This window comes from Cobetia sp. 5-11-6-3, assembly GCF_013374055.1.
Classification (GTDB): Bacteria; Pseudomonadota; Gammaproteobacteria; order Pseudomonadales; family Halomonadaceae; genus Cobetia; species Cobetia marina.
The window spans coordinates 1-115,343 of sequence record NZ_BLWJ01000002.1 but is presented as its reverse complement, the minus strand read 5'-3'; the positions used below and the strand labels follow the sequence as shown (position 1 = coordinate 115,343).

The window sequence follows — 115,343 nt, the reverse complement described above, 5'->3', positions numbered from 1 at the left end:
TGCCAGCGTTCCAGGCGCGCGTCACTCAGCGAATAGGGCAGATGATTCTTGGCCAGGATCGTCGAGCGCTCCTGCCATAGACGGTAATAGACGCGAGGACGCCCGGCCTCGTCATGCGGCATGACGTCACGACCATCTCCGGGATAGGCCGCGTAGGGAGCGTCATAGGGGCGGCGCGAGGAGATGCGCTGGATGGGCTCGCCGGGCGGCGTACTGGAGCGCACCAGCGAGAAGAAGATCGGCCGGCCATTGGCCCCCTTCGCTTCCGGGAAATACAGGTGGGTCAGGAAGAGGTGCTCGTAGATGTAGCGACTCATCAGACGCTGCTTGAGGCTGTCACCATTGAGGAAGGCTTCCACCTGCTGAATCCGTGGCACCAGGGCCTCAGACACCGGGCGCACCTTGGTCATCGGGGAGCCCTGCGCCAACCAGTTGACCAGCGTACGGTGCTCCTCATCACTGATCTGCGGCAGCGCATACGGCATGCCCCAGTCCGGGTGATCTTCCGCGAAGGCATCATAGCGCTCGATGGGCGCGCACACCTGACTGCGATTGAGCGACAGATCGAAGCGGTCTTCCGGCAGCAGGCCTTCCTCCGTCACCGGCAGGGGTTGCTTGCGCTTCTGGCTCAGCGAGCGGAACAGCACACTGCCTTCCAGATTGGCGAGCGCCGAGTCGTTGCGCTCGTTGAGCACCGGCGAGAAGTTCATGTCACGCCATTCAGCGGTGCTGTCGGCATCCTCGAACAGTCGCGTCAGATTGGCCGCCAGCAAGCGGGTGCCGTCATAGACAGGGGCGGGATTGATACCGCGGTCGATCCCGGCCGCCGAGGACATCTTGAGCTGGCACGGGGCGTCATAGCAGCCATGGCAGACCACGCAACGCGTCTCGAGGATCGGCTTGACCTCATCTTCCCAATGCCTCCCCGCCAGACTATCGCCGGACACGACGCGATCGCGTGGCTCGGGCGTCCCGAAACGCGCATCCAGCTGATGCACGGTGACGGCGCTACATCCTCCCAGCAACAGGATGACGAGGATGCTCCAGCGCCAGCGCGGGGTATGCCACAGGCGTCGAAGGGAGTTCAGCATGCAAGGCTCCATAAGCAGAATACGAGACCGATGGACGGATCGGCCATGAGGCAGGCAGGGCCCGCTGCACACTGCTTCGACAGAGCACAGAAGACATGACAGGCACACAGTATGCCACGAGCAGAATAGCGTCTTTCAGAGGGTTTTCGCGCTCCCGGTCAAATTCTCGAGCCGCGGTGCATCCACCTTCACGCCGGCGACGTAAGACTCAATGACCCGGCAACGAGACCTGACTGGCCGGGTGGATATCTGCATCGAACCTTGCTCAACAACCAGAAAAAACGGGCTCGCCCGAAAGGAAACCATCATGACCATGAAGAAGACCGTGACTGCCGCCACCTTTGCCGCTGCTGCCGCTGCACTGTTCTCCACCGCCGCCCTGACCTCCATGTCCGTGCAGGCGGCTGACAACGCCGTGAAGTGCTCCGGGATCAACTCCTGCAAGGGCACCTCCGAGTGCGCCACCGCCACCAGCGCCTGCAAGGGCCACAATGCCTGCAAGGGTCAGGGCTGGTCCTACACCGCAAGTGCCGAATCCTGTGTCGGCGCTGGCGGCGAAGTCATCTCCGGCAAGAGCTGAGCACTCGAGATGAGGGCACCGTCACCCAGGTAACGGTGTCGCCAGGAGTCCCTGGACGCAACGGGAGGACGGCATGCCGTCCTCCCGTTGTTGCATCAGGTCTACACTGCCAATGCAGGCACTGCCTGCCATGCCATGGAAAAGGAGTCACTCATGACGACAGCTTCCCGGAGTCACCAGCCTGCCACTGCCACCTCGGGTGCCGGTCAAGGGCTTGGGCTACGTCCTGAGTACTACCACGAGATTCTGACGACACTGCCGGATATCGATTGGTTCGAGGCCATCAGCGAGAACTACATGGGCCCCGGATTCATCGACTCCGACGGCGTCAGTGCCGGCGGCAAGCCGCTGCACTTTCTTGAGCGAGTCCGCGAGCACTATCCCATCGCCCTGCATGGCGTCTCGCTATCCATCGGTGGCAGCAATCCCATCGACACCCGCTATCTGCGCGAGCTGCGCGCACTGTGTGAGCGCATCGAACCGATGTGGGTCTCCGATCACCTGTGCTGGACCCGCACCGGCGCGCATCAATTCCATGACCTGCTGCCTCTGCCCTATACCGAGGCCACCATCACGCACCTGGCCGAGCGCATCGACCAGGTCCAGAACGCGCTCGGGCGCCAGCTATTGCTGGAAAACGTCTCCAGCTACCTGACCTGGCAGCCCGACGAGATGAGCGAATGGGAGTTTCTGGCCGAGGTCAGCCGCCGTGCCGATTGCCTGATCCTGCTCGACCTGAACAACGTCATCGTCTCCAGCCACAATCATGACTTCGATCCGCTGGCCTATCTGGATGCCATGCCGGCGGAGCGTGTCTGGCAGCACCATCTCGCCGGGCACATCAGGCAGGACGTGTCTGGCGGTGAGCTGTGCATCGACACCCACGACCAACCCGTCCCGGATGCCGTGTGGTCGCTGTATGACGCCGCACGCGAGCGCTTCGGCGATGTCGCCACCATGATCGAGCGCGATGACAACTTCCCGCCATGGTCGGAGCTGATGGAAGAATATGCCGAGCTGCGTCGCCGCAGTGGTCGCCCGCTGGCCGACGATCAACCGACCCGGACTGTCGCGGCGGCAATGAATGGGGGGCTGCACGCATGACGCATGCATCGACCACAGCGACGACAGCATCACAGTTCGATCGCCGCGCCTTGACCCAGCTTCAGGACGCCACCGCCGCCTATCTGGCCGCGCCGTCACCCGACACCCGCAGCATCGCGGCACAGGCTGTCATCAGTGATGAGCTGGCCAGTGCCGAGGAGCGCCTTGGCATCTATGCCACGGCTTACCGCCTGCGCCTGTTCGATGTCTTCGGCGGTGATTTCGAGGCCGTGCACACCTTGATTGGCGATGATGCCTTCGGCTTGCTGTGTCGCGAGTACCTCAATGCCCATCCGCCGAGCCACTACTCGATCCGCTGGGCAGGCCAGCACTTTCCGGCCTTCGTGGCCGCGCGCGAACCCCGGCGTTCGCTGGTCACCGAGATGGCGGCCTTCGAATGGGCACTGGGGCTGGCACTGGATGCCGAGGAGATCGCGCCGCTCAGCGTCGAGACCCTGCAAGGGCTCGCCCCGCAAGACTGGCCGACGCTGAGACTGGCAGCCCATCCGTCACTGCATCACTTCGCCTTTCATTTCGATACGCCGGCCATCTGGAAATCCATCGACAATGACGAGCCGCCACGTGCGCCGGTCGAGAGCGAGATCCCCACGCCATGGATCGTCTGGCGTCAGCCGACCGAGGGCGCACCCGAGGTGCACTATCGCTCTCTCGAGCCATTGGAAGCGCTGGTGCTCGACGCCATTCTCTCCGCCGGTGATGACGGCCTGAGCTTCGCCTCACTGGGAGAGTTGCTGGCCCCCGAAGTCGGCGCCGAGGCAGCGCCGGGCGCCGCCATCAACCTGCTGGTGCAATGGATACCGGCCGGCATGCTGATACATCCCGAAGACACCGGACGAGCCAGCCGCCATACCTCAGACCGTATTGCCTGAGGCGGCGCCCCCTCCTGCAACAGACCGGACATGACAGCCAGCCAGGAAAGCCGGACAATACACGCCGATCACCCCCTTGGTGATCGGCTTTCGTCTTCCTGCTGCCGTGATGCCCATGCCCCCTTCTTCCCATGATCTGCCCTCTTCTCCCGATGGCCTGCCCTGCGACGCGTCAGTGACGTCTCGACCACTCGTGTCGGCGCCCCTCGATGCTGACCCGGCTCACGAGGCCGAGCCCATCTTGCCACTCGACATCCTGTTTCAGGATGACGTGCTGGTGGTGGTGCAGAAGCCTTCTGGCCTGCTGGTGCATCGCAGCCCCATCGACAAGCATGAGACGGAATTTCTGCTGCAGCGCCTGCGTGACCAGATCGGCATGCACGTCTTCCCGGTGCATCGTCTCGATCGCCCGACCTCCGGGCTGATGGTCTTCGGCCTCTCACCGGAAGCCGCCCGCAAGCTGAGCGCCGCCTTCGAGGAACAGCAGGTCAGCAAACGCTATCTGGCCGTGGTGCGTGGCGTCGCTCCCGAACAGGAGCGCCTGGACTACGGCCTGCGCAAGGAAGAGGGTCGCCTGCCCAAGGCCCAGATGCCGGAGCAGGAAGCCATCACCGACATCCGCCGACTGGCGCAGGTCGAGCTGCCCGTCGCGATCGACCGCTACCCCCAGTCACGCTTCTCGCTGGTGGAGGCACGTCCCTTGACCGGCCGTCGACACCAGATTCGTCGGCACCTGTCGCGCCGTGGCTACCCCATCATCGGAGATGCCAGGCACGGCAAGGGCAACTACAATCGTTACTTCGCCTCGACCCTGGAATGTCCGCGTCTGCTGCTGGCGGCGGTCGGACTGGAACTGCCGCACCCCGAGGGTGGCTGGTTGCGTCTTTCATGCCCACCGGATGGCGCCTACGCTGCCCTGCTGGCGCGCTTTGGCTGGCTGGGACATCTGCCGGAGCGCCATGCCATCCACCAGGCCGAACGCCCCGAAAGCGACCTGGCTGGCCGGCCCACAGACGACTTGCCCGAATGACGACCGGGCACCCGCGAACACGCTTCGCCATCTGCATTCAACGTCCCTGGAAAGCATGAGCTGCGCATGACCACTACCCCTGACGACATTCCGCTGAATGAGCCAGCGGCCCACACGGCCTCTCTCTCGGACGCCGCGCCCTCTGCCAGCGAACGCATGCTGGCGGATTTCTTCGCCACCGACGCCGAGGCACCGGCGGCGGACGATTACGACTTCCGTTTCGGCGGCATTCGTCGCCTCTACGGCGCCAGCGCCTTCGCCCACTTCCGTCACGCGCATGTCGCGGTGGTCGGGGTCGGCGGGGTCGGCAGCTGGAGCGCCGAGGCGCTGGCACGCTCCGGCATCGGCGAGATGACGCTGATCGACCTCGACGACGTCTGTGTCTCCAACGTCAATCGTCAGCTGCATGCGCTGGATGGCCAGATCGGCCGTCCCAAGGTCGAGGTGCTGGCCGAGCGCTGCCAGCTGATCGCGCCGCAGATGAAGATTCACGCCATCTCGGCCTTCGTCACCCCGGACAACCTGGCCGAGCTGATCCACGATGAGCTGGATCACGTCATCGATGCCATCGACAGCGTACCCGCCAAGACGGCGCTGATCGCCTGGTGCAAGCGTCGCAAGCTGGGGCTGACCGTGACGGGCGGTGCCGGTGGCCAGCTCGACCCGACACGCATCCAGATCGCGGATCTTGCCCGTACCGAGCAGGACCCGCTGCTGGCGCGCGTTCGCTCCCTGCTGCGCCGCGACTACCATTTCAGTCGCAATCTCAAGCGCCGCTTCGATGTCGAGTGCGTCTACTCCGATGAGCAGCTGACCTACCCCGGTGCCGATGGCGAGGTCTGCGCCACCAAACCCGGCGACAGCGCCACGCGTCTGGATTGCGCCGGCGGCTTCGGCGCCGCCACCTTCGTCACCGGCAGCTTCGGCTTCACCGCCAGTGCACGCGCCCTGGCGCGCATCGCACGCCGCGGTGCCAAGGCCACGCCGGCCAACGCTCTCAAGCCCGCGCCCGACGCCTGATCGCGCCGGGCGACCGCGCCAACTGTCTTGCCCATCAAGGAAATCATCATGTCAGAGCTGCCTCCCATGCCGCCGCTGCCCGAGAATCGCCCCGTGCCGGGGCTCTACCGCCACTACAAGGGCGCGCAATACGAGGTGATCGGCACCAGTCGTCATAGCGAGACGGAAGAGCTGCTGGTGGTCTACCGCGCCCTCTACGGCGAATGTGGTCTGTGGGTGCGCCCACTGAGCATGTTCATGGAGAATGTCGAGATCCAGGGCGAGCCAGTGCCGCGTTTCGCGCTGGTCACGCAATGGTCCTGCTGAGCCTCGCCGGCCGGTGGCGCCCATAAGCTGACCGACCGGACAGGTGCATGCCGCCTCTCAGGCTCGGTGCTATACTGCGCCGCTTGTTTTTCCAGACATACGCATTGAGGTGGGACTGGCCATCACGGCCCGGCCACCTCGACCACGCCCACACAGCGGGCCGTCCAGCATGCGCTGGCGGTGGCTGTGAGCTGGTTCATACCACGTCAAGAGCGGAGGAAGCATGAGCGCACTGGTTGGTGTCATCATGGGATCAAAATCGGATTGGGCGACCATGTGCCATACGGTCGAGACCCTGGAAGCCCTGGGGATCGAACACGAGGTCAAGGTCGTCTCTGCCCATCGCACGCCTGACCTGCTGTTCGATTATGCCGACACCGCCGCGGAGCGTGGTCTCGAGGTCATCATCGCCGGAGCCGGTGGCGCCGCCCACCTGCCGGGCATGTGTGCCGCCAAGACCTGGCTACCGGTGCTGGGCGTGCCGGTGCAGTCCAGCATGCTGTCTGGCGTCGACTCTCTGCTCTCCATCGTGCAGATGCCCGCCGGCATCCCCACCGGCACCCTGGCCATCGGTCGTGCCGGTGCCGTGAATGCGGCGCTGCTGGCTGCCAGCCAGCTGGCCAACAAGTATCCGGCCATCCGCACGGCGCTCATCAACTTCCGCGCCGAGCAGACCGACCGCGTGCTGGACAATCCGGACCCGCGTCCCGATGCTCCCAGCCTGTCGCATGGAGGCCAGTGAATCATGAGCGAGCCGATCCGCTTCGGTATCGTCGGTGGTGGTCAGCTGGGTCGCATGCTGGCTCAGGCTGGCGCCGCCCTCAATGCCCGCTTCACCTTTCTTGATCCCGCCGACTCGCCCTGTGGGCGCGTGCATGGCCATCATCTGCGCGCCGACTGGCAGGATGACGCCGCTCTGACACAGCTGGTGGCGGCCTCCGATGCCATCACCTTCGAGTTCGAGAACGTGCCCGCCGACGCCGTCGAGCGCCTGGCGGCAGAGCGTCCGACCTATCCCCCGGCCGGCGCGCTGGATACCGCACGGGATCGCTGGAACGAGAAGTCGCTGTTCATGCGTCTGGGCATCGAGGTGCCGCCGCTGGCGCTGGTCGACAGCCAGGCCGATCTGGAAAGCGCGGTGGCCACCATCGGCCTGCCTGCCGTCCTCAAGACACGTACGCTGGGCTACGACGGCAAGGGTCAGAAGGTGCTGCGCGAGATGGCGGACGTGGCCGACACCTTCGCCGAACTCGGCAGCGTGCCGCTGATTCTCGAAGGTTTCATCGCCTTCGATCACGAGGTCTCGGTGATCGCGGTACGCGGTCGTGACGGTGAGACACGCGCCTGGCCGCTGTCCCGCAATGAGCACCGCAGCGGTATCCTGCACTGCGCCACACCGCTGGCCGCGCATGACCTGCAGGCCGAGGCCGAAGCGGCTGCCTTCAAGGTGATGCACGAACTCGACTACGTGGGCGTGATGGCCTTCGAGTTCTTCGTGGTCAAGGAAGCGGACGGCAGCGAGCGCCTGCTGGCCAACGAGATCGCCCCGCGCGTGCACAACTCCGGTCACTGGAGCATCGAGGGCGCGGTCACCAGCCAGTTCGAGAACCATCTGCGCGCCGTCGCCGGCCTGCCGCTGGGCGAGACAGCCCTGCTGGCCCCCTGCGCGATGCTCAACATCATCGGGCGCATGCCAGAGCGCGATGCCGTGCTGGCCATTCCCGGTGCTCGCCTGCATGACTACGGCAAGGCACCGCGAGCCGGCCGCAAGATCGGTCACATCACGGTGCTGGCCGCCGACCAGGCCAGTCTCGACGCGCGCATCGCAGCCGTCGAGGCGCTGCTGGTCAATGACCTGGGCAAGTAAGCCGGTTCTGCGCCACTGAAGACAAAACGCCCCCGCTGCCGATGGCAGCGGGGGCGTTTTCGTTCCTGTCACGACTTGGAAAGCCGCGCCTGGAATCAGTCGATCTCGTGATGGATCTGCTTCTGCAGGTAGAGCTCGATACCGACCTTCTCGATCAGACCCAGCTCGGTCTCCAGGTGATCGATATGCTCTTCCTCGTCGTCGAGGATCTTGCGGAAGAGATCACGTGAGGTGTAATCGCGGACCTGCTCGGCATAGGCGATCGCTTCTTTCAGATCACCATGAGCCTGGTGCTCCAGCGCCAGATCGCACTCGAGCATTTCCTTGGTGTTCTCGCCGATACGCAGCTTGCCGAGGTCCTGCAGGTTGGGCAGGCCTTCCATGAACAGGATGCGCTCGATCAGGGTGTCCGCATGACGCATCTCTTCGATGGACTCGTCATATTCCCACTTGGCCAGGCGCTTGAGCCCCCAGTCCTTGTACATGCGCGCATGCAGGAAGTACTGATTGATGGCTACCAGCTCGTTGCCCAGTATGGTGTTGAGATGCTCGATGATCTTGGGATCGCCTTTCATGTCGCCATTCCTCTCTTGTCCGGTGCGGTCTCGTTGTCGTCGGCGACCGGCATGCATGCCGGTGTCAGGGGCCGTCGGGGGTGAGGCGTATCAGGCACTCGCCCCGCTTCGTCAGGTCAGGCAAGTATGGCGCAAAACTATGAATTTTTCGAGACATGACAACAAGTTATCGACTTTTAGGCGCAAATGGGAAAGATTGGTATCCGCGTTGTCATATGCAGACGGACACCGGTGAGCATACAAGCGATGAAAGCCCGGGAGAGGAAAGCACGAGAAAGGAAAGTGCGAGAAAGGAAAGTGCGAGAGAGGATAGCTGGAAAGATGAGCTCTCCCGGCAAGGAGCGGCATGCGAAAACGCCAGAGGCCCGATCATGGGATCGGGCCTCTGGCGTTTGAATGACATGGACTCGTGGCGCTGAGCTGCATCGACAGGGCAATCCAGGCCAGGAGAGGCAAGCCCCCCCCTGACATCAGACCGCGTAGGCGAGATCGTCAGCCGGCATCATTTCGCGTGCCACGGCTTCACGGGTGATCGTCTTGGCCATGCAGGCACATTTTCCACATTGGGTCGCACACCCGGTCTGCTCGCGGACCTCACGGAAGCTGCGCGCTCCCTGCTCCACGACTTCACGGATCTTGTGGTCTGATACACCCTTGCACAGACAGACGTACATGGCTCACCTCGCTCACTCCAAGTGAGACAAATGTAAATGATTCGCAGAAAGATGCGCAACACCTGACTGCAAAAAATTCTCATTTGCATGCCATATCAACCACTTGCATTACCCCGTCTTCCACCGTCGGCGCCATGAATTGCTGCTGCGGGATGTGAACGTCCGACCAGAGCCGCATGACGATTCTCGACCCCGCCGTTATCCCCGCTTTCCTCAACCCGCTGTTCTCAAACCATTGCTTTCAAATCCACTGCTCTCAAATCCGTTGCATCGATGAAAGCGCCCACCGTATAAAGAAGGGAGTCACCTGCCTAAGGCAGGGGTTGCGATTTGGGACAGGGACGCTAAGATGTATAACGTTTTATTATGCAGACAAGAATCAAGTCGCAACAAAAAATAATGAGCCATCAACATCCAATGGTTCAGGCAGGTCACTCGCCTCCTGCTAGCGTCACTTCGCCAGAACGCTGCCGTTCATGACGATGACCCACACGCAGCAAGGCGACGGCAAATGACTGCCACGACCTGCCAGGCAATCAGGAAAAGCACATGAACAGGACACTGCAAGAGATTCCGTCGACGCCCTCCATCCTGACTCGGCCCATCGGCATGCCGATGATGGGCGACATGATGATGCCGTGACCGGCCCGAATCCGTCTGCTGTCCGTTCGTTTCGCCTACTGCCAAACTGCAAGGAGTCCTGACCCAATGTCCGCATCCATCGCTACCGCCGAACATCACGCCGCCTCCCACCTGCCGCTCAATCTCGACGCCGTTCGCGATGCCGGCAGCTGCTTCGGGGACCATCACCGCCTGCCGCTCAATCCGCTGCTGCGCAATCTCTATCGCGAGGCGCGTCGCGAGGGCCTGGTGGACGAGAGCTGCAACGCACGTGAGTTGATGAGTCACATCGCACTGCCGCACGATCACGTCGTCACCCAGGAAATCTCCGATCGTGTCTGGCGCTACAACGTCGGTTACGCCAACAGTGAAAGCAGTGCCGAACAGGGCGACCTGAATGCTGCACTGGACTCGCTCAACGAGCGTACCCTCGATGAGCCACTGCCGGGTGCGCTGCATCGCCTGACCGAGGCCTGGCTGTACCTGCCCGGCGAGCTGGAAAGTCCGCGTCAGGCCAGCGCCGACGTCCTGTGGCTGGACAAGCAGGGCCGTGCCCGCTATCGCCTGGATCAGGCACGTCACTGGTTCGCCACCCTGCGTGACGAAGCCGTCGAAGTGGACGACTGGCTGGCATGGCGCCTGACCCACCTGCCGCTGACCAGCGCACCGGTGCTGGACACGGTCAGTGCCTTCACACGCCTGGCCCGCCTCGACCACGACGGTCAGCGCCCCATCGGCCAGCTGCCCTTCGTGCGCTATCGTGATGGCGTGCGCTTCGAGGGCATGGGCAACGCGGTACTCGACCTGCCACGTGAGCTGCCGGAAACCGCGGCACAGGAAGACAGCCTGGTCGTGTCACGCGCCACGGTCGACCGCATCATCACGCGCCTCGATGGCCTGCTGGGCGTCTGATTCACGTCCTGCACCCCTGACAGACACAACGCCCCGCCAGTCGATGACTGGCGGGGCGTTGTGTTTTCCGGCATTCGGCATGCCTTTCACGGCGATTCCTGCACGCCGCCCTTGCACGACACCCGCAAGGCGGCGCCTACCGGGCCGTCACTCTCGGCTGGGCCTCGGCACCACCACCACGCGCGTGCCTGAGGCGATGTCGTGCCAGCTGCGGTGTTCAGGGTCCCATAGCTGCCAGAGATACCCCAGTCCACCGCATCCCAGCGAGAGACCGGCAACCAGAAAACGCAGCAGACACTGAGGCAGTGTCGGTGCGCAGCCTTCCAGCGTCTGCAGCCTCAGCCGCCAGGCCTGCATGCCCAACGTCATGCCACTTCGACTCCAGAAGTAGGCAAAGAAGGCGAACACCGCCACCAGCAGAAGCGAGCGGAACAATGGCGACTGATTGGCCTCTCCGCCATTCGCGGCCACCCCCACGAACCCCAGCACGATCAACAGCGCCATTACCAGAAAGGTGTCATACACCAATCCGCCCAGACGCCGCATCAGCCCGGCAGGGCGCACGCCCTGCTGCGCGAAGCAGTGCCGGGCCACCGGGCACCGTGCCCTAGCCACTGCGACGAATCAGCAGCAGGCCGATCACGTAACAGGCGATCGTGGGGGCCAGTACTGCCCAGATGGGCGCGAACCCGAAGACCACCGAGGCCGGCGCCAACAGGTCCTGCAGGTATTTGAACAGCAGACCGACGATGATCCCGTAGAACACGCGTGTCCCGGCTGCCACGGTGCGCAACGGCCCGAACACGAAGGACGCTGCCACCAGTACCAGCGCTGCCAGCGTCAGCGGTTGCAGGATCTTCTGCCAGAAGTACAGCAATGGCTGGTTGGCGGACAGTCCCTGCCCCTTCAGATAGCTGGCGTAGCGCCACAGATCAGAGGCGGATTGCTGCTTGGGTTCGGTGATCACCAGCTTGAGCAGGTCCGGCGTCAATCGGGTGTCCCACTGGCGTGAGTCCTGCTGCTCGACACGCGTGGAGGCCACCTCACCGCCCTCACGCTCGAAGACCGTGGTTTCCACCGCCTCCAGCGTCCAATGGTCGTCCTCCCAGACGGCACGCCGGGCGTACATGGCCTGCTTGAGCTCCTGATCATCATCGAATTGATAGCGGGTCACGTTGAGCACCACATCATCACTGCGGATCGAACCGAAGCGATAGAAGTTGTTGCCCTCACGCTGCCAGCCACCGCCTTCGGCATAGACGGCACCCGCCCCCTGCTGCTGCTCGGCGCGCCAGGCATCGGCCTGCATCTCGGTGACAGGCGCCACGTACTCTCCCACGGCCATGGTGATGACGATCACCAGCCCGAGCGGCTTCATCACGCCCCACAGGATGCGCGTCAAGGAGCGGCCCGCCGCACGCATGATGGTCAGTTCATTGCTGGATGCCATGCTGCCCAGGCCGATCAAGGCCCCCAGCAGCACCCCTACCGGCACGAATTCGTAGAAACGTGACGGTAGCCTCATCAACAGGTAGAGCAAGACCTCAAGGGCACCGTAATCCCCCTCGACATCGCCCAGGTCATTGATATAGGTGATCATCAGGTCAAGCCCGAGGATCAGTACCTGTACCACCAGCATGGCCAGCAGCACGTTGCGCGCGATGTAACGGTCGAGACGATCAAGCAGCATCAGCGGCCACCTCCGCGGTTGTCGCGCCAGCTCAGCCAGAGGCCAAGCGCCAGATAGACGCCGTGAATGGGCCACAGGCCGATCGCGGCCGGATATTTGCCGGACGCGACGGCATTCTGAGCCGCGATCAGCAAGCTGAGGTAGGTGATATGCACGAAGATGGCCGGCAGCAGACGCGCGAAGCGGCCCTGGCGCGGATTGACGCGCGCCAGTGGCAGACCGATCAGCATCAGGATCGGCACCATCAACGGCAGGGAGATACGCCATTGCAGCTGGGCCTGGGCTTCGGGCGTCTGCGTGGCCAACAGCTCTCGGGTGGAGACGAGTTCGATGTCATCCTTGAGGCTTGCCTCGCTCTGCCCCTCGCTGACCCGCACCGCATAACGCTCGAAGCCCAGTCGCTGTGAAGCCGACTTGCCCGGCTCCACCGCGTAGCGTGAGCCATCCGCCAGCACCAGATAGCGACTGCCGGTCTCCTCGCTGACGTCCTGGAAGGCGCGCTCGGCGCGCACCACCGACTGACTCGGTTCGCTGTCATCGCGGCGGGTGGCCCCGTCATTGCCACGCTCGGCGATGAAGACGTGCTTCAGTTCGCTGTTGTCATCACTCATGCTCTCGGCATAGACGGTGCGATCGCCGATTTGCTGAAAACGTCCCGCGCCCAGCACCGAGAAGTCGGTCTTCTGCTTCTGAAGCTCCAGCAACATCTCGTTCTTCAGCGCGCCAGCCGGCGTCAGGTAGAGGCTGCAGGCCGCCACCAGCGCCGTGATCAGCAGTGCCGGCAGCAAGGTGACGCGCAGCAGACGCTCCGGGCCGACACCGCAGGCCACCAGCACGGTGATCTCACTGTTCATGTACAGCTGACCAAAGGCCAGCAGCACGGCCAGGAAGAAGGACAGCGGCAGCAGCAGCTCGAAGAACCCCGGCAGGTGATAGAGCATCAGGCTGCCGAGAATCGAGGCCGGGAAGTCCCCCTCTGCCGCGTCACTGAAATAGCGGATGAATCGGCTGCCCATGATGACAAGCATCAACACCCCGGCCACCGCGGCCATGGTGGTGAGAATCTCGCGTGTCAGGTAGCGGAAGATGATCAAATGAAACTCCTGTTTCCCACTCGCAATCGAGCGTGTTGACCAGAACGATGATAGCCGGTGAAGACACGATACGGGACATATGAAGATGCACCATCCCTCATGCATGCCGAACCGCCTTTGCGTACACTGGGCATCCGGCCTGCGCTTGCGCCTCGGCCCGGTGCGATCGAGTGTCGATGACACTGGGCGTGCCGAGCCCCGCAAGGACATGCTCGAGCATTATCCAGAAAGCATGCAGCCTTGTCGCGGCCATACCTTGCGACAGGCACATGATCTTCCGCATGATGGACGGCACTGGGAGATGCTTGCCATCAGCGGCCAGTGTCCCCATTCAAAGGTCATGCTCGGTCAGACACCGACGGACGGCAGAGCCTCTTCACATCCGCCCCTGCCGGACCTGGATGCCTGACCCCGGATATCGCGACACGCCCGACCCGCTTCGGTCTGACGCTATCCTCATTTTCGTATCCCCTACTCGCCCGCGTGGAGTTGTCATGGAATTTCCTGTTGTCACTGTCAATCCGGCCCAGCTAGAGACCGCCTGCCTGGTGGTTCCCGTCATTGAAGGCGAACTCGAAGGCGCCGCGGCACGTCTGGACGACGCCAGCGAGAAGCTGATTTCCCAGCTGATCGAACGCGGCGACTTCAAGGCCGAGCTGGGCAACACCCTGCTGCTGCCTTTCGCCCCGGGGCTCGGCGCACAGCGCCTGCTGCTGGCCGGGTTCGGCAAGGCCGAGAAACTCGACGAGAGCCGCTACAAGCGCGGACTGGACGCCGCCATGGCGGCACTGCTCAAGCTGCCGGTGGAAGACGCCGCCTTCGCGGGAGTCGGCCTCGATATCGAGCTGCGCGACGCCGCATGGAAGGTACGCATGATCGCCGAGAGCGCGCTGCGCAACGCCTACCGTTTCACCGAGATGAAGAGTCAGCCGGGCGAGCCTGCCTCTCTGACCCGTCTGAGTGTGGTAAGTGCCGACAAGAGTCAGCAGGCAGAACTGGAAGCGGGTCTGCGTATTGGCGCGGCCATCGGCGAAGGAGTCAACGAAGCCCGCACCCTGGGCAATCTGCCGGGCAACATCTGCACCCCGACCTATCTGGGCGAGCGTGCCGAGCAACTGGGCAGCACCTCCGAAGGCGCACTGAAGGTGACCGTGCTGGGTGAGGAAGAACTCGAGAAGCTTGGCGCCCTGTCACTGCTCTCGGTCGGCCGTGGCAGTGAAGAGCCGAGCCGTCTGATCGTGATGGAATACCGCGGCGCGGAAGACGAGAACGAGGCACCGCACGTGCTGGTCGGCAAGGGCATCACCTTCGATACCGGTGGCATCTCGCTGAAGCCGGGCGCCGGCATGGACGAGATGAAGTACGACATGGGCGGTGCGGCGAGCGTCTTCGGCACCATGCGCACCGTGCTGGCACTCAAGCCCAAGCTCAACGTGGTCGCCATCGTGGCCAGCGCCGAGAACATGCCGGACGGCCGTGCCACCAAGCCGGGCGACATCATCAAGACCCTGAAGGGCCTGACCGTCGAAGTCCTCAACACCGACGCCGAAGGCCGCCTGGTGCTGTGCGACGCCCTGACGTACGCCGAGCGCTTCGAGCCGGCCAGCGTCGTCGACATCGCCACCCTGACCGGCGCCTGCGTCATCGCGCTGGGCAATCACGCCACCGGCCTGATCTCCAACGATGATGACCTGGCGCTGGATCTGCTGGATGCCGGGGAAGAAGCCTGGGACCGCGCATGGCACATGCCGCTGTGGGACGAGTATCAGGCACAGCTGGATTCCAACTTCGCCGACATCGCCAACATCGGCGGGCGTGAAGCCGGCATGATCACCGCAGGTTGCTTCCTGTCCCGCTTCGCGGACACCTTCCCGTGGGCGCACCTGGACATCGCCGGCACCGCCTGGCAGTCCGGCAAGCAGAAAGGTGCCAGCGGCCGCCCGGTGGGCCTGCTGACCCAGTATCTGCTGGATCGCGAAGCGGAACTCAATGCCGCCCAGGAAGAGACGCTCTGAGGCTTCGCATGCTCTCGATGGCGTGCTAGCGTTGAGACACGCGGGTCGGCACGCCACTCGGCACCGCTGACCCCAGAGGTCCTATAAAAATGATTCGACCCCCGGCGTTTCGCGCCGGGGGTCTCGCTGCTACGGAGACACCCACGTGACCAAAGGCTTCGACGTCCGCGCGTCCACGCAACCGGCGGATGCTGCCATTCGCGACACCATCCTGGCCAATCCCGGCTTCGGCCGTCACTTCAGCGACCACATGGCACACGTCCGCTGGACCGCCGATGGCGGCTGGCACGGCCATGAAGTCCGCCCCTATGGCCCGCTGAGCCTCGACCCCGCCGCCTCGGTACTGCACTACGCCCAGGAAATCTTCGAAGGCATCAAGGCCTATCGTCATGAAGACGGCTCGGTGTGGACTTTCCGCCCCGAGAAGAACGCCGCACGCTTCCGCAACTCCGCCCGCCGCCTGGCACTGCCGGAGCTCTCCGACGAGGACTTCGTCGGCTCGCTCAAGGCCCTGCTCGCCCAGGACAGCGCCTGGGTACCGACCCCCGCCAGCGCCAGCGATGAGTGCAGCCTCTACCTGCGCCCGTTCATGATCGCCAGCGAAGCCTTCCTCGGTGTGCGTCCGTCGCGTGAAGTCGATTACTACGTGATCGCCTCGCCGGTGGCCGCCTACTTCAAGGGTGGCATCAAGCCCGTCTCCATCTGGCTGTCCTCGCATTACAACCGTGCGGCGGCCGGTGGCACCGGTTTTGCCAAGTGTGGCGGCAACTATGCCGGCTCCTTGGCGGCCCAGAGCGAAGCTACCGCCAATGGCTGCGATCAGGTCGTCTTCCTGGATGCCGCCGAGAACAAGTGGGTCGAGGAACTGGGTGGCATGAACCTGTTCTTCGTCTTCAAGGATGGTCGTCTGGTCACGCCGCGTCTGACCGGCACCATTCTGGAAGGTGTCACCCGTGACTCCATCCTGACCATGGCGGGTGATCTCGGCCTGACGCCGGAAGAGCGCCCGGTCAGCATCGACGAGTGGCGCGAAGGTATCGCCTCCGGTGAGATCACCGAGGTGTTCGCCTGCGGTACCGCCGCCGTCATCACCCCGGTGGGCGAGCTGGTCAGCGAAGACGCGCGTCTGGATCTGACCGCCAATGCCGGCGACGTGGCCATGCGTCTGCGTCGCCAGCTGCTGGACCTGCAATACGGCCGCGCCGAAGACACGCGTGGCTGGATGACCCGCCTGGCGTAAGCCCTGTGGCCCATGCCAGACGACAACATGAAGGCCCGCCTCGCAAGAGGCGGGCCTTCATGTTTGCAGACGCGAAGATATCGCGCTTTCCGATGCGTACCGAGTCCCTCCTGCATCGAAGCCGCGTGGCGAGTGCGGTATCCTGAGCGCTCGCGAACTCTTGCCACGAGCGGTGCCCATGACCCAGATCGACTTCTACATCCTGCCCGATACCACGCTGGAAGCCCGGCTGGAATTCGCCTGCCGTCTGGCCGAGACCATCCATGCCAAGGGGTTCCGCCTGCACGTGCATGTCGAGGATGAGGCGATGGCGCGTCAGTTCGATGAGCACCTGTGGCAGTTCCGCCCCGAGAGCTTCGTACCCCATGCGCTGGATATCGATCTGGATCTCGCGGCGCGCGAGGCAGAACACGCCGATGACGTGCCACGTCCGCCCGTGACCATCGGTTGGCAGGACGCGCCGGCACCGGGCATCGAGGCACTGCTCAACCTGCACCCCGAGATCCCCGAGTGGTTCTCGCGTTTCGAGCGCGTCGCCGAGATCATCAACCAGCATCAGGATGTGCTGGTCACCAAGCGCGAATGCTGGCGTACCTACAAGTCACGCGGCTATGCGGTGCGTTCGCATCAGCTCAAGGGCGTGAGCTGACGCCGCAGGTACCGGTGGCGCTGTCAGCCGACTCAGCGCTCGCGTTCCTCGTCTTGCTCCCGAGCCTCGAGAAACTCGCGCAAACGCACGTTCAGCCACTCGATCCAGTGCTCGACGTCCTGCATGCCGGGGGGACTCTCCCCCACCGCAAAGAATTCCGGCGGCAGGCCATCGGCTTCCGCGCCCGTTCGCTCGCCGATACGCACAGCCCACAACGGCGCCTCACGCGGCAGACGCTGGATCTCGCTGAACAGCGACGCCACGCTCATGTCGGCGACGTCTCCGAAGATCACCATGCAGGGACTGACATCACGCACCAGGCGCAAGGCCTGAGCCGCGCTGCTGGCAGTGATGATGTCCAGATTGGCGACATGGCTGCTGATCACTTCCAGGCGCAGTCTGTCCTCCGCGCGCGTGCTGATCACCAGCCAGCGACACGCCACTGGCAGCGCCTGATCTGCCGACCATGCCGCCTTCACGACCTGTTCATGGGCACTGACATCCGCCAACGGCAGCCATACCCGGAAACAGGCCCCCTCGCCCAGTACGCTCTGCGCGGTGATCTCCCCCTGCATCCGCCGCGCCAGCTCACGCGACAGCGCAAGCCCGAGGCCCGTGCCCTCGATTCCCGAATCCTCGCGACCCAGACGCGAGAAAGGCTGGAACAGCTGAGCCGCCTGATTCGGGTCAAACCCGAAGCCACCATCCTCGACATCCACCCAGGCCATCTCCTGGCCGTGGGAGTCGATACCGCGCCCAAGAGCGAGACGTATCCAGCCGCCCGCGCGGTTGTACTTGATGGCATTCCCCATCAGGTTGCCGAGAATCTGGTCCAGACGACGGCGATCGGCATTCAGCCACAGCGACGCCTCTTCCAGCGCCAGTGACAGCGTCAGTTCCGCCTGGTCCAGCCGCGGCTGGTACTGACTGACGAGGCGAATCAGGTGCTGGCCGATCGACAGAGGCTGGCAATCGAGGGGCAGTTCTCCCGCTTCAAGGCTCGACATCTGCAGCACGTCCTCGATCAGCGCCGAGAGCTGGCTTGCCGCGTGGCCCGCTTCATCCACATAGCGACGCTGTTCGCGCGTCAGGGACGATTCGTCCGCCAGCAGGTCAGTGAACCCCAGGATGGCATTGAGAGGCGTGCGGATCTCGTGACTGAAGCTCGAGAAGAACCGCGACTTGGACTGACTTGCCTCGGTGGCGCTGTCACGTGCCGCTTCCAGCACCTGCAGCGTCTGCTTGTGACGCTGGATGTCCAGCACCACCCCCGTGGCACGCAGCGGTCGTCCGTCACCATCGCGGCGGGTCACCTGACCTCGCACCTGCATCCACACCCAGCTGCCGTCGGCATGGCGGTAACGCACGTCACGCGCCTCGGCCCAGCTGTCGCCATGCAACACGCGCCAGCGGGATTCCAGCATCCCCGCCAGATCCTCCGGGTGTGTCATGGCATCGAGATCGGCCAGATGCATGCTGGCCTGGATGGGGAGCCCCATCATCAGGAAGAAGTTCTCGTGGAAGTGGAGATCATCACGCTCGAAGTCATACCGCCAGGTCGCATCACCGGAGGCCGCCATCACCATCTCGACATGCCGGGCATCCTCGGCGCGTTCGAGCTCGATCTGATCACGCCGCAATGCGGCTTCCCGCAGGGCTTCCCCCGCCTGGTCAAGCTCTTGCAAGGCAAAACGCTGACGCACCACCGGCTGCCCGCGACCGATGCGCAGCGCCATGTCACTCAAGCGTTCCAGGGCTTCGGAAAGCGTGGTGGCCATGGATTCCGCCCGCCAGCGCATCACCACCAGCAGGACCAGGAAGAAGGCGATCAGGCCGACCAGCATCACGTAACCCAACTGATTGAAACGCGTATTCCAGTGCTGGATGCCGCTTTCCACCTGCTGCGGGTCCACCACGGCCAGCAGCCGCCAGTCCGTCCCCGCCACCGGATACCACGCCACCAGCCGCTCACCGGCGAGCAGCGGTATCTTGCGCATGCCATGGGGAGCATCGTCGATACCATGCAGCAGGCGCACCATCTCCGGCGACTTGCTCTGATCACGTGCCGTTTCCAGGAAGCGGTCATGCGTCAACGGGGTCGGCTCGATCCGCGGAGGGACATGCACCCCGAAATCCTTCTGACCGGCCTCGGGCATGGCCAGTACGCTGTTGCCACTCACCAGCACCAGATAGGCGTTCCAGGGAAGTCGCGTGCTCTCGAGATGCTTCGCCAGCGCATCGAGCGTGACATCGATACCGACGACCCCCTCAAGGAAGTCCCCACGATGCACCGGCATCAGGGTCGAGATCAGCCAGCCTCCCCCGACGGGGTCCTGATAGGCTGGCGTCACGACCGGCTCACGCGTGGGATTGTTGCGATCATCGGCCAGGTAATAGAAGCCGTAGCTGGTGAGATCCACCCCGGGGGTGAAGATGCCGTGGGTGTCGATCCACGGCTTGATACGGAAATAGCCGTCGTAGCTGGAGAACCACGCCTGACGCAGCTCGGGACGGATCTCGAGCATGTCCTGCATGACCGTATCCAGCCGCGACAGCCGTGCCACCTTGCCGTAGTCCTGCAGATAACTGGGGGCCAGCGACGAATAATAGGAGCCGGCCTCCCCGTCATCCTCGGCCACGTAGAGGGTGCCATCCTCACTGAAGACATGACGCGCCATCTCTCGGACACGCTCGCCCGGCGCGATGGGAGCATCCATCTCACGGAGTGCCGAGTGTGCCAGCTGCTGCACTTCCCTGCGCCAATCCTCCACCACCATGCCGGCATGCTCCGCCTCATAACGGCTCAGCTGCTCAAGCTGGGTGCGGATCAGGTCTTCACGGGTCGCTTCCTGCTGCTGCGCCACCAGCCAGTGCAAGCCCAGATAACCGCCCAGCAGCGCCACCTCCATCACCAGCAGTGGCACCAGGGCATGACGCAGCAGTTCATGCCAGACCCAGCGACGGGTCGGACGAGGTGCACCATCCGTGGGGCGAGGCTTGGACATTGCGGCTCCGCGAGCAGGAACAGGAGGGAGACTCCGAGGCGAGGCACCTCGGCGTCAGCAGGTTGCGACAGGATACGGCATCATTGCGTGGATGTTGCCTGCTTTGTGAAACCGTCCCCTTGGCGAGGGCCACAAGAGCCTGCACGCCAAGACCGAATGACGCCTGACATCAGCGGCGCTATAATCGAGCCCATTTTCTGCCTGCGCTGCCCCGCTCACTGAGCCGGCGCGGGACGTCCCGCCCAACCGGATCATTTGCAGACCCATGGACAAGACCTACCAACCGAACGCCATCGAGACGCGCTGGTACGAGCGCTGGGAATCCGAGAATCGCTTTGCGCCGTCAGGCCAGGGCGAGAGCTTCTCACTGGTCATCCCGCCGCCCAACGTCACCGGCTCCCTGCACATGGGCCATGCCTTCCAGGATTCCATCATGGACACCCTGGTGCGCTGGCGTCGCATGCAGGGTCGCAACACCCTGTGGCAGGTAGGCACCGACCACGCCGGCATCGCCACGCAGATGCTGGTGGAGCGCAAGGTCGCCGCCGAAGAAGGCAAGACGCGTCATGATCTGGGTCGCGAAGCCTTCACCGACAAGATCTGGGAGTGGAAGGAAGAGTCCGGCGGCAACATCACGCGTCAGCTGCGTCGCATGGGCACCAGCATCGACTGGAGCCGCGAGCGCTTCACCATGGACGATGGCTTCTACAAGGCCGTGCAGGAAGTCTTCGTGCGCCTGCACAAGGAAGACCTCATCTACCGTGGCAAGCGTCTGGTCAACTGGGACCCGACCCTGCACACCGCGATCTCCGATCTCGAAGTCGAGAACCGTGATCAGCAAGGCAGCTTCTGGCACTTCCGCTATCCGCTCGCCGATGGCGTCAAGACCGCCGATGGCAAGGACTACGTCGTCGTCGCCACCACGCGCCCGGAAACCCTGCTGGGTGACACCGGCGTGGCCGTCAATCCCAAGGATGAGCGCTACGCAAGCCTGGTCGGCAAGTTCATCGAGCTGCCGCTGGTCGGCCGTCGCATCCCCATCGTCGCCGATGAACACGCCGACATGGAAAAGGGCTCCGGTTGTGTCAAGATCACTCCGGCACACGACTTCAATGACTACGAAGTCGGCAAGCGTCAGGGCCATCTGCTGATCAACGTGATGAGCCAGGATGCCACCATCCTGGAGCGCGCCGAGATCTACGACCTGCAGGGACGTCCGCAGCCCCAGGAAGATGCCAGCCTGCCGGCCGCCTACGCCGGACTGGATCGCTTCGTCGCGCGCGAGAAGCTGGTCGCCGACATGGACGCGCTGGGTCTGCTGGAGCAGGTCGAGACCATCAACAACACCCTGCCCCACGGTGACCGCTCCGGCGACGTCATCGAGCCACTGCTGACGGACCAGTGGTTCGTGGCCGTCGAGGAGCTGGCACGCCCGGCCATCGAGGCGGTCGAGAACGGCGACATCGAGTTCGTGCCCAAGAACTACGAGAACATGTACTTCGCGTGGATGCGTGACCTGCAGGACTGGTGCATCTCGCGTCAGCTGTGGTGGGGCCACCGCATTCCGGCCTGGTATGACAACGACGGCAACGTCTATGTCGGCCGCAACGAGGAAGAAGTCCGCGCCGAGAACCAGCTGGGTGCCGACATCGAACTGCGTCAGGACGAAGACGTCCTCGACACCTGGTTCAGCTCTGCGCTGTGGACCTTCGGCACCCTCGGCTGGCCGGCGGACACCGAAGAACTCAAGACCTTCCACTCCACCGACGTGCTGGTCACCGGCTTCGACATCATCTTCTTCTGGGTGGCGCGGATGATCATGTTCACCCTGAAGTTCAAGGGTGAAGTGCCGTTCCGCAAGGTCTACGTGCATGGTCTGGTGCGTGACAGCCTCGGCCAGAAGATGTCCAAGTCCAAGGGCAACGTGCTCGACCCCATCGACCTGATCGACGGCATCGGCCTGGATGAGCTGGTCGAGAAGCGTACCGGCAACATGATGCAGCCCAAGAAGGCCAAGGCGATCGCCAAGGCCACGCGCAACGAGTTCCCGGAAGGCATCGAGCCCCACGGTACCGATGCGCTGCGCTACACCCTGCTGTCACTGGCTTCCACCGGGCGTGACGTGAAGTTCGACATGGGCCGTCTCGATGGCTATCGCAACTTCTGCAACAAGCTGTGGAATGCGGCGCGCTACGTGCTGATGAATGCCGAGGACCAGGATTGCGGCGTCAACGGCGAAGCCGTCGAGCTGTCACTGGCCGATCGCTGGATCATCGCGCGCCTGCAGCAGACCGAGCAGCAGGTCACCCGCGCGCTGGAAGAGTTCCGCTTCGACCACGCCTCCCAGGCGCTCTATGAGTTCATCTGGAACGAGTACTGCGACTGGTATCTGGAGCTCTCCAAGCCGGTGTTGTGGGACGAGAACGCCAGCGCGGAAGCCAAGCGCGGCACGCGTCGCACCCTGGTGCGCGCGCTCGAGACCATCCTGCGCCTGATCCACCCGATGATGCCGTTCATCTCCGAGGAGATCTGGCAGCGCATCGCGCCTCACGCCGGCAAGCCGGTGGAAGGCGAGAGCATCATGAGCCAGGCGTGGCCGCAGGCCGACGCCGAGCGGATCGATGAGCAGGCCATCCGTGACATCGAGTGGCTCAAGGGCATCATCATCGCGGTGCGCAATATCCGCAACGAGCTGAACCTGTCCCCGGGCAAGCCGCTGGAGGTCTACCTGCAGAACGGGGCCGACGGCGACGCCGAGCGTCTGGAAGCCAATCGTCTGTTCCTGTCCAAGCTGGCCCGTCTGGAAAGCATCACCTTCCTGGCGGCGGGCGATGAAGCGCCGATGTCCGCCATCCAGCGCGTCGGTGAGCTGGAAGTGCTGGTGCCGATGGCCGGCCTGATCGACAAGGATGCCGAGCTCAAGCGCATCGACAAGGAACACGAGAAGCAGCAGAAGGTCATCACCGGTCTCGAGAACAAGCTCGGCAACGAGAAGTTCGTCGGTCGCGCACCGGCCGATGTGGTCGAGAAGGAGCGCGCCAAGCTGGCCGATGCCCAGGCGGAGCTTGCACTGCTGGAAAGTCAGCGCGCCAAGATCGAAGCGCTGTAAGCCACACTCGTCTTGATCGCAGGCAAAAGCCCCCGGCACCGAAAGGTGCCGGGGGCTTTCTTCATTCCGGGCATGTCACGGGAGTCGGCGCAGGCGCTCAGTCGTCGCAGGCGCTCAGTCGTCGCTGGCCGCGACGGGCATGAAGGTCGCCAGCAGGTAGCCGGTGTCATCCATCACACGCAGGCGAGCGCTCTCGCCTCTGCCGACGATCTGATAGCGAGCCACCTCCTCCAGCATGCGATTGAAGGCATTGGACTGCTCCGGATTGGGGCACATCTTCATGGTCGAGGCCAGCGGGCCGATCTCCAGGGTCTGGCGAGACTCATCCAGTACCACCGGCCCCATCAGACGATTGCAGCCATTGCTGCCCACCAGGCGCAGGCGGTCATCCTCTTCATCCGCCAGCTGCTCCGGTGTCGGGGCCTGCAACAGGAAATTGGGCGCCTTGCTGCCCTCCTCGGTCTTCGAGAAGCTCCAGGGGGTACCGACCAGCGCAGGACTTGCACTGCCGGCACCGCTCCCACCGCCCTGCCCGGCGTCCGTCGCGCCTGAGTGACTGACCGCGCAGCCGGCCAGCAGGGATGTCGCGATCGCCAGCGAAGTGGCAAGTGATAGACGGCGCAAGATGACGCTCATGAAGAGATCCCCCGTGATGAGCCTGCCTCGATGTCAGGCATTGATGAAACGATCGGGCGCGAGCATGCAGACCCGTCGCACAAACCACAAGCCCCTTGATGCCCTGCGCCATCCCGGTCCCGACAGGCCGACTGGCTTGCGAGACGATAGCCCGCCAGATCGCGTCTGACGCAACGATGCTTCTCTCCTGGAACATTCGAAAACAGTGTTTCTTGAAGAGCCTTTGAAATTACCATACGCCGTGAAGGCAGCGATAGGGATCGCTTGCTGATGCTTGATGATACCTCGCACCATCTGCACCAGGAGGGACGGAGATGCTGACCAGACGACTACTGGCACTCAATGCCACAGGATTCGCCTTGCTGATCAGCTGGTGGATACCGGCACTGGATTTCTGGCCCGATCTGGACGGCCGGGTATTCTGGGCATTCAATCACCTCATCTCGCCACTCAATCCGCACTGGGATACCCTGCTGGGGCTTCTCAACACGCGGTTCTTCGATGCTGCGGCCTTCGGCCTGATGGGTGTCCTGTTCTGCTGGGCGATGCTTGAGGATTCGCGCCCCGACCGCTACCGGCGCTGGGCTAGCCTCGGCATCACCATGCTGCTGACCGCCGGTATCATCTCGCTGTTCGTGCTGCGCGCCATCAGCTACGGCCATGCCAGTCCGACTCGCGTCTTCCAGCACGCACAGCATCTCTCCGACCTGGTGTCCTTCAAGACCAAGGACTCGGCCTCGAACAGCTTCCCGGGGGATCACGGCTTAATGCTGATGGTCTTCGCCGGTTACATGTGGGCCTTCGCCCCACGACGCATCGCGCTTTGGAGTCTGGCATTCGTGGTGATATTGAGTGCCCCACGCATCATGGTGGGTGCCCATTGGTTCAGTGATGTCTATCTGGGCTCGCTCAGCATTGCACTGATCATTCTGCCCTGGGTGCTGTGTACGCCCGTGGCGCGCCGTCTGGCGAGAGCCATCGAGCGCTGCCTGTCAGGCCTCGGCCGGCACACGCTCGAGAACTGAAGAGCGACTCGAGAGCGCAAGACAGCCTCGAATCACCCCACGAGTGTCCTGTCGGCAAAGTGCCCATGTTCTGCCGGGGGCTCACCCCGATCCCCCTGGCGCGCCGTCTCAGGGGCAGCCAAGAGGCTGCATGACTCGCCTTCCCTTTCCTGCTGCCGCTCACCCCCCGCTACCACCCGGTCGCGCCCCTGATGCTTGGCGTGGTACAGGCGACGATCCGCCAGCTGCAGCAGGTCATCCAGTGATTCACACTCATGACTGACGGCGACCCCTATCGAGACGGTGACCGGCACGGCGCTTCCCGCAAACTGTGGCGGCGAGCTGGCCAGCAGGGAACGTATCCGTCCCGCCACGGAAATCGCCTCGCCGCGCCCGCTGCGCGGCAACAGCACCAGAAACTCCTCACCACCGATACGCCCTGCTCTATCCCCCTGGCGCAGTGTGGCATTGAGCAGGCGCCCGATCTGTCTCAGGGCCTCATCACCTGCCGCATGCCCCCGCAGATCATTGATCTGCTTGAAGTGATCCACATCCATCATCAATACCGAGCAGGGCACGGCGTCCTGCCACCATTTTTCCGCCTGGCGCAGGGTCTGGCGCCGATTGAACAGCCCGGTCAGCTCATCGCGACTGGCATCCTGGCGGTACTGGCGTTCGAAGTGTTCGGTGAGTGCCAGCATGCGCCACAGGAAGGTGACCATCAGCATGAAGACGGCAAACAGGTTGAATGACTGCATGATCCAGACAGGGATGAAGCCATCGGAAACATGCTGAGAGGCCACCATCAGCGACAGCACTGCAGCGACGAAGAGAGACAGCGTGCTGATGACACGCACCTTGCCTGACAGGGGAGCAAGATGGATACCGGCCATCACGATGAAGAAGTAATATTCGTAGCCGGCGGCATTGCCGAAGCAGTAGGAGGCAAGCCAGGTCATCAACGTCAGACTGCCCAATACCAGCACCAGGGCCATCAGCATGTGATGCTGACGATGCAACAGCACTCCCAGCAGCCCCACCAGCACCATGATGCCGCTGGCGAACGCCAGTCGTGGTGCCTTGAGCACCATGAAGACAGGCAGCCAGGCCACATAAAGGCCCAGCACCATCAGATAGACCCACAGATAGGCATGATAGAAACGGCGATGCTCGACAGCGAGCAGACGCGGTTCTTGACGCAACCAGGCACGAGCAACACTCAACATCAGGCAGTCCTTGCCATTCGGCAGTCATCACGTGGGCGAAACTCTCATGACACGGACACGGCCAGCGCGCGACAGGGGGAGTGTCATGGAGCCTGCACCTGTCTGGACGGCAGGGGTAGCCCTGCACAACACCAGAAAGCCACCGCATGACGTGTCATGTCTCATGCGGCGAGCATTATCGTTCTGATCACAGCATAAGCCCAAATACCGGTTCCGCCAGCCCCGCACCGACATTGCGTCACCATTGTGCGACGCTTGCCCGCGCCTGCGCGCCGTCGGGCATCGCGACCCCGGCGTGAGCGTTACCAGCTGCCGGTATTGGCCATCGAGACCCACGGTTCCTGCGGCGCAAGGGGTTCGCCGGCCTGCAGCAACTCAAGCGAGATGCCATCCGGGCTCTTCACGAACGCCATGTGGCCGTCACGCGGTGGGCGATTGAGGGTCACGCCATTGTCCATCAGATGCTGACAGGTGGCGTAGATGTCCTCGACACGATAGGCCAGATGGCCGAAGTTGCGCCCGCCTTCATAGTCTTCCGGGTCCCAGTTATGGGTCAGTTCCAGCATCGGCGCCTGCATCTCACGGGCACGTTCGGCATCCTGCGGGGCTGCCAGGAAGATCAGCGTGAAGCGGCCCTTCTCGGAATCCTTGCGCGAGATCTCGACCATGCCGAGCAGGTCACGGAAGAAATGCAGTGAAGCGTCGACATCACGGATACGCAGCATGGTGTGCAGATATTGCATGGATCACTCTCTTGAACGATGGATGAGCCGGCACTGAAGACGGGAAAGGACGTACGCCGAGCGAAGCGGGCTCGGCGTACGGGAATATTCTAGACACACGACTGCCGCGCGACGAGTCTCCTCGCCACGCGGCAATGTGGTGATGCTTGCATCCTGCTGCTGGCGCCTCGCACCGTCAGGCGATGCGTGAACTGCGCTCCAGCCGCACGGGGACCGCCTTGGAGGCAGGTGTGCCGGTATCGCTGCCATGGCTTTCCAATGCGACCAGCACATTGGTTTCCGGATAATAGGCACCGATGCAACCGGCCGGGATATCGTATTCCACCAGCTTGAACTGAGGCGCACGCCGCTCACTGCCATCCGGGCGCGGCTCACCGACCATGTCGACCCAGTCACCATCGGCCAGTCCCAGGCGGGCAAGGTCCTGCGCATTGATGAAGACCACTCGACGCTGACCCGACACGCCACGATAGCGGTCGTTGTAGCCATAGACGGTGGTGTTGTACTGATCATGGCTACGCATGGTCTGCAGGGTCAACCAGCCTTCCCGACGCGCGAGCTGCTGATGCAGCACGGACCCCGGCAGCGCCGCCGCCGAGAACTGCGCCTGGCCACTGGTGGTGGGGAAGCGCAGCTCACGCACCGGATTGGCGAGATGGAAACCGCGCTTGTGGGCCAGACGGGCATTGAAATCGGCAAAGCCGGGAATCACCGCCGCGATCTCGTCGCGGATGAGATCATAGTTCTCGCTCAGCGCCTCCCAGTTGACCGGGTCACTCACGCCGCGCCGTGGCAGCACCCGGGCAAGCGTGGCGCGCGCGATACCCGCGATGATGCCGGGTTCCGAGCGCAGCTCGTCACTGGCCGGCGCCTTGATGCCAGCGCTTGAGTGCACCATCGACATCGAGTCCTCGACGCTGATGTGCTGGGAGGCCACCTGTGCGGAGCGGTCGATCTCGCTGCGCCCCAGACACGGCAGAATCAGCGCTTGCGTCGTCTTGCCGATCACCAGATGACTGCGGTTGAGCTTGGTGCTGATCTGCACGTTGAGCTTGAGGTTGCGCATGGCCGCCTCGGTGCGCTCGCTGTCCGGCGTGGCGCGCGTGAAGTTGCCGCCCAGCGCGATGAAGGTCTTCGCCCTGCCCTGCTCCAGCGCCGCCAGACTCTCCACGGTGTTGAAGCCCTGGCCACGCGGCATGCTCACGCCATAGCGGGCTTCGAGTGCATCGATCAACGCGGCCGGCGCCTTCTCGTCGATGCCCATGGTGCGGTCACCCTGGACATTGGAATGTCCGCGAACGGGGCAGGCACCGGCACCGGGACGCCCGAAATGGCCCCCGAGCAGCAGCAGATTGACGATCTCCCGGACGCTGTCCACGGCGTGCAGATGTTGCGTGATGCCCATCGCCCAGGTGCAGATGACGTTGTCGGCCCCGGCGAAGATCATCGCGGCCTCCTCGAGCTGCGTACGGGTCAGCCCGGACTGATCCTCGAGCGTGGCCCAGTCCGTCGCCTCGATCACGTCCTGCCAGGCCGTCGCTCCCCGCGTGTGGTGCTCGATGAAGGAAGCAGCGCGCGTGAATTCGCCGCGCGCCTCCATGGCGAAGAGTGCCTTGGCCATACCACGCACCGCCGCCATGTCACCCCCCATCCGCGGCTGGTAATAACGATGGCTGATGGGCTGACTGGAGAGGGTCATCATCTCCAGCGGCGACTGCGGGTCGGCGAAGCGCTCCAGCCCCCGTTCACGCAACGGATTGAAGCTGACGATGCGCGCCCCACGTCGAGAGGCACGTCGCAGGTCCCCCAGCATGCGGGGATGGTTGGTGCCGGGGTTCTGACCGAACACGAAAATGGCATCCGCGTGCTCGAAATCCTCCAGCAGTACCGTGCCCTTGCCGACACCGAGGCTCGCCTTCATGCCGACGCCACTGGCCTCATGACACATGTTGGAGCAGTCGGGGAAGTTGTTGGTGCCGAACAGACGCACGAACAGCTGATACAGATAGGCCGCCTCGTTGCTGGCGCGTCCGGAGGTATAGAACAGCGCCTCATCCGGGGACGTCAGCGCATCGAGGTGCTCGGCGATGATCGCGAAGGCCGCCTCCCAGCTGATCGGCTCATAGCGGTCACTGGCCGCGTCGTAGCGCATCGGTTCGGTCAGGCGACCCTGATCCTCGAGCATGAAGTCGTCCCAGCCCAGCAGCTCCGTGACGGTGTGCTGAGCGAAGAAGCTTGGCGTGACACGCTTGGCGGTCACTTCCCAGGCCACTGCCTTGGCGCCGTTCTCGCAGAATTCGAAGGAGGAGCCGTGCTCCGGATCGCCCCAGGCGCAGCCGGGGCAGTCAAAGCCCTTGTCCTGATTGGCCTTGAGCAGGGAGCGCACGCTCTTCCATGGCGCCCTGGAGTGGCTGACATGCTGACCGACGCTCTTGAGCGCCCCCCAGCCGCCCGCCGGACCGGAGTAGGCAGCGATGCGGGGATGGCGCGTCATCCTCTCATCCTCACGTGGCAGGCGAGCCGATGCGTGCTCAGGCGTCTCGGGGGCGGCAATATCAGTCATGTCAGGGTCCACAGGCAAAAGGGGAAGGCGGGAAAGGTTCAGACAGGCGTGAGGACACGCCAGGGGCCGTCAGTCGGCCTGACCACTGAGCAACTCGAGTCGACGCCCGCGATGGGCACAGATCAGGTTGAGATCACAGGCACGCGCGGTCTCCACCGCCAGGCGTGAAGGCACGGCAAGGGTGGCAAGCGTCGGAATGCGGGCACGGATGGTCTTCTGGACCAGCTCCAGACTGCAGCGACTGGAGACCAGCAGCGCCTCGGGCCAGACGCCGCTGTCGAGACTCATGCCGATCACGCGGTCCAGCGCATTGTGGCGACCGATATCGGCCCCCTGCGAGATCAGGCCGCCCTCAGCGTCCAGCCCCAGCGCCAGGTGCATGCCGCGCCGTGTTGCGCGCTCCAGGCGCTCCAGCCCACGCATCAACGCCTCAGGTGAGAGCGCTGCCCGTGGCGGCAGTCGTGTCAGGCCAGCCATCAGCTCGGCCTCATCCTGCACGCCACAGGCGCCACAGCTGGACACGCTGCTCTCGCGCCGCTGATGGCCCTCGGCCTTGCGCGCCAGCGCCTCGCTGACGTCCAGACGCACCGCCAGCCCATGGCGCAGCCGCGAGAGATGGATGGCAGTGACCTCCTCACGCCGCGTGATCCAGCCTGCGGTGAAGGCGTGCCCCAGCGCCAGTGGCTCCAGCGCCTCGGGGCTCGCCAGCAGCGTGCCCATCGGGATCTCATTGAGCACCAGACTCACGGGTAGCTCGGAGGGCCCATCCAGCTCTCGCAAGGGCCGCTCACGCGCATCCTGATAACGCAGTCCCTCGGTCGCTGCTTGATAGAGTGAATCACTCATTCCGACACCCCGTTGTGCGCGACATCACTGTGCAGATTCGCGAATGTACGCAAGCCGTCATGGCGATACGATAGCGTCATCATCGATCGCTCACCAATTGAACTCGCCCGTACCTTGATAGACACCATCAATGAAATTGCCAGCATGAGGCGACCCCTTGATCCTGCGCAGGAAATTCGTGCGCGAGTCACGTAAAATATGCCGCCGAACCACGAAGGCTCGCCTGGACGACGCGGCACTCACGGGCTGTCGCACGCCTTCCCTTCTGATCATCCTGCTCCGGATTTACGTTCCGGCCCGCATGAGGACTCCTGCATGACCGATACCCCCACGACCGTCGCACCGACTGCCGACACCGCTCGTCCCAGCCCGCTGGCGCCGCAGCATGTCGTCTGCGCGCTCTACAAGTTCGTCACCCTCGAGGACTTCGAGGCGCTGCGCGAACCGCTGCTGGCAGTGATGGACGAGCATGGCATCCGCGGCACCCTGCTGCTGGCACGCGAAGGCATCAATGGCACCGTCTCCGGCTCTCGCGCCGGCATCGATGCCCTGCTGGCCTGGCTGACGGCAGACCCGCGCCTGGCGGAACTGGACACCAAGCAGTCTCTGGCAGAGCAGTCCCCCTTCCTGCGTGCCAAGGTCAAGCTCAAGCGCGAGATCGTCACCATGGGCGTGGAAGGAATCGACCCGCGCCATACCGTCGGTACCTACGTGGAGCCGAAGGACTGGAACGCGCTGATCTCCGACCCTGACGTGCTGCTGATCGACACCCGCAACGACTATGAAGTGGAAGTGGGGACCTTCAAGGGTGCCGTCAACCCGAACACGGCCGCTTTCCGTGATTTCCCGGACTATGTCTCCCGTGAGTTGGACCCGCAGCAGCACCGCAAGGTGGCGATGTTCTGCACCGGAGGCATTCGCTGCGAGAAATCCACCGCCTATCTGAAGGAGCAGGGGTTTGAGGAGGTCTATCACCTCAAGGGCGGCATTCTGAAGTATCTGGAAGAGGTGCCCCAGGAAGAGACGCTGTGGCAGGGCGAATGTTTCGTGTTCGATGACCGTGTCACCGTCGACCACAAGTTGCGCCCCGGTCAGTTTGACCAATGTCACGCCTGCCGTCTGCCGATCACGCAAGCGGACAAGCAGAGCGACAAGTACCAGAAGGGTGTCAGCTGCCCGCGCTGCTACGACAAGCTCAGCGATGCCCAGAAGGCACGCTTTGCCGAGCGCGAGAATCAGATTCGTCTCGCCGAGCAACGGGGTGAGGCGCACCTGGGCAAGGACGCGCTCGCCCAGATGCAGGCGCGTCGTGACGCCAAGCAGCGTCAGCGCGAAGCGGCTCGTCTGGCCGCGCTCAAGGCGCAGACGCAGGACGCCGACAAGGGCTGACCCCGACCTCGTGCGTGGCTGAAGACTGATCAAGACACCCCGTTTTCACGGGGTGTCTTGCGTTGCCCCCTCCATCATCCGTCCACGTCTGCCGACCGAGGGAGCGAGCGCAACAGCTCCAGCACGGCATTCAGCCGACGGCTATGCTGTTGGCCGCTACGCCACAGCAGCCCCACCGTCTCGCCCTCCCCGGGCAGGCGTCGCGCCACCAGCCCCGTACCGAGACGCGAGTCGGCAAGGTGTTCCGCCAGCACGCTCACCCCCAGGCCCGCCTCCAGCATCACGCCCAGCGCCGCGATGGAGTTGGCTTCCAGCAACGGCGACGGCTGATGGTTCAGCTGAGCCAGTTGCTGATTGAGCCGGCGTCGCTGCTGCATCTCCGGCGTCAGCAGCACCAGCGGATACTCCCGCAGACACTCCCATGCGGGTGTCTCGGGCAGCAGGAAATGCGCCTGACTGGCAATCAGCGCCGAATGCTCCTGATAGAGCGGTCGGCAGGCGAAGCCGCTCATGGCGGGGGCCGCCGGATAGCCGACCGCGAGATCCAGCTCACCATCCTCCAGCCCCTGAGCCAGCGAAGAGGTGGACAGCTCCCGCATGCGCAGGGAGAGCTGGGGAAAGGCCTCACGCAGACGCGGCAGGAATTCCCCCACCGCCGCCAGCGCGGACGGCACGACACCCAGCGTCAGCCGACCGGTCAGCACGGCCTCGGGTGACAGATCTCCCTTGAGCTCATCCAGCTCGGCGATGATGCGCCGCGCATGCGTCAGCACCCGCTCCCCCTCCGGCGTGAAGCCTTCGAAACGATGCCCTCTGAGAATCAGCGCCGTGCCCAGCTCCTCCTCGAGCTGCTTGAGACGCGCCGAGAGCGTCGGCTGGGTGACATGGCAGACTCGCGCCGCCCGTCCGAAATGGCGTTCATTGGCCAGCGCGACCAGAAAGCCCAACTGCCGATGATCCATGACGGGGTCCTTGCAAGGGGGAGAGTAGAGAAAGTGAATGGCACGCAGAGCAGCTGCATGCGACGACGGAGGGCCGGACACGACGACGCCCGGCAGGAATCACCGGGCGTCATCATCGGCGCAGGGCCGCTATTGCATCGCGCCTCATGCCTCACGTCTCGTGCTGACAGTGAAGCGGCGTGTCTGGCGACCTGCTTACTGGGCAGCGTCCTGAACGGCTTCACCTGCGTGTTCGACATCCTGGCCGGCACCGTCAACGGTGTTGCAGCCGGAGAGTGCCGCCACAGTGAAGAAAGAGGCGAACAGCAGTGCAATGGTACGGGACATGGTCATGCTCCTTGTGGTGATGGATATCATGGATCCTGCCATTCAACGCGTCATGCCTGCGCTGATACCCATTACCTTGGGCCACCCTGCGGGGTTTCAAGGGAGAAATTCATGTTTCGTTCATTGCCTGAATCCGCTGCCACCTCACTCGCTCAGCTGGCCGACTCCTCGATGGAGCCCCCCAGATGCTCAAGATCTTCCCCGAAGCCTTCCACGGTGTTGCAGCCTCCCAGCATCAGGCCGAACAGCAGAGCCGTACCGGTCATCATCATGAAGCGTCGCATGGGTATTCCTCTCTCAAGTGCCTGATCGCACGCAAGGTGTCGATCAGGCCGTCAGGCTCAGCTGGCTGCGTTGTCGATCTTGCCACCCAGGTGTTCAAGATCCTTGCCAAAGCCGGCCACCGTGTTGCAGCCCGTCAGGGCCACGCTGGCCACCAGCAAGGCGGCCATCATCAAGCGAGTCACTCGCATGTCATGCATTCCTGATCAATCGTCTCTGCCACTCTGACCTTCGTGACACTGGAAAGTGCCAATTCTCAGCGATTCACCAGCAGAATCTTGCCCAGTGCCTCGCCGGATTCGATCAATTCATGTGCCTTGGCGATATCTCGGAAGCTGAACTGATGCTCGTCCAGCAGCGGGCGAACCGCCCCGGCCTCCAGCATCTCGCTCAAGGCGTTGAGCAGCTCCGGCTGCTCATCCATGCCGATACCGGTCAGCAGCGGCACCGAGCGGAAGATGACATGCAGCGACAGATTCTTGGCGTGCAGCTGGGTCAGGTCGTGGGTCGAGCGGGTGTTGATGGAGCACAGCCGACCGGAGATCGCCGTGGCCTCGATGGAGCGATCCAGATTGTCACCACCGACGGTGTCGAAGACGAGATCGAAGCCACGCCCGGAGGTCAGGCGTGCCACGTAGTCACTGACCGCTTCCTCGCGATAGTTGATGATCTCGTCGGCGCCCAGCTGACGCGCCAGATCGGCCTTGGCCTCGCTGGACACGGTGGTGGTGACATGTGCGCCGAGATACTTGGCGATCTGCACCGCGACATGGCCGACCCCTCCGGTACCGGCGTGGATCAGCACGTGCTCGCCTTCCTTGATCTGACCGCGCGAGACCAGCGCCGTCCAGGCCGTCAGGAACACCAGCGGCAAGGCCGCGCATTCTTCCAGGGTCAGCGCCGCCAGACTCGGGCGTTTCACGATCACACGGGTATCAGCGATCATGTAATCCGCCAGTGCGCCCTGCCAGCCCTTCACGCCACCGGCGCAGCCCAGCACTTCATCGCCGACCGAGAAATCCGTCACGCCCTCGCCGACGGCGTCGATCACCCCCGCGACATCGCCATTGAGGATGGCCGGGAAGTCGGGGTGCGACTTGACCAGGCCACTGCGCAGCTTGGTCTCGATGGGATTGACGCTGGAGGCGGATACCTTGATGCGCACCTGACCTCGTGCCGGGGTCGGCGTGTCCAGCTCGCGCTCGACGAACACATCCGGGGCGCCGTATTGCTCGATGACCATGGCCTGCATGTGGGAAGACTCCTGAACAATGAGAAAGAAGCGACGCCCTGCCCGCACGGCGTCGTCATGAAAGTTGGGTGACACCGCGCCACGAAGGTGGCGCTATGTCGGCAATGACCCGAGCTTACTCCGTGTCATGCCTCAAATCAGCATCAGGTCAGCACCAGCTTGAGCACGATGAGGAAGATCACCGCCACCGTCAGCCACTTGACCCAACGCGCACCGGCAGGGCTCATGTTGACCCGCGCACCGAGGAAGGCGCCGCTCATGTTGCCGACCGCCAGTACCAGGCCATAGGCCCAGCGCACCTGACCATCGAACACGAAGACCGCCAGCGCCGGCAGGGTATACATCAACACGATGAAGACCTTGAAGACGTTGACCTGGGTCAGATCGATCTTGAGCAACCGGTAGAGCACCACGATGAACAGCACGCCGACGCCCACCTGAATGAAGCCACCATAGAGACCGATGCCGAACATCGCCAGCAGCACGATGGGAGTGATGCGTTCCGGCGTCAGCTCACGGGTGTCGATGCGCGGCGTCGGCAGCAGCATCATGATCGAGCACACCACCATCACCACGATCAGCACACCCTCGAAGGCCTCGGCACTGATCCGGGTCGCCAGCCAGGCCCCCAGCATCGCGCCCAACACGGCAGGCACGGCCAGTCGCCAGGCCACCCCCATGTTGTGCGCCCCCGCCTTGAGGAAGGTGCTGGTGGCAGTCGCACTCTGCAACGCGATCGCCACGCGGTTGGTGGCATTGGCCTGCGCGGGGGGCAGGCCGAGAAACATCAACAAGGGCAGCGTCAGCATCGAACCACCCGCCGAGAGCACATTGATGAAGCCGGCCACGCCACCCAGCGCGATCAGCGCCACCACGCTGATCAGATCAAGGCCGCCTGCCAGCCCTGCCACATCACTTGTCATGCCGACATTCCTTGTCTTGCCGTAAAAGGGGGACACGCTGCACCCACTTCGTCATTCAGAGCGCGCGATGCCCGACACACCCTCCTCGCAGGAACCTCGCGAAGGCAGGGATGCCGGGCATCGTGGGTGATGCATTGCGTCACGTCATGCAGGATTCAGGCACGTCTGCCGGAACCTGCCGGAACTCAGGAAGCCAGGGCTTCCTGACGGCCACTCTGGCGCACGCTGTAGGTCAGCACGCCCAGGAAGATGGCCAGCCCGGCGATATCATAGGTCAGCTGACCATGCGGCCACAGCATCAGCGCTCCCAGCGGGAACATCGCCAGACGCAGCCACCAGGGCAGTTCGTGCTCCAGATAGCCTTCCATGCCCGCCACGATAGCGTAGATCCCGAACAGCGCGAACACGAAGACCGTCAGCATCTCACCGATGTCACCGGAGATCAGCGGACTCCAGGCGAACAGCAGCGGCACGATGTAGAGCCCCTTGGCGATCTTCCACGCCATCAGGCCTGTCTTCATCGGCGGTGTCTTGGCGATGGCGGCAGCCGCGAAGGCGGTCAGGCAGACCGGCGGCGTGACGTTGGAGTCCTGGGACAGCCAGAAGATGATCATGTGGGCACTCACCAGTGCCATGGTCAGCACGTGCGGCGACAGCGCCTGCTCATACAGCTGGCTCTGGAAGGTATCCGGCACCAGGGCCAGCAGTTCACGTGCGGCGTCCATGCTCATCGGCGCGCCCAGCAGGTCCAGCTTGTCAGGTGCCGCCAGCATGAAGATGGCCTTGGCCTGCTCCGGCAGGTTGCCCGCCGCCAGCAGATCCACCAGCTGGGAGTGCGCGATCAGGTTGTAGAGCGCCGGGGCGGACAGCGTGCCCAGCACGATATAGGACGCCGTCACCGGCAGCCCCATGCCCAGGATCAAGGACGCCAGCGCGACCAGGATGATGGTGATCAGCAGGCTGCCACCCGCCCAGTCGGTGATCATCAGCGAGAAGGTGTTGCCGATCCCCGTGGTGGAGACGACATTGACGATCAGCCCGACGGTGATCAGCAGAATCGCCGTGGTGGTCATGTTGCGCACCCCGGCCAGCATCGCCTCGATGATGTCGCCGAGCTTCATCGGGTTCTTCGACAGCCACGAGGCCGCGATGACGGACAGGATCGCGATGCCGGCGGCGTAGGTCGGCGTGAAGCCGTAGATCAGTGCACCGACCAGCACGAACAGCGGTGCCAGATAGTGCCAGCCATCCTTGAGCACGTCCTTGAGACGCGGGCCCTGCGGGTCATCCAGCGCCGTGGCGTCGGAGCGCTTGGCCTCGATGCGCACGAACATGGCGACAGACAGGAAGTAGAGCAGCGCCGGCAAGGCGGCCACGCCGACGATGGTCAGGTACGGCACCTGGGTATAGGACGCCATGATGAAGGCGCCCGCGCCCATCACCGGCGGCATCAGCTGGCCACCGGTGGAGGCGGCGGCCTCCACGCCTGCCGCGAAGCGCGCCGGGAAGCCGGCACGCCGCATCAGCGGGATCGTGATCACGCCGGTGGAGACGGTGTTGGCGACACTGGAGCCTGAGACCGAGCCCATCAGGCCGGAGGCGAACACGGCCACGAAGCCCGGGCCACCCTTGAAGCGACCCGCCGCGCAGCGCGCCAGATCGATGATGAAGTCACCCGCGCCGGACTTGACCAGGAAGGCGCCGAACAGGATGAACATGAACACGTAGGACCAGGAAATGCGCGCGATGGAGCCCAGCATCCCTTCGCCGCCGATGAAGCTTCTGAACAGCACCGTCTCCCAGGTCAGGCCCGGGAAGTTGAACACGCCACCGACATACTTGCCCCACCAGGCCACATAGGTCAGCGCGATCAGACACAGCACCGGGATGAACCAGCCGGTGGTGCGCCGCGCGAACTCGAGAATCAGCCCCACCGCGACGATGGAGACCACCCAGTCCGCGGGGGAGAACACGACCCCACGATCATAGAGCGCATCCTCGAAGCCGATCAGATAGAGACCGCAACCCAGTGCCGCCAGCCCCAGCATGACATCCACACCCAGCACCCAGCGCTTGGCACCATCACTGGACGGCGTCAGCATCGGGATGGTCAGCGCGCACAGCAGGCCGAACAGCCCGAAGTGCAACGCGCTCACCCACAGCTCCGACAGGGTCGAGATGGTGTTGAAGTACAGATGCGCCAGACAGATGACGATGGAAATCACGAACACGGCCCGCCCTAGCCAGGGCAGTTCCATGCGCCATGGCGCGGCTTCGACGGATTCATCGCGCACACCGGACAGGTCCGGCGCATCCGGCACGGCTTCAGTGGGACGAGAGGGCTCTGGCGAGCGGGAATCATGCATGGCGGTGCCTCAAGACGGGATCAGACAGCGATGGCGCGGCGGCGACGTGTGGCGTCAACCTGCGCCCGGGCTTGCGAGGAAATGCGGACTTGCTTCATCAATGACGTCGGTGACATCAGTGATGCATGGGCAGGCTTTGGCCTGGCAGAGGCTGCCTTGCGAAACGAAGGCGCAGCATGACGCCGGACCGGCACTGTCTTGTTGGACTGCACAGCCCTCACCGCGGCCATGGGCGCGCGATGAGGGCAGCGATGGAGCGGGCTCAGGGGTGGGTCAGTCGGCGATCAGGCGCTCAGGGATCTCGATGCCCTGCTCCTTGAAGTAACGCACGGCACCCGGGTGCAGCGGCAGCGGCAGACCAGCGATGGCCTTGTCGAGTGCCATGGCCTTGGTGGCCGGGTGGATGTTGTTCAAGAACGGCAGGTTCTCGTACATGGTCTTGGTGATCTGGTAGACGTCTTCTTCGGAGACGTCATCACGTACCACGAGGATGTTCGGCTGGGCGATGGTGTTGATCGCCTTGTCCTGGCCCGGATAGGTGCCAGCGGCGATTTCATACGGTGTCCACAGCTCGAACTGGGAATTGACCTTGGCCAGCTGCTCTTCGGTGAAGTCCAGCGTGGTGATCTCGTCACCGAGGTTGGCGTAGGCACGCGTCACGGCGGAAGCCGGTGCGCCTGCCGGAATGTTCATGCCGTCGATGTTGCCGTTCTGCATCGCGTCGGCACTCGGGCCATAGCCCATGTAGGCCAGATTCATCTTGTCGGCATCGATGCCCAGCTGCTCGAGAATGAAGCGACCCGAGCCCTCGGTGCCGGAGTTCTTCTTGCCGATGGAGAAGCTCTTGCCATAGAAGTTGGTCATGTCCTCGATGGTGCCGGTCTTGACCTCATCGTTGCGTGCCACGAAGTGCTCGACGTTCTGCCACAGCATCGAGATGCTGCGCAGGTCCTTGTGCGCCTTGTTGACCGGCGGAGTGCCATTCCATGCCCAGGCGCCATAGAGACCCTGGATGATGCCGAACTGGGCCTGGTTCTCTTCCATCAGCTTGAGGTTCTCGCCGGAGCCGGCGGAGGAGATCGCGGACACCGAGATGCCGGCGGTCGGCTCGAGCTTGACCTTGATCAGCGTGGAAAGCGCCACGCCGACGGGATAGAAGGTACCGCCGGTGGTCGCGGTACCCATGATGTACTTGCCTTCCGCCTGGGCTGCGGCACTGAGGCCCAGAGAGGCAGCGATGGCGAGACCGAGGCCGGCCTTGAGGAACTGGCGCTTTTGCATGGAATGACTCCTTGGCGGGCCTGCCGGAACGCAGGCGAACCCTTATTGTTGGAATAGGCGAGACGTGGCGATAGCGGACGGGACAGCGAAGGTCAGGTCGAACTGCCCAGCCTTGAGTGAAGACTAGCAAGTGTCGAGCAGGGGCGGTATTTGGCGATGGGGGCATTGCGCCAACGGCCGGCCGGCATGGCGCAAACCGAAAAGTGGCAGGATTCTGCCGATCTGGTCACACTGGAGACATTCAGACACCTGGCCTGGGGACACCCGTGACGGCCCCGCCGGCAGACGGACCGGCAGACGGACCGGCAGATCAGCCGAGGCCATTCGGGCGCGCCAGCCCCGCGACGACAAGGAACGACAATGAATGATTTCACCCTGCACCCGCAGCTGGAGGCAGACACTCACTTCGTGGCCGATCTGGCATTGTGCAGCGTGCGCCTCATGAACGATGCGCGCTATCCCTGGTTGATGCTGGTGCCACGCCGTGCGGACATTCGCGAAGTCTATGAGCTGGACAGCCATTCCCAGCACCAGCTGTGGCACGAGACCACCCTGCTCGGCGAGCTGTTGATGCAGCTCAGTGACGGCGAAAAGCTCAATATCGGCACCCTGGGCAATGTCGTGTCACAGCTGCATGTACACGTGATCGCCCGCAGCAGCGATGATGCCACCTGGCCCGGGCCGGTCTGGGGAGTGGGACGCCCGAAGGCCTATGACAATGAAGCGCTCACCACGCTGATTGACACGCTACGCATGAAGATCGCCGAGCTGCCGACCTATTCCTTCTAGCGCCCTGTTCAGGCGCCAACGACAACGGGGCCCAGCGGGCCCCGTTGTCGTGATGGGAAGGAAAGCCAGTCAGCATGACATCAGTCGGACGCCGAGTGCCGGACGCCGAGCGCCGGACGCTGGATCGCCAAGCACCTGTCATGTGCCTGCTTCTAGTGTCTCGACGGCGGGGCGCGGAGCCACCAGAGACGCGGCGGGAGCGGCACGCAACGGGGACGGCGCACCCTGCGCCGCGCGCCCGAACGGCGAGGCACCGCGTCCGGTGGGGGATTCCAGCGCCTTGAGGCTGCTGGCGACCAGCAAGGCCCCGAACACGCTGATGACGATCCCGCCGAGCAGCCCGATCACCGCGGCCCACAGCCACTGGCGAAGCGCTCCGCCCGCTTCGCGCTTGCCGGTCAGACGCGCCGTGCCCGCCGCCAGACGCCCGCTGGCCTTCATCAGCAGCGTGGCCATTGCCACGCTGCCCACCGTCAGCGCGGTGCCCAGTGACATCGCCAGCACCGCCAGTACCCCGCTGCCGACCAGATTCAGCGCCAGCGCGGCCAGCAATACCAGAATCGCGCCGGAACACGGCCGCAGGCCGATCGCCAGCACCGCCATGCCCATGGTGCGCCAATCGCCGCTGGCCTGCTCCGCCGTCACGCCATGCGCATGGCCGCAACCGCAGTCATGCCCGTGTGAATGATCGTGGCCGTGAGAGTGGTCGCGACCATGCGACGGCTCGAACGCCAGCTCCTGCATCGCTGGCGCTTCCTGTGTCGTCACGCTCTCTTCCATGCCAATGGTGGCGGGCGCCCTGAGTGCCCGCCACAACGCACGCGCGGCACGCCACAGCAGCAGCAGGCCCAACGCCAGTACGCCGACATGGCTGAGCAGAGTGACCTTCTCGACCTGCCCGAGCACCTCACGCCCGGCCCAGTCGAGCAGTCCCGCCCCGAGGCCGACCAGCACCAGCGCACTCACGCCCTGCAGCAAGGCCGCCAGCAGCGAGAGCCATAGCGCACGTCGCCGCGCGATGGGCTGGCTGGCCAGCAGCGTACTGATCACCACCTTGCCATGGCCGGGGCCCGCCGCATGCAGCACTCCGTAAGTGAAGGACAGCCCGATCAGCGCCCAGGGGGTGCCGGGGTGCGCGGCAAGCTCGCTCATGGCGCGCCCGAGCGAGCGCTGAAAACGCGACTGTTCAGCGAAGATCCAGCCCAGCGCCTCACCCCAGGCCTGTACCAGACTCGGCCACAGGGCCATGCCCAGCACGATCAATCCGAATCCGAGGGCCAGCCACCCGGCCAGGCGTCGCCCTCGCGAAGAGGCCGGCTTGAGCAGGCCATCACGCATGCCCTTGAGGCTTTTGACATCCCCAAGCCCGGAGGTGTCCTTGTGCTCATCGCTCATCGAGACGCCTCACAATGGACACTGCCGACATCGGCGAAATACTGGCCAAGATCCATCGGCGCGGTGGCATTGATATCCAGCATCGAGGCCTCGGCGACCTTCTGGGGATCCGGGTCTGCCTTGGCGATCTTCGCCGTACAGTCCATCGGCACCTGCTGCGAGGACAACCCCTTGATCACCAGCCCTTCCTGGACGGCAATCGCGTCCGGGTCATGCAGGATCTCGATGTAATAGGTGGGATCATAGATGCGATAACTGAGCGTATGGCCGGCCATCGGCACGGGTTCGGCCAGAGGCAGTTCCATCTGGAAGGCGACGCGCTCCCCCTTGAGCCAGGTGGTCTGGCGTGTCGCCTCTCCCAGCGCCACCGGCGCTCCGTCACGCTGAACATGGGTGTAATAATCGAACTGGGAAAGATTGGCGAGGATCTCGCTGCCCAGCGCATCCAGGCGCTGCTCCATGCTGGTATCGTCCTGCAGGGCGGCCAGCTCCTGCCGCAGCGTCAGGCTATAGAAGGGGTCCAGCAACCAGTACTGACGCAATGCCACCGCCCGCCCCTGATCATCCAGGCGCAGGGTCACGCGCAGATCCACCCAGCCATGCGGATGGGCAAGCGCCGGTTGACTGACCATCAACGACGCGATGGCCAACATGCCGACCCACGCCCCCGTCAGCAAGCGCAGGCAACGACGCCAGGCGCGCGGAAACGATCGCGCATCATCGCGATGATCAACAGCAAGGGGCATGCAGACACTCCGGAAAGGCGGATACGAAGAAAAGCGAATGCCAGGCGTGGCACATCGTCGTTACCTTATAACATTCGGGGGCACGAACCACCCCTTCGACGCCAGACCGACAATTTGATTCCCGAGCAGGCGCTCATTCCGATGCCCCGTCCGCACCATGACGAAAGTCATCACGCCGCAGTCCGTACTTGTGCATCTTGAGGTTGAGCGTCCGGCGCGGAAGGGCCAGTTCCTCCAGCACCTGGGCAATGTTGCCTCGGGCACGTGTCAGGGCCGCTCGAATCAGCGTCGCCTCGAACAACGCCACCTGCGCGGCAAGCCCGTCCGGGTCCTCCTCTCCCGCTTCCTGCCCGGTCGCCGGCGGCTCCTGCCCCTGTTCACCCAGCACGGTCCGCTGGCTGGCCAGCTGACGCAGCTGGGCAAGATTTCCGGGCCAGTCGGCCGCCATGAGGGTCGTCAGCTCGCCCCGGACGAAGGGCAGTTCAGGAACCTGATGAACCTCGGCGGCCTGGCGGCTGAAATGCGCCATCAACAACGGGATATCCTCGCGCCGCTCACGCAGTGACGGCGTGACCAGCTCGATCTCCGCCAGCGCGTGCCCCCGCGTCAGCCCCAGCGTGCCGGAGGCCACCAAGGCCTGGACGCTGCACTCGGCGCTGAAGACCACCCGCGGCGCGCGACGTCCGCCCTCGGGCTGAGCGTTCAGCCAGGCATCCAGCCACTGCCACTGCTCACGGCTCAGGACGTCGACGTCATGCAGCAACAGGGTATTCATCTCGGGAGCGGCCTGAAGAGCCTCATCAATCGCCTCGGACAATGCCGCGCCGCTCGACGCCTTGGTGCTCGACGCCATACCGACCAGGGCACGACATTCGACCTTCGCCAGCAACGCGGAGGCCGGCGATGTGCCGACGCGCTGGGCCTCTCCCTCCGCCGGCGCATGCTCGGCGAGTGCCAGCGCCGTGGTGGTCCGCCCGCTGCCCGACTCCCCCGTGATCCAGACGCGTGCCGGATGCCCCTTGAGCTCCAGTATCTGCTCGCGCAACTGACGTATCTTCGCGCTTTCACCACGTAGCAGACCGGCAAGCCCCCGCACGCTCAGGCGACGACGCAGCCGCTGGTTCTCATCGCTCAGCCGCCGGCCTGCCAGCGCCTGACGCAGCTTGAGCTCGAGCGCTTCCGGGTCAAAGGGTTTCTCGATGAAATCGCGCGCTCCGCCCTGCATGGCCGAGACCGCAGTGGCCACATCGCCATGCCCTGTCATCATCAGCACCGGCAGCTCCGGCGCCTCGAGCGTGAGTCGTGACAGCAGCGTCAGCCCATCCATGCCCGGCATGCGAATGTCACTGATCACCACACTGACCGGCTCGCCGGCGGCCAGCGCTTCCAGCAAGGCCTCGGCCCGCGGGAAGCAGCGCAGGTTGAGGTCCGCAAGTTCCAGCCACTGAGACAGCGATTCCCGCACGGCCGGGTCGTCGTCCACCAGCCAGATGGGCGCCTCGCGGGTCAGCTCATGATCCTGAGTCAGGCGCTCATCGCCCGTCTCGAAGGCAGCATCACTCATGGTCAGGTGCCTCCGGGGTCAGTCGAGTGGGTGTCGGGCTGCCCGAGTCATCAGGGGGCGTGCACAGCCACAGTTCGAAGTTGGCACCGCCCAGCGCACCCGGCGGGGCATCGTCCGAAAGCCGCAGGACACCGCCCAGGTCACGTGCCATGCCATAGCTCAGAAAGAGCCCCATGCCCATGCCGTCACCCACTTCGCGGGTGGTGGTGAAGGGGTCGAACAGGGTGGCCCGCAATGCCGGGTCGATCCCGGGGCCATTGTCCTCGATGCGCAGGCAACCGCCGGGCCGCCCCTCGAGCCAGGCAACCTCAGGCCAGGCCTGCCAGCTCAGCCGGATACGGGCGCGCCCGCCCAGGGTGCCATCGCGCTGCTGACCCTCCAGCGCATCCACGGCATTGCGGATCAGGTTGGTGAGCAGCTGCTCGAGGCGCGCCTGCTCTCCCATCACCCGCACCTCTGGCATCAGTCCCTGCCGCTCGATCACGAGCCCCAGAAGCTCGCACCGCTCATCAAGCAGTTCCAGGGCGTACTCGATGCGAGGCACCAGTGCCAGCGGCGCTGGCGGCTGCTGACTGGCCGGCCGCACGAACACCCGCAACTGGCGGATCATGTCGCCCAGACGCTCGGCCAGTGCCGCGATACGCGTGAAATTGCCGCTCGCCGCTTCGGCGGCACGTGGCAGCAGCTCCGGGCGGGTCGTCGCCTGAGACACGCCACGCGTCAGCAACTTCCCGCCACTGGCGGCATAGGTGCGAATGCCGACCAGCGGCTGATTGAGTTCATGGGCAATGCCGGCAGCCATGGTGCCCAACGCCGCCAGCTTGCCCGCCTGCACCAGCTCGTCACGGGTGGCCTCAAGCTCGCGGGAGCGCTCGGCGACACGCTCCTCGAGACGCTCGTTGATCTCACGCATGACCACTGCCTCACGCCGGATGAGCCGCAGGCGCGCCTGACGCTCGCGCATCCACAGCGCCAGCATGCCCAGCCCCAGCAGTACCGCCAGCCCGGCCAGCATGGTGTTGCGCGCCTGTATATAGAGAGGCCGCAACGGCATCAGAAAGTGCAGTTGCCAGGCCAGCGGACCACTGAACAGCGACTCATCCAGATAGCGCTGGCCGACGGAAGTCGAGGAGCGGGAAGACGCCTCTCCCGCCCCCAGCACCAGACTGCCGTCTTCCAGCGAGCGCGCCAGCGGGGAGAGCGGCGCCCCGCGGAATTGCTGCTGCGCCCGGATGTCGTCGAGAGCGGCGGGCGCGAGAGGTTCGAGGGTGCGGTATTTCCAGCTCCGCCGTGAGGCCAGCAGCACGACACGATTGGCATCGGCCAGCAGTACCGTTTCGCCGGCCTGGCGCCAGGTATCCTCCAGCGCCTCCAGCGAGACCTTGACCACCAGCACGCCCAGCGGCTGGCCGTCCGCCCCCGCCACGGGCGCGGACACGAAGTAGCCGGGGCGCCCCGTGGTATTGCCCACCGCAAAGAATTCCCCGCGCCCGCCCGCCATCGCATCCAGAAAATAGGGCCGGTAGGCGTAGCGATGGCCCACGAAGCTGTCGGATTCATCGAAGTTGCTTGCGGCCAGCGTCACGCCGGAGGCATCCGTCAGGAAGATCGCGGCGGCGCCGGATTCCCGTGCCACACGCTGCAGGTGCCAGTCGAGACGATTGCCGGACTCGGCGACATCGGCCGTGTCATCGAAGGCGGCACGCACGCGCGGTTGTCGCGCCAGCATGGCGGGCAGCCACTGAAAGCGCGACAACTCCGCATTGAGGGTGCTGGCATAGAAGTGCAGCCGAGTGGCCGCATGCTGGCGTGCCTCACGCTCGCTGCGGGCGAACTCCCACTGCCAGAGCGCGAACAGCACCAGTACGCCGGCCAACAGGCTGGCGCCCAGTGCCAGCCAGGCCAGGCGCCGTCGTCGGTGCAGACTCAATCTCTCCGGGCGCAAGCGATCGGAAGATGTCCGATCACGCCCCGGGGCATGGCGCGATGTCATGGGGTGCTGGCGATCATGGCGTGCCGATCACCGGCACGGTACGTGCGTTCAGCGCCACTGCCACGTCCACCAGCAGGTTGTCGAGACGCCCCGGCGCGATCTCGGCGCCATTGCTGTCACCCGTCACGCTCAGACGAATCTGGCCGTTCACCTCACTCACCCAGGCGTCGAGGGTCAGCGGTGGTCTGGCGGCGTAGCTGGCATCCAGCCGCTCGAGATCCGGGTCTGCCCGCTCGATGATGAAGCCGCGCTCCGCAAGCGTGGTCATCAGCGTGACGAAGACCTGCCGGGAGGACAGCGTGCCGCTGTCGGGCGCGATCACCGCGGTACGGGAGTCCGGCGCATGGGTCGGCTGTGTCATGCAGCCGCCCAGCGACAGCAGGGCGAGACAGGCCACCAGACGCAGGCAGCGAGAAAGGGAAGGATTCATCAGCGCACCTCTCGAGGGTCACGGCCCGCCAGCGCGGCTTCCAGCTGACGTTCGATCTGTTGACAGCTCTCGCTGAGATTCTGTGGTCGGGCATCGATGACATACCCGCCCTGGTTGATGACCTGCTCATCACGGATCACGCGCACTCGCTCGTCCGGTGCCACCAGCGAGATGCGCTCGAAGCTGATCGGGTCGTCCCGATAGACGTCATTGCCCACCCCGACACCGATGCCACGCCCGGCGGCCACGCCATAGCCCACCGAGAACCCGATGCGAGAGCCGAAGGGCCCCTCGATGGCCCCGAGTCCCGGTTGGTCGACCTTGCGCTCCCCGGTCACCAGGCCCAGCGACAGCTCACTTTCGCGCACCTTGTAGCCACGGGCCTCCACGACCTCGGCGGCGGCGCGCAGCCACTGATCAGCATCGCCCTGACGCGGGAAGATGCAGGCCGCAGGCAGCGCTTCGCTGTCATGGGCAGATAGCGGGTCCTGACTCGTCAGCGTGGAACAGCCGCTCAGCAGCAGCAGACCCGAGATGAGCAGCCCCGTGCGAGACACCGCTCCGGCCTGCGGCGTTCGAGCGCTTGCCTCGGTCCGAGAGGGAGCTAAGGGAAGTCGAGAGAACATGCGAACGTCTCCGGTCAGCCATCTGACTTGGCGATCCATCACGATTTTCATCCGCGAGATGGCGCAAAGCCACTAGACTGACACTTAAGCCTTGTAGGATTTGTGCATAACTATAGTATCAAGCAGTAAAGGGGCCTGAATGCAGACGGTCTCATCTTAGCTCGCCACCACGCCAACGCCTACCTCATGCATGTTCCCGGGCGACGGCCAGTACCGGCTGGCACGACGCCTGACCCGCGATGCGCCATGGCATCAGCGTGCCGAAGCGCTTTCGTCCCCATCGCATTTCCATGGCCTCATCATCGGTTACACATGGAAACGATATGGCGCGGACAACTCACGACGCCACAGGTTCAATAAGTTACCATTATCGTCGAACAGGCAATCAGGGAGAGAAATTTATGTCAGAAAATGCCGACCAACCTACGGTCGCGAAGATCAATCCGCCAGTCTTCTTCGGCTCCGCCGTGGTGATACTGGCGTTCGTGATCTTCACCGTATCCATGCCCGAGACGGCGAACGTGGTCTTCGGCCACGTCCAGACCTGGATCATCGATACCGTCGGCTGGTTCTACCTGCTGGCCATGGGGCTGTTCGTGGTCTTCACGCTGGGGCTCGCCTTCTCGAAATCCGGTGACATCAAGCTGGGGCCTGACCACTCCGAGCCGGACTTCAGCTACGGCTCCTGGTTCGCGATGCTGTTTTCCGCGGGCATGGGTATCGGCCTGATGTTCTATGGTGTCGCCGAGCCGGTCTTCCACTTCACCGCACCGCCCGTGGGCGATGCCGGTACCGTGGAAGCCGCTCGCGAGGCCATGAAGACCACCTTCTTCCATTGGGGCATCCACGCCTGGGGCGTCTATGCCGTCGTGGCACTGGCGCTGGCCTACTTCAGCTTCCGCCACAACCTGCCGCTGCGCATCAGCTCCGCGCTGTACCCGCTGATCGGCAAGCGCATCCACGGCCCGATCGGTCATGCCGTCGACATCTTCGCCGTCTTCGGCACCATGTTCGGGGTGGCCACCTCGCTGGGTCTGGGGGTGCTGCAGGTCAGCTCCGGTCTGCATTATCTGTTCGATATCGACAACAGCCTGACCACCCAGGTCATCCTGATCGCCATCATCACCGGCCTGGCGACCATCTCCGTGGTCATGGGGCTGGACGGCGGCATCCGTCGTCTCTCCGAGCTGAACCTCGGTCTTGCGCTGGCATTGATGCTGTTCGTGCTGTGCGTTGGCCCGACCATCTTCCTGCTGCAGACCCTGATCCAGAACATCGGTGGCTACCTCAGCGAAGTGGTCGACAAGACCTTCAACATGTTCGCCTACATCCCGGAAGACGGCCCGTCCGAGTGGCTGGGTGGCTGGACCCTGTTCTACTGGGGCTGGTGGATCGCGTGGTCCCCGTTCGTCGGCATGTTCATCGCACGCGTCTCGCGTGGTCGTACCATCCGTGAATTCGTCTATGGCGTGCTGTTCGTGCCGATGGGCTTCACCTTCATGTGGCTGACCTTCTTCGGCGACAGTGCACTGCACCTGTTGATGACCGACGCCGCTGGCAATCTGGCCGAGGCCGTCTCCGCGGATGCCTCCGTGGCACTGTTCAAGTTCCTGGAACTGTTCCCGTTCGGTAGCGTGACCTCCCTGCTGGCCACGGTGCTGGTGGTGACCTTTTTCGTCACCTCCTCCGACTCCGGCTCATTGGTCATCGACATGCTGACCTCTAAGGAAGGCGATGAATCTCCGGTCTGGCAGCGCATCTTCTGGGCCGTATCCGAAGGTTTCGTGGCCGTGGCGCTGCTGATGGCCGGGGGTCTCGGCGCACTGCAGACCGCCTCGCTGGCCTCTGCTCTGCCCTTCGCCATCATCCTGATGTTCGTCTGCTACGGCCTGCTCAAGGCGCTGCGTCTTGAAGGCGTCAAGCAGCGCTCCATGCAGCATCTCAGCAACACGCCGGGGCATACCGCCGGTGGTGCACGCAGCTGGCAGAAGCGCGTCCAGACCCTGGTCGAGACGCCGCAGCAGAAGAATGTCGAGCAGTATCTGTCGGATGTCGTGACGCCGGCGCTGTCGGATGTCGCCAAGGAGTTCGAGGCGCAGGGACTGGATGTGCGCGTCAACGACGAAGATGACCGCAGCTATCTGCAGGTCAGCCATGGCGACGAGATCGACTTCATCTATGGCGTACGTGTCCGCGAGTATGCGGCACCGGCCTTCGCGCTGCGCAACGTCAAGCGCAAGGGCACCAGTGACGTGGAGCGCCAGTACCGGGCCGAGGTCTTCCTGCGCGAAGGCGGCCAGACCTATGACCTGATGGGCTACACCAAGGAGCAGGTCATCGGTGATGTACTGGATCAGTACGAGAAGCACATGCACTTCCTGCACATGGCGCGCAACTGACGCCTGAGCGTTGCTGAAGTGATGACAGCTGCTGGTCTGGCTGTCGCAAAGGCCCCGCCCCGTGCGGGGCCTTTGCGTTTCTCACGGTCATGCCCCGGCAATGAACCGCGTGCTACCTTGCCGTGCCACCTTGAAAAGCGCCATCCTGAGCCGCATGTACCAGAAAGACGCTTGATCACGGATTCATCGTGAGGCACTGGATGGCTCAGTCATCCGATCATTCGCACCGGAACACGTCATAGCACCAGACGATCACGACGATGCAGCGAATTCGTTACTGCACGGCACCGTCACCCTCTACACTGGTGTCATCGACCCGGTTGCTCGGGCCTGGTGCCATGGGCTTGGCTTCATGAACCTGAGGCACTCGAAGGTAAGGGATATCGCCTGCTTGTCCTCAGTGCCCGCGCCCTGCCTCACCACGTATTCCAACCACATTTCACGTCGCCCATTCTCAAGGAGAGTCTTCATGTCCACCGATACCAATGCCATTGGCCTGCACACTTCCAGCGCAACCCAGCTGGCGGAGCACCTCAATGTGCTGCTGGCCAACTACCAGACCTTCTACATGAACGCGCGTGGCTATCACTGGAACGTGAAGGGCAACCAGTTCTTCGAGCTGCACGTGAAGTTCGAGGAAACCTACACCGACCTGCTGACCAAGGTCGACGAGATCGCCGAGCGCATCCTGACCCTGGGTCACGAGCCGATGCACGCCTACAGCGATTACGCTCGCGTGGCGACCATCAAGGAAGACACCCATGTCAGCGATGGCACCGCTTGCGTCAAGGGTCTGCTCACCGGCTACAAGTCCCTGATCGAGCTGCAGCGTGAAATCCTCTCCGTCGCCTCCGATGCCGACGATGAAGGGACTGCCTCGCTGGTCGGCGACTACATCCGCGAGCAGGAAAAGACGGTCTGGATGCTGTCCGCCTACCTGGGCGAGTGATTCTGACCAGGACACCATCGCGTGTCTGACACTGCCGCCAGCGTGATCGGCAGGCCGTGAACGCCGCCTTCTGTCCCGTGCTTGCGCGGTGTCCGGAAGGCGGCGTTTTCGTGGGTCGGACACCATTCGAGGGGCAGACTCGAGAAGAACTTGAGCTCGAGAAGAACTTGAGCAAGAGGCGCAGGACCATGCTCGGAAGCGCATCATCACGCGACACGCAGGGTGGCTGCCAATCAGGCAGGTTGATCAGGCGTCATACCAGGAGGGTTGCATGTCACTGCCGCTGACACGTCTGCTACGCAAGTTGCTGCATGTGGCTGCCAAGCCCATGCGCCATGCCCAGGGCAAGGATGGTTGCGTCATCCATGCCTATCGTGGCTATGGCTCACACAATGAAGCCTTTCTGATGGGCCGCATCTTCCAGCAGCCCGGCTCGCGCAGTCAGCTGGCGCCCGGGGCCGGGCGCGACCTGATGGATGTCGGCCGCCGTCTGCTGCGCTGGGGCAAGGGCGGCGTGGAGGTGGACGTCAGCCTTGGCGGCAACCAGACCACGGTCGTCACCGATCGCGATGGCTACTTCAGCGTCCACCTGCCTCTGCTGTCACCCTTGGCAGATCAAGGCCAATGGCAGACGGCACGGATCACCGCCCGGCCGCCGAAGCAGGCCGCTGTCGAGGGCGAGGCCCAGGTCTACCTGCCACCGGCCAGTACCCGACTGGGCGTGATCAGCGATATCGACGACACCGTGATGTACACCGGTGTCGCCAACAAGCTCAAGATGCTCTATCGGCTGTTCATCGAATCCGCCGAGCGACGCACTGCCTTCCCGGGAGTCGCCGCGCTCTATCAGGCGCTCCACGAGGGCAGCGACGGTCAGCAGAGTCGCCCGCTGCTCTACGTCTCACGCGGCCCCTGGAGCATCTATGAGATGCTGGAGGTGTTCTTCCAGCACAACCGCATCCCGGTCGGCCCCATCCTGTTCCTGCGCGAATGGGGGCTGACGCTGCAACGCCCCCTGCCCAAGCGCTCGGAAGACCACAAGCAGGCGCTGATCGAGAAGATGCTCGACCTGTATGACGAGATGCAGTTCCTGCTCATAGGAGACAGCGGTCAGCATGATCCGGAGGTCTATGCCGATGTCGTGCGCCGTTACCCGGGCCGCATCTGCGCCATCTACATTCGCCAGATCGGTGACTCCGAATCGCGCAAGGCAGAGCTGGCCACGCTGGGCGAGGAGCTCTCCGCACTGGGCTGCGACATGCTGTTGAGCACCGACAGCCTCGACATGGCGCATCATGCACACGCCAATGACTACATCGATGCCGCCAGTGTCGAGATGGTACGTGCCGAGATCGAGCATCAGCGCGCCGAAGAGCCTGTCTGACCCACGACGACCCACGATACGCACAACGCAAGACGGAGACCCTGAGGTCTCCGTCTTGCGTTGTGGCCAGCGGGCAAGATCAGGCGATACGTGAGCGAATCAGGTGATCCAGTGACAGACGCCCCGGGCCCTGCAGCACCAGTACCAGCAGACTGGACAGCCACAGACCGTGGGTTACCCAGGCTTCCGGGTAGACGAACAGCTGAATGGTCAATGTCATGCCGGCCAGACCCAGCGCGGCAAGGCGGGAGCCCAGGCCCAGCCACAGCATCAGCGGGAAGAGATGCTCGGCAATCGTGGCCAGATAGGCGGCCAGTACCGGCGGGACCAGCGGCAACGCGTATTCGTGCTCGAACAGGAAGAAGGTACTTTCCTTGAGCGCGAAGCCGTCGACCTTGGTCTGCGCTGACATGAAGAACACGGCGCCAATGACGATGCGCATCAGGATCAGCACGGCATCCATGCGCAGATTTTCCAGCCAGACGAACACGTTCAGGACTTGCCCCGCCACACCGGTACGGACCGCGGGCGTCGTGGATGACTCAAGGCTCATGATGAGGCCTCCTCAAGGATGCGCCAGTGCGCGAGAAAAAGGGGATGCGCCAGCTCGGCCCGGGCAGGTCGGCAGGAGACTGGCATGGACGAAAGATCATGGGGCAACACTAGTCCGGCGCGAGAAACACGCCACTTGCCAGCAGAGGGGCCAGCAGCTGCCCCAGGTCCTGCTCGGGATGGACATCCGCCAGCATGGCGGCCGCATCCGCGAGCGATTCACCCGCCAACAGCAGGTCGAGCAACCAGGCAGCCGCCTCTGACAGCACCGTCACCTGAACCTCCAGGGCCGGACGGGTGATCAGCAGGTTCTCGGGCCGCGCGACATCCAGGCCTGCAAGGCTGGCTCCCTCATGCTGGTGGCGCTGCCATACCTCGAAGATCGCATGCTCCAGGCGCAGCAGACCTGCCGCGGGATGAGGCAGGAAGGTCAGCGCCATCACCGCCTCAGGTGACAGCTGCGCCAGCCTGGCCGGTGCCAGCACTTCAGCGTCGGCGGCGTGATAGGCCGTGAGACGCGCGGCCTCGAACCGCGCCAGATCCACCGCGTAGAACGGCAGCTGAGCGACCGATGCCTGTCGATGCTCGACCAGCGTCGTCAGAGTCGTGTGCAAGGTCTCGGCAAGCCCCGCCCCGTACTCCATCATCAAGGGCGATTCCGGCAGGTGACGGCGTGAGTGATCATGCGCCAGCGCCGCGAAGAAGCGCTCGCCCACGACCTGACGCGTCACGGGATAGGCGTCCTGCAGCGCGGAGACCAGGCTGGCCCAGACATTGTTGCGATAGACGTCAAGACGCCCCTGATGTGCCGCCTCGATGCCCGGCAGATGACGGTCAGGCTGCTCAAGCGCCGTGATGAAGGCCCGCTGCCAGGTGAGAAGATCATGGTCAGTCATGGGGGCCGTTGGCGTGCTCATCGCGGACTCTCCACCTGAGGGCCAGAGGTCTGCGGAACCCGAGAGCCCTGCTGAACCAAGGCGCTCTGCAGAATCTGCTCGGCCCGAGCCGTCTGCCCCAGCAACACCTCCAGCGCCGGCACCTGGGTATCCCACTCGATCAGGGTCGGGCGCGGCCCGACTCGCTGGATGAAGTCGGCATACAGAGCCCATACCGCCTCGCAGACCGGCGCACCGTGATTGTCGATCAGCAGGCCTTCGCGCTCATCGACGACATGACCCGCCAGATGGATCTCGCCGACGGCCGCGGCCGGGATCGACTCAAGCCATGCCGCAGGATCGACACCGATGTTGTGCGCCGAGACGAAGACATTGTTGACGTCGATCAACAGTCCACAGCCGCTGCGCTCGACCAGTCGGGTCAGGAAATTCGTCTCGGGAATCAACTCCGCGCCCAGAGCCTGCGCATCAAAGCGCAGATAGTGTGCAGGATTCTCGATCAATACCTGGCGGCCCAGGCAGTCCTGCAGCCGCATCAGGTTATCGCTGACCCGTGCCAGCATCGCGTCGGTCAATGGCACCGGCAGCAGGTCGTTGTAGAAGTGGCCGCTATGGCCGGCCCAGGCCAGATGCTCTGACACACTGGTAGGCGGGTGACGCTCGCAGAGCGCTCGAAGGCGCGCCAGATGCGCGGCCTCCAGCGGACGATCCGATGCCAGCGACAGGCCGACACCATGGATCGACAGCGGATACTCCTGCAGCGCATCCAGCCGCGCATGGGGGGCTCCGCCTGCGCCCATGTAGTTCTCGGCATGAATCTCGAGGAACCCCAGCGCCGGCCGTGATGACATCAGCTCCCTGACATGCTGCGCCTTGAGGCTGATTCCCGTGGCCATGTCATCGAACGACGGCAAGGCCGTACCGAAATCCGGGCTGCGGGAGGTGGGGGATGACTCGTGCATGACGACCTCTCGATTCTGCGAGCGTCCGGCGGAGGGGTGAGACACCCGCCCACCGGACGTCAGGTTCGGGGGAGACCCGAGGCGTGATGCTTACTTGATCTCTTCCAGGCTGCCGGTGCCAGTGGGCGTTTCGATGGAGGTGCAGGTGCCTTCCGGGACCAGCTTCCAGGCATTGCCCTGATAGTCGACGGTCGAAGTGCCGGCACAGGAGGTGCCCGGGCCTGCAGCGCAGTCATTCTCACCGGCCAGCGACACGCCATAGCACTTTTCCATGTCTGCGGCATGCGCCGGAATGGAGACCACGGCGGCAGACAGCGCTACGGCGGTACCGAGGGCGGAAGCCAGGGCGAAAGCGGTCTTGGCGGACTTGTTGGACTTGGTAGACATGGGCACATCTCCTGAGAAAACGCTCATTCATGAGCTGAAAGTTGTTCATTTGTCATTTTCGCCCCATTACCGCAGGCTCAAACCAACTTACGGGGAGGTCCGGAGAACGGATGCAGAAGATGTCGAATTTTTTGCATCACTCACGATATTTCCTTCCTCGCCGCGTCAGAACACGATAGTCCGAGCTTGCGTTGATCCTGCATCTCAAGAAAAACGGCCCTGCTAGAGGGCCGTCGAGAAAGAACAGGGAATACGAGAGATGGCATGCCACCGAGTGTCAGCCGGCAATGAGCGAGATGTGCCGGTTCACGGGGTGTCCCCTTGCCACTTGCGCTCCAGATGTTCCCAACGCGATAGCGTGGCACCTTGAGCCTTGTCCGCCGTCGAGCCAGAGGCAGGCTCACTCTCACTCTCAGTCTCAGTCTCAGATTCAAGAGCAGCATCGGACTGCGATGTCAGGCCAGAGACCGGCCCCTGGTGATGCAGAGAGTCACGGGATTGACGCACCAGGGTCTCGGGCAACGGCTTCTTCATGCGCGCACCGAGCTCCAGCAGCTCCTCGGCACGACTGATCAGGTTGCCGCGCCCGCTGGCCAGACGCTTCATGGCGGTATCGTGCGCCTCGCGGGTACGGCCCAGCTGGCTACCAAGCTCCTCGAGGGATTCGGCAAGTCCGCGGAACTTGTCGAGCAGCGCCCCGGCACGCTCACCGATCACGCGCGCATTGTCGTTCTGGCGCTCCAGACTCCACAGACTGGCCACGGTGCGCAGACTGGCCAGCAAGGTGGTCGGCGTCACCATCACCACGCCCTGGGTGAAGGCGTCCTGGAACAGGCTGTCGTCATGCTCGAAGGCCAGCGCGAAGGCGGGCTCCATCGGCAGGAACAGGAACACGAAATCCGGTGACCCCAGCCCCTCGATGGCGGGATAGTTGCGCCGCGCCAGTCCCGTGACGTGGCCGCGCACCGAGGTCAGATGCGCCCTCAGGGCTCGCGCCCGCGCCGTCTCATCCGCGGCATTGACGTAGTCGGTGTAGGCGCTCAACGAGACCTTGGCATCGATGATCAGATGCTTGTTGTCCGGCAGGTAGACGATGGCATCCGGGCGCTGGCGCCCGCCTTCACCGCTGAACGACACCTCGCGCTTGAACTCGATCCCCTCTCGCAGGCCGGAGCGCTCGAGCACGGTCTCCAGAATCATCTCGCCCCAGTTGCCCTGCATCTTGCTGTCGCCCTTGAGCGCACGTGACAGATTGGCCGCTTCCTCGGTGATCTGGCGATTGAGTCCCGCCAGCTGGTCGAGCTGACTCTTGAGGCTGGTGCGTTCGCGTACCTCCTCGCCATGCAGCTGCTCGAGGCGCTGACGAAAGTCCCCGACCTGCTCGCGAAACGGCTTGAGCAACTGTTCGAGCTGGGCACCACTGGCGGCGGTGAAACGCTGCTGGCGCTCCTCGAACACCTTGCCTGCCAGCTGCTCGAATTCCTGACTCAGGCGTTCGCGGGAGTCGTTGAGCAGTGCCAGCTGCTCGGCGTGATGAGTGGCTTCCTGACGCTGACGCGTGACCAGCGAGGCATGCGTCTCGCGCAGCTCGGCGTAGCGCTCGGTCAATGTCTCGAGACGCTCCTCACGCTCCAGCAGCTGGGCCTCCAGCACTTCCTGCTGACGGGTCAGGCTGCGTGCCAGCGTCTGCTGTTCACTCAGCGCACGCGACTGTTCATCAAGCCGCCCCTGCAGCGATTCGCGCAGCGTGGCGAGCTGTTCCGTCAGCGCATCGCGCGCCTGCCGCGTCTCCTCCAGCGACTGGTTCAGATGGCGTTGCTGCTGCTCCGCCTGCTGCCCATCCAGTGCGGCACGCTGCTCGACCAGGGCCGCCCGCTGCTCGGCCTGTTGCTGTAGATCCCGCGCCTCTTCAAGCGTCTGCTGCAACGCCTGCCGGGTTTCGTCACTGCTCTCTTCGAGAGCGTGAAGCTGCTCGCGGGTTCGCCGCCAGCCCAACCCCAGGATCAACGACAGCATCAACAGCACGCCGACCAGCAACCACATCACGGCGGAAGATTCAGAAAGCAGAGGCATCGGGCACTCCATGGCCGGTGAAAACGCAGTGGGGTCACCCCCTTGAAAGTCAGTATCGCGCATCCATGTCTTGAGTGTCAGGGCACGAAAGGACGGGAATTCGCTGCATCAACGTGGGGCGCTCACCTCAGTGAGTAATGCATGCTGAGAGCAGAATTTTTCCCTTCTCTGCCCAACACGCTCGCAAGAGCCGAAGCACGGAAAGGAGATTTGCATGACACAGCAGACCGATCAGCAGACACGTCAACAACTGCAAGGTAAGCGCGTGGCCATTCTCGCGACCCATGGCTTCGAGGAATCCGAGCTCGCGGTGCCGCGCGCCGCACTGCAGGAGGCGGGCGTCGAGGTACACATCGTCTCGCCGGAGAAAGACGGCATTCGTGCCTGGGCCGAAACCGACTGGGGCGAGACCTACCAGGTCGACACCTCGCTCAGCGATGCCAGCGAACACGACTATCATGGCCTGGTGCTACCGGGTGGCCTGTTCAATCCCGATACCCTGCGCCAGGACGAGACCGCACTGAACTTCGTGCGCAGCTTCTTCCAGGCCCACAAGCCGGTGGCTGCCATCTGTCACGCGCCGTGGATCCTGATCAACGCCGGCGTCGTCGAAGGTCGTCAGATGACCTCCTTCCCCTCCATCGCCCAGGACCTGAAGAACGCCGGTGCCGAGTGGCAGGACAGTGAAGTGGTGTGTGACAGCGCGCTGGTCACCAGCCGCAAGCCGGATGACCTCGATGCCTTCAATGCCAAGCTGCTCGAGGAGCTCGCCGAGGGCAAGCATCAGCATCAACACGCCTGATCTCGTCCCCGACGACAGCACCCGAAAACGCCCTTGCCCCCGCGGCAGGGGCGTTTTTTTTGCGCTCTGCACCGCAGACTGACGCTCATCGAGGGAAAAGCATTTGCGAGCAAGCACTTACCTTGAGCGCCATAGAGCATGAAGGCCAGAAGATCACGACATGGACTCAGGGAGACGTCGACACATCAGAGAACGCTGTTCGTCAAAGTGTCCGCGACACGGTATCGTGTGAACAGGGATCAAGAAGGGTGACTATCCGACAACACGGGAGACCACCCCATGCACACCATCACAATGGCACCAGTCCTGCTGAGCCTGGGACTCATGCTGAGCCTCGCCATCCCCGGTGTCGTTGCCGCGGATGATCGTCATCGCTCACAGGGTCAGCAGCATCACGGCCGACAGACCATCGAGCGTCACAGCACGCCGCAAAGCCGCCATGAGGCGATCAAGCGCCGCCATCTGAGGATGTTCGACGAGCCGCGGGTGGAGCGCCATCACTCTCGCCACGACACACGTCACCGCATTCCCCAGCGCCGCTACTACCAACATGAGCGCTACGCGCCTCATCAGTATCGACAATACGATTCGCGCCGCCATGACCTGCGCCGCCGTCACGATGGCGTGAGCATCGGCTTCCCGGCGATACGCATCAATATCCACTGAGCTGACGCACTCTCGAAGTGCCCAGCCAGCGCCCCCGCAGGAAGCTCAACGAGAGCCTGATGCCCAGATACGACACCGCCCCCGCAGGCTACCTGCGGGGGCGGTGTCGTGGGGAGTCAATCGGCCCGGATCAGGCGTCGCGCGGCTCGGCAAGCGTCGTGATCAGTCCTTTGAGCACCTGCCAGAATTCCCCGACCGAGTCGACCTCGACGCGCTCGCTGGGCGAGTGCGCACCGCGGATCAAGGGGCCGAAGGAAATCATCTCGAGCTGGGGATACTTGGCCCCCAGGATGCCGCATTCCAGACCGGCATGGATGACCTTGATCTCCGGCGCGCGGCCGGTGACGCTCTCGTGCAGGCGGCAGAATCGCGCCAAAAGCTCCGCCTCAGGCTGCGGCTGCCAACCCGGGTAGGCATTCTCGGCCTGAGTGTGCGCCCCCAACAGGCCGAACAGCCCGCGGATGCGCTGCTCCATCATGGAGACCGCATCATCACGCAGCGAGCGCACCAGGGCACAGAGATGGAAACTCCCCTCACGCAGCTGGACCACGCCGAGGTTGTTGGAGGTTTCCACCACGCCTTCCACGGCTGCGCTCATGCGCTCCACGCCATAGGGCGCGGCATCCAGTACGGCGACAAGCCGCTGGGTATCCTCGACGGACAGGGCACTCTCGGCATTGCCGCGCGTCACGCTGAGGGTGACGTCCGGATCCGTGTCACGCAGCTCATCGCGAATCTGCGCCTCGAATTCCGCCAGACGCTGGCGGGCTGCCGCGACACGCTCATCGAACAGCACCACGCCGACGGTCGCCTCGCGTGGCAGTGCATTGCGCAACGTACCGCCAGACCAGCTGACCAGACGCGGCGAGAATTCCGCCAGCGCTACCAGTGCCCGTGACATCAGGCGGTTGGCATTGCCGCGCCCACGATGGATGTCGAGCCCGGAATGTCCTCCGACCAGCCCGCCGATGGTGAGCTCAAGCTCCGCCTCGGCATCCTTCAGCGAGGACGTGGCGAATTCGTGCGCGACATTGATGTCCGCACCGCCAGCGCAACCGATATAGACCTGGCCACGGTCCTCCGAGTCCAGATTGAGCAGATAGCGCCCTTCCAGCCAGCCTTCGGCCAGATTCAATGCGCCGCCCATCGAGGTTTCTTCCTCGAGGGTGAACAACGCCTCCAGCGGACCATGCACCAGCGTCTCGTCTTCCAGCACCGCCAGCGCCGCGGCGACGCCGAGGCCATTGTCGGCGCCCAGCGTCGTGCCGCGCGCCTTGAGCCAGCCATCCTCGAGATATGTCTCGAGCGCATCACGGGTGAAGTCATGGCGGGAGTCGCTGGCCGCCTGGGCCACCATGTCGAGATGCCCCTGCAACACGATCCCCGGCGCGCTCTCATGGCCGGGGGTGGCCGCCTTGCGCAGACGCAGGTTGCCGAAATCGTCGCGGTCATGCGCGAGGCCGCGCGACTGCGCCCACTCAATCAGATGCTCAACCAGTGCCGCTTCATGCCCGGAAGGGCGCGGGATATTGCACAGGGTACGAAAATGACGCCAGACAATGGCGGGTTCCAACGTGTCGATATGCTCATTCATGGCGAAGTTTCCTGTTCTTGTCATCCCCGAGCATACGGAACCGTCCACGGCCATGGCTAGTGGTTGTCGGTGCCTGTCGATCAGTGACTGCGAATATGCAAGGATGAGATCTCTCGACACAGCCACGCTGTGCACTTCCAGCCCCTGACAACCGGAGCCCTCATGCCCCGCCGACTTCTGCTGTTATCCGTCCTTTCCGCCACTGCTGGCCTGCTGATGCTGAGCGGCTGCTCGCCGATTCCCGACATGCCGGGACCGATCGGCATCCCCGGCCTCTGATCAATGATCGCCGCCAGGCAGGGCACCGTGCGCATCGACGAGACGCCCTGCCGCCGCACGACACCAGCGATCACGCGCCTTGCGCCCCACGATGCCCTGACGCTGGGCCCAGTCGATGAAGGCTGGTGCATCCTGGCCGGCCAGGGCCAGTGCGAGTCCGTGACGCGCGGCCTCATCCAGTCCGGATGAGCCGACGCACTGCTCATCCGGGGAGCCGTGGGCTTTCAGCGCGGCCTGCAGCCACGGCCGCACCAGAGCAAGACCTCCGCCACCGCGCCGATACCAGTCGAGTCGTTGCGGCCAGCCTTGAGCCGGTTGGCAGCCTTGAGCCGGTTGACCGCCCTGAGCCGGTTGACCGCCCTGAGCCGGTTGACAGCCCAGGGCGAGCCGCGATGCCAGCACGTCAGGCAGCCCGGCCAGCTCATGCGCCAGCAGGCTCGGCAGCAGATGCTGAAAGTCCTGATGCAGCGCCTCGAGCAAGGTATCTCTCGGCGAGGCCTCGCCTGCGCCATCGCATGACTCCCCCGTCGCCTTGCCCATCATCACCGCATGCTCGCCACTGGCCGCATCCCGCTTGAGCCCCATGCGCAGTGGCATGAAGCCCTGGGACAGCCAGAAGGCCACCAGCCCCGCCTCGGCCCCGAAACTGGTGCCGAGACGAGTGACACCCGCCAGCCGTGCCTGCTGCTCCAGCGCATTGAGCAAGCGCGCCCCCTGCCCACGCCGCCACAGTGCGGGATGTATCGCGATGCGCAGAATCCGCCACCAGCGCGTCTCGGCGGCCGCCTGATGACCGGCATGCGCCGCCAGAGACTGCGCCAGCAGATGCCCGCGCGGCCGCCGCTGACCTCGCCAGATATCCTCTGCCAGCGGTGCAGGAAACCCGCCCTCCTCGACGGCCGCCACGACGCCCAGCCATGCCGGCTTGCCACTGGCGGTCTCCTGATGGCGAATCGCCAGCAGCCTGAGCCCCGGGGTATCCAGCAGCTGCCGCAGGTCCGCCGGCGTGGTGCGGTAATGCGCCTGCACCAGCAGGCCGAACAGCGACTCCAGCATCGCTTCATCGCGTGCCAGAGCGTCCCGATCCAGTACGACGACCTCACTGCCGGCCAGCCATTGCTCGACATCGCTGCGGTCCTCCATGACCGGCGCCAGCGTTGATGGCGGTGCCGAGAGCAACAACAGATCATCGATCAGCGCCTCCAGCGGATCACCGGACGCCCAGCGGACAGGCGTGGTCATCTCAAGCGCCTGCCAGCCGGGGCATTGACGCTCGAGATGCTGGCGGAAACGCAGCTGGAAACCTCGCCCGGTACCTTCATAGCCATGGACGGTGGTGGCGAAGGCGATGCGCGGAAAATGCGCCAGAGACGCCTTGAGCAACGGGGTGGGGATGGCGGCCGCTTCATCGACGAACAAGCGCGGCAGCGGCCCCTCCAGGCAGGCGAGGCGGGCGGCGGTGATGGCGTCCGGTGCCAGGAAACGCAGCTCGCTCGCAACCTCCGCTCCATCAGCTGTCCACCCGCCTTGCGCGGGGGGGGCTGCCGGCATGCAAAGCCGAAAGGCATTGCCCTCGCGGCGCCCCCGCGGCAGCAGCGCTGCCAGACGCGCGAAGACCGCGGCCACCGCCGCCGGCCGTGGCGCCGTCAGCCAGACACTTTCCCCCGCTGCCAGACAGCGTGCCGCGGCGATGCCCAGCGCGGCACTCTTGCCGCGGCCACGATCGGCACTGATCACCACCGGCTGGTTCGGGCGGAGTGCCGCCAGCGCGGCCACCACCTCGGCCTGATCTGACGTCAGGCAATCAGGGTCCGTGACCTCACCGACACGGGTCGCTGCCTCCCCGGCGGGTGGCAGCGTCGGTAACGGTTCGCCCTGCGGCCAGTGCAGTACGCTGGCATCCGCCTGGAGACGCCGTGCCAGCCGCGCCAGATAGCGCGCCGCAAGCTGCTCACGCGCGAACGGCCAGTGCGCCAGACGCGCGTAATCGCCATCCGGCGCTGGCGCTGGCTCGGCGTCGGCCCAGGCGGCAGGCGTCACCAGCACCAGCAGTCCTCCCGCCATCAGAGTGCCGGCCACGGCCCCGAAGGCATCGGGATCAAGACCACTCTGCGGATGTGCGGCATCGAAGACGACCAATGCCTGCTCGCCGCCCAGCTGAGTGGCAGCCTTGGCCATCGCCAGCGAGCGCACGTGTGTCCCGCCCGGCGTCGTGATCGCCTCTCCGGCCCCCAGCCACAGCGGAGCAGGCTCACGCGCTGGCCACAGGTCACAGATCGCCAGCGCAGCAGCGCAGGGTTCACCGCTCGTGCCCTCTCCGCCGCTGATCCACAGACAGGCGCGCTGATGCCGCGCGAGCAGGCGCTCATGCAGTGTCCGGCACCAGGCATCGACGGCGGGAGGGTCCAATGAGGCGGGGTAACGTGAAGAAATCGTCATCATGGCGCGCAGCATGCCGCATGGTGACGTGGCAGACCAGACATGGTGCTGGAATCCACATGACGGGAGGCCAGGGGCCAGTCACGCCGGGCCCCCTCTCTCTCAACATCCTTTTATTTAAGTAATATCTCATATTTAAAAACACCCCGTTGCAAGATAGGCAACGCAGGCGGCGCAAGAATGAGAATGGTTATATTTATGCCTATCAGGATAATGAAGCTCCACTTCCCATTATTGCGAGCCATCCCCGATGCCACAGCGTCATTTCGTCACCACTACTCTGCCCCGCGCGCTCAAGCCTGCCCTGCTCGCCCTGAGCCTGGCGGCACCGTTCGTGGCGGGCCAGGCCTCGGCACTGGAATACCCGATCGGCACTCCGGTCAAGGAAGGCGGCATGGAAATCGCGGCCGTCTATCTGCAGCCAGTGGTGATGGCCCCGGCAGGCAAGCTGCCGGCCAATCAGGCCGACATCCATCTGGAAGCCGATATCCACGCACTGATGGAAAACGACAACGGCTTCGCGCCGGGCGACTGGATTCCCTATCTGGGCATTCACTACACCCTGACCAAGCAGGGCAGTGATACTCCGATCGAAGGCGATCTGGTACCGATGATCGCCAACGACGGCACCCACTATGGCAAGAACGTCAAGCTGGATGGCCCGGGCAAATACCACCTGACCTTCGACATCCAGCACCCGGACATGCCGCGTCACATCGACAAGGAAACCGGTGTCGCCGAGTGGCCGGACACCATCACCACCGATTACGACTTCGTGTATGCCGGTGTCGGCAAGAAAGGCGGCTACTGAGCACCAGCCTCTGCACGTGGCGGACATGACGGCGCCATCTCGTATCCGCCGGCATGTCCGCCCGCTGTCTCCAATGGCCGCCTGTGCTGAAAAGCGCTCGCGGCCATTGGTCGCTCTGCCGGCAACCCTCCATCCCTGGCACCTGGCGCCCGCGAGTGCCACGTCCGAATGACTCTCCCTCGTGCCTCTGCCGAGTGCCTACCCCACTATCCCGGAGCCCATCATGCGCCTTCCTCGTCGTCGCTCTGCCCGGCAGTCCGTCGCTGCGCTGCTGCCGACCCTCGCTCTGCTGCTGGCGGTACTGCTGCCGCGCGTGACGCTGGCCAGCGACATGCCGTCCTATGACCTGACGCTCACCAACGGCAAGCTCAGTCCCGAGGTGCTCAAGGTCAAGGCCGGCGAGAAATTCGTCATCCAGCTGCACAACGCGGGCAACACGCCCGCCGAATTCGAGAGCAATTCGCTGCGCAAGGAGAAGGTGCTGGCCCCGGGCGTGAAATCCTTCGTGGTGATCCACCCCTTGCGTACCGGCAGCTACGACTACTTCGATGACTTCCACCTGCCGGATGCCCGCGGCAAGGTCGTCGCAGAAGACTGAGGCACCGGCACATGTCCGCCGTCACTTGCCTCGTCCCCTGCCGCGCCTGCCATCTCTTCCCTGTCAGGGCACGAACGGCATTGCCGATTCCTCACCCTGCCCGCTGTCCCCGAGAGTCCCGCCATGTTTGATCAGGTTCTGTTTATCGTCTGGCGCGAAAGCGTCGAAGCCATTCTCGTCATCGGCATCATGCATGCCTGGCTGGTGCAGTCGGGCACGCGCGCCGGGCTGCGCTACCTGTGGGGTGGGGTCGTTGCCGGTCTGGTGCTGGCCGGGCTGATGGGCGCGGCCCTGATGGGCGCCAACACCTGGCTGACCGGCACCGCCCAGGAAGTCTTCCAGGCGGCGCTGGTACTGATCGCCTGCCTGCTGATCACCCAGATGGTGCTCTGGATGCGGACCAAGGGCCGGACTCTCAAGGCAGAACTCGAGAGCGGCCTGGCCGAGGCCGTCTCCTCCGGCAGCTACTGGGGGGTCGCGGTACTGGTCGCCATCGCCGTGGCACGTGAAGGTGCGGAAACCGTCGTCTTCCTCTACGGCATGGGCGCCGCCAGCCTGCAGTCCGGTGGCATCGGCAGCTTCTCTCTCGCGGCCTTCATCGGTTTCGCGCTGGCAGTGGCGACCTTCATGGCCCTGCAGCTGGGTTCGCGCCTGTTCTCCTGGAAGCTGTTCTTCCGCGTCACGGAAGTCCTGCTGCTGCTGCTGGCCGCGTCATTGTTGATGTCAGGGCTTGAGCAGCTCATCGGCCTGGGCTATCTGCCGACCGGTCTCGACCCGCTGTGGGATTCCAGCTGGCTGCTCGATGATGGCAGCGGTCTCGGTGGCCTGCTGGCGACCTTCGCCGGCTATCGCGCCTGGCCCGCCACCACCATGGTGCTGGGCTATGCCCTCTACTGGGTCATCGTCATCACTCTGATGAAGCGCCAGCGCAAGGTGGAGCGCAAGGATCAGCGCAAGCAGCTCACCGCCCGCGCGCGCAGCTGATGCCCGTCCCGCGCACTGCCCAGTGAGAGAAGAGGAAGCGTTCATGGCCCATTGCAGTACACACTCCGCACGCCCCGACGCACGGGCGGACATCATCGCCAGTGACGCCGGAGCCGGCGCCTCCCGAGCCACGCGTATCGCGCGTTTCGGCCAGGCGATGCAACAGCGGCGCGGCCTGATCCAGCTTATCCAGTGGCTGGTGGTGGGCATCTATGCCTTCCTGCTGGTGGTGCCGGCATTGCTGCCGCTGCCCGACTATCAAGCGCACATCCTCACCAATCTGACGGTGTTCGCCGAATTCGTGTTCTGGGGGCTGTGGTGGCCCTTCGTGCTGATCAGCATGGTGCTGATGGGCCGGGTGTGGTGCGGGGTCTTCTGCCCCGAGGGCACCCTGACGGAGGCCGCCAGCCGCATCGGGCTCGGCCGGCCGATTCCGGGCTGGATGCGCTGGGGAGGCTGGCCCTTCGTGGCCTTCCTGGGCACCACGCTCTACGGTCAGCTGGCCAGCGTCTATCAGTACCCGCTGGGCGCGCTGGTGGTACTGGGCGGCTCGACGGTGGCGGCGATCGTGGTCGGGCTGATCTACGGCAAGGGCACACGCGTCTGGTGCCGTCAGCTATGCCCGGTGAATGGCGTCTTCAATCTGCTGGCGCGCCTCTCGCCGACCCACTTCCGTACCGACCAGGCGCGCTGGAACGCCCACAACCGCGCCGTGCGCCAGGGCAATGCCGTGCGTACGCATGCGCCTGACTGCGCGCCATTGATTCCGCTCAAGCAGCTCGACAGTGCCGGCGACTGCCATGTCTGCGGGCGCTGCAGTGGCTACAAGGACGCGATGCAGCTGGAATGGCGGTCGCCGGGCGTGGAGCTGGTCGAACCGCCGCAGCCGGTGCGTTTCACCCACTACTCGGTGCTGGTGTTCGGCCTGCTCGGCATCGCCATCGGCGCCTTCAGCTGGAGCGCCAGCCCGTGGTTCGTCGCGCTCAAGCAGCAGCTGGCCGTCTGGCTGATCGAGCATGACCTGATGTGGCCGCTGACCACCACCCTGCCCACCTGGATCCTGACCAACTATCCCGAGCACAACGATGTCTTCAATCTGCTCGATGGCAGTCTGATCACGCTGTGGATCGTGGTGGGCGGCGGTCTGCTGGGCGCACTCACCAGCCTGCCGCTCTTGCTTGGCAACTGGCTGATGGGGGGCAAGGCGACGCTGTCACGCCTGTGGCATCTCTCGCTGAGCCTGATTCCGCTGGGCGGGCTCGGCGTGTTCCTCGGCCTCTCCGCCACCACCATGACGCTGCTGCGCGGTGACGGCATCAACCTCACCTGGGCCAATGATCTTCGCGCCGTGCTGCTGGCACTGGCCTGCCTGTGGGGCCTGCGACTGGCCTGGCGCATCACTGGCGAGCAGTACAATGGCGAGCAGTACAACGGCGAGCAGCGCAACGGCGAGCAGCGCAACGGTGGACGGCTCGCCGGCAACGCCGCACGACTGGTCGGCACGACAAGCGTCGCACTGGCCTGCCTGCCCGCGCTGGGGGTCTGGTACCTGATGTTCTGGGGCTGGTGAGACGCTGTCACCCGAAGGCTGAAACGACAAGACCCGCCATCAAGGCGGGTCTTTTGGTTGGCCGGGGCGGCGGTGACGCCACGCTAGTGAGCGCCGCCTTCGTCACTGCCCTCGCTCTCCGGGCGACGGAAGGCGATCACCACGACACTGCCCACCACATAGACCGCGCCCAGCCACAGGAAGATATTGTCGAAGGCCAGCACCTCGGCCTGAAGACTGATGCGCTGCGCGATCATCGCGACGCCCGCCTGCCAGGGGTCGGTCAGGCCCGAGAAGGTCACCTGATAGCTGGCCAGCTGGTCGATCACCACCTGGCGGCTCTGGTCGATGGAGCCGATCAGCTGGTTCCAGTGGTAGTCCTCCCGCCAGTCGCGCACGGTATCGATCAGCGCCAGCCCCACCGCGCCGCCCAGGTTGCGCATCACGTTGAACAGGCCACTGCCGTTGCCCAGTTCGTGCGGTGCCAGTCGTCCCATCGCCAGGCGTGACACCGACAGCAGCACCAGAATCTGGCCCACGCCACGGATGACCTGCGGCCAGAAGAACTCGTTGTAGCCCGAGCCCGACGTCAGATGGGCATTCATGCCGGTGCCGACACCGGTCAGCACCAGACCGATGAACATCATCAGGCGCAGATCGATGAGATCGGAGAGCTTGCCCGACAGCGGTGCCATCAGGAACATCGCCACGCCCGCCACGAACATCACCTCGCCGATCTGCAGGCTCGAGAAGCCACGCACGCTGCCGAGGAACAGCGGCACCAGATAGACCAGCCCGTAGAGCACCACGCCCAGCCAGAAGCCGACCAGCGCGCCGAGCGCGAAGTTGCGATTCTTGAACACGCGCAGATCCACGATGGGGTTGTCAGCACTCAGCACGCGCCAGAAGAAGCCCACGCAGCTCAGCGCACAGACGATGGCCCACAGCAGGATGGGGGTGCTGGCGAACCAGTCATCTCCCGGCCCCTCCTCCAGCACGTATTCGAGGCTGCCGAGAAACACCGCCATCAAAGACAGTCCCAGCGTGTCCAGACGCTTGAGCAATCCGCGATCACCGCTGTCGATCTCCAGATTGCGCCACACCAGACTGGCCACGAGGATGCCCGGCAGCAGATTGGCCAGAAACAGCCAGTGCCAGCTGAAATACTCGGTCAGATAGCCACCGACGGTGGGACCGATGGACGGCGCCATGGTCGCCACCAGGCCGATTACCGCCTGAATGGTGCCCATCTTGCGCCGCGGGAAGATCGAGAAGCTCACGGCCTGGGTCAGCGGAATCATCGCCCCGCCCATGAAGCCCTGGACCGCACGCAGCACGATCAGCGCCTCAAGCGAGGTGGACAATGCACAGCCCAGACTCGCCAGCGTGAACCCCAGCGCCGAGACGGTCAGTACCACGCGGGTCGAGAAGATGCGCGCCAGCATGCCCGAGAGCGGAATCATCACGATCTCGGCGATCAGATAGCTGGTCTGGATCCAGGAGACCTGCTCGGGACTGGCCGCCAGGCCCGCCTGGATCTCATTGAGCGAGCTGGCGACGATCTGGATATCCAGGATCGCCATGAACATGCCGAACACCGCCGCGATGAAGCCGATCTGCTGACGGCGCGACGGCATGTCACTGGTAGCACCAGCCGGGGCTGCGGTTGCCTCGGCCATGCTCACTGCGCTCCGTGTTCGGCGGTGGCCGCGACATCGGAGGCGGCCTGCACGCTATCAGGCGCCATGACCGGCGCGGTGACAGGCGCGGTGACACTGGCCGCATAGGTGCCGGTCTCCGGCAGCTCGCGGGTGTCGATGGACGGCACGACCGACAGCCCCGCCCGCAGGCGTGGCAATGCCGATTCCGGGCCGGTCAGGCGGATACGCACCGGCACGCGCTGGACGATCTTGTTGAAGTTGCCGGTGGCATTGTCCGTCGGCAGCAGGCTGAACTCGGTGCCGGTCGCCGGCGCGAGGCTGTCCACCACCCCCTCGAACTCGATGTCCGGATAGGCATCCACCTCAAGGTGGACCGGCTGCCCGACTCGCATGCGCTCGGTCTGGGTTTCCTTGTAGTTGGCCACCACGTAGGCGCTTTCCACCGGCACCAGCTGCATCAGGGTCAGCGAGGCGCTGGCCATGGTGCCGACCTCGACACTGCGATTGCCGACCACGCCGTTCTGGGGCGCACGAATCGAGGTCTTCTCCAGCTGGTGGCGCGCGTAGGCGAGATCCGCCGCCGCTGACACCACTTCGGCGCGGGCCGAGTCCAGCTGTGCCTTGTAGACCTCGAGTTGCTGACGCGCGGAGACCAGCGACGCCTGCTGCTGCGCCACGCTGGCCTCGGCGGTGCGCAGGGTCACCTGGTCATCTTCAAGGGACTGCCGCGAGGCATAGCTGCGGCTCTCCAGACTTCTTGAGCGCTTGAGATGCAGCGCGGCCTGATCGCGCTCGGCCTTGGCCGAGGCCAGGGCCGCCTTGGCCTCATCGATCTTCGCGCTCTGCAGATCCAGCTGACGCTCGGCCTGGACTTCCCCGGTGCGCGCCTTGTCGAGTGCGGCGCTCGCCTGATCCAGGTTGGCCCTGGTATCCCCATCGTCCAGCTGAACCAGCAACTGCCCTTTCTTCACCGGCTGGTTGTCATGCACCAGCATGCGCGTCACGCGCGCGGTGATCTCGGAACGTACCGGCACGCTGTCGGTCCGCACATAGGCATTGTCAGTCTCCTGCATGAAGCGCCCGACCTGCCACCACTCGACTCCCATCACGCCACCCGCGATCACGCCCGCCACCACGAGGAGCGCCACTGCGCCCTTGCCTGCCTTGTTCATACGGCGACTCTCTGTTGCTGCCTGTCAGTGCCAGGCAGGGAAACCGTCTGACGGTGGCCGGCCTCGATGACGCAACGCCTGCGCTCGGGACTGCCATCTTGCACCGCCACTAAGTGTAATGAATACTACACTTCATTGAGCCACCCCCGACAGCGTCAACCGACAGCGTGCCTCGTTCGCAATATCGCAACCCTGACGGCGTCAGTCGGCCCCTTTCACCAGAGGACACAGACATGACGGACTCCCCTTCCTCGCAGAGTGCTCCGGACACCGCCACATCCCGCACCTCGCCGCGCGGGGAAGCCCGCCGCAGACGCCAGCGGGAAGTCGCCAGAGAACACTTCCTGCAAAATGGCTACGCCGCGACCAGCATCAACGAGATCGCACGGGAGGCCGGCGGATCACTGACGACGCTTTATCGGAATTTCGGCAACAAGGAGGGGCTGTTCCTCGCCGTGATGCAGCAGGAAGCACAGTCGGTATGGTCGGTGATGGATCACGAGGTCAATGAGGCACGTCGCGTTGACGAGGCCCTGGAACACTTCGGGATGGCGATGCTGACACTGGCCCTCGAACCACAGCTGATCCGGCTGTTTCGTGGCCTCGCCTTCGAGAGCGGCCGCAACCCGCAGCTCGGCAAGCTCTTCCTCGACAATGGCCCCAAGCTGACGCGCCAGCGGCTGGCTGGCTACCTGTCACGACAGGTGGCGGAGGGCCACTTGCCAGGCTCCGGCCTCGGGCAGGAACCGCTGGCCGCCGCCAACCTGCTGACCGGCATGCTGCTCAACCCGCTGCATGTCGATGCCCTGCTGGGCAGCTTCCCCGAACCGGCCGACCCGGAAAGCCTGCGACCACACGTCAGGCGCTGCGTGCGCGTCTTCATCGCGGGTTTCGGGGCCTGAACGCCGGGCCCCTGACAGCAAGACGCCGAGTCGACTGACTCGGCGTCTTCATATGCAGGAGAAGTGGAGCGCGGGAAGCGATCAATGGCCGTCATCGCGGTAGGGAGGCTACGTCAGTCTTGCAGGCTGGCGTTCACGGCAGCGACGGCATCTTCGCCATCGCGGGTCGTCACGCCGGCAAGAAACTCCGCCAGACGCTCCGGGTGGGCGACGAGCCAGTCGTGCGCCACCTCATCGAGGTCACGCTCGTTCAGGCTGTAGTCGAGGATGAAGGCGCTCTGCTCATCGGAGCTGAAGACCAGCTGATCGAGGAAGCGCGTCAGGTTGGGATTGGCCTCGGCGTAGGCGGTCCGCACGACGGTCTTGACGTCACTGGCGCCGTTGTCAGGGCCGAAGACCGATTCCGGGTCTTCCAGGATATGGGTGTCGAATTCCGGCACCATCCAGTGCGGCGTCCAGCCGTAGAAGGCGATCCAGCGTTGCTCGCGCTCGGCGGCGCGCACTTCACTGAGCATCCCCGGCGTCGAGGATTCCATCGCATCCCAGTCACCCAGCCCATAGACATCGTCGTCGATGGCGCCGTTGAGCATGTCGCTGATGGTGGAGCCGCTTTCGATGGAGTAGATGGTCTCATCGAATTCATCGGCGTGGGCGGCCAGGTCCGCCGCGCTGTGGATACCCGCGTCATAGACATAGCCCGGCACCGCGAAGCCCATCCGGGCACCGGTGACGTTGTTGCCGAGATCCGTGATCGCGCCGGCCGCCATGGCCGCGTCGTAGCTGTCCTTCTGGGCCGGCAGCCAGCCGGCGAGGAAGGCATCACTGTCGCCGGTGGTCAGCGTGTTGTAACCGACGGTGGAGCTGACTTCCTGCCGCTCCACGTCATAGCCCATGGGGGCGAGAATCTGGGCGACGATCTCGCTCTTGACGCTGACACCGGGCCAGGGCGGCACGATGAGCGTCAAGACGTCGTCCGTGTCCTGGGCAGAAGCCGCCAGCGGCGCCGTACTGAGCAGCAGTGCACCGAGCGTGAGAAGTCCGCGGCGGGTGCCGCGCAACGGGGAAGAGGTCAGGCAGGTCAGGGGTCGCTTCATCTTGTCGTTCCTTGTCAGCACCGGTCGCGCCGGGCCTTGTTATAGGGAGTGTCAAGCGGGGTCTTGCATGCCTTGCGCGACTGCAGCCGATGGCGCTGCCACCAGTTTCGGTAGGCCGCCAAAGGGCTCACGCCCCATCACGCGCGCAAGCATCGGGAGGAAATGCGCAAGCGGCAGGGTGTCGTATTCGGGGTCGAAGCTGGTCTGGTCCCACTCGTCACAGAAGCGCACGGTGCGCTCATAGGCAGGGTGGTGGGCGTAGGCATCACGTGCATGGCGGTCCTGGCCGAAGAATTCCCGGTAGTGATAGCCCTGGAACAGCTCGTGATGGCGAATCATCCAGACATTGAGCGGATCGATGAACGGTTCGAGGATACCCGCGGCGATCTCGGCATGATTGGCCGGTGCGAGATCATCGCCGATGTCGTGCAACAGCGCGCAGACCACCATCTCCTCATCGGCGCCGGCACGCAAGGCGCGGGTCGCCGTCTGCAGGCAGTGCTCGTAGCGATCCACCGGATAGCCATGGTGATCTCCCTGGAGGCGGCCCAGGTGGGCGATCACGCGCCGGCAGGCATCGGACTGATACTCCCGGAAGTGCGCATCGATCAGCGCCCATTCGGCATGCGTGCTTTCCGCGAAGCTGCGAAAGCGCGCCTGGGTCATCGGGACGGTATCTTGCTGACTCATGCGGTGGCTTCCTCCCGGTTGTCCGGCCGACCGCTGAGCTGATCGGCAAGCTGATCGGCCAGCAGCAGGCGGCGGCTGGCCGTGGAGTCGCGATCCACATAGCCCTGACGCATGTGGCGGATGCCGCCTTCCAGCTGGAAGGCACTGCGACCATGGAACAGCCGGTAGTTGTCCATGATCAGCATCTGGCCCGGCGCCAGCTTGAGATGCAGCGTGAAGTCGTCACCGGCAATCAGGCGGTAGAACGCCTGACGGGCCGCGTAGTAACGGCGCAGGGTCGCGCTCGGCAACGCCGGCACCCGCTCGGTACGATTGGAGAAGCGCACACGGGCCACCTGCCCCCGACTGTCCAGCTCGATCAACGGGCCTTCGCTCTCCAGCCGCGTGGTGGCATCGTGATAGCGGAATCCGGGGCTGACCTCGGTCAGGCAGGCAAAGGCCTCGGGGTCTTCACGACGCAGATGCTCCGCCGCGCTGAACCCGTCCACCAGCGTGCTGTCACCCCCCTGGGCGGCATTGCGCAGGCAGTGCAGCCAGATATAGCCGGGAATCGGATCGCGATAGGGGTTGTCGGTATGCGGCTCCAGCCCGCGCTGGGTCATCGTGAGGTCGTAGGCGTTGGCGACGGATTTCACGTCGGCGATGCCGCCCCAGTTGGTGCGTCGCAGCGGTCCGATGCGATGGATCAGGCTCTGCATGCCATCTTCGTGATCCGGCACGCCACTGACCCGCACGAAGCCGAAGCGCTGCAACTGCTCGAGCATGTCCAGCAAGGCCGCGTCATCGTCCAGTGCTGCCGCGAAGTCGGCCTCGGGCAGCTGGGCGAGATCCCCCTTCCAGAACGTCATGCCCTGGTAGGCCTGTGGCGCGCGACACTCCGCCAGCAGGACCGATGACGAGACACTCACCGCGTGGCCGTCGCTGAAGGCCAGCGACAGCGTATCGCCGTCGAGCTGCGCCTCGCTCAGGCGCAGATCCAGCGGCAGATCCGCCGCCTCGATCAGGCGCTGACCGGTCAGGGAATCGAGAGTCGCGTCATCAGGACTCCGCTCGCGCAGCCAGAGCGCCTCGAGGGTCAGATCACCCTCGGGGTGGCTCAGCTGCAGTTGTCGTCCGGAGTCTGTCAGGCAGACGGAAAGGGGGGCGCTGGGCACTCGATGTTCTCCACGGCTGGGGAGCGGCACGCTTGTTTTCCCTGGCAGGTGCCTGCTCTCGGGGGCGGGTCCGACTGGAATCTCTTCTACCTTAAGCCCCTACCGTCGAAGTGGTTTGAGGAAATTGGACATAGATTTGATGAAATTGGCCATATGTCGGACCAGCGGACGCGGCGCATCTGCGGAAACGAATCGGCAAGGCTTGGGAAGGAATGGCAGGCAGGCCCGGCAGCCATCGTGCGCCGGGGGTACGACAAGAGAACGAGGGTCGGGAGCCCCCATTCGACATCAGTCGGTCAGGTGCAGGACCTGACCGTTGAGCGCGCGACCGGCACCACCGGCCAGGAAGCGCGCGCACTCCGCCACGGCGTCCGGTCGGCTGCCCTCGGGACACAGCAGATTGGCACGCACCCTGTCGGGGGCACGCAGCGCGAGGCGCTGGATCAACTCACCCAGCGCCGCCTGCGCCATGGCAGTGCCATGATGCTCCTGCGAGGGCGGCGGCGAGGACAGCGGCGGCGCGACGGCCAGCAGGCGTCCACCGTGGCGCAACATGCGTGCACAGGCCGCCTTGAGCAAGGCGCCGGGCCCGGCGACCTGCGCGACCAGACACGCCTCCAGCGACTGCCCGGCCACGGCCTGCGGCGGCATGCAGACCAGCACGTCGAGACGGCCGAGACGCGCCACCAGCACCTCGAAACAGCCCTCGCCCACCACCTGACCGAAGCGATCCGACTGCTCGCCGCCCAGCGCGTCCAGCACGCGCTCGAGATCCGTCTGCGCGGTGCTCATCAGGGCGATGATGGCACCATCTTCCAGGAAGGTGCGCGCCATGGCTTCCAGCCATTCCCCCTGCCCCGCAATCAATACCCTGCGTCGTGGCAGCATCTCGTTCTCCCTGATGGATCGCTCTGCCGATCACGGCGGATCTGTGGCACATCACCTCCCTGTGACGCCCCTCGCCCTGCTGACTACCTTCCACGGCGTGGCGGTGTCACGGCGCCGATGTCACGCCCGCACTCTGCCCGCACCCTGCCCGCACTCAGGGCATCAGCCCCGGCAACCACAGCACCAGCGCGGGGAACAGCATGCACAGGATCAACCCCGCCAGCTGCAGGCCGACGAAGGGCAGAATCGAGCGATAGATGGTGCCGATGGAGACCTGCCCGGCGGTGATGCCCTTGAGATAGAACAATGCGTAGCCGAAGGGGGGCGTCAGGAAACTCGTCTGCAGGTTGATGGCGACCAGAATCGCGAACCATACCAGCAGCCCCTGGCCGGAAAGTCCGAGCCCGAAGTCCAGCGCCTCGACCACCGGCGCCACCAGCGGCAGCACCACGAAGCTGATCTCGATCCACTCCAGGAAGAAGCCGAGCACGAAGATCAGTCCCATCAGCAGCAACAGCAGGCCGTAGGGACCCAGGCCGGTGCCGGTGATGACATCCTCGATCAGATAGTCGCCGCCCAGGCGCTTGAAGACCACCGAGAAGCAGGTCGCGCCGATGACGACGAACAGGATCATCGCGCTGGTCCGCGAGGTATCGCGCAGCGTGTTGCGCAGGGTGTCGAAGGACAGCCCGCCCATCACCAGCGCCAGCAGCAGACTGCCGCCCGCGCCGATGGCCGCAGCCTCGGTGGGCGTGGCGATACCGGTCATGATCGAGCCCAGTACCGCGACGATCAGCACCATCGGGCCGAGCAGATCCCGCAGCAGCGCAAGCGGCAGCGGTGTCTTGTCGGTGCCGAGCAGCGACTGGTCCGGCAGCGGTGCCCAGTCCGGGCGCAGCTTGGCGGTGATCAGCAGATAGGCCACGTAGAGCGCGCCGAGCATCAGCCCCGGAATCAGCGCCGCCTTGAACAGCGCCCCCACCGAGATCTGCAGGATGGAGCCCATCAGCACCAGCATGATCGAGGGCGGAATCAGGATGCCCAGGGTGCCGGAGGCCGCGATCACGCCACAGGCCATCTCGGCCTTGTAGCCCTGCCCCAGCATCACCGGCAGCGCCAGCAGCCCCAGCATGACCACCGAGGCACCGATGATGCCGGTACTGGCCGCCATCACCACGCCCAGCAGCGCCACCGAGACGGCCAGACCGCCATGCACGCGGCCGAACAGGCGCTGCAACGTCATCAGCAGATTGCGCGCCACCCCGGAGCTTTCCAGCATCAGTCCCATGAACACGAACAGCGGAATCGCGATCAGCAGCCAGTTCTCGATCACCCCGCCGAAGATGCGCGAGCCGACAGTGCCGAGAAACGGCAGCGGAATGTCACCGATGAAGGCGAACAGGATACCCAGCCCGCCGAGCAGGAAGGCTACCGGGTAGCCGGAGAAGATACCGATCAGAAGTGCCACCACCATGGTGATGGGCAAGGCGTATTCAGCGAGCATCGTCATGGCTCCCGTCTGCTTGATCCTTGGGTGCCGTCGTGCCGGCCGTCTCGTGTGCAGCGGTGTCCTGCGTCTTGCCTGCCTGAGGTGCAAGGCCGGCAAGACTGGCAATCTCGTGGTCCTTCAGGCGCTCAGGAGTGCGCGCCGGGTCGAACAGACAGGCCAGATTCTCGAAGATCTGCCCGAGTGCGCCGAGGGCGAGAAACACCAGCCCCGTCGGCAGCATCGCCTTGATCAGATACCGGTCCACCAGCCCGCCATAGTTGGACTTCTCGCCGGACATGTAGGACATGGTGACGAAGTGCTTGGACAGCCAGGCGATCAGCAGGCAGAAGGGAATCAGCATGATGAGGTGGCCGAGGATATCGACCACGGCGCGCCCACGCGGCGAGAGGCGCTGGTAGAACAGATCGACCCGCACATGCGTGTCGCTGTGCAAGGCATAGGTGCCACCGAACAGCGTCAGCAGGCCGAACAGATGCCATTGAAGCTCGGTGACGGAATTGATGGTGATCGCGGTGCCGAACAGCAGCACGTCAGGCGACCCCCAGTTGGCGATTTCATTGATGCCCAGGGCGTTGAGCGTGACGGTGGTGAGCACGGCCAGGATGATCGCCAGACCCAACCAGCTGGTCAGGCGACCCACCCATAGCCCCAGGCCGACCAGCGGTCGGCCCAGGGCGTCACACACCGCCCCGCCCTGTGCCCGCCAGGGCGCAAGGCGGGGGTCGGTCATTGGGCGCTACCCTCCTCAGCGTCACCGGCCTGCTTCATGGCCATCGGCTGCGGCATGGCCTGCAGCTCGTACCATTCGTCGATCAGTGCGGCATGCTTCATCAGCGAATCGTAGGCCTTGGCGAAGTCAGGATTGGTCTGCTTCTCTTCTTCCAGCACTTCCCCCCAGGCCTTCTGCAGCGCGGTCATCACCGGTTCCGGGAAGCGCTTGACCTCGACACCCTTGGCTTCGAGCTCATGGATCGCACGTACCTGAGCCGGCGGCGCTTCGGCCATCGCCCATTGCAGGGTCGCGCGGCAGGCGGTCTGGAACTGCGCCTTGCGCTGGTCACTGTAGCTGTCCCACACCTGCTGGTTGATCAACAGCGAGAACCAGCTGGCGCTCTGGTGCCAACCCGGGAAGTAGTAGTACTTGGCGACTTCATTGAAGCCCATCGCCTGATCGACCTGCGGCACCGAGAACTCGGTGGCATCGACACGGCCACGCTCCAGTGCAAGATAGATCTCGCTGCCCGGTACCAGCTGGGTGGAGGCGCCCAGCTTGTTGAGCACCTTGGCACCAAGGCCCGAGATGCGCATCGACAGGCCCTTGAAGTCATCCGGCGAGTTGATTTCCTTGTTGTACCAACCGCCCGTCTCCTGCGGGGAGATGAAGCACGGCAGCACCTTCACGCCGTAGGGGTCATAGGCGGCCTGGATCAGCTCGGTGCCCTCACCGGCCCACATCCATGACATGAAGGCTTCCGGGCTCGGGCCGAACGGCAGCGCACCATAGAGGTTGGTGATCGGCACCGTGCCGGCCCAATAGCCCATCCAGTCCCAACCGGCCTGGATCGCGCCGGAAGAGACGGAGTTGAAGACTTCGAAGGCCGGCACCAGATCGCCCGGCTCATGCACGCGCAGACCGACTTCACCGCCGGTGGCGCTCTTGAGTTCCTCGGACAGACGCACGGCCCCGGCGCCCAGGAAGTTCTTGGTCGAGAAGGTACTGGCGACGTCGAGCTGCTTCGGCCCTTCCGCCTGAGCAGGTGCGGCGGCCATCAAGGTGGTGGTGGCGACGGCCGCCGCGATGGCGGCTCCGAGGCGCAGGCGACGAGTCGGCGTCGTGTGACGCGGCGTGGCGTGATGCAACATGGCACGGCTCCCTGATTTGTTGTTGTACTGGCTGGTCGTACGGCTCGATGCTTTCTGGCGATAAGGCACGCAACAAGCTGACGCTTACGTCAACTTACCCATTGACAACGCAAGCGCCTGACCACGCCACAACAATTCCAATGATTTCAGAGAGCTACGAGAGCCAATCACGCACGAGTAGCCGCACGATGTCCTCGATGCCGCCATCCACGCTCGGCAGCGTCCGGAAAGTCGGACACGCGGGTCGCCAAGGCTGCGACCAAGGTCGCGCGCTGACAGGAATTCGGTCTACGACTCCAGTCGAATATGCCGATAGTGGAAGGCAGACCCCATGCGGGTAAGCACGGCGTGGGGTGGCGAGACACGCAAAGCGTCCGGAATTCCGGTCATTGACCGAGTTTCCGGACGCTTTGACCCCACGTCTGTGGCGGGAAGGTGAAACCACTCTCGATCAGGGCGTTTCGGCCAACAGGCCATGACGGTTGAGCTTCTCGTAGAGCGAGGACTTGGCGATGCCGAGCTGACGGGCGGCGCGGGTGCGATTGCCATTGGCGGCAGACAGGGCGGCCTCAATCAGGCGTCGCTCGGTCTGCGCCATCGCCTCCCGCAGCGAGCCGGTTGCCACTGGCGTGTTGGAATCAGCAAGCACGACTGAACCCGAGGGGGGTGTGGATAATTCAGTCCGGCGGGCATCTGCATGCCGCGCATCGCCATGCCGGGCACCGATGGCATCCGGCAGATCGGTCGGCTGGATATGGCTGCCCCCCAGATAGAAGGCGGCTTCGAGGACGTTTTCCAGCTCGCGCACGTTGCCGGGCCAGTGATGGGCACATAGGCGCTCCAACGCGGTCTCGGAGAGTATCGGCGGACGACGGCCACTACGACGCGCCAGACGTGACAGCAGATGCGTGGCCAGGGTCGGCAGGTCGTCACGGCGCTCGCGCAGCGGCGGCACCTGCAGTGGCACCACGTTGATGCGATAGAAGAGGTCTTCGCGGAATTCGCCGCTCTCGACCAGCGCTTCCAGCGGGCGATGCGTGGCGGCGATGACTCGCACATCGACACTGACCAACCGTGTCGCGCCAACCGCCTCGACCTCGCGGTCCTGCAGCACGCGCAACAGCTTGGCCTGCATCGCCAGCGGCATGTCACCAACCTCATCGAGAAACAGGGTGCCGCCATCCGCGAGCTGGAACTTGCCCGGCTTGCCGCCGCGCCTGGCGCCGGTGAAGGCGCCTTCCTCATAGCCGAACAGCTCCGCTTCCAGCAGCGCTTCGGGAATCGCCGCGCAGTTGAGCTTGATGAAAGGCCCCTTGGCGCGCGCCGAGCTGCGGTGCAACGCATGGGCATATAGCTCCTTGCCGGTGCCGGACTCGCCACGGATCAACACCGAGGCGCCGCCGGGGGCGATCTTGCGCACCTTGCAGGCCAGCTCGCGCATGGCGGGCGAATCCCCGATGATGTCACTCAGCTGCCAGCGGGCACCGTTGGGGGTTTCCAGCGCCTGACGGTAATAGTCCACCTCCGCTTCCAGCGCCTGGACCTGAGCATTCACCTGTCGCCATTCCCAGGTGTCGTGATAGAGCACCGAGCCGATGGCGCCGATCAGCTCGCCATCGCGGAAGATGGGGTAACGGTGGGCAATCATGTGGTGGCCACGAATCAACTGCAGCTGGGCCAGCTCTGCGCGTCCGCTTTCCAGCACCTCATGCATGCGGGTGTTCTCGATCACCTCGCTGACATCGCGCCCCAGCACCTCGCTGGCCTCCACCCCGAGAAACTCGGCATAGGGGGCGTTCAGAAACTGGATACCGCCCAGGGCATCCACCACCACCACCCACTCCTCCACCGCATCCATCGCGGCTCGCAGCAACTCGCGACGCGCCCACTCGACATGAATTGAGGTGGCAGGTGAATCGTTGCGCAGCGGGGCAGCCGCCTTCGCTCCACCCGCCGCGCCTGACACTGGCATCTGCTGAACCATCACCGACTCTCCCTTGGCGTGTCCGGTCATCGTGGGTAGCCATCATGCCGCCACCGACACCCGCCGGATCTGATTGTTATGGGCCGCGCCATTCCGCGGCCAGCGTCCGGAAAACCGGACACCACCCACAGCATCGGCCTACCACCGCCAAGGATCAACGTAGCCAGTGGTCGTAGAGCGTTATCAATACAGTCAAAATAATGGAGAACAACTCATTCACAAAAAGCACAAATCATAAATATTCGAAGTATGTTTTTTCAATAATCCCAATAGATACAACAAACCGTTGCAAATAAATCTTCTTCGTATAAATTGATATAAAATACCTAAAGATGCACAAGAAACCCATGAATCACACGGAACAAAAATAGCTCAGCGAGGAAGGAAGGTAATGCAAAATATTCGTATCAATCTTTACGATGACTGGATAAAGTTATTGCGTGGCGAGCTTAACAAATCCGGATATAAAGACAAGCCCTACGGGGATAAAGAAGTTAGCCAAATTTATCTTAATCGACAGAAAAGACTCATCTCCCAAAAGCCGAGAAAAATTCTAAAACCTCTAACATTTCAATGCCCAGACGAAGTCAAAGAAGGTCTAAGAATACTAGAAAACGCTATTTCCAAAGGGCAAGACTTGACTCCTCATTTGAGCGAAAAAATTAGATCACCTAAATACAACGACTACCTCCTTAACGACTGGGGAATTCATCACCTACATTTAGGGACGACAATTCGACCCAATGGCTTTATTGAACGTGAAGGGCCATTGTTGTTCTGTCGCTTTGACGAAAGCACTGCCTACTTAATAAGTATACAACCACATGGCTCTTGGGTAGAACAAGATATGATAAGAGTATTACATGAAAATTGGCCTGAAAGCATAGCTCAGTTTCGTGTAAATGGAATAGTCGGCCTGACTAAATCTATTTCTGACCAAGACGTTAAGACTCTCAGAGATAAAAACGCTAACACCTTAGTAGAAATTGAGGACGGTACAGTTTATGGCCCGATTGGAGGAGGTTATGCATCCTCAGGCATTAGTATTGAGGTGGTAATACAAGCAGATCAGTACGAGATTTGGCTAAACGAAACTCAGGAATATATAATTAATAACATCGACACTATCAAAAACGACATGAGAAGAAAAAGCATAAATCTGCCCTCCGGGCTAAGCTTTAGACTCAAAGTAGTAGACAATAAAATATACGCCGTAGAGGATACGACCTCACTCAGTATCGACCTAAGATTAGAACATTACTAATCTAACTCACTGCAACATCAAAAATAGACCCCGCTTTCGCGGGGTCTATTTAACTTAAAATAAAGACCGCAGCATCAATGCGCTTCTTCCCAGTTGTCGCCTTGCTCGACTTCGACGAGCAGCGGGACATCGAGAGAGGCGGCGTTCTGCATGCGCTGGGCGACGTCTTTCATGAAGTCTTCGACCTGCGCTTCAGCGACTTCGAAGACGAGTTCATCGTGTACCTGCATGACCATCATGGCGTCGTACGCCTTGTCACCGTCATTGCCCGCCAGCCAGGCGTCCACGTCGATCATGGCGCGCTTGATGATGTCGGCGGCGCTGCCTTGCATCGGGGCGTTGATGGCGGTGCGCTCGGCGGCGCTACGACGCGCGTGATTGCGCGAGCCGATTTCCGGCAGGTAGAGACGACGGCCGAAGATGGTCTCGACATAGCCCTGCTCGGCGGCGAGGTGGCGAGTGTCTTCCATGTAGGTGGCGACGCCCGGATAGCGCTCGAAGTAGCGCTCGATGTAGGTCTTGGCCTGGCCGGGGTCGATATCCAGCTGACGCGAGAGGCCCCAGGCGGACATGCCGTAGATCAGTCCGAAGTTGATGGCCTTGGCGCTGCGACGCTGGTCACTGCTGACACGTGATTCCTCGGTACCGAAGACTTCCGCGGCGGTGGCGGCGTGCACGTCACGGTTGTCGGCGAAGGCCGAGAGCAGCCCCTTGTCACCGGAGAGGTGCGCCATGATGCGCAGCTCGATCTGCGAGTAATCCGCCGCGACGATGCGATAGCCGGGGCGTGCGATGAAGGCCTGACGAATGCGACGGCCCTCCTCGCTGCGCACCGGGATGTTCTGCAGGTTCGGATCGGAAGACGACAGACGCCCGGTGGCGGTGACGGCCTGATGGTAGCTGGTGTGCAGGCGGCGCGTGGTCGGGTTGACCAGCTGCGGCAGCTTGTCGGTGTAGGTGCTCTTGAGCTTGGTCATGCCACGATGGCGCATGATCAGCTTGGGCAGCGGGTAGTCCAGCGCCAGCTCCTCAAGCACGGCTTCGGCGGTGGACGGCGCGCCCTTGGGGGTCTTCTTCTTGACCGGCAGCTTCTGCTCCTCGAAGAGGATCTCGCCCAGCTGCTTGGGGGAAGAGAGGTTGAACTCGCGGCCCGCCAGCTCGAAGGCCTGCTTCTCGATGTCGTGGATCTGCTCGGTCAGCTCACGGGTCTGGGCGTGAAGGCGCTCGGGGTCGATCGCGACGCCGTTGCGCTCGATGCGCGCCAGCACCGGAATCAGCGGGTATTCGTAATCACGCAGCACCTCGCCCAGACGCCCCAGCTTCTCGATGCGCGGCATCAGCAGCGCGGCGAGGCGCAGGGTGATGTCGACATCCTCACAGGCGTAGGGCATCGCCTCTTCCAGCGCGATCTGGTCAAACGTCAGCTGCTTGGCGCCCTTGCCGGCGATGTCGGTGAAGCTGATGGTGCTCTCGCCCAGGTACTTGAGCGCCAGCGAGTCCATGTCGTGACGGGTCGCGGTAGAGTTGAGCACATAGGACATCAGCATGGTGTCGGCCAGCGGACCGGCCACCGCGATGTCATAGCGCGCCAGCACCTCGATGTCGTACTTGAGGTTCTGGCCGATCTTGGTGATGGCGCCATCGGCGAGAATCGGCGTCAGCGCCTCCAGCACGGCCTTGCGGTCCAGCTGCGCGGGGGCATCCAGATAGCTGTGGGCGACGGGGATGTAGACGGCCTCGCCGACCTCCAGCGCCATGCCGATGCCGACGATCTCGGCTTCCATGTAGTTGAGGCTGGTGGTCTCGAGGTCGAAGCACAGCGAGGTGGCGTTGCGCACGCGCTCCAGCCACGCGTCCAGCTCGGCCTGCTCGGTGATGGCGCGGTAGTTGCGCTCCTCACGCGGCGGCAGCGCCTCGGGCATCTCGTCCTCGTCACCCGCCGCATCCAGCTCAGGCGTCGGTGCAGCGGCGGTCTTGCCCTTGCCGGAGGCCTTGTCCGCGACGGGCGCGATGCTGTCGCCGAACAGATCACCGCCGGCGACACCGCTGTCCTTCTCGTCGGCGTGCGGGGTGGCGGCCATGTCACCGCCTTCCAGCAGCTCCTTCAGCCAGGCGCGGAACTCCATCTCCTTGTAGAGCTCGACCAGCGCGGCGGTATCCGGCGCGGCGATCGCGAGGTCCTCCAGGCCATGCTCCAGCTCGCAGTCCAGCTTGATGGTGGCGAGACGATAGGAGAGATAGGCATCCTCGCGGTGCGCTTCCATCTTCTTGGCCAGCGTCTTGGCGCCGCGGAAGCTGAGCGTCTTGATGCGATCGAGGTCACCGTAGATGGTGTCGAGACCGCCGCCCATGCCCTGCAGCAGGCCCAGCGCGGTCTTCTCGCCCACACCCGGCACGCCGGGAATGTTGTCGACCTTGTCGCCCATCAGCGCGAGGAAGTCGATGATCAGATTGGGCGGAATGCCGAACTTCTCGGTGACGCCGTCCACGTCCAGCGTCTCGTTCTTCATGGTGTTGACCAGCGTGATGTGCTCGTTCACCAGCTGGGCCATGTCCTTGTCGCCGGTGGAGATGACGGCGTCACGCCCGGCCTCGGTGGCCAGTCGCGCAAGAGTCCCGATGACGTCATCGGCCTCGACACCTTCCACGCACAATAACGGCAGACCCAGCGCGCGCACGCAGGCATGCAGCGGCTCGACCTGCAGGCGCAGGTCATCGGGCATCGGCGGACGCTGGGCCTTGTACTCGGGGTACATGTCATCACGGAAGGTCTTGCCCTTGGCGTCGAACACCACCGCCATGGGGCTGTCCGGATACTGGCGGATCAGGCTCTTGAGCATGTTGATCACGCCCTTCACCGCGCCGGTGGGCAGGCCCTTGGAGGTGGTCAGCGGCGGCAGGGCATGAAAGGCACGATAGAGGTAGGAAGATCCATCGACGAGAACGATCGGCGTGGCGGCCATGAGCAGTCGCATCCGTAGGCTGAAGGGTGGGCTTGGGGCAAGCAGAGTCGGGGCCGAAACTCTCTCGGCATCAATGGCTGTCATGATACGCAAGGGCTGCGGCGAGGCACAGTCACGCCGTGGGCATGGACCGGCTTTCGGGCAGCTCCCGGGGGCAGTGAAATCGTGCACGCGGCTGACAAGAGTCGTAGACTGCGCCCATCAGGCAAGGTTTCTGGCCATCGCCGATTCGCTTGCCCTCCGCACGCTTGCGCACAGAATCTTTGCGCTCAGGACTTTTGTGTACGGGGCCTTGTCGCCAGTCTCCCTGCGATGAAGGCTCACGTGTTAAAGGAGGAATGCCATGCGCACGACTGCTTCGATTGCTCCGCACCCGACGCTGCGCCTGCCCACGCTGCTGGCGAGTGCTCTGCTGCTGGTCATCACCGCGCTGGGCGCCCCGCTGGCCGTGGCCGAGAGTGATGCCCCCAAGCCACAGGTCACCAGCCGTCAGCAGGATGACCGCCAGCTGCGCGAATACCGCGTCAATGGCCATCTGTACGCCATCGAGATCATCCCCAAGGGGGGCACGCCCTTCTTCCTGCTCGACAGTGATGGCAACGGCAACTTCACCCGTTCCAGCGTATCGCAGGCCAGTCAGCTCAAGGTGCCCGGCTGGGCGCGGAAAAAGTGATAAGCTCGGCATTGCGGGTCACGCGGCATCTGACCCGGCAGTGACGGGCATCATGCCCGGACCGGACGCATCCCTTGCGCTCGGCCCGGGCATGGAGGTCTCCCTCCTGCCTACCGACAACAACTCCTGTCAGCGCATTGCCGCCGCGTCGGTCCAGCGGCGCGCCACTGATGGGGCGGACACATTTCGGCGAGAAGAGTCACCCATGGCAGTCTTTACCCCCCTGAGCGAGGCTCAGGTCGCAGAATTTCTGGCAGAGTACGATGCAGGCACGCTGACATCGCTTGAAGATGTCGCCCACGGCACCGAGAACTCGACCTTCTTCGTCACCACCGACCGCCGCGAGATGGTGCTGACCCTGTTCGAGCAGGGCGAGCATGAGGAACTGCCCTTCTTCGTCGAGCTGCTCGACTTCCTCGCCGGCCACCAGCTGCCGGTGCCCGGCCCGCTGCATGACCGCGAAGGTCAGGCGCTCAAGACGCTGGCAGGCAAGCCGGCGTTGCTGTTTCCGCGCATGCCGGGCAAGTGGCCCGTCTCGCCCAATGTCGCCCAGTGCCGCGAGATCGGTGCGGCGCTGGGGCGCATGCACGCCGTCTCGCAGCACTTCACCGGCCAGCGCCCCAACACCCGTGACCTGCATTGGATCAAGCCGATGCACCACAAGGTGCTGGCCTATCTGAGCCCGGAAGACCAGGCGCTGATGGCCGACGAGATCGATGTCTGCGAAGACGTCTTCAGTGGCGTCGACCTGCCACAGGGCGCGCTGCACGGGGATCTGTTCCGCGACAACACGCTGTTTGACGGCGATCGCCTCGGCGGCATCATCGACTTCTACAATGGCTGCACCGGCGACCTGATCTTCGATCTGTCGATTCTGGTCAATGACTGGTGCTCCAATGACGATGGCCGACTGGATCAGGCGCGTTATGACGCCCTGCTCAGCGCCTATCTGGCCGAGCGCCCGATGAACGCTGACGAACGCCGCCTATGGCCGAGCATGCTGCGCATGACCGCGCTGCGCTACTGGCTGTCACGCCTGCTGGTGGTCTACGTGGACCCGCCCGCTCACAGCCTGACGCCGAAGGACCCGGCACAGTATCGCCAGCTGCTGGGCCGGCGCATCGAGGAAGGCGCCCTGCCGCTGCCCGACGCCACCCAGCCGGCCTGAATGCCCACGCAAGTGGCAAAGCGATTGCCTGCGCCTCCCCAGCAGGCATAATGCGCCCCCTGAGCGCCCGCATCCGTGCGGGCGCCATTGTCTTCTCCGACGCTGCCCACACCGCTGAGCACCGCCGGGCTTGCCTTCACGCCGTCCATCTCCGGAGACCGCGATGACCTCCTTTGCAGCCGAAGCACGCCGCACCTACAACATTGACCAGTGGGGCAGCGGCTATTTCGACGTGGGCCAGGATGGCCTGACGCTGGTGCGCCCCCATGGCGAACCGGGTACGCCTGCGCTGCCGCTGATCTCGCTGATCGACAAGGCCCGCGCCCAGGGCCTGCGACTGCCGCTGCTGATCCGCTTCGCCGATATCCTGCATGACCGTGTCGAGCAGCTGTGCGCCGCCTTCGATGCCGCCATCAGCTCACGCGGCTATGGTGCCAGCTACACCGCCGTCTATCCGATCAAGGTCAACCAGCAGCGTCGCGTGGTCGAGGAACTGCTGGCGACCAGCGAACGCTCGCGCGGGCGTGTCGGCCTGGAAGCCGGCAGCAAGCCGGAACTGCTCGCCGTGCTGGCGCTGTCGGACAATGGCCCGTCGGTCATCGTCTGCAACGGCTACAAGGACCGCGAGTACGTGCGTCTGGCGCTGATGGGCGAGAAGCTCGGCCACCGCGTGCACCTGGTGGTCGAGAAGGCCAGCGAGCTGGAACTGGTGCTGGAAGAGGCTGAACGTCTCGGCGTGCGGCCGCGCATCGGCCTGCGCGCGCGCCTGGCCACCATCGGCAAGGGCAACTGGCAGAACACCGGCGGCGAAAAGTCGAAATTCGGCCTGACGGCGAGCCAGATCGTCGCGCTGGTCGAGCGCCTGCGCGAAGTGGATGCGTTGGACTGCCTCAAGCTGGTCCACTTCCACCTCGGCTCGCAGATCGCGGACATCAGCGACATCCAGCGCGGCCTGGCCGAGTGCGCGCGCTTCTATCAGGGGCTGCATGAAGCCGGTGCCGGCGTGGAAATCGTCGATGTCGGCGGTGGCCTGGGCGTGGACTACGAAGGCACGCGCTCGGAAAGCGCCTGCTCGCTCAACTACTCGATGCGCGAATACGCCGACTATGTGGTCGGGGCGTTCCACGCGGTGTGCGAGGCGCATGATCTGCCGCATCCGCACATCATCTCCGAATCCGGTCGTGCTCTGACCGCTCACCACGCCGTGCTGGTGACGGACGTGATCGGCGAGGAGCGTGTCGACCTGCCGCTGCCCATGCCGCGTGAGGATGATCTGCAGATCGCCGCGCTGTGGACACAGGCCGCGCGTCTGGAGGGTGCGCTCGAGCCACGTGAGCTGGTGGAGATCTACCACGCCGTGGTGCATGCGCAGCATCAGGTGCAGGAGCGCTTCGTGATGGGGCTGGCGAGCATCGCCATCCGTGCCGAGGCCGAGGCCATCTACACCAACGTGTGCCGCAGTCTCGCCGGGCGCCTCGATGCGCGCCAGCGTTCGCACCGCGCGGTGCTCGATGAGCTCAACGAGAAGCTGGCCGACAAGCTGTTCGTCAACTTCTCGCTGTTCCAGTCACTGCCGGACATCTGGGGCATCGAGCAGATCTTCCCGATCCTGCCGCTGACCGGTCTCGACCGCGCGCCGACCCGGCGTGGCGTGATCCAGGACATCACCTGCGACAGTGATGGCCGCATCGACACCTATGTGGATGACCAGGGCCTGGATGCCACCCTGCCGCTGCCGGAATGGCATGCCGAGGAAGAGAAGCTGCTCGGCTTCTTCATGGTCGGCGCCTATCAGGAGATCCTCGGCGACCTGCACAATCTGTTCGGCGATACCGATTCCGTGGACGCCAGCCTCGACGACGAGGGCCAATGGCAGCTTTCCCATGCCATCCAGGGCGATAGCGTGGCGCAGGTGCTGCGTTACGTGAACTTCGACCCGGATCAGCTGGCGGCCCGCCTCGCGCGTCAGCTCAAGTCATCCAATCTGAACGCGCTGGAACAGGCAGACCTGCTCGAGGACCTGAAGGCAGGTCTGGAAGGATATACCTACCTGGAGAGCTGAGCCCTTCCGTCATTGAGCCGATCTCTGCTTCAGAGATTCGAGCCTTGAGCGCAAAAGACCAGAAAGCAGCAGCCCAGACAGAAAAGCCCCTGCCGGAATCCCGGCAGGGGCTTTTCTGTCTCAACACGCTCAGGGCTGCTGCCAACACGCTCAGGGCTGCTGGCTACTCGCTCAGGGCTGTCTCAGCCCCAGTCAGCCCCAGTCGTCATGCCACGCCGCGCGTGCGTGTCTCGACACGCAACAGCTCGCCGCTGCCATCCGGGGCATCCAGCGTCAGTGCCAGCGCCTGATCCGGATTCAGCTCGCCAACCCCTTCCGGCGTGCCGGTCAGTACCACGTCGCCGGGCAGCAGCGTGAAGCTGTGGCTGATCTCGCTGAGCAGCCGCGCGACAGGGAACAGCATCAGACGGGTATCCGCCTGCTGACGCTGCTCGCCGTCGATGGCGAAACGATACTGCAGTGCCTGGAAATCGACATCATGCAGTGCGCCTTCGCCATCACGCCAGCGCGGGCCTTCCAGCGCGACGAAGGAGGACAGCGGACAGCTGCCGTCAAAGGCCTTGGCCAGTTCCCACGGCTGGCCCTTGGCCTTGAGCTTGCTCTGACGCTCACGCAGGGTGAGATCCAGCGCCAGCCCCATGCCGGCCAATGCCTCCAGCGCCTCGTCTTCACTCGCCTCGCACAGTGGCTTGCCGACCAGCAGCGCAAGCTCGGCCTCGTAATGGTACTGGCCACGACGCTTCGAGAGCGGCAGCGGCTTGTCCATGGGCACCACGCTGGTGGCGGGCTTGATGAACAGCAACGGCTCGCTGGGCACTTCATTGCCGAGCTCCGCGGCGTGGGCAGCATAATTGCGCCCCACGCACACCACCTTGCCGAGATCATGGGCAAAGACACGACCATCGCTGAAACGTGGGGTAAAACGCTGAGCAAGCGGCATGCAGAACTCCTGTCGGGGCGTGATGGATGATCAATGAGAGATGATCAATGAGAGATGTCTCAATCTTACGCCGCCCCGCCGGTTTGCCACTACCACACCAACGTCCGAGATTTCGCCGCCTGAACGCAACCCCGGGTTGTGCAGTTCAGTCCACTGGCCTGCTCAGCCTTTCGGTCTTTCCTTTCGCTTGCTCACGCTGGCGGTCTGTCACGCGCGGCTCATTTTTCCAGTTCATCCCAGCCACCATCGGCACGGTGGGCCAGAAATTCAGGGCGCGGACGAGAGGCCGCGAACGGCGCCTGCATGGCATTGTCGACACGGTTGTAGACGAAGAAGGCGTTGCTGCGCGGGTCCGGCGACATGTTGGCGTTGGAGCCATGCAAGGTGTTGCAGTCAAACATCAGCAGACCACCCGCGGCACCGGTGGGCGCCTCGATGCCACGCTGGGCGACCAGCTCTCGCAGCGCTTCGCGCGAGGGCACACCGACTTCCTGTGCCTGCAGCGAAGACTTGTGATTGTCTTCCGGCGTCTCACCCAGGCAGTGCACGAAGACTTCGTGCGAGCCGGGGATCAGCATCAGCGGGCCATTGAAGTGGTGATTGTCATTCAGGATGATCGAGGCGCTGACCGCACGCATTTCCGGCATGCCATCCTCGGCGTGCCAGGTCTCGAAGTCCGAGTGCCAGTTGAAGCCCTTGCCCTCGAAGCCCGGCTTGTAGTTGATGCGCGACTGGTGGACATAGACATCGCCACCCAGAATCTGGCGCGCGCGATCCATCAGGCGCGGGTCTTCGGCAAGCTGGCGGAAGCGCTCCGACAGGAAGTGCACGGCGAAGATGGAGCGGATCTCGCGGCTCTTGGGCTCGGTGATGGTGAAATCACGGCCCTGAAGATCTTCCTGCTCCAGTAGCGCAGCCAGTTCGGCCTTCAGCGTCTCGACTTCTTCCGGGGCCAGGAATTCCGGCTCGAACAGGAAGCCATCGCGCTCGAACCGCTTGAGTTGCTCAGCCCCCAGCGGCCCCTCATCGGCGCGCGAGTGCACGACGGGCTCGCGGCGCTTCTGCCACAGGTGCTGCGGTGGCTGGCTCAGACGCGTCGGGTAGGCGTCGCGCGAGTGAGAGGAGCCTCGGTCGCTGCCTGACTTGTCCAGATAGGCTTCCGGCGCCTGATCGCGATCGGCATCGACCTGACGGACACCCAGACGCTGATTGGAGGACTCTGCGCCATCGCTGGCGTTGCTGCCGTCCATCTCGTGGTGGTGGCGCTGCTTGGACGAAAGCGCAGCGGTGGCGTTGTACGAGGTCATGTGGCGTGAAGCTGTCATCTTGCTCTCCTTAAGGCATCAATGGCTTGCATTGAGGAAAGAGGAATCCGGCGTTCTATTCCTGCGGCTTGGCCGCACTGTCCCACCTATGGGCCATGACACAGACTTCAACCCCATGAATCATGAATTAATCACAGACGCCTGATCCCCGAGTTCGTTAAAAGACCATTCAATCGCGCACTACCCCCGCCATCACCGTTCTCGCGAAAACATGAGACCTCCTGTGTCTCACGGATGACAAGATTCCTCAGTCACCCCGATAGATCATTTCATCATTCACACGGTGGCCACGCGCCTCATGCATGAAAGACATCATGTCTCATATATCGCCTCATTCCTTGTCATGGCCTCCTGACAATTCACCCCAATACGCTTCGCCTTTTGCAAATCGCATCGCGAATGATCACCAGACAATAAGCGTAAGTTGTTGTGAACTATTGTGAATTTAGTTGGCACACTTAATGCCCCTGTAAAGTCACGGCATCACAACTGATAGACACATATCAGAGTACAAGAACGGCGCAGGACAATGCGTCACACCAGGGGAACTTCCAGCATGTTCAAGCCACGGATTTGTCTGGCCGCTTGCATGGCCACAGTGCTGGGGGGCTGCGCCGCAGTCGAGCCGAAATTCGATAATGTCGAGCCAGTCGTCGGGCCGCCAGTCACCTCAAACAATACGCCTTACAGTGAATGTCTTGCCTCATTGAGCCGTATTTCAGGCGCGACAAACCTGCCAGTCATCGCCGTCGGGCAGATTACTGACAAGACGGGGCAACGCAGCTATTCGACAGTAACCGAAAGCGCCGCCGTCACTCAGGGTGTCTCGGAAATGTTGATCAGCGCGCTCTACAAGACTCGCAAGGTTCACCTGACAGAGCGTCTTGATGTTCGCGTCCCGCTGGCCGAGCAGCAGCTTTACGAGAACAAGGCCATGGCCTACGCACCACGCAAGCTGGCCGTCCTCCCCTCGCACTTCGTGGTACTCGGTGCCCTCACTGAGCTCAATTACAACATTTCCAGTGGTGGCACTCGCCTGTTCGTCAGCGGAATCGGGGCCGGATTGCGGACCGCCGTGATCAATGTGGGCCTGGACCTGCGCATGGTCGACATCCGCACCTTCCGCACCGTCTATGTCACCAGCCTGCAGAAGCAGGTGGTGGGTTACGAAGTCGAAGCCGGCATCTATCGCTTCTTCGGCAATCAGCTGGTCGAGTTTGATTCCGGCGCAGTGCGCAATGAACCACTGCAGCTGGGCGTGAGATCAGTCGTGGAGATGGGCGCCTACCAACTCCTGACTGAAGGCCTGGGACTTCCTGTACCTGCGGGGCAGGAATGTGAACTTCACCCAGGGCAGCATGTAGCAGCGAAAGACGGCAACACGCAGCAAGTGGCCGCAGCCAATACGGCATCAGGCAGTACCGCAGCAGTCGCAACACCGTTGAGAGAAACACCCGCAACAGAGGCACCTGCAACAGAAACATCGGCAGCATCCAGCGCAGCACAATAAGTCAACATTCATGAGGAACATGACAATGACTACCTATAATAAGCTCGCAATCGCTATCGGTCTCGCCAGTGGCATCATGGTGGCAAGCCAGGCCCAGGCCTTCGACAATGTCCATTGGAAATGGCATGGCCACGTCGATACTCACATCAAGGTAAAAGCCAAGATCGATCCGAAGATCAAAGACCCGGGTGGCCTGGTGATGGTCGAGAACTTCCAGAAGCAGATCGGTGACGTCAGCTCGGAAGCCGTCGTCAGTGACATCAGTTACGGCTCTGGCCCCGGTGAAACCACCACCGAAGTCGGGATTGGCGTGGGCGCAGCTGCAGGAGCAGCCGCAGGTGCAGGGGCCAGCTCCTATGGCGGCTGGTTTGGCTCTAGTGCAAATGCCGGTGCCGGTGCCATCGCAGGCGCAGGCGCAGGGGCCATTGGCTATATCACTACCACCACCACCGACCCCGTCGTGAATGCTGATATCACACGTCTGGAAAGCCTGGAAAATGCGGCGACCTCAGTCGGCAACAATGCCTCCATCGAGAGCGATGCCATGGTCAATCTGCATAACGAGCAATTCCTGGCAGGGGGCTATTTCCAGAAAGCGAACATCGACTCAGTGGCCACTGTGGACAACATCCTCAACCTGAGTGTGGATAATGCCGCGACCTCGGTAGGCAACAACCTGTCGGTCACCCAGGACACAACTGGTCTTGATACCGCGCTGATTGCCGACAACACCCAGTTCAGCCTTGCCGATGTGACCTCCACGGCTTCAGTGACCAATGTCATGCTCGGCTTGCCTCCAGTGGGCAGCTTCGAGGGCCCGGTCATCAACAATGCTGCGACCTCAGTGGGCAACAACGTCTCCATCAATGTCGGCCCGCAATAATCCAGCGACAGCCTGATCAACACACGCGGGGCAACCCGCGTGTGTTTCAGCATCTGCTGACATCAGACGTCTCACGCATCAGACACTGCATCTTTCACAGATCGAAAGGAGCAAGACATGAATGCTTTCACACGTATCAGCCTGGGAGTCGTGGGCACGGGGTTCCTGCTGGCCGGTACCGCCAGTGCCAACTCGTTGATGGGCCCCTTCCCCTACGACTTCCCGGCGCGCAGTGCAGAAACCGCGCTGATCCTCTACGAGAGCAAGAAGGCCGGCAGCCTGGGGGAAGGGTCCGAGACCAATATCGGCGCATACACGCTCAATACCGGCAGCAGTACCTCGATCGGCAACTGGCAGCAGATTGAACAGACCCTGAGTGACGGCTCTACCGGCACCATCGACAGCACGGCGGACCAGTCCGCCGATGGCAGTTCGCAGACGTCGTCAACGGATTTCACCATCACCCACAACAATGCGGATGATGAACAGGAAGAAGCCCCATGATGCCCCGCCCGGGCAAGGGCGTGACGGCCCAGGCAGGGCACTTGAGAACATCAGACTCACGTGTCAAACGTGAGGAGAGAGTTGGTCATCATGCCAACGGGTGGGATGAGATATCTGACCCTCGCGCGCAGCGGAAAAAACCCACTAAAAGCCGCCATGATCATCTCTCACGTTTGAGTAAGCTTGGAAAAGGACGCGCAACAACCCGCATGACGAAGACTCAACGCTTGGGGAGCGTGTGTCCTTCCGAGAGGCTGTCACCAGAAGCAGCCCGACAATTATGCTCCTGCAGCGATGCTCTACGAGCTGCTGACAGGGGTCCAGCAGCAAGGGAACATCACTCATGACCGCACTGAAGGCTCACCATCAGGCTACGCCGATCACCACTGCGTTGAATCTGACTGTCGACTCCCCCGCACGGGTGAAGTCTCTACCGACAGGCCGGCCTAACGGTTTTGAGGGGTTCATCGGAGGCTCATCGTCCATGCAGACCCTCTATCGCACCCTCATACAGGTCGCCCATTCGGACGCCCCCATCTTCATCACCGGCGAAAGCGGCAGCGGCAAGGAGCTATGCGCCACTGCCATCCACCGCCACAGCCCGGTACGCGAAGGCCCATTCATCGCCGTCAACTGTGCTGCCATCCCGGCGGAGCTATTGGAATCACAGCTGTTCGGGCATGTGCGTGGCGCCTTTACCGGTGCCGTCAGTGCCCAGCAGGGCCTGGCCGTGGCAGCGGATGGCGGGACGCTGTTCCTGGATGAGATCGCCGAACTGCCCTTGCCACTGCAGAGCAAGCTGTTGCGCTTTCTGCAGACCGGCCAGGTGATGCCCGTGGGCGCGACACGCACGGTCGAGGTCAACTGCCGTATCGTCTGCGCCACGCATCAGGACCCGCGTCAGCTGGTGGAGACCCATCGCTTCCGCGAAGACCTCTTCTACCGCCTGCACGTCATCCCGCTCAAGGTGCCGCCCCTGCGCGAGCGCGGAAGTGACATTCTCGAGATCGCCAACGGCTTGCTGAGTCGCATGGCCAGCCACGAAGGCAAGCATTTCACCAGCCTGAGCGCCTGCGCGGAGCAGGCGCTGCTGGCCCACGATTGGCCGGGCAACGTGCGCGAGCTGGAAAACACCCTGCGCCGCGCCATCATCCTCCACGAGGGCGAGAGTCTCACGGCCGCCATGCTGGACCTGCCAGCACACGGCGGCTCACACGAGAGACTCGAGCACGCACCACCCGGCGCCGAGAACCAGGGCCTCTGGCAGCGCCCGCTGTGGATGGTGGAGCGGGATGCCATCGAGACGGTGATAGCGGCATGCGATGGAAGCATTCCGCGTGCCGCTGCCATTCTGGAAATCGCCCCATCGACCATCTATCGCAAACGCCTCAGCTGGCAGGCCCATCACCCCGGTTCATCCGCCGCGCATTGAGCGCCGAAAGACGCAAGGCGAGCAGACGCCAGACGCAAAAAAGCCACCCCGGAGGGTGGCTTTTCTGTTGGCTGCCGAATTCATCCTGCGACTTCATCCGCTAGCCAGAATTGGCTGGGGTACCAGGACTCGAACCTGGGAATGCCGATACCAAAAACCGGTGCCTTACCACTTGGCTATACCCCAATTTGGTGGCCAGAGACGGAATCGAACCGCCGACACGGGGATTTTCAATCCCCTGCTCTACCAACTGAGCTATCTGGCCGACCGGAAGACACAAAAAAAGCCGCCTGGGCGACTTCGATATCCTGCGTTCTTCGTTCATCTACAGAAGCCTGAAGATGGTGCCGGCTAAAGGAGTCGAACCCTCGACCTACTGATTACAAGTCAGTTGCTCTACCAACTGAGCTAAGCCGGCACAAAGAACTCATGATATGAGTCTTCTTACTACGTTACTGCATGTCAGCTGGCTGGGGTACCAGGACTCGAACCTGGGAATGCCGATACCAAAAACCGGTGCCTTACCACTTGGCTATACCCCAACACTTGGTGGCCAGAGACGGAATCGAACCGCCGACACGGGGATTTTCAATCCCCTGCTCTACCAACTGAGCTATCTGGCCCTTGCCAACGAGGACGTATTAAATAGAAAACCTTTCCCGACGTCAACCCTTGCTTATCAAGAATTTGGCGTCGTTATTCGTCTTCCATCGCCCTCGCCGTCTCGTCAGACTTCGTAGCCCTGTCCGCCCTGCGCTTCGCCCTTGGCGGCGGCGTCAGTCGGGACGAAACCTTCGGCCTGATCGGTCTCTTCGTTGCGGAAGAAACGCTCCATCTGCTCCATCAGATAGCGACGGCTGTCGGCATCCATCATGTTGAGGTGCTTCTCGTTGATCAGGCGTGTCTGCAGCGCCTGCCATTCTTCCCATGCCTGCTTCGAGACGTTGGCCCAGATATCCTGGCCCTTCTCGCCCGGCAGCGGCGGAAAGTCGAGACCCGGCAGGTCCTGGTCATACTTGCGGCAATGTACGGTGCGCATGGGTAACTCCGTAAGAGAACTGGATGTCAGTGCGGTTGAGCGCCGAGCCTTCGCCAGACGCTCAATCGATTGCCTCATTCTCGCACGCTTGAGCGGGTTTCCCCCAGGCGTCCGAGGCCTGTCGATGAGAGGGACTCGCTCACAGCCCGAACAGATCATCCGTGCAGCGTGCCAGCAGCGCCTTGACCGGTGCCGGCAGGCCCACGGCATCCGGCGCGGCGGGGTCGACGAAACGACGGTCTGCTCCGTGTTCGTTGACGCCATCCTCCGCCGACGGCGTCAGTTCCGCCGCTCCCAGCTGGACCGGCTGCGGCGTGATGGTCAGCCGGAAGTGGCTGAAGACATGCTCGAAACTGTCCAGCGGCGCCTCCAGATGCGCGCCTCGCGCTTCACGGGCGACCCACTCCCGCGCGGCCTCGCGGTCCTCGACCAGCGGCGGCGCCCACAGGCCGCCCCAGATGCCCGTCGGTGGGCGTCGTTCGAGCAGAATCCGGCCCGTCTCGTCACTGACCAGCAGCATCAGCGTCTGACGTGTCGGAATAGCCTTCTTGGGCTTGCTCTCGGGGAAGCGCTTTTCCTCGCCGCGTGCATGCGCCACACAGACTTCCTCGAAGGGACAGCGCGTACAATCCGGCTTGCTGCCGCGCGTGCACAGGGTGGCCCCGAGATCCATCATCGCCTGGGTCCAGTCCGCCAGCCGCATCTGCGGGGTATAGCGCTCCGCCAATGCCCACAGCTTGCGCTCCACCGCCGGACGTCCCGGCCAGCCTTCCACGGCATGCAGGCGAGCCAGCACGCGCTTGACGTTGCCATCGAGAATCGGCGCCCGTTGTCCGGTGCTGATGCTGATGATCGCCCCGGCGGTCGAGCGCCCGATACCTGGCAAGGCCGACAGTGCCTCGACACTCTCGACCGGGAAGGTGCCGCCATACTCAGCGACCACCTGTTGAGCGGCCTTGTGCAGATTGCGCGCCCGGGCGTAGTAGCCAAGCCCCGTCCACAGGTGCAGCACCTCATCGATCTCCGCCGCCGCCAGCGCGGCGACATCCGGGAAGCATTCCATGAAGCGCGCGTAATAGGGCAGCACCGTCGTGACCTGGGTCTGCTGGAGCATGATCTCCGAGACCCATACACGATACGGGGTGGTGTTCTCCTGCCAGGGCAGGTGCTTGCGGCCATGCTCATCGAACCATGCGAACACGCGGGCCTGGAATTCCTCCGGGCTCAGCGCAATGCTTGCCACGCCTGGCGGGGCGTGGGTATCAGACGCCGCCACGTCAGGCGTGGCCGCAGTGTCAGGTACCGCCATCAAGACTTCCTCTACTCGTGACTCGTACCATGGCGCGCCATGGTCTGGGCTCCAACGGCAGCACGCCAGCCCCGAGGGACTGGCGTGCCGGTCTTGCTGTGCTAGGAGCGCGTGATCAGTTGAACAGCCCCTGAATCGCGCCCTTCAGCTTGTCGCTGGCGCCTTCGCCCAGCTTGTCATCGATCTTCTTGCGCGTGTCTTCATCGAGCTTCTCATCCAGCTTCTCGCTGACCTTCTCGCCCGCCTTGCGCTTGGCTTCATCCTTGGCCAGTTCCGCGGCGGCCGTCTGGAAGCCCTTCTGGTCAAAGCCGCACCATTCGCCCGGCTCACCGCTCAGATTGCCCTGACACTGCACCGGGAAACGCAACTTGACCAGACGCGGATTGACCTCACAGGCAGCGTCATCCGTTCCTTCGATGAAGCGCGCCGCCACGTTGTAGTCAAAGGCTTCGGTCGGCAGGTTGAGCTGCCCCTTGCCATCCAGCGCGATACCCGGGATCGCCAGTGCCAGATCCTGATTGCTGATCACGCCATTGGTGACCTTGAAGCTGCCCTGTGCGCGTTCCAGCGGGGTATTCGCCGCCCAGTCACGCGAGGACGTCTTGCCACTCAGCGTCGCCACCGTGGTGCACATCTTCTCGGACACGTTGACGTCGAGTATCTCGCCATTGCGGATCTCGAAGTCACCCGAACCATTCAGGTTGCGCTTCATGCTGTCGAGTTGATTGGTGCTGGTGGTGTAGTCGCCATTGAGGGTCAGACGACCACGCAGGATGTCATCCTGCTCAGGCGCCAGTGCCTTGAGGAATGGCGCGATATCCAGATTGGTCAACTTCTCGCCGAAGCTCATGGTCAGCGGTGTCTTGCGACTGTCGATGCGGGCACTGGCTGCCAGGCTACCGCCGTACAGACTGGCCGTCAGGCTATCGAGCTGCTGCAGTCCCGGCTGGCCGGACAGCTTGGCGGACACCTTGCGCATCTCGAGTCCGGATGCCGTGAGGTTCGCGATGTCCAGCTGGCCCTTGAGCCCGAGAGTTCTGAGCAGCTCCACCGGCAACACCTCTGCATCGCCGTCAGCCGCGTAGGCCGGCGCCACCAGTCCTGCCGTCACCCCCGTACCGAGACTCGCGGTCTTCTCGCTGGTCTGCGGCGGGAGGTAGTCATCCAGATTCAGCGCATCGACATCCAGATCAAAGGTGATCTGCGAGGCATCGAAGGAGGAGCCGAGACGTCCGTTGATGGTGGTGTCATCCAGCGCCATCACCAGGTTGGTCAGCTGTACCTGTGACAGATCGCCCTTGAGCGGGCTGGAGAATGCCAGCGAGGTCAGTGCATCGCCGCGTGCCGTCTGCGGTGCCTGCATGCCGACCCGCGTCATCCACGCCTTGGGCGACAGCGGGGCCAGCTTGAACTGCCCGCTGTAGCTCAGCGCCTCGCCCGTGATGTCACTGGCCTTGAGCGCCCCGCTCAGACGCAGGTCACTGCCCGAGGTCAGCAGCAGATCGGAGAGCGTCGCGGTGCCTTCGGCAAGATCCGCTTCCGCCCCGAAGGTCGCCTTCACCGGCAGCGCCTTCTCTCCCAGCGACGGTTCGTTGAGCGAGGCATCCAGCTCCCCACCCTCGATGCGATAGCGCTGCTGCTCGGTATCCAGTGTCAGGGTATCGATCTCCAGCGCCAGCTGCTGGGACTGCTCGCTCAGCGACGGCATGCTGGTGGCGGTATCCAGGCTGATGCCGGTCAGGACATGGCGACCGTTCTGAAGGTCCAGCGCCACCTTGCCGTCCAGATTGATGGTGCTGCGCAGCTCAGGCTCACGCCCCTCCGCCACGAAGGACAGCTCCACCGGGAACGCCTTGGTCGGGCTGACGTTGCTGGAGCTCAATGCCAGCTCATTGAGCGTCATGTCGAGACCGCTGGCAGCGTCCTGGTAGGTGATCTGCCCATTGGTGACCTGAATCGAGGCGATATCGAGATTGACGGCCATGCCTTCAGCGCCATCGCTGACACCGGCATCTCCCTGCGTCTCATCGGCCATGGCGACACCGGCACTCTTGGCGGGAGGCAGGGCCTTGTCCGCCGCACCGCTCTCGGCGGCATCGGCAGCATGCTGCAACAGACTCTCCCAGTTGCCTCGCCCGTCAGCGTCTCGCTTGAGGTCCAGTTTCAGGCCATCGAGGAACACGCCCTCGACCTCCACCTCACCGCTCAGCAAGGGCGCGAAGGACACTCCGACCTCGGCACGCTTGAAGGAGGCGAAGGGTGTCTGGTCATGAGCCTGCTCCGGCAGCCAGGTCTGGGCGTCCTCGACACTGACGCCCAGACGCGGGTAGAACGACCAGTCCAGCGGACCGTTCAGGGCCAGCTCCAGCCCCGCCTGGTCCTTGACCGCCTTGACCAGACGCGGCTTGAGATCATTCGGGTCGAGGAAGGTGGTGACATAGATCACCCCCGCCACCACGACCAGCGCCAGTACTCCGACGATGGCCAGCAAGGCCCTGAACAGTGCTTTCATCTGCGTCCTCCCTTTGACACGATGAGATGTCCGGGCTGCCTTCGCTCCTGAAGGCATTGCCCGGCACGTGTGAATGATCCCGATTGTCGCACCTGAGGGCGCGAACGTGCGCCCGATGCCAGACGCCAGCGTCAACGTTCACCTGCGGTGGACAGGCCCCGGCGTCATCAGTTCCTGTCACGCCGGTCCAGCCGTCAGCTTTCGCTATCTGTCTGGGCCAGCACGAAGCCTTGCTGCTCGGCATCCTTCACGTAACCGAGCCGCGACAGCAGAAGCTCGTCAGCCAGCGTCAATCCTTGATCCGGCACGACCAGCAGGCGCTCACGCGCCGCCGCTTCCAGCGACATCAATGCCATCAGGCGCGTTCCCACCCCGCGTCGACGGGTGCTCTTGCGCACGCAGCAATGACGGATGCGCCATGCCCTTCCATCGTCCTCGCACAGCAGGGCGCCGATATGGCGATCATTGAAGAAGGCGGTGCAGAAGCGATGACCGGTCTCCAGGCTGGCCTGAATGAACTCATCCGGCGCGAGTGGCAGGCGTTCACCGGGGGCTTCGTGATAGATGCGTGACAGGTCGATGCGCACTTGCTCATCGGCCTGCCAGCGTGCGTGATCGATCATCTGAAGAGTGACCGGCATGGTGAGATCCTCGCCCGCGATATGAATGCCCGCCATTGTAGCGGATGCCGTTGTCCTTTCTCTATAATGACGGGCTGGGCAGGCAAGGACGACGCGTCTGCCATCGATCAGTGACCCGCAACCTCGACAACGTCACTGGATCACGCTTTCACTTGCGACATCACATGACAACAACCACATGATGCGCACTTCCCGGCCGGACTGGACATACGCCTCTCACACCCAGGCCCCAGACTGCGCCAGACCTCATCAGCCCCGAAGCCGCGGTGAGGTCACCGACCGCTGGAGAGACATCATGGCAGAGCGTATCGCCGAGGTTCATCGCAACACCTCGGAAACCAAGATTCGGGTTCGCATCAATCTGGACGGCGAAGGCAAGCTGAGCGCCAACACCGGCGTGCCCTTCCTCGAACACATGATGGACCAGATCGCCCGTCACGGCGTGATCGACATCGACGTCGACTGCGACGGTGATCTGCACATCGACGACCACCACACCGTCGAGGACATCGGCATCACTCTCGGCCAGGCCTTCGCGCAGGCGCTGGGCAACAAGGCCGGCATCCGCCGCTACGGCCATGCCTACGTGCCGCTGGACGAAGCCCTGTCACGCGTGGTGATCGACTTCTCCGGTCGCCCGGGCCTGTTCATGCAGTGCGAGTTCACGCGCGGCAACATCGGGCGTTTCGATACGCAGCTGTTCTGGGAATTCTTCCAGGGCTTCGTCAACCATGCCGGCGCCACGCTGCACATCGACAACCTCAAGGGCTTCAATGCCCACCACCAGGCGGAGACCATCTTCAAGGCCTTCGGCCGTGCCGTGCGCATGGCGGTGGAAGAGGACGAGCGCATGGGAGGCCGCATCGCCTCCACCAAGGGCTCGCTGTAAGCGTCGTGACGCGCGGCCAGAGGATGTGTCGCCAGCCATTGCCGCTTGCCGGGCACCGGGTGGCACTTCCTCTGCATGAACATCCAATGCCGGAGTCCCCTCCGGCCTGCGGGAGAAAGACATGACGATTGCCGTCATCGACTATGGCATGGGCAACCTGCACTCCGTCGCCAAGGCACTTGAGCATGTGGCTGACGAGAATGTCGTGATCACCAGTGACCCGCGCGCCATCCGTGGTGCGACCCGCGTGGTGCTGCCCGGTCAGGGCGCCATCCGCGATTGCATGGGCGAGCTTGAGCGCGCCGAACTGCGCGGGCTGGTCGGCGAACTGCTGAGCAACCACAGCAAGCCGCTGCTGGGCGTGTGTGTCGGTCAGCAGATGCTGATGGAGCGCAGTGAAGAGAACGGTGGCATCGATTGCCTCGCCTACTTCAAGGGCGATGTGAAGCGCTTTGATGACAAGCAGCTGGACGAACACGGCCAGCGTCTCAAGGTGCCGCACATGGGCTGGAACCACGTCGCCCACACCCAGGGTCATGCGCTGTGGGAAGGCATCGAGGACAACTCGCGCTTCTACTTCGTGCACAGCTTCTATGTCTCGGCTGCCGAGCGCTCACAGGTCTTCGGCGCGACGCATTACGCCGGTGCCGAGGCGCACGTCGCCATCGGTGAGGGCAGCCTGTTCGCGGTGCAGTTCCACCCGGAGAAGAGTGCGGCCGCCGGCCTCAAGCTGCTCGAGAATTTCGTCCGCTGGCAGCCCTGAGGGCTCACCTGCGTGACCGTCGGTGCCTGCCTTGCGAGTCGGGCACCGATTCATCCGCCTTCGATATACCGACGACAATTCAGGCGTGCCAAGACACGCCGAGAGGACACCCGACATGCTGGTAATCCCCGCGATCGATCTCAAGGACGGTCAGTGCGTACGCCTGAAGCAAGGCCGCATGGAAGACTCCACCAACTACGGCGATGACCCGCTGGCCATGGCCGCGCGCTGGGTCGAGGCCGGTGGTCGCCGCCTGCATCTGGTCGATCTCAACGGTGCCTTCGAAGGCAAGCCGGTCAATGGTGACGCGGTGACACGCATCGCCCGCGCCTACCCGGAGCTGCCGATCCAGATCGGCGGTGGCATCCGGGATGCCGCGACCATCGAGCACTATCTGGAAGCCGGCGTCGGTCAGGTCATCATCGGCACCAAGGCCGTGAAGGAACCGGCCTTCGTCGCCGAGATGTGCCGCGCCTTCCCGGGCCGCATCATCGTCGGTCTCGATGCGCGTGACGGCTTCGTGGCCACCGATGGCTGGGCCGAGGTCTCCACCATCAAGGCGACCGAGCTTGCCAAGCGTTTCGCCAATGACGGCGTGTCCTCCATCGTCTACACCGACATCGCCCGCGACGGCATGATGCAGGGCGTCAACATCGAGGCTACCGTGGCACTGGCCCGCGAAGGCGGCATCCCGGTGATCGCCTCCGGCGGCGTGACCAATCTGGATGACATCCGTGGCCTGGCTGAAGTGGCCGATCAGGGCATCCTCGGCGCCATCACCGGTCGCGCCATCTATGAAGGCAGCCTGGATATCGCCGAAGCACAGGCGCTGTCCGACTCCATCACCGGCCGCACGGCCTGAGGGGAGCGATCATGGCACTCGCCAAACGCATCATCCCGTGTCTGGACGTCGACGCCGGTCGCGTCGTGAAGGGCGTCAACTTCGTCGGTATCCGCGATGCCGGTGATCCGGTCGAGGTCGCCAAGCGCTACAACGAGCAAGGCGCCGACGAGATCACCTTCCTCGACATCACCGCCAGCGTCGACAACCGTGGCACCACGGTCGACATGGTGTCGCGCATCGCCGGTGAGGTATTCATCCCGCTGACGGTCGGTGGTGGCATCCGCACCTGCGAGGACATCCGCACCATGCTGAATGCCGGCGCGGACAAGGTCTCGATCAATACCGCCGCCGTGTTCAACCCGGACTTCGTGCGTGAAGCGGCGGACCGCTTCGGCAGCCAGTGCATCGTGGTCGCCATCGACGCCAAGCGCATCAGCGAAGAGGGCGAGACTCCGCGCTGGGAAATCTTCACCCACGGCGGGCGCAAGCCAACCGGGCTCGACGCTGTCGAGTGGGCGAAGAAGATGGTCGAGCTGGGCGCCGGTGAATTGCTGCTGACCAGCATGGACCGCGATGGCACCAAGGCCGGCTTCGATCTCGGCGTGACACGCGCCATCTCCGACGCCGTCAGCGTGCCGGTGATCGCCTCCGGTGGGGTCGGCACTCTCGACCATCTGGTGGACGGCGTGCTCGAGGGCGGGGCGGATGCGGTGCTGGCCGCCAGCATCTTCCACTTCGCCGAGTACACCATCCCGCAAGCCAAGGCCTACATGGCCGAGCGCGGCATCGAGATGCGCCTCTGAGCGATCGCCTTCGCGTCAGGTAGATACACGAACGCCGCCACTCCTCAGGGAATGGCGGCGTTCGTGTCTTCAGAGACATTACCCGCAGGTCAGGCGACGACAGCGCTCAGGCGTAGCCCAGCTTCGCCAGTGGCGTGAGCGCCTGCTCGAGTCGCTGGTCGGCAAGTCGCAGAATATCACCCACCAGATGCTTCTCGGCGGCGGGCAGCATCACCCGCTCGCCGACCCACAGCGCCAGCTCGGCAAGGTCATGCTGATTGCCCAGACGGGATGCTGCCTTGTCGAGCAATTCCGGCTCACGACGACGCCCACGACTCGGTGACTCGAGTTCACGCCCTGCCGTCTCCCCCAGCGCCGCATGCGCCAGTGCCAGCTGGAACCTGCGGTACTTGATCCACTTGCGCAGCCGGTGGGACGTCTCGATCTCGCGCTTGCTGATCACCCGCGCCGCCAACTTGTGGAGGCGGTGACGACTGAATTCCAGTCCGGCCGTGAGCTCCTCCCCCGTCAGCGGAGCGGCCTGCCAGGCGGCCATCTCGTCGCTCAGCAGCCGTTTCAGAGGTGCATGATCCAGCTCCGCCACCGACTCGCTCAATGCGGCACTGGTCAGCCCCGGACGCAGCGCATCCAGCAGACGCTGGCTACGCTCATCCACCCAGGCATAGGCGCGAGCATGGGTCTTGCGCAGCATGCGCGCCTCACGCGGGCCGGCCAATGCTCTGGCGATGGCGCGCGGACGCGCCTGATGCTCACTCACCGCCGCCTTGCCCAGTGACTCACGTCGCAGTTGCCACCAGCCCCGCAGCTGCTTGCAGTCGACGCGCAACGCATGAACCTCCTGCGCGCTGAGCGTCGCCTGCGCCAGATGCTGCTGCATTGACTCGAGATGCGCGAGGATCAGGCCATTCAAGGGATCAACGCCTGTGCGGGAAAGCATCTGACTCGTCTTGCCCATCTGTCTCTCCAAGGGAATGGCCTGGCTGCCAGTGTCAGCCGGGCAGGCTCGCTCACCCGGTCTTCCGGGGGCTCATTCCTGCAAGGATAGTCCCAGATTGCTGACATCCTCGTTACGCCCCAGCCGCTTGAGCGCTCGCCAGTCATCACGCTCAAGACGCGGAGCCTCGACACTCTCCAGCACGGCGTCCTGGAAGTCGCGCTCATCGACCATCAGCGGATGCTCGCGAATCATGGCTTCCAGCGCTTCCTGCTCGATGCCCTCACCGGCCTGCAGGTCGATCAGCGCGCGGACACCATCGGCGGACAGGCGACTGACCTTGAGCGCGGCTTCCGGCTCCTCACTGATCAGCACATCGATGCAGGCGGTCAGCGCCATGACGGCTTCCAGTGCACGGCGCGCACCGAAGCTGTCGTCATGCTCGTCGGGCTCGAAGGCCGTGACCTTCTCGGCCTGCAGCGAGAAATCGATCTTGGCATCGCGAACGCGCAGCTGCTCCCAGACGAGGTCCAGCAGCTTGCGCAACTCGCGCGTGGTCTCCAGCGCGCTGGCGGTGCCATTGGCCTCGGCGTAGAAGCCGGCATTGGGCAGGAGTCGCTCGGTCAGCGTTGCCATGAAGGCGGTACGGCGAACGGGGGCGAGCGCTTCCAGACGCGCGCGGAAACCAGGAACAGGCTGAGTCATGACGGCTCTCTTCTCACTTCACTTTTCAAAGAAGCGGGGCACATGTCGGGAGGAAAAATCCGCCAGCCGACAGCCCGCCACAGTTGGCATGGGACATGCGTTAGGGTAGCGCACTCAGGCAGTCTGACGAACGAGACTTTGCCGCGGCGAGATTCAGGGCCACAGACATTCTCTGGGCACGCGACCGACAGCATCGAACAGCACGCCTTCGCTGCGCAGTTTCTCGCGCTGACGCACCGCGCCACCGTGGTCGGTGACCTTGAGCGAGGCATTGATCACCCGATGCCAGGGCAATTGATGGCCATCCGGCAGATGGCGCATGGCCGAGCCGACCATGCGTGCGGTGGCACCATCGGTCATGCTGGCGATTCGCCCGTAGGTCGTGATTCGCCCCGCCGGAATCTGCGCCACCACGGTGTATATCTGCTCGAGCAGTTCAGCACGCATCACGCTCTCCCCTGTTTGTGATCAAGCTCATCCAGCACGATACCTCCACCTGCGCGCTGCGCAATGGCGGGCATCAGGGGCACACGAGCGCAGACCTCGGGTCTTTACGCTGCCAGATGGCTGACGCATGATGACGCCATGCACCTTTACTTCATACATCAAGGCCTTATCCCCGACGCAGCGCCTCACTCAGCGACTGATGCCCTGCCACGATCACAAGGCTGGCAGGACTCTGTACGCCTGAGCGACTGGCTTGTCGGCATGGGCCACAGCTACAACACCAGCTTCCCGCTGGATGGCGAGACGCTCCCCGGCATCGACGATTTCCAGGCGCTGGTGATCCTGGATGGCCCTCAGCCATTGTCAGGTGCCGTGAGCACCCAATCACAGCCACTGCGCCTGCAGCGCAAGCTGATTCGCCGCGCGCTCAACAGCAACCGCCCCGTACTGGGCATCGGGCTGGGCGCGCGCCTCATCGCCGAGCAACTCGGCGCCATCGTGTCTCCGGCCGTGGTGCCGCAGCGTCGCTGGGCCACGCTCACGCGCAGTGACGAGTGTCCCGTGGGACTGCCCGCCGAATTCGAGACGCTGCTGTGGCATGAGGAGATCTGTGGCCTGCCGGAGGATTGCGAGCTGCTGGCCAGCGGTGAGCATACCCCGATCGCCGGATTCAGCTGGGATGCTGGCCGGGTGCTGGCGCTCAACTTCCATCCCCATCTGGATGCCGCCGCAACGCGTGACCGTCTCCGGCATCACCCCGCCCCGAATGAGGGTCGCGGAGTGCAGTCAGAAGACGCGCTGCTGGAAGACCCGAAGCGCTTTGATCGGCAGGCCGCCCTGCTGGACCGCCTGCTGGTGGACTGGCTCGACGCCTGAGGCGCTCCCGGGCGGCGCTGGGGCCCTACGACGACTCAGCGCTGCCAGCGATGCGTGGCGCTCCAGTCACGCACGAAGGCGAGCGTATTGTCCCAGTCGCCGACATGCAGGAAGGTACGCTCGTGCTTCTCGAGCTGATAACGGTACATGGGGTCGTAGTATTCGCTGAGCAGCGGGGCCAGCCAGCCCTCATGGGCAGTGGGATTGCCGCGCTTGTGTTCACGGAAGGCGATGTCCTGCATGCGAATCAGGCGCGCCAGACGTGCACTGCCCAACCGCTTGCGCAGACGCAGCAACGCCTGACGCAGCTGACGCTGCAGCAGTGCCCAGCCGAGGAAGTCACCATAGTGTCCGCTGTAGGTGGCCCACAGCCCTTCGATGTAGTCCTTCTGAATCTGCACCAGTCGCCAGTCCAGTGGCATCTCGACTCTCACCAGCGGGGCAGCCTCCATCGCGCGCCATGCCTGCAGCGGAATGTTGACGCTGCCGATGAAGCGCGACTCATCTTCCATGACGGTGGGCGCGTCCGCGGCCAGTGACAGCATCTCGGCGCTGATGCGATGCTCGAAGTCGATCTGGCTCGGTGCCGGGAAGGGGTGACGGCCGAAGGCCGAGCCCTTGTGGCGCGCGCAGCCTTCCAGGTCGATGCCATTGTCGAGCGCATGGATCAGCTCGGTCTTGGCGCAGCCGGTCAGGCCCCCGATCAGCAGCATCGGGGCCTGCTCGACGCGCTCATCGATATGCTGGCAAAGCTGCTGACGCATGGCCTTCCAGCCCCCGGCGATCCGCGGGCGCTCGATGCCTGCCTCCTTCAACCATTGCTGGCTGAGCTGAGAGCGCATGCCGCCCCGGAAGCAGTAGAGAACCGCCTCGGGATGGCGCTCGACGTGCTCGACCCAGGCACGAATCCTGGCGCGCTTGATCCCGCCACTGACCAGCTGATGACCCAGATGCACCGCCGACTCCGGGCCGACCTGCTTGTACTGCAGACCGACCCGGTGACGTTCCTCGTCATCCATCAGCGGAAGGTTGACGGCCCCCGGCAGGGAGCCGGCCGCAAATTCGATCGGTGCACGCACATCGATCAGCGGACGGCCATCACGAATCAGATCGCAGCTGGCCGCCACGGTGGGCAAACTCATGGGCATCTCTCGACTGGAAAACTGAAATGAGGCAATGGCCGTCGACTCGCACCCGGCACATCGATGGCAGGCATTCTATCGCATGCACGACATGGCCCCCAGCCTTGCCGTCTCGCGTGCCGCCAACTCTCGCCCTGTCAGCTGCCGCACCACCCGCTCAGGCCAGCGGCGGCGTCAGGCGAATGCCCTGGCTCGGGCCGATGCTGTCAGGGCCGAACAGCGGGCAGGACGCACATGCGGCCGGCTCACCGTCGTGTGGCCGATGCGCCTCGGACACTGCCTCGCGCAGGGCGGCAATGGCCGCCTCGGCAGTATGAAAGTAGTGCTCATCCCCCATGCGCTCAAGGAAGCCTCCGCGCTCCATCACTTCCAGCGCGTAGCGTCGGAAGCCGCACATGCTCAGGCTGCCGCCGGCATCCTGTAGGCGGCGCTGCTCGATCTCGAGCATCTCGGCCCCCGCGATGTCGATGAAATTGCAGCCGGTGCCGAGCAGGATGACGTGCTTGCCGGTATAGCGCGCCAGCTTGCGCTGGACGTGGTCCACCGCGCCGAAGAACAGCGAGCCATCCACTCGCAGGATGACGACCTCACGGCATTGGGTCAGCTGGTAGCGCTCGGCATTGCGCACGCCCAGCTCCGGGTGTTCGGGGTCCGGTGCCATTTCCACCAGACGTGGACGCGAGGTGCGATTCAGATACAGCACCAGCGACACCAGCACGCCGGCGAAGATGGCGAACTCAAGCGGCAGCAGCAGCGTGGCGAGGAAGGTGATCACCAGCACCACCGCTTCCTCGCGGCTGACGGTGAGAATCTGACGGATATGACTGAATTCGATCAGGTTGGCGGCGATCACCATGATCAGGCCCGCCATGGCGGGCAATGGCAGCCAGGCCGTGACATTCGGCACCAGCAAAAGCACCGCCAGCACGATCAGGGCCGCGATCATCACCGACAGCGGCGTGCGGGCGCCGGCATCGTAATTGGCCCCTGAACGGGTGAAGGAGCCGGAGCCGGCGAAGCACGAGAAGAAGCTGCCGACCAGATTCGACAGCCCCTGGCCGATGAACTCCTGATTGCCATCGATGCGCTGATGCGAGCGTACCCCGATGGCGCGGGCGATGGAGACCGCCTCGATCAGGCCGAGAACCGCCAGCGCAACGGCCGCACCGCCCAGCGAGCGCAGGGTGTCAAACCCCAGTGGCGGCAGAGAAAACGGCGGCAGGCTGCCGGAGAGGGCCCCCACCATCGGGATGCCTGCCTCGCTGCCACCCAGCAATGCCGCAACCCCGCAACCGACGGCCATCGCGACCAGCATCCACGGCAGTCTGCGATTCACCCGCCGCACCAGCAAGGCACTGGCGAGCGTACTGAGGCCGGTGATCAGGGTCGCCCACGAGGTGTCTTCCAGGTGCCCAAGCAATGCCCACCAGGTGCCGAGGAAGCTCGAGGCATCTCCCAGCGCGATACCGAACAGATGCTTGAGCTGACTAGTGGCGATCAATACGCCGGCACCGGCGGTGAAGCCGATCACCACGGTATGCGAGATCAGATTGACCAGCGCCCCCATGCGCAGCAGCCCGAGTGCGAGCTGGATGATGCCGACCATGCAGGTCAGCGCCAGCACCAGCGGCAGGTATTCCGGACTGCCGGGGGTGGCCAGGGTCGAGACGGTACCGAAGACCACCATCGAGATGGCGGCGGCCGGCCCGCTGACCATATGACGCGAGCAGCCGAAGAGTCCGGCGATGATCGCGACCACGATGGCGGCATAGAGTCCATGCGCCGGAGGCAACCCCGCGATCAGCGCGTAGGCCACCCCCTGAGGCAGTACCAGCACCGCACCGCTCAGCCCGGCGATCAGGTCCGCGCGCGCATCTCTCGGCGACAGCTGGCGCATCCAGCCCAGAAACGGCAGCAGGCGTGACAGGCGGTATGCCGTGGCACTCGACGTGGCAGAGGCATCATCGGCAGGCTGGCGTGGCGGTGGATTGTCAGCGGGCAAGAAGTGCCTCCATGAAGGTGCGTGGGCTGCGGGAGAGGCCATCGCCTCCGTGAAGAAACGATGCCGGGGCCGGGCGTGGCGACGTCCGGCCCCGGCAAGTCTATCCCTGAATACGCTGATGAAACAGCGTGTCAGCGAACCGTACTCGCCGGCCCGGGGCTCCCTTTGCCGGTAGCGATACCGGCGACAATCGTGGCGCGCTGCCAATCCGGACTGGCCATGGCCGGCATGAGCAGTGACAATGCACCCTCCTGACACCGCTGCGGACACTGACGCCATGACCACCGACGCTACGCCTGCTGACACCACCTCTTCCACCCCGTCGGCCGGCTATACGCCTGCACTTGAGGTCAGTGAGGCCGAGGCCATCGAGACCACCCGCCAGTGGGTCGAGACGCACATCATCGCGGACAATCTATGCCCGTTCGCGGCACGTGAAGTGGCGCGCAACAGTATCCAGTACGCCGTCATCCCCGGCGCGGGACTCGAGCGTTGCCTGCAGGCACTCGGCGATGAACTCCTCAACCTCGATGCCAATCGCGATGCCGAAACCACCCTGGTGATCTTCAAGGATGGCTTCCGCGACTTCGATGCCTATCTGGAGCTGCTGGATTACGCTGAGGCACTGCTCGAGATGCAGGGCTATGAGGGCATCTATCAGCTGGCCAGCTTCCATCCGGACTATGTCTTCGAGGATACCGAGGAAGGCGACGCCGCGAACTACACCAACCGCTCGCCCTTCCCGATGCTGCACCTGCTGCGGGAAAGCTCGGTCGAGGCGGCGATCAATGCCTATTCGGGGGATGTGGAAGAGGTGCCGGCGCGCAACGAGGCGCTGATGCGCGAGCGTGGCGTCGAACAGCTGGTCGCACGCCTCAAGGCCTGCGCTCACGCCGCCCGTCAGGCTGACAGCCAGGACTGACATCACGCCCAGTGGCAATCCCATATGCACAAGGCCAGCCGCGAGGCTGGCCTTGTGCGTTTCAGGCGGAATGTCACCGGAAGGCTTGCGCGTGGCAGCTGCCGGCAGCCATCACAGGGCTTCCAGCGCCTGGGACAACTTGTCGACCGCGACGATCGTCATGCCCTTGGGCGGATTCTTGGGGGCATTGCCCTTGGGCACGATGGCGCGCGTGAAGCCATGCTTGGCGGCCTCGACGATGCGCTCCTGCCCACTGGGCACCGGACGGATCTCGCCGGACAGGCCGACCTCACCGAACACCACCAGTTCACGCGGCAGCGGGCGGTTCTGAAGACTGGATACCACCGCACACAGCACCGCGAGGTCGGCGCTGGTCTCGAGCACCTTGACCCCGCCCACCACATTCAGGAAGACATCCTGATCGCCGGTGAACAGGCCGCCGTGCTTGTTGAGCACGGCCAGCAACATCGAGAGTCGATTGCCATCCAGACCGACCGCGACGCGCCGGGGATTGCCCAGCGGCGAATCGTCCAGCAACGCCTGGACCTCGATCAGGATCGGCCGAGTCCCTTCCCAGACCACCATCACCAGGCTGCCGGAGGATTGCTCCTCGCTGCGTGACAGGAAGATCGCACTGGGGTTCTTCACCTCTTTCAGGCCAAGCTCGACCATGGCGAACACGCCCAACTCGTTGACCGCGCCGAAGCGGTTCTTCTGTCCGCGCAGGGTGCGAAAACGCGAATCACCGTCCCCTTCCAGCAACAGGGAGGCATCGATCATGTGCTCCAGTACCTTGGGGCCGGCCAGCGAGCCATCCTTGGTCACGTGCCCGACCAGCAGCAATACGGTGTTGGTCCGCTTGGCGAAACGCGTCAACGCCGCGGCGGACTCACGCACCTGCGAGACGCCCCCCGGCGCGGAGGACAGATCCTCCAGGTGCATGGTCTGGATGGAGTCGATGATCAGCACTTCCGGCTTCTCGCGCTCGGCGGTGGCCAGAATCGTCTCGACACTGGTCTCGGCCAGCATCTTGAGTCCCTGGGTCGGGAGCTGAAGTCGATGGGCACGCATCGCCACCTGCGACAGCGACTCTTCACCGGTGACGTAGAGCGAACGCTTGTGCTGCGCCAGCTTGCAGGCAGTCTGCAGCAGCAGCGTCGACTTGCCGGCGCCGGGGTGCCCGCCGAGCAATACGGCGGAGCCAGGCACCAGACCGCCGCCAAGCACGCGATCAAACTCACCGAAGGTCGAGGAGAAGCGCGGCACTTCGGCCAGCGAGACGTTGGACAGATCCGTCACGTTGTCACTCAGCGTGCCGGCATAGCCGCCTCTGGCGCTGGTGGCGCCACGTGACGCCCCGCCAGTGCTGATGCCCCCGGCAGCCGGCGCAGCCCCCGGCAATACCGTGGCACCGACCCGAATCTCCTGCAGGGTATTCCACTCGCGACAGCCGCTGCACTGCCCCTGCCACTTCGAGAATTCGCTACCGCACTCGGTACATACGAAGGCGCTCTTTGCTTTCGCCATCAGACCATCCTGTCAGGGAGTAATGATTTCGGACCACCTCGCCCGGCATGGCACCCATGCCCCGCATCGCCCGATGGCACCAGGCAGGGGCGCTCGATGCGAACGTCCGACACGGATGCCAGACACAAGCAAGGCGGCTTGCGCCGCCTTGCTGTCACCTCACGCGTGCATGACACGCGGTGGCATCACTCGCGCTTGAGACGCAGTGTCTCGCCGTTCTGGAAGCGGCGCTTCTGCGGGTCGACCAGTTCCAGTGTCTGGGGGTCCAGACGCAGGAAGTAGTAGGTCTGGCCCTCGCCATTCGGCGTCAGCTCATAGACGGTGGCATTCGGGTCGGTCACCGTACCTGACAGTACATCCCACTGACCCTCGTAGTGCTCCGGCGCAGGCTGCTGCGGATGATCGCGATAGGTGGCATCGAGACTGAAGGTACGCGCTTCCGGGGCAGCATCTTCCGCTCCCTTGAGACGCACATCGAGTTCAATGCCCGTGCAACGACGACACGGCAGGGTGCCCTTGTAGACGGCAACCTGCTCGCTGGCTGTCTCGGTGGCGTCATTGGCAGCGGCACCATCCGTCGTCTGGGCCGTTGATGCGCACCCGGCGAGACCGACCATCAGCGCGGCTCCCACCATCAGAGTCCTGATCTGCATTGAATCCTCCTTAAGGCGATGATTCGATAGCAGCGTCAGCGCTATCGACGGCGAGCGGCCCGACTGCCTCGACAGACGGACCGCTCACGAGCTTCCACGCTCAAGAATAGCGGGTATCAGCCCCGTGAGGCCACCCCCGATGGCGTTTATCGAACGCCATTCGCTAAATCATGTCGGCCTCAGCCACGGCGATCATGCCCGTTGTCGAGGAAGGGATAATCGGTGTAGCCCTCGGCACCGCCACCGTAGAAGGTATCAGGATCCTGCTCGTTGAGCGGCGCATCCAGACGCAGGCGTTCGACCAGGTCCGGATTGGCGATGTAGGGGCGCCCGATGGCGACGGCATCCGCAATGCCCTCGTCGATGATGCGTGCCGCACGCTCCCCATCGTAATGACCGCAGAAGATCAGCGCGCCCTTGACGCGCTCCCGCAGTGCGCGGCGGAAGTCATCGGTGAACTTGACGTCGCCGCCGGCCCAGTCCGGCTCGTTGACGTGCACGTAGGCAATGCCACGTCTGGAGAGCTGGTCTGCCATGTAGAAGGCCATCTCTTCCGGCTCGTCATCGGTGAGACCGAAGATCTCGATGAAGGGCGTCAGACGAATGCCGGTGCGCTCCGGCCCGAAGACCTCGGCGACGGCATCGACGACTTCCAGTGTCAGGCGCGCACGACTCTCGACCGAACCACCGTACTGGTCGGTGCGCTGGTTGGTGCCAGTCGCCATGAACTGGTTGAGCAGATAGGCGTTGGCGGCATGCACCTCGATCATGTCGAAGCCGGCACGCTTGGCGCGCACGGCAGCCTGACGATAGTCCTCGACCAGCTGGGGGATTTCCTCCGTCTCCAGCGCACGCGGCGTGCTGGTGGGGTGGCGACCACTGCTGCCATCCTCGAACTCGACGAAGCACTGGGCGCCTTCACCACGCAGGGCGCTGGGCGCGACCGGTGGCTGGCCATCCGGCTGCACCATCTCGTGCGAGACACGCCCGACATGCCACAGCTGAAGCGCCATGCGTCCACCCTTGGCGTGCACTGCCTCGACGACGCCCTTCCAGCCGGCTTCCTGCTCATCCGTCCAGATACCCGGCGTGTAGACGTAACCACGCGCGGTCGGCGAGATGTTGGTCGCCTCGCTGATGATCAGGCCGGCGCCGGCACGCTGTCCGTAGTAGACCTCCTGAAGCTCACCGGGAATGCTGTCCGGCGTGCGCGCTCGAGTCAGTGGCGCCATCAGGATACGATTGGGCAGGGTGAGATCACCGAGCGTGACCGGATCAAGCAGGGTGTCGGCGTACGGGGCCTTGGTGTTGGCAGTCATCGGTGCTCCTTGAGTCTCTGATCTTTCGCCAGCCGCCTCTTCGGGCGAACCGGGCGGGCATGCCAGTGACATGCGGTGCGCCAGCTGATGCTTCAAGCGCACGCGGTGCATGAGAATAATGCTGGGATGGCAACAATGCGCCAGGTCGCGCCACGCGGCATCCTCGCGACTCATGCGAGAGCCTGCCGATGCTTGTACCGCGACGATCCAGCGGGCAACATGAAACCTATCCATGACACGGGTCATGCACTGTCACCAGCGGCGAGAAATCATGAGCAAGTACTGGAGCCCACAGGTCCACGACCTGACCCCCTACGTCCCCGGCGAACAACCGCGTGAGCAGCTGATCAAGCTGAACACCAATGAAAACCCCTACCCGCCGGCCCCGGCCGTGGAACAGACGCTGCGCGAGTTCAATGCCTCTGACCTGCGTCGCTACCCGGACCCGAGTTCCAGCTCGCTGCGCGCCGCCCTGGCCGAGACCTTCCATGTGGCCGCAGAGGAAGTCTTCGTCGGCAATGGCTCCGACGAGGTGCTGGCGCTGGCCTTCCAGGCCTTCTTCCGTCAGGACAAGCCGCTGCTGCTGCCCTCCATCAGCTACAGCTTCTATCCTGTCTACTGCCGCATGTATGGCATCGAATCACGCAGCATCGCGCTGACCGACAACTGGGAAGTCGATCTCGAAGCCTTCGGCAGTGACAATGGCGGCATCATCTTCGCCAACCCCAATGCCCCGACAGGCCATGGCCATGGCCGCAAGGCGATTGCCGCGCTGCTGGAGCGCAACCCGCAGAGCGTGGTACTGGTGGATGAGGCTTACGTGGATTTCGGGGGGGAAAGCGCCATCCCGCTGATTCATCAGTATCCGAATCTGGTCGTGTCGGGCACTTTCTCGAAGTCGCGTAGCCTCGCGGGCATTCGCCTTGGCTATGCCGTGGCCTCGCGGGAGCTGATCGAGGGCCTGGAGCGCGTGAAGGACTCCTTCAATTCCTACCCCATCGATCGTCTGGCCGAGCAGGTCGGCGTCGCCGCGCTGAGTGATCCCGCCTATTTCGATGAGTGCCGCACACGCGTCATCACCACCCGTGAGCAGACGCGCGATCGCATGGCTGCACTGGGCTTCGAGATCCTGCCGTCACAGACCAACTTCGTGCTGGCGACTCACCCGACCCATGATGCCGGCAAGCTGTTCATCGGCCTTCGCGAGCAGGGCATCCTGGTCCGCCACTTCAATACCGATGCGCTACGCGACCATCTGCGCATCAGCATCGGCACCGATGCCGAGATGGACAGCCTGATCGAAGCACTGGAAACCCTGTGTCGTTGAGATAGCGCACAGCATGACCCGTGATGGGTTCAATGAAAGAAGGCGCCCACTGGGCGCCTTCTTTCATCAGGATGTCACTCGGGCATTCGCCACCGAAGACTCTCAGCAGGAGCAACCATATGACAACGGAACGTCCCACCATGGCATCAAGTGCCACTTCGACAGCGCGCCTGCCTTTGACGCGAGTGCATCACGTGGCACTCATCACCGCTGATTACCCACGCGCCAGGCGCTTCTATCTCGAGGTCATGGATGCGCAGGTGATCCACGAGGCCTATCGTGAAGCCCGCGACAGCTACAAGCTCGACCTGCGCTTGCCGGGCGGTATCCAGCTGGAGCTGTTCTCCTTCCCGTCACCGCCTGAGCGCCCAAGCTATCCGGAAGCCTGTGGGCTGCGTCACCTGGCGCTGGCAACCGAGGACATCGACACCTGTGTCGAGCTGCTGATCGCCCGTGGCGCCACGCCAGAGCCGATACGTGTCGATGAATACACCGGCGCCCGCTTCACCTTCCTGGCAGACCCTGACGGTACGCCCATCGAGCTCTACGAAGTCTCGCCCTGATGTGATGGCGCGCTGAAACTTCACTGGCTCTGAAGACAAAAGGCCCCTGTCGATATCTCGACAGGGGCCTTCTTGTGGCATATGCACGTTGCTCACGCGGAGCTTTCCTCTCGCTCTTTTCTTTCGCCCACTGCTATTTCGCACGCAGGACTTTCTGCGCAACTTCTCCGAGCACCACTTCTCCGAGCACGACTTTTTCCGCGCACAAAGAGAACCGCCCCTACAGCTGGGCTGCAGGGGCGGTTCAGTATAAGTGCCTGACGATGACCTACTCTCACATGGAGAAACTCCACACTACCATCGGCGCTAAGCGGTTTCACTTCCGAGTTCGGCATGGGATCGGGT

100 protein-coding genes, 5 tRNA genes and 1 rRNA gene (1 of these 106 running past the window's edge) are annotated in these 115,343 nt (G+C 63.8%); 42 read left to right on the top strand and 64 right to left on the bottom strand.

All coding sequences use genetic code 11. The features are described 5' to 3' along the window. A protein-coding gene (locus tag HXS66_RS04430) for a fatty acid cis/trans isomerase (RefSeq protein WP_176502955.1) crosses the window boundary here: on the bottom strand, positions 1–1,091 show its 5' portion. The gene continues 1,408 nt to the left of window position 1, outside the view; 1,091 of the gene's 2,499 nt are visible here — the first part of the coding sequence; it begins with the start codon at positions 1,089–1,091; its stop codon lies beyond the left edge, outside the window. Positions 1,092–1,398: 307 nt separating this feature from the next. Between HXS66_RS04430 and HXS66_RS04425 the strand changes: the two genes are divergently transcribed. The 8 genes from HXS66_RS04425 to HXS66_RS04390 all read left to right on the top strand — a co-directional run bounded on the left by HXS66_RS04425 (position 1,399) and on the right by HXS66_RS04390 (position 7,888). After that, complete coding sequence (locus tag HXS66_RS04425) at positions 1,399–1,671, top strand: hypothetical protein (RefSeq protein ID WP_240499614.1); 273 nt, start codon at positions 1,399–1,401, stop codon at positions 1,669–1,671. 153 nt (positions 1,672–1,824) lie between these two features. After that, positions 1,825–2,775, top strand: coding sequence for a DUF692 domain-containing protein (locus tag HXS66_RS04420; RefSeq protein WP_136939091.1), 951 nt, complete (start codon positions 1,825–1,827; stop codon positions 2,773–2,775). Continuing rightward, the gene (locus HXS66_RS04415) at positions 2,772–3,665 is read left to right on the top strand and encodes a DNA-binding domain-containing protein (protein WP_176502954.1); all 894 of its coding nucleotides are present in this window, start codon (positions 2,772–2,774) and stop codon (positions 3,663–3,665) included. The genes HXS66_RS04420 and HXS66_RS04415 overlap by 4 nt, the downstream gene beginning before the upstream one ends. 238 nt (positions 3,666–3,903) lie before the next feature. Then, a complete protein-coding gene (locus tag HXS66_RS04410) occupies positions 3,904–4,695 on the top strand; it encodes a pseudouridine synthase (protein WP_077379350.1) in 792 nt (263 codons plus the stop codon). Positions 4,696–4,851: 156 nt separating this feature from the next. Next, positions 4,852–5,715 carry a tRNA cyclic N6-threonylcarbamoyladenosine(37) synthase TcdA gene (gene tcdA / locus HXS66_RS04405; RefSeq protein ID WP_077379348.1) on the top strand — a complete coding sequence of 288 codons (864 nt, stop codon included), beginning with the start codon at positions 4,852–4,854 and terminating at the stop codon, positions 5,713–5,715. 48 nt (positions 5,716–5,763) lie between these two features. Continuing rightward, positions 5,764–6,021, top strand: a complete 258-nt coding sequence (locus tag HXS66_RS04400) for a DUF1653 domain-containing protein (RefSeq protein ID WP_240499615.1) — start codon at positions 5,764–5,766, stop codon at positions 6,019–6,021. A 223-nt stretch (positions 6,022–6,244) separates the two neighbouring features. Continuing rightward, positions 6,245–6,763, top strand: a complete 519-nt coding sequence (gene purE, locus HXS66_RS04395; RefSeq protein ID WP_077378762.1) for a 5-(carboxyamino)imidazole ribonucleotide mutase — start codon at positions 6,245–6,247, stop codon at positions 6,761–6,763. Between the two features lie 3 nt (positions 6,764–6,766). Beyond that, on the top strand, positions 6,767–7,888 hold the full coding sequence (locus tag HXS66_RS04390; RefSeq protein WP_240704287.1) for a 5-(carboxyamino)imidazole ribonucleotide synthase: 1,122 nt from the start codon (positions 6,767–6,769) through the stop codon (positions 7,886–7,888). Between the two features lie 95 nt (positions 7,889–7,983). Here the strand turns inward: HXS66_RS04390 and bfr are convergent, their stop codons facing one another. Next, positions 7,984–8,463: a bacterioferritin gene (bfr, locus tag HXS66_RS04385; RefSeq protein WP_077378759.1), complete on the bottom strand. Its 480-nt coding sequence runs from the start codon at positions 8,461–8,463 to the stop codon at positions 7,984–7,986. A 470-nt stretch (positions 8,464–8,933) separates the two neighbouring features. Then, positions 8,934–9,137, bottom strand: a complete 204-nt coding sequence (locus tag HXS66_RS04380) for a bacterioferritin-associated ferredoxin (protein WP_077378756.1) — start codon at positions 9,135–9,137, stop codon at positions 8,934–8,936. Between the two features lie 708 nt (positions 9,138–9,845). Between HXS66_RS04380 and HXS66_RS04375 the strand changes: the two genes are divergently transcribed. Then, the gene (locus tag HXS66_RS04375; protein WP_077378753.1) at positions 9,846–10,670 is read left to right on the top strand and encodes a hypothetical protein; all 825 of its coding nucleotides are present in this window, start codon (positions 9,846–9,848) and stop codon (positions 10,668–10,670) included. A 147-nt stretch (positions 10,671–10,817) separates the two neighbouring features. Here HXS66_RS04375 and HXS66_RS04370 read toward each other — a convergent pair whose 3' ends face one another. The 3 genes from HXS66_RS04370 to lptF are packed head-to-tail and all read right to left on the bottom strand — an operon-like array spanning position 10,818 to position 13,454. After that, positions 10,818–11,264 carry an RDD family protein gene (locus HXS66_RS04370; protein ID WP_255303093.1) on the bottom strand — a complete coding sequence of 149 codons (447 nt, stop codon included), beginning with the start codon at positions 11,262–11,264 and terminating at the stop codon, positions 10,818–10,820. A gap of 13 nt (positions 11,265–11,277) precedes the next feature. Then, on the bottom strand, positions 11,278–12,360 hold the full coding sequence (gene lptG / locus HXS66_RS04365) for an LPS export ABC transporter permease LptG (RefSeq protein ID WP_176502953.1): 1,083 nt from the start codon (positions 12,358–12,360) through the stop codon (positions 11,278–11,280). Then, positions 12,360–13,454, bottom strand: coding sequence for an LPS export ABC transporter permease LptF (gene lptF / locus HXS66_RS04360; RefSeq protein ID WP_169477242.1), 1,095 nt, complete (start codon positions 13,452–13,454; stop codon positions 12,360–12,362). The genes lptG and lptF overlap by 1 nt, the downstream gene beginning before the upstream one ends. 494 nt (positions 13,455–13,948) lie before the next feature. Between lptF and HXS66_RS04355 the strand changes: the two genes are divergently transcribed. The 3 genes from HXS66_RS04355 (at position 13,949) to HXS66_RS04345 (ending at position 17,358) form a co-directional block, all read left to right on the top strand. Further along, the gene (locus HXS66_RS04355; RefSeq protein ID WP_176502952.1) at positions 13,949–15,469 is read left to right on the top strand and encodes a leucyl aminopeptidase; all 1,521 of its coding nucleotides are present in this window, start codon (positions 13,949–13,951) and stop codon (positions 15,467–15,469) included. 145 nt (positions 15,470–15,614) lie between these two features. Continuing rightward, the gene (locus tag HXS66_RS04350; RefSeq protein WP_084209423.1) at positions 15,615–16,709 is read left to right on the top strand and encodes a branched-chain amino acid aminotransferase; all 1,095 of its coding nucleotides are present in this window, start codon (positions 15,615–15,617) and stop codon (positions 16,707–16,709) included. A 178-nt stretch (positions 16,710–16,887) separates the two neighbouring features. After that, positions 16,888–17,358 carry a DNA polymerase III subunit chi gene (locus tag HXS66_RS04345; protein WP_077378736.1) on the top strand — a complete coding sequence of 157 codons (471 nt, stop codon included), beginning with the start codon at positions 16,888–16,890 and terminating at the stop codon, positions 17,356–17,358. 32 nt (positions 17,359–17,390) lie between these two features. Here the strand turns inward: HXS66_RS04345 and HXS66_RS04340 are convergent, their stop codons facing one another. Then, the gene (locus HXS66_RS04340) at positions 17,391–20,363 is read right to left on the bottom strand and encodes an ATP-binding protein (protein ID WP_176502951.1); all 2,973 of its coding nucleotides are present in this window, start codon (positions 20,361–20,363) and stop codon (positions 17,391–17,393) included. 265 nt (positions 20,364–20,628) lie between these two features. On the opposite strand from HXS66_RS04340, the gene HXS66_RS04335 reads away from it, so the two are divergent. Then, on the top strand, positions 20,629–23,472 hold the full coding sequence (locus HXS66_RS04335) for a valine--tRNA ligase (RefSeq protein WP_084209425.1): 2,844 nt from the start codon (positions 20,629–20,631) through the stop codon (positions 23,470–23,472). A 114-nt stretch (positions 23,473–23,586) separates the two neighbouring features. Here HXS66_RS04335 and HXS66_RS04330 read toward each other — a convergent pair whose 3' ends face one another. Next, complete coding sequence (locus tag HXS66_RS04330; RefSeq protein WP_176502950.1) at positions 23,587–24,108, bottom strand: META domain-containing protein; 522 nt, start codon at positions 24,106–24,108, stop codon at positions 23,587–23,589. A 314-nt stretch (positions 24,109–24,422) separates the two neighbouring features. Between HXS66_RS04330 and HXS66_RS04325 the strand changes: the two genes are divergently transcribed. Beyond that, complete coding sequence (locus HXS66_RS04325; protein WP_176502949.1) at positions 24,423–25,133, top strand: phosphatase PAP2 family protein; 711 nt, start codon at positions 24,423–24,425, stop codon at positions 25,131–25,133. Between the two features lie 32 nt (positions 25,134–25,165). Here HXS66_RS04325 and HXS66_RS17540 read toward each other — a convergent pair whose 3' ends face one another. From HXS66_RS17540 to HXS66_RS04305, 4 genes are all read right to left on the bottom strand, one after another. Next, positions 25,166–26,338: a GGDEF domain-containing protein gene (locus tag HXS66_RS17540; RefSeq protein WP_176502948.1), complete on the bottom strand. Its 1,173-nt coding sequence runs from the start codon at positions 26,336–26,338 to the stop codon at positions 25,166–25,168. Positions 26,339–26,640: 302 nt separating this feature from the next. Next, on the bottom strand, positions 26,641–27,081 hold the full coding sequence (locus tag HXS66_RS04315) for a VOC family protein (RefSeq protein ID WP_084209428.1): 441 nt from the start codon (positions 27,079–27,081) through the stop codon (positions 26,641–26,643). A 175-nt stretch (positions 27,082–27,256) separates the two neighbouring features. Continuing rightward, on the bottom strand, positions 27,257–29,644 hold the full coding sequence (locus HXS66_RS04310) for an FdhF/YdeP family oxidoreductase (protein WP_373996119.1): 2,388 nt from the start codon (positions 29,642–29,644) through the stop codon (positions 27,257–27,259). Positions 29,645–29,713: 69 nt separating this feature from the next. Continuing rightward, the gene (locus HXS66_RS04305) at positions 29,714–30,490 is read right to left on the bottom strand and encodes a formate dehydrogenase accessory sulfurtransferase FdhD (RefSeq protein WP_077378706.1); all 777 of its coding nucleotides are present in this window, start codon (positions 30,488–30,490) and stop codon (positions 29,714–29,716) included. A gap of 315 nt (positions 30,491–30,805) precedes the next feature. Between HXS66_RS04305 and HXS66_RS04300 the strand changes: the two genes are divergently transcribed. Next, positions 30,806–31,879, top strand: coding sequence for a rhodanese-related sulfurtransferase (locus tag HXS66_RS04300; protein WP_176502947.1), 1,074 nt, complete (start codon positions 30,806–30,808; stop codon positions 31,877–31,879). Positions 31,880–31,953: 74 nt separating this feature from the next. Here the strand turns inward: HXS66_RS04300 and HXS66_RS04295 are convergent, their stop codons facing one another. The 8 genes from HXS66_RS04295 to HXS66_RS04260 all read right to left on the bottom strand — a co-directional run bounded on the left by HXS66_RS04295 (position 31,954) and on the right by HXS66_RS04260 (position 39,272). Next, the gene (locus HXS66_RS04295) at positions 31,954–32,841 is read right to left on the bottom strand and encodes a LysR family transcriptional regulator (protein ID WP_077378700.1); all 888 of its coding nucleotides are present in this window, start codon (positions 32,839–32,841) and stop codon (positions 31,954–31,956) included. A 195-nt stretch (positions 32,842–33,036) separates the two neighbouring features. Further along, on the bottom strand, positions 33,037–33,168 hold the full coding sequence (locus tag HXS66_RS04290; RefSeq protein ID WP_077378697.1) for an entericidin A/B family lipoprotein: 132 nt from the start codon (positions 33,166–33,168) through the stop codon (positions 33,037–33,039). A gap of 152 nt (positions 33,169–33,320) precedes the next feature. Further along, positions 33,321–33,452 (bottom strand): entericidin A/B family lipoprotein, encoded by a 132-nt coding sequence (locus HXS66_RS04285; RefSeq protein ID WP_077378694.1) that lies wholly within the window; start codon positions 33,450–33,452, stop codon positions 33,321–33,323. 57 nt (positions 33,453–33,509) lie between these two features. Next, positions 33,510–33,641: an entericidin A/B family lipoprotein gene (locus HXS66_RS04280; RefSeq protein ID WP_077378691.1), complete on the bottom strand. Its 132-nt coding sequence runs from the start codon at positions 33,639–33,641 to the stop codon at positions 33,510–33,512. Positions 33,642–33,706: 65 nt separating this feature from the next. Next, complete coding sequence (locus HXS66_RS04275; RefSeq protein ID WP_084209433.1) at positions 33,707–34,702, bottom strand: zinc-dependent alcohol dehydrogenase family protein; 996 nt, start codon at positions 34,700–34,702, stop codon at positions 33,707–33,709. Between the two features lie 143 nt (positions 34,703–34,845). Further along, complete coding sequence (locus tag HXS66_RS04270) at positions 34,846–35,625, bottom strand: TSUP family transporter (RefSeq protein ID WP_077378685.1); 780 nt, start codon at positions 35,623–35,625, stop codon at positions 34,846–34,848. Positions 35,626–35,810: 185 nt separating this feature from the next. Then, complete coding sequence (locus HXS66_RS04265; protein WP_205632796.1) at positions 35,811–37,883, bottom strand: TRAP transporter permease; 2,073 nt, start codon at positions 37,881–37,883, stop codon at positions 35,811–35,813. Between the two features lie 381 nt (positions 37,884–38,264). After that, positions 38,265–39,272, bottom strand: coding sequence for a TAXI family TRAP transporter solute-binding subunit (locus HXS66_RS04260; RefSeq protein ID WP_077378679.1), 1,008 nt, complete (start codon positions 39,270–39,272; stop codon positions 38,265–38,267). Positions 39,273–39,632: 360 nt separating this feature from the next. Between HXS66_RS04260 and HXS66_RS04255 the strand changes: the two genes are divergently transcribed. Continuing rightward, the gene (locus HXS66_RS04255; RefSeq protein WP_077378676.1) at positions 39,633–40,061 is read left to right on the top strand and encodes an HIT domain-containing protein; all 429 of its coding nucleotides are present in this window, start codon (positions 39,633–39,635) and stop codon (positions 40,059–40,061) included. A gap of 138 nt (positions 40,062–40,199) precedes the next feature. Here HXS66_RS04255 and HXS66_RS04250 read toward each other — a convergent pair whose 3' ends face one another. The 6 genes from HXS66_RS04250 to HXS66_RS04225 all read right to left on the bottom strand — a co-directional run bounded on the left by HXS66_RS04250 (position 40,200) and on the right by HXS66_RS04225 (position 46,815). Continuing rightward, positions 40,200–41,456: a nickel/cobalt transporter gene (locus HXS66_RS04250; RefSeq protein ID WP_176502946.1), complete on the bottom strand. Its 1,257-nt coding sequence runs from the start codon at positions 41,454–41,456 to the stop codon at positions 40,200–40,202. Continuing rightward, positions 41,453–42,202 (bottom strand): DUF1007 family protein, encoded by a 750-nt coding sequence (locus tag HXS66_RS04245; protein ID WP_077378670.1) that lies wholly within the window; start codon positions 42,200–42,202, stop codon positions 41,453–41,455. The genes HXS66_RS04250 and HXS66_RS04245 overlap by 4 nt, the downstream gene beginning before the upstream one ends. A gap of 133 nt (positions 42,203–42,335) precedes the next feature. Next, positions 42,336–43,766, bottom strand: coding sequence for a sigma-54 dependent transcriptional regulator (locus HXS66_RS04240; RefSeq protein WP_176502945.1), 1,431 nt, complete (start codon positions 43,764–43,766; stop codon positions 42,336–42,338). Further along, positions 43,759–45,759, bottom strand: a complete 2,001-nt coding sequence (locus HXS66_RS04235) for an ATP-binding protein (RefSeq protein ID WP_176502944.1) — start codon at positions 45,757–45,759, stop codon at positions 43,759–43,761. Before HXS66_RS04235 ends, HXS66_RS04240 begins: the two co-directional genes overlap by 8 nt. Positions 45,760–45,772: 13 nt before the next feature. Then, positions 45,773–46,189, bottom strand: a complete 417-nt coding sequence (locus HXS66_RS04230; RefSeq protein WP_176502943.1) for a hypothetical protein — start codon at positions 46,187–46,189, stop codon at positions 45,773–45,775. Beyond that, positions 46,189–46,815, bottom strand: coding sequence for a hypothetical protein (locus HXS66_RS04225; protein ID WP_136939105.1), 627 nt, complete (start codon positions 46,813–46,815; stop codon positions 46,189–46,191). The genes HXS66_RS04230 and HXS66_RS04225 overlap by 1 nt, the downstream gene beginning before the upstream one ends. Before the next feature lie 401 nt (positions 46,816–47,216). Between HXS66_RS04225 and betT the strand changes: the two genes are divergently transcribed. From betT to HXS66_RS04210, 3 genes are all read left to right on the top strand, one after another. Further along, a complete protein-coding gene (betT, locus tag HXS66_RS04220) occupies positions 47,217–49,214 on the top strand; it encodes a choline BCCT transporter BetT (protein WP_077378655.1) in 1,998 nt (665 codons plus the stop codon). A gap of 469 nt (positions 49,215–49,683) precedes the next feature. Beyond that, positions 49,684–50,163 (top strand): Dps family protein, encoded by a 480-nt coding sequence (locus HXS66_RS04215; RefSeq protein ID WP_065392451.1) that lies wholly within the window; start codon positions 49,684–49,686, stop codon positions 50,161–50,163. Positions 50,164–50,434: 271 nt separating this feature from the next. Then, positions 50,435–51,547: an App1 family protein gene (locus HXS66_RS04210; protein WP_077378652.1), complete on the top strand. Its 1,113-nt coding sequence runs from the start codon at positions 50,435–50,437 to the stop codon at positions 51,545–51,547. A 79-nt stretch (positions 51,548–51,626) separates the two neighbouring features. Here HXS66_RS04210 and HXS66_RS04205 read toward each other — a convergent pair whose 3' ends face one another. The 5 genes from HXS66_RS04205 to rmuC all read right to left on the bottom strand — a co-directional run bounded on the left by HXS66_RS04205 (position 51,627) and on the right by rmuC (position 56,417). Then, the gene (locus HXS66_RS04205) at positions 51,627–52,100 is read right to left on the bottom strand and encodes a DoxX family protein (protein WP_176502942.1); all 474 of its coding nucleotides are present in this window, start codon (positions 52,098–52,100) and stop codon (positions 51,627–51,629) included. 109 nt (positions 52,101–52,209) lie between these two features. Next, positions 52,210–53,016, bottom strand: coding sequence for a DNA-binding domain-containing protein (locus tag HXS66_RS04200; protein WP_176502941.1), 807 nt, complete (start codon positions 53,014–53,016; stop codon positions 52,210–52,212). Continuing rightward, positions 53,013–53,957, bottom strand: coding sequence for a DUF692 family multinuclear iron-containing protein (locus HXS66_RS04195; RefSeq protein WP_077378643.1), 945 nt, complete (start codon positions 53,955–53,957; stop codon positions 53,013–53,015). Before HXS66_RS04195 ends, HXS66_RS04200 begins: the two co-directional genes overlap by 4 nt. A gap of 90 nt (positions 53,958–54,047) precedes the next feature. Continuing rightward, entirely contained in the window at positions 54,048–54,344 is a 297-nt protein-coding gene (locus HXS66_RS04190) for a DUF2282 domain-containing protein (protein ID WP_077378640.1), read from the bottom strand. A 306-nt stretch (positions 54,345–54,650) separates the two neighbouring features. Continuing rightward, positions 54,651–56,417 carry a DNA recombination protein RmuC gene (rmuC, locus tag HXS66_RS04185; RefSeq protein WP_255303091.1) on the bottom strand — a complete coding sequence of 589 codons (1,767 nt, stop codon included), beginning with the start codon at positions 56,415–56,417 and terminating at the stop codon, positions 54,651–54,653. A 214-nt stretch (positions 56,418–56,631) separates the two neighbouring features. Here rmuC and HXS66_RS04180 point away from each other — a divergent pair, with 214 nt between their 5' ends. Further along, positions 56,632–57,219, top strand: coding sequence for a type 1 glutamine amidotransferase domain-containing protein (locus tag HXS66_RS04180; RefSeq protein ID WP_176502940.1), 588 nt, complete (start codon positions 56,632–56,634; stop codon positions 57,217–57,219). A 279-nt stretch (positions 57,220–57,498) separates the two neighbouring features. Continuing rightward, positions 57,499–57,885, top strand: a complete 387-nt coding sequence (locus tag HXS66_RS04175) for a hypothetical protein (RefSeq protein WP_136939110.1) — start codon at positions 57,499–57,501, stop codon at positions 57,883–57,885. Positions 57,886–58,015: 130 nt separating this feature from the next. Here the strand turns inward: HXS66_RS04175 and HXS66_RS04170 are convergent, their stop codons facing one another. Both HXS66_RS04170 and HXS66_RS04165 read right to left on the bottom strand, forming a co-directional pair. After that, entirely contained in the window at positions 58,016–59,479 is a 1,464-nt protein-coding gene (locus HXS66_RS04170; RefSeq protein ID WP_176502939.1) for an aminoacyl-histidine dipeptidase, read from the bottom strand. A gap of 279 nt (positions 59,480–59,758) precedes the next feature. Beyond that, a complete protein-coding gene (locus HXS66_RS04165) occupies positions 59,759–62,200 on the bottom strand; it encodes a GNAT family N-acetyltransferase (RefSeq protein ID WP_176502938.1) in 2,442 nt (813 codons plus the stop codon). Positions 62,201–62,447: 247 nt separating this feature from the next. On the opposite strand from HXS66_RS04165, the gene HXS66_RS04160 reads away from it, so the two are divergent. From HXS66_RS04160 to HXS66_RS04145, 4 genes are all read left to right on the top strand, one after another. Further along, positions 62,448–63,008, top strand: coding sequence for an iron transporter (locus HXS66_RS04160; protein ID WP_077378625.1), 561 nt, complete (start codon positions 62,448–62,450; stop codon positions 63,006–63,008). Positions 63,009–63,231: 223 nt separating this feature from the next. Further along, on the top strand, positions 63,232–63,606 hold the full coding sequence (locus HXS66_RS04155) for a cupredoxin domain-containing protein (protein WP_176502937.1): 375 nt from the start codon (positions 63,232–63,234) through the stop codon (positions 63,604–63,606). Positions 63,607–63,729: 123 nt separating this feature from the next. Continuing rightward, a complete protein-coding gene (locus tag HXS66_RS04150; RefSeq protein WP_176502936.1) occupies positions 63,730–64,590 on the top strand; it encodes an FTR1 family protein in 861 nt (286 codons plus the stop codon). Positions 64,591–64,633: 43 nt separating this feature from the next. Next, entirely contained in the window at positions 64,634–66,160 is a 1,527-nt protein-coding gene (locus HXS66_RS04145) for a 4Fe-4S binding protein (protein WP_176502935.1), read from the top strand. Positions 66,161–66,243: 83 nt separating this feature from the next. Here HXS66_RS04145 and HXS66_RS04140 read toward each other — a convergent pair whose 3' ends face one another. Both HXS66_RS04140 and HXS66_RS04135 read right to left on the bottom strand, forming a co-directional pair. After that, complete coding sequence (locus HXS66_RS04140; protein ID WP_176502934.1) at positions 66,244–67,818, bottom strand: DHA2 family efflux MFS transporter permease subunit; 1,575 nt, start codon at positions 67,816–67,818, stop codon at positions 66,244–66,246. A 2-nt stretch (positions 67,819–67,820) separates the two neighbouring features. Beyond that, positions 67,821–68,972 carry an HlyD family secretion protein gene (locus HXS66_RS04135; protein ID WP_176502933.1) on the bottom strand — a complete coding sequence of 384 codons (1,152 nt, stop codon included), beginning with the start codon at positions 68,970–68,972 and terminating at the stop codon, positions 67,821–67,823. 233 nt (positions 68,973–69,205) lie between these two features. Between HXS66_RS04135 and HXS66_RS04130 the strand changes: the two genes are divergently transcribed. Further along, positions 69,206–69,874: a TetR/AcrR family transcriptional regulator gene (locus HXS66_RS04130; RefSeq protein ID WP_077378608.1), complete on the top strand. Its 669-nt coding sequence runs from the start codon at positions 69,206–69,208 to the stop codon at positions 69,872–69,874. 113 nt (positions 69,875–69,987) lie between these two features. Here HXS66_RS04130 and HXS66_RS04125 read toward each other — a convergent pair whose 3' ends face one another. The 8 genes from HXS66_RS04125 to HXS66_RS04090 form a co-directional block, all read right to left on the bottom strand. Beyond that, entirely contained in the window at positions 69,988–70,968 is a 981-nt protein-coding gene (locus HXS66_RS04125; RefSeq protein WP_176502932.1) for an ABC transporter substrate-binding protein, read from the bottom strand. A 51-nt stretch (positions 70,969–71,019) separates the two neighbouring features. Then, the gene (locus HXS66_RS04120; protein ID WP_077379338.1) at positions 71,020–71,634 is read right to left on the bottom strand and encodes an HD domain-containing protein; all 615 of its coding nucleotides are present in this window, start codon (positions 71,632–71,634) and stop codon (positions 71,020–71,022) included. 20 nt (positions 71,635–71,654) lie between these two features. Beyond that, positions 71,655–72,812 (bottom strand): TauD/TfdA family dioxygenase, encoded by a 1,158-nt coding sequence (locus HXS66_RS04115; RefSeq protein WP_373996118.1) that lies wholly within the window; start codon positions 72,810–72,812, stop codon positions 71,655–71,657. 288 nt (positions 72,813–73,100) lie between these two features. Beyond that, entirely contained in the window at positions 73,101–73,700 is a 600-nt protein-coding gene (locus HXS66_RS04110) for a hypothetical protein (protein ID WP_176502931.1), read from the bottom strand. A 154-nt stretch (positions 73,701–73,854) separates the two neighbouring features. Then, on the bottom strand, positions 73,855–75,204 hold the full coding sequence (locus HXS66_RS04105) for a TRAP transporter large permease subunit (RefSeq protein ID WP_077378596.1): 1,350 nt from the start codon (positions 75,202–75,204) through the stop codon (positions 73,855–73,857). After that, entirely contained in the window at positions 75,194–75,940 is a 747-nt protein-coding gene (locus HXS66_RS04100; protein WP_077378593.1) for a TRAP transporter small permease subunit, read from the bottom strand. The genes HXS66_RS04105 and HXS66_RS04100 overlap by 11 nt, the downstream gene beginning before the upstream one ends. Further along, positions 75,937–77,073: a TRAP transporter substrate-binding protein gene (locus HXS66_RS04095; RefSeq protein WP_077378590.1), complete on the bottom strand. Its 1,137-nt coding sequence runs from the start codon at positions 77,071–77,073 to the stop codon at positions 75,937–75,939. Before HXS66_RS04095 ends, HXS66_RS04100 begins: the two co-directional genes overlap by 4 nt. A gap of 451 nt (positions 77,074–77,524) precedes the next feature. Beyond that, on the bottom strand, positions 77,525–79,087 hold the full coding sequence (locus HXS66_RS04090) for a sigma-54-dependent Fis family transcriptional regulator (RefSeq protein ID WP_255303090.1): 1,563 nt from the start codon (positions 79,085–79,087) through the stop codon (positions 77,525–77,527). Positions 79,088–79,448: 361 nt separating this feature from the next. Between HXS66_RS04090 and HXS66_RS04085 the strand changes: the two genes are divergently transcribed. Further along, complete coding sequence (locus HXS66_RS04085; RefSeq protein WP_176502930.1) at positions 79,449–80,321, top strand: hypothetical protein; 873 nt, start codon at positions 79,449–79,451, stop codon at positions 80,319–80,321. A 74-nt stretch (positions 80,322–80,395) separates the two neighbouring features. On the opposite strand, the gene polA is transcribed toward HXS66_RS04085, so the two are convergent. Then, entirely contained in the window at positions 80,396–83,284 is a 2,889-nt protein-coding gene (polA, locus tag HXS66_RS04080) for a DNA polymerase I (protein WP_176502929.1), read from the bottom strand. A 343-nt stretch (positions 83,285–83,627) separates the two neighbouring features. Between polA and HXS66_RS04075 the strand changes: the two genes are divergently transcribed. The 3 genes from HXS66_RS04075 to speA all read left to right on the top strand — a co-directional run bounded on the left by HXS66_RS04075 (position 83,628) and on the right by speA (position 87,187). Continuing rightward, positions 83,628–83,957, top strand: a complete 330-nt coding sequence (locus HXS66_RS04075) for a DUF2782 domain-containing protein (RefSeq protein ID WP_084209457.1) — start codon at positions 83,628–83,630, stop codon at positions 83,955–83,957. A gap of 205 nt (positions 83,958–84,162) precedes the next feature. Continuing rightward, entirely contained in the window at positions 84,163–85,125 is a 963-nt protein-coding gene (locus HXS66_RS04070; protein ID WP_084209458.1) for a homoserine kinase, read from the top strand. A gap of 163 nt (positions 85,126–85,288) precedes the next feature. Next, positions 85,289–87,187, top strand: a complete 1,899-nt coding sequence (gene speA, locus HXS66_RS04065) for a biosynthetic arginine decarboxylase (RefSeq protein ID WP_176502928.1) — start codon at positions 85,289–85,291, stop codon at positions 87,185–87,187. 205 nt (positions 87,188–87,392) lie between these two features. Here the strand turns inward: speA and HXS66_RS04060 are convergent, their stop codons facing one another. Together HXS66_RS04060 and thpD are read right to left on the bottom strand one after the other, a co-directional pair. Continuing rightward, positions 87,393–88,127 carry a fumarylacetoacetate hydrolase family protein gene (locus tag HXS66_RS04060; RefSeq protein ID WP_176502927.1) on the bottom strand — a complete coding sequence of 245 codons (735 nt, stop codon included), beginning with the start codon at positions 88,125–88,127 and terminating at the stop codon, positions 87,393–87,395. A 218-nt stretch (positions 88,128–88,345) separates the two neighbouring features. Next, the gene (thpD, locus tag HXS66_RS04055; RefSeq protein ID WP_308477993.1) at positions 88,346–89,452 is read right to left on the bottom strand and encodes an ectoine hydroxylase; all 1,107 of its coding nucleotides are present in this window, start codon (positions 89,450–89,452) and stop codon (positions 88,346–88,348) included. Positions 89,453–90,008: 556 nt separating this feature from the next. On the opposite strand from thpD, the gene HXS66_RS04050 reads away from it, so the two are divergent. The 4 genes from HXS66_RS04050 to HXS66_RS04035 all read left to right on the top strand — a co-directional run bounded on the left by HXS66_RS04050 (position 90,009) and on the right by HXS66_RS04035 (position 93,781). Beyond that, positions 90,009–90,962: a CsgG/HfaB family protein gene (locus HXS66_RS04050; protein ID WP_176502926.1), complete on the top strand. Its 954-nt coding sequence runs from the start codon at positions 90,009–90,011 to the stop codon at positions 90,960–90,962. 19 nt (positions 90,963–90,981) lie between these two features. After that, the gene (locus HXS66_RS04045; RefSeq protein WP_176502925.1) at positions 90,982–91,845 is read left to right on the top strand and encodes a hypothetical protein; all 864 of its coding nucleotides are present in this window, start codon (positions 90,982–90,984) and stop codon (positions 91,843–91,845) included. A gap of 117 nt (positions 91,846–91,962) precedes the next feature. After that, positions 91,963–92,349, top strand: coding sequence for a hypothetical protein (locus HXS66_RS04040; RefSeq protein WP_176502924.1), 387 nt, complete (start codon positions 91,963–91,965; stop codon positions 92,347–92,349). Between the two features lie 343 nt (positions 92,350–92,692). After that, positions 92,693–93,781 carry a sigma-54-dependent Fis family transcriptional regulator gene (locus tag HXS66_RS04035; RefSeq protein WP_077378557.1) on the top strand — a complete coding sequence of 363 codons (1,089 nt, stop codon included), beginning with the start codon at positions 92,693–92,695 and terminating at the stop codon, positions 93,779–93,781. A 111-nt stretch (positions 93,782–93,892) separates the two neighbouring features. Here the strand turns inward: HXS66_RS04035 and HXS66_RS04030 are convergent. From HXS66_RS04030 to HXS66_RS03990, 9 genes are all read right to left on the bottom strand, one after another. After that, positions 93,893–93,967: transfer RNA gene (locus tag HXS66_RS04030), tRNA-Gln, on the bottom strand. A 3-nt stretch (positions 93,968–93,970) separates the two neighbouring features. After that, positions 93,971–94,046 (bottom strand) — tRNA-Phe (locus tag HXS66_RS04025). Between the two features lie 77 nt (positions 94,047–94,123). Further along, positions 94,124–94,199 (bottom strand) — tRNA-Thr (locus HXS66_RS04020). Positions 94,200–94,248: 49 nt separating this feature from the next. Beyond that, positions 94,249–94,323: transfer RNA gene (locus HXS66_RS04015), tRNA-Gln, on the bottom strand. A 5-nt stretch (positions 94,324–94,328) separates the two neighbouring features. Beyond that, positions 94,329–94,404, bottom strand: a tRNA-Phe gene (locus HXS66_RS04010). Positions 94,405–94,508: 104 nt separating this feature from the next. Further along, a complete protein-coding gene (locus HXS66_RS04005) occupies positions 94,509–94,820 on the bottom strand; it encodes an oxidative damage protection protein (protein ID WP_077378554.1) in 312 nt (103 codons plus the stop codon). Between the two features lie 139 nt (positions 94,821–94,959). After that, the gene (gene mutY / locus HXS66_RS04000; protein WP_176502923.1) at positions 94,960–96,129 is read right to left on the bottom strand and encodes an A/G-specific adenine glycosylase; all 1,170 of its coding nucleotides are present in this window, start codon (positions 96,127–96,129) and stop codon (positions 94,960–94,962) included. Between the two features lie 115 nt (positions 96,130–96,244). Next, complete coding sequence (locus HXS66_RS03995) at positions 96,245–98,641, bottom strand: AsmA family protein (RefSeq protein WP_167593063.1); 2,397 nt, start codon at positions 98,639–98,641, stop codon at positions 96,245–96,247. A gap of 194 nt (positions 98,642–98,835) precedes the next feature. Then, complete coding sequence (locus HXS66_RS03990) at positions 98,836–99,282, bottom strand: acetyl-CoA sensor PanZ family protein (RefSeq protein WP_077379332.1); 447 nt, start codon at positions 99,280–99,282, stop codon at positions 98,836–98,838. A 295-nt stretch (positions 99,283–99,577) separates the two neighbouring features. Here HXS66_RS03990 and hisB point away from each other — a divergent pair, with 295 nt between their 5' ends. The 4 genes from hisB to hisF all read left to right on the top strand — a co-directional run bounded on the left by hisB (position 99,578) and on the right by hisF (position 102,581). Continuing rightward, complete coding sequence (gene hisB / locus HXS66_RS03985) at positions 99,578–100,171, top strand: imidazoleglycerol-phosphate dehydratase HisB (RefSeq protein ID WP_077378545.1); 594 nt, start codon at positions 99,578–99,580, stop codon at positions 100,169–100,171. 121 nt (positions 100,172–100,292) lie between these two features. Beyond that, complete coding sequence (gene hisH / locus HXS66_RS03980) at positions 100,293–100,934, top strand: imidazole glycerol phosphate synthase subunit HisH (protein ID WP_077378543.1); 642 nt, start codon at positions 100,293–100,295, stop codon at positions 100,932–100,934. Positions 100,935–101,049: 115 nt separating this feature from the next. After that, positions 101,050–101,796: a 1-(5-phosphoribosyl)-5-[(5-phosphoribosylamino)methylideneamino]imidazole-4-carboxamide isomerase gene (hisA, locus tag HXS66_RS03975; protein ID WP_176502922.1), complete on the top strand. Its 747-nt coding sequence runs from the start codon at positions 101,050–101,052 to the stop codon at positions 101,794–101,796. Between the two features lie 11 nt (positions 101,797–101,807). Beyond that, on the top strand, positions 101,808–102,581 hold the full coding sequence (gene hisF / locus HXS66_RS03970) for an imidazole glycerol phosphate synthase subunit HisF (RefSeq protein ID WP_176502921.1): 774 nt from the start codon (positions 101,808–101,810) through the stop codon (positions 102,579–102,581). A gap of 106 nt (positions 102,582–102,687) precedes the next feature. Here the strand turns inward: hisF and HXS66_RS03965 are convergent, their stop codons facing one another. The 3 genes from HXS66_RS03965 to HXS66_RS03955 all read right to left on the bottom strand — a co-directional run bounded on the left by HXS66_RS03965 (position 102,688) and on the right by HXS66_RS03955 (position 104,670). After that, on the bottom strand, positions 102,688–103,518 hold the full coding sequence (locus HXS66_RS03965) for a CHAD domain-containing protein (RefSeq protein WP_176502920.1): 831 nt from the start codon (positions 103,516–103,518) through the stop codon (positions 102,688–102,690). A gap of 90 nt (positions 103,519–103,608) precedes the next feature. Continuing rightward, positions 103,609–104,220, bottom strand: a complete 612-nt coding sequence (locus HXS66_RS03960) for a YjaG family protein (protein WP_077378530.1) — start codon at positions 104,218–104,220, stop codon at positions 103,609–103,611. Between the two features lie 153 nt (positions 104,221–104,373). Further along, the gene (locus HXS66_RS03955; protein WP_077378527.1) at positions 104,374–104,670 is read right to left on the bottom strand and encodes an MGMT family protein; all 297 of its coding nucleotides are present in this window, start codon (positions 104,668–104,670) and stop codon (positions 104,374–104,376) included. Positions 104,671–104,928: 258 nt separating this feature from the next. Between HXS66_RS03955 and HXS66_RS03950 the strand changes: the two genes are divergently transcribed. Next, positions 104,929–105,543 (top strand): type 1 glutamine amidotransferase, encoded by a 615-nt coding sequence (locus tag HXS66_RS03950; RefSeq protein WP_176502919.1) that lies wholly within the window; start codon positions 104,929–104,931, stop codon positions 105,541–105,543. Between the two features lie 35 nt (positions 105,544–105,578). Here HXS66_RS03950 and mnmH read toward each other — a convergent pair whose 3' ends face one another. Further along, positions 105,579–106,685, bottom strand: coding sequence for a tRNA 2-selenouridine(34) synthase MnmH (gene mnmH / locus HXS66_RS03945; RefSeq protein WP_077378521.1), 1,107 nt, complete (start codon positions 106,683–106,685; stop codon positions 105,579–105,581). Between the two features lie 157 nt (positions 106,686–106,842). Beyond that, complete coding sequence (locus tag HXS66_RS03940; RefSeq protein WP_176502918.1) at positions 106,843–108,687, bottom strand: SulP family inorganic anion transporter; 1,845 nt, start codon at positions 108,685–108,687, stop codon at positions 106,843–106,845. 277 nt (positions 108,688–108,964) lie between these two features. Between HXS66_RS03940 and HXS66_RS03935 the strand changes: the two genes are divergently transcribed. Continuing rightward, positions 108,965–109,609 carry a DUF1415 domain-containing protein gene (locus HXS66_RS03935; RefSeq protein ID WP_176502917.1) on the top strand — a complete coding sequence of 215 codons (645 nt, stop codon included), beginning with the start codon at positions 108,965–108,967 and terminating at the stop codon, positions 109,607–109,609. A 111-nt stretch (positions 109,610–109,720) separates the two neighbouring features. Here HXS66_RS03935 and radA read toward each other — a convergent pair whose 3' ends face one another. The 3 genes from radA to HXS66_RS03920 all read right to left on the bottom strand — a co-directional run bounded on the left by radA (position 109,721) and on the right by HXS66_RS03920 (position 113,108). Further along, positions 109,721–111,136 (bottom strand): DNA repair protein RadA, encoded by a 1,416-nt coding sequence (radA, locus tag HXS66_RS03930; protein WP_077378515.1) that lies wholly within the window; start codon positions 111,134–111,136, stop codon positions 109,721–109,723. Positions 111,137–111,321: 185 nt separating this feature from the next. Continuing rightward, on the bottom strand, positions 111,322–111,789 hold the full coding sequence (locus HXS66_RS03925) for a copper resistance protein NlpE N-terminal domain-containing protein (RefSeq protein ID WP_176502916.1): 468 nt from the start codon (positions 111,787–111,789) through the stop codon (positions 111,322–111,324). A gap of 179 nt (positions 111,790–111,968) precedes the next feature. Then, positions 111,969–113,108: an alkene reductase gene (locus HXS66_RS03920; RefSeq protein ID WP_218015140.1), complete on the bottom strand. Its 1,140-nt coding sequence runs from the start codon at positions 113,106–113,108 to the stop codon at positions 111,969–111,971. Positions 113,109–113,379: 271 nt separating this feature from the next. Between HXS66_RS03920 and hisC the strand changes: the two genes are divergently transcribed. Beyond that, positions 113,380–114,435: a histidinol-phosphate transaminase gene (hisC, locus tag HXS66_RS03915; RefSeq protein WP_084209842.1), complete on the top strand. Its 1,056-nt coding sequence runs from the start codon at positions 113,380–113,382 to the stop codon at positions 114,433–114,435. A gap of 119 nt (positions 114,436–114,554) precedes the next feature. Next, complete coding sequence (locus tag HXS66_RS03910; RefSeq protein ID WP_240499622.1) at positions 114,555–114,998, top strand: VOC family protein; 444 nt, start codon at positions 114,555–114,557, stop codon at positions 114,996–114,998. Between the two features lie 255 nt (positions 114,999–115,253). Here HXS66_RS03910 and rrf read toward each other — a convergent pair. Then, positions 115,254–115,343, bottom strand: a 5S ribosomal RNA gene (gene rrf / locus HXS66_RS03905); the annotation flags it as partial.

Bases quoted from the DNA above. Each gene is read 5' to 3' on its own strand.
- hisA (WP_176502922.1), top strand. From the start codon at position 101,050: ATGCTGGTAATCCCCGCGATCGATCTCAAGGACGGTCAGTGCGTACGC.
- hisB (WP_077378545.1), top strand. From the start codon at position 99,578: ATGGCAGAGCGTATCGCCGAGGTTCATCGCAACACCTCGGAAACCAAG.
- HXS66_RS04150 (WP_176502936.1), top strand. From the start codon at position 63,730: ATGTTTGATCAGGTTCTGTTTATCGTCTGGCGCGAAAGCGTCGAAGCC.
- thpD (WP_308477993.1), bottom strand. From the start codon at position 89,452: ATGACAGCTTCACGCCACATGACCTCGTACAACGCCACCGCTGCGCTT.
- HXS66_RS03935 (WP_176502917.1), top strand. From the start codon at position 108,965: ATGACCACCGACGCTACGCCTGCTGACACCACCTCTTCCACCCCGTCG.
- HXS66_RS04040 (WP_176502924.1), top strand. From the start codon at position 91,963: ATGAATGCTTTCACACGTATCAGCCTGGGAGTCGTGGGCACGGGGTTC.
- HXS66_RS04165 (WP_176502938.1), bottom strand. From the start codon at position 62,200: ATGATGACGATTTCTTCACGTTACCCCGCCTCATTGGACCCTCCCGCC.
- HXS66_RS04070 (WP_084209458.1), top strand. From the start codon at position 84,163: ATGGCAGTCTTTACCCCCCTGAGCGAGGCTCAGGTCGCAGAATTTCTG.
- HXS66_RS04310 (WP_373996119.1), bottom strand. From the start codon at position 29,644: ATGACTGATATTGCCGCCCCCGAGACGCCTGAGCACGCATCGGCTCGC.
- rmuC (WP_255303091.1), bottom strand. From the start codon at position 56,417: ATGCCTCTGCTTTCTGAATCTTCCGCCGTGATGTGGTTGCTGGTCGGC.
- HXS66_RS04330 (WP_176502950.1), bottom strand. From the start codon at position 24,108: ATGAGCGTCATCTTGCGCCGTCTATCACTTGCCACTTCGCTGGCGATC.
- HXS66_RS04175 (WP_136939110.1), top strand. From the start codon at position 57,499: ATGCACACCATCACAATGGCACCAGTCCTGCTGAGCCTGGGACTCATG.
- HXS66_RS04110 (WP_176502931.1), bottom strand. From the start codon at position 73,700: ATGCTGCCACGACGCAGGGTATTGATTGCGGGGCAGGGGGAATGGCTG.
- HXS66_RS04355 (WP_176502952.1), top strand. From the start codon at position 13,949: ATGGAATTTCCTGTTGTCACTGTCAATCCGGCCCAGCTAGAGACCGCC.
- HXS66_RS04090 (WP_255303090.1), bottom strand. From the start codon at position 79,087: ATGACCGGACACGCCAAGGGAGAGTCGGTGATGGTTCAGCAGATGCCA.
- HXS66_RS04300 (WP_176502947.1), top strand. From the start codon at position 30,806: ATGACCGATACCCCCACGACCGTCGCACCGACTGCCGACACCGCTCGT.
- HXS66_RS04255 (WP_077378676.1), top strand. From the start codon at position 39,633: ATGAATGATTTCACCCTGCACCCGCAGCTGGAGGCAGACACTCACTTC.
- HXS66_RS04210 (WP_077378652.1), top strand. From the start codon at position 50,435: ATGTCACTGCCGCTGACACGTCTGCTACGCAAGTTGCTGCATGTGGCT.
- HXS66_RS04190 (WP_077378640.1), bottom strand. From the start codon at position 54,344: ATGTCTACCAAGTCCAACAAGTCCGCCAAGACCGCTTTCGCCCTGGCT.
- HXS66_RS04050 (WP_176502926.1), top strand. From the start codon at position 90,009: ATGTTCAAGCCACGGATTTGTCTGGCCGCTTGCATGGCCACAGTGCTG.
- HXS66_RS04035 (WP_077378557.1), top strand. From the start codon at position 92,693: ATGACCGCACTGAAGGCTCACCATCAGGCTACGCCGATCACCACTGCG.
- tcdA (WP_077379348.1), top strand. From the start codon at position 4,852: ATGCTGGCGGATTTCTTCGCCACCGACGCCGAGGCACCGGCGGCGGAC.
- HXS66_RS04075 (WP_084209457.1), top strand. From the start codon at position 83,628: ATGCGCACGACTGCTTCGATTGCTCCGCACCCGACGCTGCGCCTGCCC.
- HXS66_RS04005 (WP_077378554.1), bottom strand. From the start codon at position 94,820: ATGCGCACCGTACATTGCCGCAAGTATGACCAGGACCTGCCGGGTCTC.
- HXS66_RS03965 (WP_176502920.1), bottom strand. From the start codon at position 103,518: ATGCTTTCCCGCACAGGCGTTGATCCCTTGAATGGCCTGATCCTCGCG.
- HXS66_RS04125 (WP_176502932.1), bottom strand. From the start codon at position 70,968: ATGAAGCGACCCCTGACCTGCCTGACCTCTTCCCCGTTGCGCGGCACC.
- HXS66_RS04250 (WP_176502946.1), bottom strand. From the start codon at position 41,456: ATGAGCGATGAGCACAAGGACACCTCCGGGCTTGGGGATGTCAAAAGC.
- HXS66_RS04225 (WP_136939105.1), bottom strand. From the start codon at position 46,815: ATGTTCTCTCGACTTCCCTTAGCTCCCTCTCGGACCGAGGCAAGCGCT.
- HXS66_RS04270 (WP_077378685.1), bottom strand. From the start codon at position 35,625: ATGACAAGTGATGTGGCAGGGCTGGCAGGCGGCCTTGATCTGATCAGC.
- HXS66_RS04100 (WP_077378593.1), bottom strand. From the start codon at position 75,940: ATGACCGACCCCCGCCTTGCGCCCTGGCGGGCACAGGGCGGGGCGGTG.
- HXS66_RS04160 (WP_077378625.1), top strand. From the start codon at position 62,448: ATGCCACAGCGTCATTTCGTCACCACTACTCTGCCCCGCGCGCTCAAG.
- HXS66_RS03920 (WP_218015140.1), bottom strand. From the start codon at position 113,108: ATGACTGCCAACACCAAGGCCCCGTACGCCGACACCCTGCTTGATCCG.
- HXS66_RS04155 (WP_176502937.1), top strand. From the start codon at position 63,232: ATGCGCCTTCCTCGTCGTCGCTCTGCCCGGCAGTCCGTCGCTGCGCTG.
- HXS66_RS04340 (WP_176502951.1), bottom strand. From the start codon at position 20,363: ATGTCCAAGCCTCGCCCCACGGATGGTGCACCTCGTCCGACCCGTCGC.
- HXS66_RS04295 (WP_077378700.1), bottom strand. From the start codon at position 32,841: ATGGATCATCGGCAGTTGGGCTTTCTGGTCGCGCTGGCCAATGAACGC.
- lptG (WP_176502953.1), bottom strand. From the start codon at position 12,360: ATGCTGCTTGATCGTCTCGACCGTTACATCGCGCGCAACGTGCTGCTG.
- HXS66_RS03995 (WP_167593063.1), bottom strand. From the start codon at position 98,641: ATGAAAGCACTGTTCAGGGCCTTGCTGGCCATCGTCGGAGTACTGGCG.
- HXS66_RS17540 (WP_176502948.1), bottom strand. From the start codon at position 26,338: ATGTTGAGTGTTGCTCGTGCCTGGTTGCGTCAAGAACCGCGTCTGCTC.
- HXS66_RS04135 (WP_176502933.1), bottom strand. From the start codon at position 68,972: ATGAACAAGGCAGGCAAGGGCGCAGTGGCGCTCCTCGTGGTGGCGGGC.
- HXS66_RS04230 (WP_176502943.1), bottom strand. From the start codon at position 46,189: ATGAATCCTTCCCTTTCTCGCTGCCTGCGTCTGGTGGCCTGTCTCGCC.
- HXS66_RS04205 (WP_176502942.1), bottom strand. From the start codon at position 52,100: ATGAGCCTTGAGTCATCCACGACGCCCGCGGTCCGTACCGGTGTGGCG.
- HXS66_RS04240 (WP_176502945.1), bottom strand. From the start codon at position 43,766: ATGAGTGATGCTGCCTTCGAGACGGGCGATGAGCGCCTGACTCAGGAT.
- HXS66_RS04195 (WP_077378643.1), bottom strand. From the start codon at position 53,957: ATGCACGAGTCATCCCCCACCTCCCGCAGCCCGGATTTCGGTACGGCC.
- HXS66_RS04335 (WP_084209425.1), top strand. From the start codon at position 20,629: ATGGACAAGACCTACCAACCGAACGCCATCGAGACGCGCTGGTACGAG.
- HXS66_RS04325 (WP_176502949.1), top strand. From the start codon at position 24,423: ATGCTGACCAGACGACTACTGGCACTCAATGCCACAGGATTCGCCTTG.
- HXS66_RS04375 (WP_077378753.1), top strand. From the start codon at position 9,846: ATGTCCGCATCCATCGCTACCGCCGAACATCACGCCGCCTCCCACCTG.
- HXS66_RS04280 (WP_077378691.1), bottom strand. From the start codon at position 33,641: ATGCGAGTGACTCGCTTGATGATGGCCGCCTTGCTGGTGGCCAGCGTG.
- HXS66_RS04285 (WP_077378694.1), bottom strand. From the start codon at position 33,452: ATGCGACGCTTCATGATGATGACCGGTACGGCTCTGCTGTTCGGCCTG.
- HXS66_RS03960 (WP_077378530.1), bottom strand. From the start codon at position 104,220: ATGACTCAGCCTGTTCCTGGTTTCCGCGCGCGTCTGGAAGCGCTCGCC.
- speA (WP_176502928.1), top strand. From the start codon at position 85,289: ATGACCTCCTTTGCAGCCGAAGCACGCCGCACCTACAACATTGACCAG.
- radA (WP_077378515.1), bottom strand. From the start codon at position 111,136: ATGGCGAAAGCAAAGAGCGCCTTCGTATGTACCGAGTGCGGTAGCGAA.
- HXS66_RS04145 (WP_176502935.1), top strand. From the start codon at position 64,634: ATGGCCCATTGCAGTACACACTCCGCACGCCCCGACGCACGGGCGGAC.
- mutY (WP_176502923.1), bottom strand. From the start codon at position 96,129: ATGGCGGTACCTGACACTGCGGCCACGCCTGACGTGGCGGCGTCTGAT.
- HXS66_RS04120 (WP_077379338.1), bottom strand. From the start codon at position 71,634: ATGACCCAGGCGCGCTTTCGCAGCTTCGCGGAAAGCACGCATGCCGAA.
- HXS66_RS04170 (WP_176502939.1), bottom strand. From the start codon at position 59,479: ATGAATGAGCATATCGACACGTTGGAACCCGCCATTGTCTGGCGTCAT.
- hisH (WP_077378543.1), top strand. From the start codon at position 100,293: ATGACGATTGCCGTCATCGACTATGGCATGGGCAACCTGCACTCCGTC.
- HXS66_RS04345 (WP_077378736.1), top strand. From the start codon at position 16,888: ATGACCCAGATCGACTTCTACATCCTGCCCGATACCACGCTGGAAGCC.
- HXS66_RS04315 (WP_084209428.1), bottom strand. From the start codon at position 27,081: ATGCAATATCTGCACACCATGCTGCGTATCCGTGATGTCGACGCTTCA.
- HXS66_RS04380 (WP_077378756.1), bottom strand. From the start codon at position 9,137: ATGTACGTCTGTCTGTGCAAGGGTGTATCAGACCACAAGATCCGTGAA.
- hisC (WP_084209842.1), top strand. From the start codon at position 113,380: ATGAGCAAGTACTGGAGCCCACAGGTCCACGACCTGACCCCCTACGTC.
- HXS66_RS04180 (WP_176502940.1), top strand. From the start codon at position 56,632: ATGACACAGCAGACCGATCAGCAGACACGTCAACAACTGCAAGGTAAG.
- HXS66_RS04305 (WP_077378706.1), bottom strand. From the start codon at position 30,490: ATGAGTGATTCACTCTATCAAGCAGCGACCGAGGGACTGCGTTATCAG.
- HXS66_RS04420 (WP_136939091.1), top strand. From the start codon at position 1,825: ATGACGACAGCTTCCCGGAGTCACCAGCCTGCCACTGCCACCTCGGGT.
- betT (WP_077378655.1), top strand. From the start codon at position 47,217: ATGTCAGAAAATGCCGACCAACCTACGGTCGCGAAGATCAATCCGCCA.
- HXS66_RS04400 (WP_240499615.1), top strand. From the start codon at position 5,764: ATGTCAGAGCTGCCTCCCATGCCGCCGCTGCCCGAGAATCGCCCCGTG.
- HXS66_RS04260 (WP_077378679.1), bottom strand. From the start codon at position 39,272: ATGCAAAAGCGCCAGTTCCTCAAGGCCGGCCTCGGTCTCGCCATCGCT.
- HXS66_RS04095 (WP_077378590.1), bottom strand. From the start codon at position 77,073: ATGTTGCATCACGCCACGCCGCGTCACACGACGCCGACTCGTCGCCTG.
- HXS66_RS04085 (WP_176502930.1), top strand. From the start codon at position 79,449: ATGCAAAATATTCGTATCAATCTTTACGATGACTGGATAAAGTTATTG.
- HXS66_RS04045 (WP_176502925.1), top strand. From the start codon at position 90,982: ATGACAATGACTACCTATAATAAGCTCGCAATCGCTATCGGTCTCGCC.
- polA (WP_176502929.1), bottom strand. From the start codon at position 83,284: ATGGCCGCCACGCCGATCGTTCTCGTCGATGGATCTTCCTACCTCTAT.
- purE (WP_077378762.1), top strand. From the start codon at position 6,245: ATGAGCGCACTGGTTGGTGTCATCATGGGATCAAAATCGGATTGGGCG.
- HXS66_RS03990 (WP_077379332.1), bottom strand. From the start codon at position 99,282: ATGCCGGTCACTCTTCAGATGATCGATCACGCACGCTGGCAGGCCGAT.
- HXS66_RS04245 (WP_077378670.1), bottom strand. From the start codon at position 42,202: ATGCCCCTTGCTGTTGATCATCGCGATGATGCGCGATCGTTTCCGCGC.
- HXS66_RS04105 (WP_077378596.1), bottom strand. From the start codon at position 75,204: ATGCTCGCTGAATACGCCTTGCCCATCACCATGGTGGTGGCACTTCTG.
- HXS66_RS04215 (WP_065392451.1), top strand. From the start codon at position 49,684: ATGTCCACCGATACCAATGCCATTGGCCTGCACACTTCCAGCGCAACC.
- HXS66_RS04415 (WP_176502954.1), top strand. From the start codon at position 2,772: ATGACGCATGCATCGACCACAGCGACGACAGCATCACAGTTCGATCGC.
- HXS66_RS04275 (WP_084209433.1), bottom strand. From the start codon at position 34,702: ATGCAGGCCATGGTCATCGAGCAATACGGCGCCCCGGATGTGTTCGTC.
- HXS66_RS04265 (WP_205632796.1), bottom strand. From the start codon at position 37,883: ATGGAACTGCCCTGGCTAGGGCGGGCCGTGTTCGTGATTTCCATCGTC.
- hisF (WP_176502921.1), top strand. From the start codon at position 101,808: ATGGCACTCGCCAAACGCATCATCCCGTGTCTGGACGTCGACGCCGGT.
- HXS66_RS04200 (WP_176502941.1), bottom strand. From the start codon at position 53,016: ATGAGCACGCCAACGGCCCCCATGACTGACCATGATCTTCTCACCTGG.
- bfr (WP_077378759.1), bottom strand. From the start codon at position 8,463: ATGAAAGGCGATCCCAAGATCATCGAGCATCTCAACACCATACTGGGC.
- mnmH (WP_077378521.1), bottom strand. From the start codon at position 106,685: ATGAGTTTGCCCACCGTGGCGGCCAGCTGCGATCTGATTCGTGATGGC.
- HXS66_RS04235 (WP_176502944.1), bottom strand. From the start codon at position 45,759: ATGACATCGCGCCATGCCCCGGGGCGTGATCGGACATCTTCCGATCGC.
- HXS66_RS03950 (WP_176502919.1), top strand. From the start codon at position 104,929: ATGGGCCACAGCTACAACACCAGCTTCCCGCTGGATGGCGAGACGCTC.
- HXS66_RS04140 (WP_176502934.1), bottom strand. From the start codon at position 67,818: ATGGCCGAGGCAACCGCAGCCCCGGCTGGTGCTACCAGTGACATGCCG.
- HXS66_RS04060 (WP_176502927.1), bottom strand. From the start codon at position 88,127: ATGCCGCTTGCTCAGCGTTTTACCCCACGTTTCAGCGATGGTCGTGTC.
- HXS66_RS04425 (WP_240499614.1), top strand. From the start codon at position 1,399: ATGACCATGAAGAAGACCGTGACTGCCGCCACCTTTGCCGCTGCTGCC.
- HXS66_RS03910 (WP_240499622.1), top strand. From the start codon at position 114,555: ATGACAACGGAACGTCCCACCATGGCATCAAGTGCCACTTCGACAGCG.
- HXS66_RS04390 (WP_240704287.1), top strand. From the start codon at position 6,767: ATGAGCGAGCCGATCCGCTTCGGTATCGTCGGTGGTGGTCAGCTGGGT.
- HXS66_RS04290 (WP_077378697.1), bottom strand. From the start codon at position 33,168: ATGTCCCGTACCATTGCACTGCTGTTCGCCTCTTTCTTCACTGTGGCG.
- HXS66_RS04130 (WP_077378608.1), top strand. From the start codon at position 69,206: ATGACGGACTCCCCTTCCTCGCAGAGTGCTCCGGACACCGCCACATCC.
- HXS66_RS03925 (WP_176502916.1), bottom strand. From the start codon at position 111,789: ATGCAGATCAGGACTCTGATGGTGGGAGCCGCGCTGATGGTCGGTCTC.